We start from the raw sequence: 112103 nt of genomic DNA on the forward strand, positions 1-112103 counted from the left end.
AAGTGGGCACCCATGTGATGGACGAATATCCCACCTATGAGGAGTGGATTGCCCAGTTCGACATGGACACGGATACTCCGGACATGGCCAAGCTGGCCCCTGCCCACGAAGGCCGCCTGCCAGTTTGGGTGGAGGGCAACGCCTATTTAGGCGGCGCCAAAGCCTGCAAAAACGAGATTAGCGGCCTGGTCAACGGCGAACAGCCCGTGCAGGTGGAAGTGGAGCTGGAAAACGGCAGGCCCGTGCTCTCCACCAACGTGTACGAGCTTTTAGAGGGCTTTACTGGCCGCCGGATCGACACCCAGGTGCTGGGGAAAGCCTTTGAGCCTGAGGAGTACTTTGAGAACCCGGACGGCACCCCCATTACCTTTGACCAAGATTACTTTGGGGACCATCGGGGCGCCCATCCCCTGCCCGGGCCCTTTGCCGGGAAAGATGCCGTGGGGCAACCCCTTTGGTAAAAAGCGCAGCACCCAACAGACAGAGACAGCACGGCTCCTCTCCCTATAGGGGGAGGGCCGCTTGGAAACAGGAGGCATCCTATGGAGTATAGAAAATTTGGAGACGCCTTTGTAGTGCGCATCGACAAGGGCGAGGAGATCGTGGCGCAGGTGCTGGAGCTGGCGAAACGGGAACATATCGCCTTGGCCAGCGTACAGGCCCTGGGCGCAGTCAACCGTTTTACCGCCGGTGTATTTGACACGCAGAAAAAGCAGTTTGAGGGACACACCTTTGAGGGCTGCTTCGAGATTGTCTCCCTGACGGGAACCTTGACCACCAAGGAGGGCAAGCCCTACTGCCACCTGCACATGAGCGCGGGGGATGAGCAAGGCCATGTTTTTGGAGGCCACTTGAACGAGGCCTTCGTCAGCGCCACCTGCGAAATGGTGGTACTGCCCATGGCTGGCCAGGTGGAGCGGGCCTTTGATGAGGAGACCGGATTGAATCTCTTTCGGTTTTTATAAGAGCCGCTATCCGGCTTTTTAAGGAGGCAGAACAGGAAAAAGGCCCCGGGGAAAACCCCTGGGGCCTTTCCTGTTAGCGGCGGAGCATCAAGTCTTCCGCCATGCGGCGCATGTCCTCTTCGCTGTGGATCTCATCTTTGTGTTCCTCAATGGCAGCGCGCACTTCTTCTGGAAGCTCCTGCTCTCGATCCCGATGAGCCAAAAGGCTGTAGGTCAGGCCGGAGATGCCGTTGGCCTGGCCGTCTCCCCAAAAATACGGAAACAAAAAAATCACCCCCGAGAGGTAGCTTGCGCTGCTCTGGGGATGATTACACCTGGGTTTGTTTTCTATTCCTGGAAGCCCTTTCAGGCCGCTGCTTTAGGCATTTTCAAAGAATTTTTCGTGAATGGCTTCCACAGCGCGATCCCCGTCTGCCTTATTCAGCAGGACGGAAATTTTGATCTCGCTGGTGGAGATCATCTGGATATTCACGCTGCGGGAGAACAAAGCCTCAAACATTTCCGCAGCCACGCCGGGATGGGACTCCATGCCCGCGCCAACGATGGAAACCTTGGTCACATTGTCATCCGAGACAATGTTAGAGGCGCCCCAATTTTCCGCATGGGCCTGCAGCAGGGCAATGGCGTCATCCATTTTATTTTTATCCACTGTAAAGCTGATATCCTTTGTTCCGTTGCGGCCAATGGACTGGAGAATAATATCCACATTGATGCCCTTGGCGGCCAGACGGGAGAAGATGCGGAAGGCCAGGCCCGGCTTATCCGGCACCCCGATGATGGAGATGCGGGCAATGTTGTCGTCTTTCGCCACCCCGCTGATGAGCATTTTTTCCACGTTGCTTTCCTCCTTCACAATGGTCCCCTTCCGCCGGGTCAGGCTGGAAAGGACTTCCAATTCAATGTTATACTTCTTGGCCATTTCCACCGAGCGGTTGTGCAGCACCTGGGCGCCCAGGGTGGCCAGCTCCAGCATTTCATCATAGGAAATGCTGGACAGCTTGATGGCCCCGGGGATCTTCCGGGGATCGGCGGTGTACACCCCGTCCACATCCGTAAAGATCTGGCACAGGTCGGCGTGCATGGTGGCGGCAATCGCCACCGCGCTGGTATCCGAACCACCCCGGCCCAGGGTGGTCATGTCGCCATAGCGGTTTACGCCCTGGAAGCCCGTAACCACCACGATGCGGCGCTTATCCAGCTCCTGCTTGATGCGGGAGGGGTCCACCCGTTTGATGCGGGCGTTTCCGTAGTCGGAGGAGGTATCGAAGCCAGCCTGCCAGCCCAGCAGGGAAACCACCGGATATCCCATGCGCTCGATGGCCATAGCCAGCAACGCGGCGGAAATCTGTTCTCCAGAGGAGAGCAGCATATCCATCTCCCGTTTCGAGGGCCTGTCGTTGATTTCGGCGGCCTTGGCGATCAAGTCATCCGTGGTGTCTCCTTGGGCAGAGACCACCACTACCACATCATTGCCCTCCTTGTAGGTAGAGGTGACGATATCCGCCACATTGTTAAGGCGTTCGGCATCCTTTACGGAGCTGCCGCCGAACTTCTGTACAATCAATGCCATTACACATTCTTCCCTTCCTCCCGCCCCAAGCAAAGGGCGGGTCATCTCTCAAAAAAGCATTCCCACACAGGGATGTCCCAGGCTATTGTATGCGGCAAGGCCGCCAGGGGGAACCTACTCTATCACGATCTGGGCACCCTGGGGTGCGGCGGAGAGGATCTCCACCCGCCAGCCGGTGATGCCCTTGTCCTCCAAATGGGTGACACAGTTGCGGCCAAAGGCCTGGGCGTTGTCCGCGTCAATCATAGCGATGATGGTGGGCCCGGCGCCGCTGACATAGGTGCCCAAGGAGCCCAGCTCATAGCTCATGCGGAATACGTCGTCATAGTGGCCGATAAGGCCGGAGCGGTAGGGCTGGTGGATGCGGTCCTGCACCGCCACCCGCAGGTTCTCCAGCTTGCCAGAGAACAGCGAGGCGGTCATCAGGCCGGAGCGGGACAAGTTATACACCGCGTCCTCCCGGGAGTAGGTCTTGGGCAGAGCGGCCCGGGCCTCCTCGGTCTTCAGCTCGAAGGGGGGGATCATCACGGCAAAGCGGATCTTCTCCGAGACGGGCACGCTGACGCTGTACACCCGCTTACCCTCCATGGCGGAGGCCACCAGCCCCCCGGAAAGGGCCGGGCTGGTATTGTCCGGATGGCCTTCAATTTGGGCCGCCAGGTTGATCAAATCCGAGTGGGACAAGGGATTTCCCATAAAGCGGTTGGCCCCCAAAATGCCCGCCACAATACAGGCGGAGCTGCTGCCCAGGCCCCGGGCCATGGGGATGTTGTTCTCCTGGATGATCTTCAGGCCCGGCAGCTTTTTGCCGCAGATCTCATACAAATGGCTGGCTGCCCAGAAGATCAGGTTGCTCTCATCTGTAGGAACCTGCACCCCATCTGTACAGCGAATCTCCAAAGTGTCGGACTCCTCCATCCACACCCGGTTCTGCATGGTCAGCGCAATGCCCAGAGAGTCAAACCCAGAGCCCAAGTTGGCGCTGGTGGCCGGCACGTCAATGCGAATCATCTGCTATCCTCTCCCCTCTCAAAAATCCGCGATGGTGATGCGGTTCTCCAAACGCAGCCCCCGTTCCTCCAATGCGGGAAGCCGCTCCTCCAGCTGCCGCTGGGACAGCTGCTCCACTGTGAAACCCGCCTCCCCGGGAAGCTCGTCTTTGCGGATGAGGCGCACGGCGCTGGGGAACACCTGCTGGGCCTTGTCGAAGAGGGAGTCCGCATCCCCCTCCCCACCCACCCGGAGGAACAGGTCCTGGGGGGTGTCCTCCCAGGGCTGGACGTAATCGGGCTTGGCGTCCTCCCAGAAGAGGATTTTCCGGTCGGATTTTAAGTGGCGCACACAGTCGATGACATCGGCCACCACAGCGCTGGCGGTGGGCAGCTTGCCCGCCCCCTTGCCGTAGAACACCACATCGCCGGTGGCGTCGCCCCGGACCAGGATGCCGTTGAACACATCATCCACATTGGCCAGCTGGCTTTCCCGGGAAATAAACATGGGGGCCACCTGGATATGGATGCGGCCGTTTTCCAGCTTCTTCACCTCTCCAATGAGCTTGATGACTCCGCCCCAGGCATCCGCATAGCCCACATCCTCCTTCGTAATGGCCGTAATGCCCTCGGTATGGACCCCGTCGGGGTACACATGGGTGCCATAGGCCAGAGAGGCCAGGATGCAGATTTTCCGGCAGGCATCGACACCCTCCACATCGGCAGAGGGGTCCCGCTCGGCGTAGCCCAGCTGCTGGGCCAGCTTCAGCGCGTCTGCAAAGGCCATGTGCTCACGGATCATTTTAGTGAGGATAAAATTGGTGGTGCCGTTTAAAATGCCGGCAATCTCTGTCATCTCGTTGGCGGCCAGGCACTGGCTGATGGGGCGGATGATGGGGATGCCCCCTCCCACGCTGGCCTCAAAGAGGAAGTTCAAGTTGTTTTTCTGGGCCAGTGTCAAGAGCTCCGCGCCTTTCTGGGCCACCAGCTCTTTGTTGGAGGTGACCACGCTCTTGCCGTGCTCCAAGCAGGCTTTGGTGTAGGAGAAAGCGGGTTCGAGGCCACCCATGACCTCCACCACGATTTTGACCTCGGGGTCGTTTAAAATGACGCTGAAATCCTTGGTGAAACGGTCTGCATAAGGCAGTTCGGGAAATTCCCGCAGGTCTAGGATATGCTTGACGCGAACCTCCTCTTTGGCACGCTTTTTGATGCTCTCCCTGTGGGAGAGGAGCACCTCCATCACGCCGGAGCCCACCACGCCGTGGCCCATCACTGCGATGTCCGCCATATATGTACCATCCCTTTCCCTGCCGGCAGGATCCCTCGGCAGTTCGTTTTTCTATTTAGTCCACAATGCTGTCGATCTTGATGACGCCTTCCACCCGCTTCAGGCTTTCGATCAGCTCCCCCGGAGTGGGCTCCATCTTATCAATGCGGGCAGACACAGAGACAAACGCCCTCCCCTTTACGGGGATGTTTTGATTCACCGTGAGGATGTTGGCGCCCGCCTGGTAAAAGACCGTAAGAAGGCTGACCAACACCCCCGGCCGGTCCGTCAGGTTCACCTGAACGGTTAATATGCCGGAGGAGGCCTTCTGCGTGTAAGGGAACACAGCGTCCCGGTATTTATAATACACACTGCGGGAAATTCCCGCCATGCGCACCGCCTCTGAGGTGGTGGAGGCCTCGCCGCTCTCTAGGAGGGCGTTCGCCTTTACCACCTTTTGATACACCTCTGGCAAGGCGTTTTCGTCTACAACAAGGTAAGAATCGCTTTTCATTGTTCACCTACAAAATACGTTTGTATTGTCACAGCGAACAGTTTACCACATAGAAGCGGAAAAATCAACCCCTGCATACAACAAAAACTGCCGAAACGAGAAAAATTCTCACGGCAGTTTTTGCATATTTATCCAGTGCTGCTCCTCACCCGCTGGCAGTCCCACCGCCCGTTCCGGTGTTGGTGCCGTCTGTCACACCGCCATCTCCTTCAGAGGAAGAGGAAGGCGGCTCCGGTGTAGGCGTGCTTTCATCAGGTCCCGGAGGGGGCTCTGGCGTGGGTTCGGACGGCGCGGGTGTGGGCGTTTCCACCGCAGGAGGCGTGGGGCTTTCCACCCCAGAGGAGGGATCTTCTGTAGCGCCAGGAGTGGGCTCTGTGCTGGGCCCGGGCGAGACAGAAGGTTCCTGCGAGGGATTGGCGCTAGGCTCTGTGGAAGGCTCCGCAGAGGGTTCTACGCTGGGAGAGGGAGAGATGGAAGCCGCGGGGCCCGCGATATGGTCGCTGCCGCCGTTGCAGGTGCCGGGCAGGTTGTTCACATCGTACCAGCCCACAGCGGTGTCGTAGCAACTGGGCCCGGCGATCTTGCCGCTGCTGCGGCAGAAGGTGTACTGGGTCACGTTGTCGCTGAGGACCCAGCTCTTATCGGACCAGTCGTAGTTGTTGTTCAGGTATTGGATGACCGCTTTCCAAGTGACCTTACATGTGTTGGAGTCCCACAATTCCTGGCCAATCTCATAGCCGTTCCAGATGCCTGCCACACAGAAGTTGGTGCCGCCCATAAAGGTTAAGTCATAGGCGTTATCCGTGGTACCGGTCTTGGCGAACATGTCCACGCCAATGTCATACATGATATTGGCCGCCGTACCATTATACCCTTCTACAGGCCGGTGGAGCAGCTTGTTCATCACCGTGGCGTTCTCCGTGGACATAACCTGCTCGCCGGTGTTATCCCGGTTGTCCAGGATGACGTTGCCGTCGTGGTCCTTCACATAGGTGTAGGTGTAGGGCTCGTAATAATAGCCGCCATTGGCAAAGACGCAGAAAGCCGCCGTCATCTCACGAACCGTGACGCCGTAGGACATGCCGCCCAAAGCCATAGCGGACAAGCTGTGGGAGTCCTCCTCTGTAAGGGTGGTGAAATGGAGTTTCTGAGTCAGCCACTCATAGCAGGATTCCGGAGTGAGGGTCTGAGCCAGCCAGGCCGCCGGGGCGTTCTGAGAGACCTCGATGGCCTCGTCCACGTTCATGGCGCCGGTGTACTGGCGGGACACGTTCTGGGGGCCTTCCTGGGTGGAGCCCTCTCCAAAATAGCCCGGCACAGGGATATCGTTGAGCACGGAGCCATAGGTGATCTCCCCGGTCTCGATGCCCAAAGAATAGACGCTCAGAGCTTTGAAGGAAGAGCCGGGCTGCCGGGTGGCGTCGGTGGCATTGTTGTACAGGCGCACGCCCTCTCGTTCGTCACGGCTGCCCACCACCGCGATGACCCGGCCGGTGTAGGGGTCCATAACAAACAGGCCCGTCTGGATATCCGGGTCCGCGGGCATATTCTCCCCGCTGACGAACATGTTCTCCAGGTCCGTCTGGATCTGGGGGTCCATGGCGGAGTGGATCTCCAGGCCGGAGTTGTAGATCATATCCACGGCGATGTCGTAGGAATAGCCGTATGTGTCCATCAGGTCCGCGACGATATCCTCGAACATGGTGTCGATATACCAGTTCCAGTCGTTGACGTCCTGCTGTTCTTCCACGCTTTCCGTCTCCTGGGACTGGTTGCCATCAAAGGTCATGGCGGCCAGTTCTGCGGTGGCCTGGTTGTACTCCTCCTCTGTGATGGGAGCCAGCTGGCCCTCCATCTCAGAGCTGATCACCAGTTCCTGGTTGTCCCCGTTGTCAATGCCGTCGGAAAGCTCCCACATACGGTCCAGAACTGTCTGGGCGCGGGTCTTTGACTCTTCTGGGAATACCAGCGGATAGTACTGGGAAGGGTTCTGGGTAATGCCCGCAATCAGAGCGCACTCCGCCAAAGAGCACTCCCCTATGCTTTTCCCGAAATAGGTTTGAGCGGCGGCCTCAACGCCCTGGCATTGACCGCCATAGTTGACCACGTTGAGGTAGGCCTCCAAGATCTGCTGCTTAGAGTACTTCTTTTCCATGTTCAGGGCGGTAAAGATCTCCCGCACCTTTCGGAGGATGGAGTAATCATTCTCATCCGTGATGTTTTTAATCAACTGCTGCGTCAGGGTAGAGCCGCCGCCGCTGCCGCCGGAGAAGAGCTTGCGGACGGCGTTGAGGGTGGTGCGCCAGTCCACGCCGCTGTGTTCGCAAAAGCGGTGGTCCTCAATGGCCACCTGGGCGGTTTTCATATAGGCGGGTATGTCGTTCAGAGAAGCCCACACCCGGTTTTCGTCGGCGTGGATGGTCATATATTCCGTGGAGTTCCCCTCTTCGTCATCCACATAGACAAAGCTGGAATAGTTTAGGGAGATAGAGTTCAAATCCGGGGCTTCAATATCCCGGAAGCTGAGCAGAAACGCCGCCACAGAGAGGAACACCAGCACGCCTGTGATGAACAGGACGCACAGGATGGTCTTAACGGCCTTCCACACCATGCCACCCATGGTTTTGGCAGTGGCTCCGGCTGTCTGGGCAAGCTCTCCCTCGGTGCGCTGGGAGGGAATGCCTGAAGAAGTGGTATTGTACTTATTCAAATCCTTTTTATCTAACACGGTTTCCTCCTTGCGGCGCAAAAACGCCTACGGTTTGGCATAATCAGGGAAAAACATCCCATACTTCTGCCGAGGTGATATTCTTTGGATGACAAAAAGCAGAAAGACTACAAAAAGCCCACCCTGCTGCTACTGCTGGTCGCCGCGGGAGCCCTGGTGACGGCCTGCGCCGCCTTCTCCCTCCGGCAGGAGGCGGCCGTGCCCGCACAGGCAGGCACAACCCAAAACGATATGAGCTATTATACTCCAAAGCCTGCCGCAAGTCAAGAAAGCCCGGCGGCGGCCCAGCCAGAGCCGGATGGGCCCTACCGGGTGGCCCTGTATGAAGGAAAGATCGGGGTTTTCCAATTGGGAGACACCAAGCCATTTCTCACAGCGGACGTGGATGTGTACCTGCTGCCGGAAGAGGACATCGCCCTGCTGCGCAAGGGGCTGACGGCCCAAAGCCTAACAGAGGTAAAATCTATCCTTGAAGACTATGAATAAGTAAAGCCAGCGCCCTGCCGGGACCCCGGCAGGGCGCTGGCGGGCGGGAAGCTGATTTACTTCATGCCCTTCTCGTAGCTCTCGATCATCTTCTTGACCATCTGGCCGCCGATGGAGCCGGCCTGGCGGGAGGTCAGGTCGCCGTTATAACCCTGCTTCAGGCTGACGCCCACCTCAGAGGCGGACTGCTGCTTGAAACGCTCCATCGCTTCCTTCGCTTCGGGAACCATAGTAGAATTGCTTTTCATAACTCCGTTCTCCTTCAAAAGAATTTTTCTCGCGTTTGCATTAGCTAGTGTGACTCTCAAAGGAGGACTTATGAATGACAATTCTTTCTAAAAACGGGGAATTCCGCCTGCCTGGCCAGCAGTCCCCTTTTCAATCATCCGCGTTTTTCGTAATACCTGCTGGCGGCAAGGCTGAGGATCAACAGCACCACAGCCGCTCCGCACAGTGTGACAGCCACCGCAAGGGCTTCGGGGCGTTTACCCACCGCATACACAAACACCGAAAGGACGCACCCCGCGTACAGCAGCAGGTTGAACACCCGCAGCACAGCTTGGCAGCTTTTCATAGCCAGGTAAACGTCCCTTTCATCGGCGGAGGCGGCAGCTTCTTCCGCCCAGCTTTTGGTGTGGAACCCCTGGTACAGCAGCGCCAAAAACCACACTAACGCCAGGATGGCTGAAAACAGGAACCGTACTCTCCCCTGGGCGATGTAGACAAACAGGCTGAAGCCTGCCAAGACCAACGCCAAAAAGGCCAACGCGATGGCCCGTTTATTTTTCACTTTCATGCTGCATCTCCCCCTTCGGATCATCCCCGTTTTTCATAATAAAGATTGACGCACAACAACAGCAAGAAGAGGAACAGCACGGCTCCTGCCAGTGTGACCCCTACAGGCAACAGAAAGGCTACGTCAAATTTCACATAGAGCCAGAGGCTGAGAACCGACGTCAAAAACAAAACCTTATTGAAAATTCCCATAGCTGCCCTACTGGACTTCATAGCCAGGTACACGTCCCGCTCATCGCCTTGGCCAGCCACCCTCTCTTCAATGGGCTTACGGTGGAAGGCGTCGTAAAAATCAGTGACGGCCCACACTCCAGTGATAAAGCCCACCGCCAACAGTTCATAATCCACACGAGACAAAATGCAAGCAACCAGACAAATCAGGCAGACAATCCCCATCGTGCAGGCCAAAAGAAAACTTCCAACACTTTTTACACGTTTCACGGCAATCCCCTCTCAATTATTCGACTCGTGGTACAGGGCGGAGAAAAACTCCGCGAAAAAGGAAATGGTGAGGGAAAAGGCCAGCCCCACCGCGATGGCCAGAAGCAGCTTCTCCCCGGTGACGGCCCCAGCCACCAGCAGTAGCGCCATCAGACCAAAGGACACAAGGCGCCTCCAGCGGAAGGCGGAAGTACGGGTTTTCCAATTCACCAGGATATTGCGCTCATCCCGCTCCTCGATCTTGTCTTCCCGTGAGAATTTGGGAGACAGGCTGCGCAGCAGGGAGCTGACCCCCAGCAGAAGCAGCGCCCCCACCAGAATGCCGGTGGAAAGGCCGAAGTCCCGCCGCCACAAGGACAGGGCCAGGTTTAGAATACCCAGGGCGGCCATGCCCAGGCCCGCCCAGAAATTCTTCTATGATAGATTCTCACGGGTTTCATCCTCCCTTTTCAAATTCTCCTCCAGGCAGCACAGCTCCTCCACGGTGACGCCGAACACCTTGGCCATGCGGTAGCTGAGCATCAAGGAAGGGCTATACTGCCCCTTCTCAATAGAGATGATGGTGCGGGAGGAAACATGGACCAGGTCCGCCAACTGCTGCTGGGTCAGCCCGTGCTGGGCCCGCAGCTCTTTCACTTTTGTGAGCATCCCGCGCCTCCTCTCGGTTGTGAAGTTTACTTCACGTGAAGCTAACTTCATATTACACGATATTTCTCCCCTTGTCAAGGGGGGAACATAAAAAAGAGCCGCCCCTTTGCAGGGACAGCTCTCAGCCGTTTTTATGTTGTCATTGCCGCTCGTCCAGCAGCTTTTCCGTGGCGGCCAGGCGGACGCAGATGCACAGCAGGTGCATGGCCTGCCGCAGCTCCTCCTGGGGCGGGAAGGTGGGAGCCACCCGGATGTTGCTGTCGTTGGGGTCCGCCCCATAGGGGAAGGTGGCGCCCGCGTCGGTGAGCACCACGCCCGCCTCCTTGCACAGGGAGACCACCCGCTTGGCACAGCCGTTCATCACGTCCAGGTTGACAAAGTAGCCGCCGTTGGGCTTGCTCCACTTGGCGATGCCCAGGTCGCCCAGCTCCCGTTCCAGGGACTCCTCCACGATCTGGAACTTGGGCTCCAGAATCTTCCGGTGGCCTTGCATCAAGGCGTGAACGCCGTTGATGTCGTGGAGGAACAGGATGTGCCGCAGCTGGTTCAGCTTATCCGGGCCGATGGTCTGGGTGGTAATGCGGCGCTTCAGATCTTCGATATTCCGCTTACTGGCGGCCAAGGCCGCCACGCCCGCTCCGGGGAAGGAAATCTTGGAGGTGGAGGCGAAGAACAGCACGTTGTCCTCGGTGCCCTGCTTCAGGCACTCTGCATACAGGTCCAACAATGTGTCCGGCGTGTCGGTCAGGTCGTGGACGCAGTAGGCGTTGTCCCACATGATGCGGAAGTCCTTGGCGGCGGGCTTCAGGGCTGCGAACCGCCGAACAGTCTCGTCGGAATAGGTGATGCCCGTGGGGTTGGAGTACTTGGGCACGCACCAACAGCCCTTGATGGTGTCATCCTCTGCCACCAGCCGCTCGATCAGGTCCATATCCGGGCCGGTCTTCAGCATGGGGACAGGGATCATCTCAAAGCCGAAATACTCCGTCACCGCGAAATGGCGGTCATAACCGGGGGCGGGACACAGGAATTTGACCTTTTCCTGGCGGGCCCAAGGGGTACAGCCGCTGTAGCCGTGGGTAAAGCCCTGAGAGATGCAGTCGAACATCATCTGCAGGCTGGAGTTGTTTCCCAAGATGATCTGGTCCGCGGGGACGTCTATCATCTTGCTGAAGATGGCGCGCATCTCCGGCAAACCGTTCCACACACCGTAGTTCCGGCAGTCATCGCCGTTGGAGTTGGCAAACTCGCTGCGGGCGTGCAGGGCCTCTAAAACGCCCAGCGCCAGATCCAGCTGTTCGGCGCAAGGTTTTCCCCGGGCCATATTCAGCTGCAAATGCAAGCTCTTAAAGTCCTCGTACTGCTCCACGGCTTCCTGGTGGAGCTGCCGCAGCTCTTCTGTGGTTTTTGCCGCCAGCTTCATCACAACATCTCCCATTTTATGTAAAATTTGAATGGCAAAGCCCTTGGGCTGTTCATTTTCGCCCAGCAAACTTTTCATATTGTACCCTATCTCGCTAAAAAATGCAAGATGATTTTCGGTTTCCTTCATATTTTACGTTTTGTATGAGGCCGTTCCCATCCGGTGCGCTTTTCTGTGCAACCTTCTCAAGCTGTGGGACAGCCGGGAAAGAGGTTTGTAGTTTGCAGGGAAATGTGCTATAATACTTCCTGTTACGGCAAATTCGGCAACTATTTTTCAGAGTCTTATGGAGGAATCATATGGGCGGATTTTTTGGAGTAGCCTCGAAAGAGGACTGCATGTTCGACCTGTTCTTCGGGACAGACTATCACTCTCACCTGGGCACCCGCCGGGCGGGCATGGCTGTGTATGACCGGGAAAAGGGCTTTGACCGGGCCATCCACAATATTGAAAATTCCCCCTTCCGGACCAAGTTTGACAAGGACGTGGCCAGCATGAAGGGTGGGCTGGGAATTGGCTGCATCTCGGATTATGAGCCCCAGCCCCTGATTGTGCGCTCTCACCACGGCACCTATGCCATTGTCACGGTGGGCAAGATCAACAACACCAACGAGATTGTGGAACAGCTCTTTAAGAACGGCCACTCCCACTTTCTGGAGATGAGCGGGGGCGATGTGAACGCCACCGAACTGGTGGCCTCAGTCATCAACCAGAAGCCCAATCTCATCGAGGGCATCCAGTACGCCCAGGAAGTGATCGACGGCTCGATGACCATGCTCATCATGACCCCCAAGGGCATCTTGGCCGCACGGGACAAGCTGGGCCGCACCCCGGTGGCCATCGGCCGCAAAGAGGGCGCTTACTGCGTCTCCTTTGAGAGCTTTGCCTATTTGAACTTGGGCTACACCTCGGAGCGGGAGCTGGGCCCTGGGGAGATTGCCATTGTCACGCCGGAGGGCGTGCAGACCCTGGTGAAGCCTGGGGAGGAAATGCGCATCTGCACCTTCCTGTGGGTGTATTACGGCTACCCCTCCTCCTCCTATGAAGGCGTCAGCGTAGAGGAGATGCGCTACCGCTGCGGCGCCATGCTGGCCCGCCGGGACGACGCCCATCCCGACACGGTGGCCGGCGTGCCCGACTCTGGCACAGCCCACGCCATCGGCTACGCCAACGAGAGCGGCATTCCTTTCTCCCGGCCCTTTATCAAGTATACGCCCACCTGGCCCAGGTCGTTCATGCCCACGATGCAGAGCCAGCGGAACCTGATTGCAAAAATGAAGCTGATCCCCGTTCACGAGCTGATCCAGGACCGGAGCCTGCTTTTGATCGACGACTCCATTGTCCGGGGCACCCAGCTGCGGGAGACCACCGAGTTTTTGTACCAGAGCGGCGCCCGGGAGGTCCATGTGCGGCCTGCCTGCCCTCCCCTGCTTTACGGGTGTAAGTACCTGAACTTCTCCCGGTCCACCTCAGTAATGGACCTGATCACCCGGCGGGTCATCAAGGAAATGGAGGGCACCGAAGAGCCCGCCAACCTGGCGCGGTACGCCGACCCGGAGAGCGGCGAGTACAGCGCCATGCTGGAATACATCGGCAAAAAGCTGAACTTCACCTCCCTGCGCTACCACCGGCTGGACGACATGATTGAGTCTGTGGGCATTGACAAGTGCAAGCTGTGCACCTATTGCTGGGATGGCAGGGAGTGAGCCCAGTGTCCTGGGACGGCCCCAGGGGCTCATAATCCGGCAATACCGCAAGGCGGACCAAGAGGCCCTGGCAGCGCTATTTTACCAGATCCAGCGGGAGGAGTTCCCCTGGGTGGATGGGGATACCCTCTCCCTTCAAGACTTTGAGCGCGCTACAGAAGGCGAGCGGATTTTCGTTGCTGAACTTGATGGGGTTCTAGCGGGCTTTTGCTCCGTATGGGAGCCGGACAGCTTTGTCCACAATCTGTTTGTGGCAAAGGGCTGCCGCCGGGCCGGCGTGGGCAGCGCCCTGCTGGAAAGGGCCGCCCAAGAGTTCCCTCTTCCCCTTGCCTTAAAGTGCGTGGCGGAAAACCGCCCGGCACTGAAATATTACCTCTCCCATGGATGGAAAATCCAGCAAGAAGGCTACAGCCAGGATGGCCCCTACTATTTGATGGCTTTTGACGGAAAGGGATAAGAGTACAGCCTCTTCCACAGTTCACGATAAAAAGGGCGGCGGAAAAATTTTCCGCCGCCCTTTTTTCTCTATTTTCCCTTCCAATGCCCCAGCCCTGGAAGCCGGGCCCGCAAATAGGCCCGCACCTGTTCGGGAGGCCGCTCCGCAGTGGCCATGGTACCTGCCAAGAACTCTATGAGCTCCTCCAGGCTGGAGTAAACGAACTTTCCCCCGGTATAGCACCACTTGCAGTAGTCCTCATTAAAGGAGCCGTCTGGCTCCCGGCTGAGAACGCCGTCGTCCTCCAAGGGCATACCGCAGCATTGGCAGACAAGCCTTCTGGGCGAGCCCAAAAGCGTATTGATGGAAACGTCATACAGGGCGGAAAGGCGCTGGAGGATTTCCGGCCCGGGAAGGGTCTCCCCCATCTCCCATCGAGACACCGCCTGGCGGGTGACAAAGAGCCTTTCGGCCAGCTCCTCTTGGGAAAAGCCCCGCTTTGTCCGCAGGGCCAATAGAACCTCTTTGGCTTCCATTTACATTCACCTCACGGACAAGTATACAGGAAAGCCTCTGCCAGGGCAAGCAACAGGCTGTTGCTTGCCCACTTACTCCAGGAGGAAGATAGGCGCCCCAGCACCGCATGGCCCACATTCCGGAGGCCTGGGGCGGTTTCTCTCAAAAAACAAGGGGCCTGCGGCAACGCAGGCCCCTTGTGAATGTTTGGGATTTAGAACTCCGCCACACCGGTGGTGCGGGGGAAGGGCAGCACGTCCCGGATGTTGGCAATGCCGGTAAGGTACATCACCAGCCGCTCGAAGCCGATGCCGAAGCCCGCGTGCTTGTTGCCGCCAAAGCGCCGCAGGTCCAAGTACCACCAGTAGTCCTCTTCGTTGAGGCCCAGCTCCCGGATGCGCTGAAGCAGCACGTCATAACGCTCCTCACGCTGGCTGGCGCCCACCAGCTCGCCGATGCCGGGGACCAGCAGATCGGTGGCAGCCACAGTCTTGCCGTCGTCGTTGAGACGCATATAGAAAGCCTTGATCTCCTTGGGATAGTCGGTGACGAACACCGGCTTGCCAAAGTGCTTCTCCGTCAGGAACTTCTCGTGCTCGGTCTGCAGGTCGCAGCCCCAGCTCACTTTGAACTCAAACTCATCGTTGTGGGGCTCCAGGATCTTCACCGCGTCCGTGTAGCTGACCCGGACGAAATCGGAGCTGGCCACATGGCGCAGCCGGTCCAGAAGGCCCTTATCCACAAACTGGTTACAAAACTCCATGTCCTGGGGGCAGGTCTCCAGCACATAGTTGATGACATATTTGATGGCCGCCTCGATGACGTCCATGTCATCGGTCAGGTCGGCAAAGGCCATCTCAGGTTCGATCATCCAGAACTCCGCGGCATGGCGCTGGGTGTAGGAGCGCTCCGCCCGGAAGGTGGGACCGAAGGTGTACACCTTGCCGAAGGCCATGGCCATGCACTCCGCCTCCAGCTGGCCGGATACCGTGAGGGACGTGGGCTTCTGGAAGAAGTCCTCCTTGTAGTTGACGGTGCCGTCCTCGTTCTTGGGCAGGTTCTCCAGGTCCAGGGTAGTCACCTGGAACATCTCCCCCGCGCCCTCGCAGTCGCTGCCAGTGATGATGGGGGTGTGAGCGTAGACGAAGCCATTCTCCTGGAAGAATTTGTGAATGCCGAAGGCCGCCGCAGAACGCACCCGGTAGGCCGCGCTGTACAGGTTGGTGCGGGGCCGCAGGTGGGCAATGGTGCGCAGGAACTCCACCGTGTGGCGTTTTTTCTGCAGGGGGTATTCCGGAGAAGAGGCGCCCTCCACCACGATCTCAGAGGCGTGAATCTCAAAGGGCTGCTTGGCCTGGGGGGTCTCCAACAGGGTGCCCGTAACGCGCAGGGCAGCGCCCACATTCTGGGAAGCGATCTCCTTGAAATTCTCGATCTTCCCATCTTCAAACACCACCTGCACACCTTTGAAGGAGGTGCCGTCGTTCAGGTCGATAAAGCCCAGGGCTTTGGAGTCCCGGATAGACCGGGCCCAGCCGCAGACGGTGACGGTCTTCCCCGCATAGGAGGGAAGGTCCTTGTAAAACGCTGCTACTTCGTCTCTCTTCATACTCTGGCGCGGCACCAAAAGCCGCTCCCTTCCTTTCCCTTTCAAATTGAAACAATGAATACATGATACCCCACGAAAGCCCATCTGGCAAGGGGAAAATATGAAAAAACGCTGAATTCAAAGAATTCAGCGTTTTAATGGCGGAGAGGATGCGACTCGAACGCACAATGCCTTGCGGCACACCACATTTCCAATGTGGCTCCTTACCATTAGAATACCTCTCCGTATGGCGCTTGATTATTATAACGGATGTTTCCGAAAAAATCAAGAGGGAAATGAAAAATTTTTTTCTTTTCTTTTTTCGGCCCTTTTTCCCCTCTTTTTTCCAGGGCACGCCGGCGCCCCGTGCTGCTTCCCCTTTGGATTTGTGTTAAATCCATGTAAAATTCGCCGGAATTCCCGCAAAAAACAGCGATTGTGATTTGAACATCCCCCTGGATTTTGGTATAATAAAAAAAGTTCAAAATTCATTTTTTAGGAGGGGTTCCTCTTGAACAAGAAAAGCGCAGCCCGCGCGGCCGCTGTCATTGAGATCGGCACCAACAATGTACGGATGCGGGTCTCCCAGTGGAGCAAGGGCCGCCTTGCCACGCTGGACCGCCTGGAGTATCCCGTCAGCCTGGGGCACGATGTGTTTTCCAGCGGGTCCATCAGCTTTGACAGCCTGCGGGAAATCTCCAGCGTGCTCTCTAAATTTTCAGCCGCGCTGCTTTCCTACAATATCGAGAAGCCCAAGGTCATCTCCTGCACGGCCCTGCGGGAGGCTAAAAACCGGGCTTTGGTGGCGGATCAGCTGAAGGTGCGCAACGGCGTAGACGTGACCGTGCTGGAGGACAGCCAGGAAAAGGCCTACATCTATCAGGAAATCATCGAAAAGCTCAACGGCTGCCAGCTGGAAAACGGCAACACCATGATCGCCTATGTGGGCTCTGGCAGCATTGGCGTGGCCGTGTATGACGGGCAGCGGGTTGTTTATTCCCAGAACATCTCCATGGGCGCCTTAAAGCTGCACGACGTGCTGCGGAGCCTGCGCCAGGAAGCGGAGGACTTCCATTATATTATAGAGGAATACCTGGACACCATTTTCAACCGCATTGCCATCTCCGGCTTCCAGGTTAAAAACCTGATCCTCACGGGCTCGCAGCTGGAACTGGTGGCCAGCCTGTGCGAAGCCAAAAAATCCGGCGCCCCCTATGAGATCAGTGTGAAAAAGCTCACCAGCCTATACCAATCCCTGCGCACTGCCACGGCAGAGAGCATTGCCAACCGCTTTGGCATTTCCGAGGAGCGGGCGGCCCTGCTGTACACATCGCTTTCCATCTACACGGGTTTTCTGCGGTTTTGCCCTCAGGCGGAAACCGTTATCTCTCCCCCGGTGGACATTTCCGAAGCCATTCTTCGCCGTACGCTGATGCCCAAGGCGGCTTCCACCCTTGCCGCCGACTTGCGGGAAAGCGCCATTGCCTGTGCCCAGACCACAGCGCGGAGCTTTGGATGTGACCTGGAACACTCTGCCGCCATCGCCGGGACCTGCAGTAAGCTCTTTGACCGGCTGAAGAAGATCCATGGGCTGGATTCCTCTAAGCGGCTGCTGCTGGAGCTGGCGGCCATTCTTCACAGCTGCGGCAGCTTTGTGAACGTGCGGCAGCACAACCAGTGCACCTTCGACCTGATTAAGGGCATGGATATCTTCGGCCTGCGCCAAAGCGAGGTGCTGGAGACCGCTTTTGTGGCGGGCAGCATTTCGGACAACCTTTCTGTGGAGGAAAACCCGGATTTTGCCTGGCTGCCTATGGAGGAGCGCATTGTCATCTCCAAGATGTCCGCCATTTTCCGGCTGGCCAACGCCCTGGACAAGTCCCACCGGGGCAAGCTGCGGGACCTGAAGATCACCCTGGAGGACGACCAGGTGATCTTTAAAGCCAAAGCTTCAGAAAACACGCTGCTGGAGCGGTGGGCCTTTGCGGAATCGGCCCAGTACTTTAAGGAGGTGTTCGGCCTTTCCCCCGAGCTCTCCATCAAATTTGACATGATATGAGGTGTTATTTATGGCGGAAAAGAGGATGCCCTATTACAATCGGGAACTGAGCTGGATGGACTTTAACGCCCGGGTGCTGGAGGAGGCCACGAAAAAGGAAAACCCCTTGATGGAGCGGCTGCGTTTTCTGGCCATTACCGGGTCGAACCTGGATGAATTTTTCATGGTGCGTGTGGCTGGCGTCAAAGCCCAGGTTAACTCAAAATACAAGCAGAAGGGCAACGACTTTGACTTAACCCCCCAGGAGCTGCTTCCCCTTTTGGAAGAAAAGACCCACCGCTTTATGGAGCGGCAGTACTCCTGCCTGCACCGCTCCATTCTTCCTGCCCTGGAAAAGCAGGGCATCCGGTTCCTCTCTGTGGAAGAAATGGACGGCAGGCAGAAGGAGTACCTCTCTCAGTACTTTCAGCGGGTTCTGTTCCCCGTGCTGACCCCCTTGGCGGTGGACAGCAGCCGCCCCTTCCCCCTGCTGGCCAACAAGTCCCTGAATATTGCCGTATGCCTGAAAAGCAAAGAACACAATAAAGAGGAAAAGGTGTTTGCCATTGTGCAGGTGCCCTCCATCCTCCCGCGGTTTTTAGAGCTTCCCGCCAATGCGGGGGTCCGGCAGTTCACCCTGCTGGAGGAGGTCATTATCCACAAGCTGGACGAGCTGTTTGAGCTACACGATATTGTGGCCGCCTGCCCCTTCCGGGTGACCCGGGACTCTGACCAAGAGATTGATGACGAGGCCGAGGACTTTATGAGCGAGGTGAAGAAGTCCATCAAGCGGCGCAAGCGGGGCCGGCCTGTGCGGCTGGAGCTGCTGAACAAATGCAACGCCTCCATCAAAAGTTTTCTCATTGAAATGCTGGGCATCAAGAAGAACGAGATCTATGAGGTGCCCGGCCCCCTGGATTTGACCTTCCTCTCCAAATTTGCGGGGGTGAAGGGGTTCGAGTCCCTGTGCTTTGAGCCCATCCGCCCGGTGACCCCTCCGGCGGACTTCTGGGGCTACACGGACATTTTTGAGGCCATACGGGAGAAGGACCGAATGGTGCACCACCCCTATGAGAGCTTTGACTGCGTGGTGCAGTTCATCGAACAGGCGGCCGAGGATGAAAATGTTCTGGCCATCAAGCAGACGCTGTACCGGGTCTCCGGCAACTCGCCCATCATCGCGGCGCTGATCAAAGCCGTGGAGAACGGCAAACAGGTGACCGTGCTGGTGGAACTGAAGGCTCGCTTTGACGAGGAGAACAACATCAACTGGGCCAACAAGCTGGAAAAAGCGGGCTGCCACGTTATTTACGGCCTGCAGGGGCTGAAAACCCACTGCAAGATCGCCCTGGTGGTGCGCCAGGAGGAGGACGGCATCCGCCGCTACCTGCACCTGGGCACCGGCAACTACAACGACTCCACCGCCAAGATCTACACGGACGTGGGCCTGTTCACCTGCAACAGCCAATACGGGGCGGACGCCTCTTCCCTGTTCAACGTGATCACAGGCTATTCCCGGCCCCCGGAGTACCGCCACTTTGTGGTGGCGCCCCATGGGATGCGGGCCTTCTTCCGCCGGATGATCCAAAACGAGACGGAAAACGCCAAAAAGGGCCTGCCCAGCGGCATCACCGCCAAGGTCAACTCCCTGGTGGACCCGGAGATCATCTCCCTGCTGTACGAGGCTTCTCAGGCGGGAGTACCCGTAAAACTGGTGGTGCGGGGCATCTGCTGCCTCATTCCTGGGCTGGAGGGCGTCAGTGAAAACATCACGGTCATCAGCATTGTGGGACAGCTGTTGGAACACAGCCGGGTATTCAAGTTTGAAAACGCGGGCAACCCCAAGATCTACATGGGCAGCGCCGACTGGATGCCCCGCAACCTGGACCGCCGCATTGAGCTGGTGTTCCCCATTGAGGACGAAGACCTGAAACAGCGGGCCTTTGAGATTCTGGACATTCTGCTGAACGACAACACCAACGCCCGGATGATGCTGCCGGACACCAGCTATCAGCACGTATCCCGCCGCGGCCGCACTGCCTGCAGCAGCCAGCTGACCTTCTACCGCATTGCCAAGGAGCGCCTGAAGGCCAAGGAAGAGCTGCAGAAGGACAGCCCTCTCATCCCCATCCATTCCGCTGAAGAGAGCGCAGGCACTTGACAGCGGAAGGAAGTTTGGTACAATATTGGTATAAAATGCTGCCGGAAAGAGTCGGGTACTGGCGGCTGGGCAGATGATTTTCAGAGAGGATGATCAAATTGAAGCGTGTGGGTATTTTGACCAGCGGCGGTGACTGCCAAGGCTTAAATGCCGCCATCCGCGGCGTGGCCAAGGGACTCTATCAGGAATTTGGCAAGGATGTGGAAATTTACGGCATTAAGGATGGCTACAAGGGGCTGATCTTTGGAGAATATAAGAAGATGGCAGAGTCGGATTTTTCCGGCATTCTCACTTTGGGGGGCACGCTGCTGGGCACTTCCCGCCAGCCCTTCAAGACCATGCGGGTCATTGACGAAAACAGCGTGGACAAAGTGAAGTCCATGAAGGAAAACTACAAGAAAATGAAGCTGGACTGCCTGGTGATCCTGGGGGGCAACGGCACCCAGAAGACCGCCAACCTGCTGCGGGAAGAGGGGCTGAACGTCATTCACCTGCCCAAGACCATCGACAACGATATCTGGGGCACTGACGTGACCTTTGGTTTCCACAGCGCGGTGGAGATCGCCACCAATGTCATCGACTGCATCCATACCACAGCCACCTCTCACGGGCGGGTATTTATTGTGGAGGTGATGGGCCACAAGGTGGGATGGCTGACTCTGTCCGCGGGCATTGCGGGCGGCGCGGACGTCATTCTGCTGCCGGAGATCCCCTATGACATTGACAAGGTGGCCAAGTGCCTGAACGACCGCATCAAACGGGGCAAAAAATTCTCCATTCTGGCGGTAGCCGAGGGTGCCATCTCCAAGGAGGAGGCGGCCCTTTCCAAAAAAGAGCGGAAAAAGGCCCGGGAGAATTTCCCCCATCCCTCCATTGTGTACCGCATTGCCGAGGAGCTTTCTGAGAAGATCGACAACGAAATCCGGGTCTGTGTGCCAGGCCATTTCCAGCGCGGCGGCAGCCCCTGTGCCTATGACCGGGTTCTGTGCACCCGGCTGGGGGCCACTGCTGCCCGGTTCATCAAGGAAAAGACCTTTGGCGTGATGGTGGGCATGGTGAACGGTCAGTGCACACCTGTGCCGCTGGAGAATGTAGCCGGCAAGCTGAAGAGCGTGCCTGTGGACTGCGATGAGATCAAGGCTGCCCGGCAAATTGGAATCAGCTTTGGCGATTGATTTCCCCTTTTATAAGCAATAACGCGTGCCCGGCAAGGTGCTCTTTGCCGGGTTCCGCTATTTTATCAAACATACCATGAGGAGTTGTTTTTATGAAATTCTCTGTCAGTCTCTACAGTTTTTACAGCGCCATTCAAAGCGGGGAGATGACCTCTGAGGAGTGCATCCTCGCCGCCAAGGAGCTTGGCTTCGACGCGGTGGAAGCCGTGGACTTCGTGAACTTCAGCGGCACCCAGGAGGAAATGGAGGCCCAGGCCCGGCACCTGAAAGAGGTGGCGGACCGCTGCGGCTTGCCCTTCTCTTCCCTGGCTGTGGCCGCGGACTTTCTCAACGGCAGCGGCGGCAACCTGGAGCAGGAAGTCCAACGGGTGAAGAGCTGGGTGGACATCGCCGCGCTGCTGGGAGCGCCCCGGATGCGCCACGACATCACCCAGGGATACGCCCGGGATTCCGGCAAGTACCAGAGCTATGACAGCCTGCTCCCCACCCTGGCCCAGGCAACCCGGGAGGTGACAGAGTACGCTGCCGCTAAGGGCGTGGTTACCATGACAGAGAACCACGGCTTCTTCTCCCAGGACTCGGAGCGGGTGGAGAAGCTCTACACAGCGGTGGGGCACCCCAACTTCGGGCTGCTGTGCGACATAGGGAACTTCCTGTGCGCCGATGAGGACCCCGCCCAGGCGGTGGCCCGGCTGGCCCCCTACGCCAGGTACGTCCACGCCAAGGATTTCATTGTAAAGCCCTTCTACAGCGAAGACCCCGGCGAGGGCGCCTTCCGCACCCGGGGCGGCAATTTCCTGCGGGGGACTGTCATCGGCCACGGCAATGTGCCGGTGAAGCAGTGCCTGCATCTGCTGAAAGCCGCAGGATATGACGGCACTGTGGCCATTGAATTTGAAGGGATGGAGCGCCCGTTGGACGCGGTGCGCATTGGCCTTGCCAATTTGAAAAAGTATTGGAGTGAAGTGTAATGTCTGTAAAAGACGTGTTTCTTGATCTGGTCTCCTACAGCACTGGCTCGGACGAGACCACCGGCACCACCCCCAGCACCCCGGGCCAGAAGGTGCTGGGCGCCCACATCGTGGAGCACATGAAGTCCATCGGCATAGAGGACGCCCACATGGACGAGCTGGGGTATGTGTATGGCACCATCCCCGCTACGGACGCCCGCAAGAACACCGTGGGCTTTATCGCCCACATGGACACCTACGGCGGCGTCTGCGGAGAAAATATCAAGCCCCAGGTCATTGAAAATTACCAGGGGGACACCATCGCCTTGGGGACCAGCGGCCTGTCCCTCTCCCCTGCGGAGTACCCCGCCCTGAAAGAGCAGGTGGGCAAAACCCTTATCACCACCGACGGCACCACCCTGCTGGGGGGCGACGACAAGGCCGGCGTGGCGGAGATCCTCTGTGCGGCGGCGGAGATTCTGAAAGAGGGGAAGCCCCACGGCACCGTCAAGATCGGCTTTACCCCGGATGAGGAGATCGGAGAGGGCGCCGACCACTTTGATGTGGAGGGCTTTGGCTGCGACTATGCCTACACCGTGGACGGCGGCACCCTGGGGGAGCTGGAGTATGAGAACTTTAACGCTGCCTCTGCCACGGTGGAGGTGGAGGGCTTCTCCATTCACACCGGTGGCGCCAAGAACAAGATGGTCAACTCCATGAGCGTTGCCATGGAATACTGCGCCCTGCTCCCCAAAGAGCAGGTGCCGGAGCACACAGAGCTGTATGAGGGCTTCATCCACTTAGATTCCATCCAGGGCAACGTGGAGCACACCACCATGCAGTTTATCATCCGGGATCACGACAAGGAGCTCTTTCAACGGAAGAAGGAGCTGATGGGCCAGGCGGCTTCTTACATCAACGCGAAGTATCCCAGCCAGCCTTTGACCCTGACAGTGAAGGACACTTATTACAACATGAAGGAGAAGATCCTGCCCCGCATGGACATTATCGAAACCATGGAGCGGGCCATGCGGGAAAACGGCGTGGAGCCCATTACCCTGCCCATCCGCGGGGGCACTGACGGCGCCCGGCTCTCCTTTATGGGACTTCCCTGCCCCAACATCTGCACAGGCGGCGCCAACGCCCACGGCAAGCTGGAGTATGTGGTACTGGAGGACATGGAGAAAATTAAGGACATCATTAAGACCGCCGTTTACAACGTGGAGTGAGGGGGGCTTATGCTGCGATTTGGAACCATCGGCTCGGGATGGATTTGTGATGAGTACATCCACGGGGCCAAGGACAGCGGTTTGTGGGAACTGACGGCAGTGTATTCCCGCACCAAGGAACGGGCGGAGGAGTACGCCCGGCGTCACGGCGCCAAATACGCCTTTACCAACTTGGAAGAGATGGCCGCCTCTGACTACATCGACGCGGTGTATATCTCCAGCCCCAATGCCCTCCACTATGAACACAGCAAGGCTTTTTTGGAGCGGGGCAAGCACGTCATCTGTGAAAAACCCCTGTGCGCCCAGGCCAGCAAGGTGCGGGAACTGCAGCGCATTGCCCAGGAGCATGGCGCAGTGTTTCTGGAGGCCATCATGTACCTGCACCTCCCCCAGCGGAAACTGCTGGAGGACACCCTGCAGCAGCTGGGGCAAATCAGCCTGGTAAAGCTGGACTTCTGCCAGCGTTCCTCCAAGTTGGACCGGTATTTGCAGGGGGAACTGCCCAACATCTTCAACCCGGCCCTGGAGACCGGCGCTTTGATGGACCTGGGGGTCTACTGCGTGTACCCGGCCCTGGCCCTGTTCGGGAAGCCGGAGAGCTTCTCCCTCCGGCCCCACATGATGGAGAGCGGGGCCGATGGGGCGGGCATTGCCACGCTGCGATACCCCGACAAGCTGGTGACGTTGACCTACTCCAAGCTGGGGCAGGCCGGGGCCAACAGTGACTTCCAAGGCACGGAGGGCACCCTCTCTGTGGAATCCATCTCCCGGCTGGCCGGATTTTCTCTGTGGCGCAAGGATGGAACAAAAGAGGCCCTCTATGGGGATGACGAAAAGTACAAACTGATGGGCTGGGAAGCTAAGGACTTTTTCCGGTACATCACAGAGCCGGATGCCTCCGCCGCTGAATACGCCCGGTGCTCGGAGCTGGCCCTGCAGGTCTCTGAACTGATGGAGGCCATGCGGGACCAGGCAGGCATCCACTTTGCCAGCGATAGAAGGTAAAAGTAATTATGTAGAAAAAGGAACGGTAAGGCTTTTCGTGCCCTGCCGTTCCTTTTTTTGCGAAAGGGGGGTTATTCCGTTGTAATGTACGGCTCCAGCTTGGCAAAGGTCTTTTCCCCTATACCGGAGACATCCATCAGCTCTTGCACGTCATAAAAACCGTTGTTCTGTTCCCGGTAGTCGATGATGCGCTGGGCGATAACCGGCCCCACACCGGGCAGCTTATCCAGCTCCTCCAGGGTAGCGGTATTGATGTTGACGCTCTTTTCCACCAGCACTTCTTGGGGTCCCTCCGGGTCGGGCTCTACCAGCTCTTCCCCCGAAGAAGCGCTTGAAAAGGCCGAAGCTTCTAAGGCAAGGGAGCCTTCCTCTTGGATGGGCGCTGTCTCCTGAGAAGGGAGGCCCATCTCTGCCGGAGCAGCCGTTGGCTGGACCACCACTTGATACAGCTGGATAGGCTGGGAACTATACAGGCCCAACAAGGCCGCCGCTGTGATGACGGCCGCAGTCAAGATAATGGCTCCGCGGATTTTCGTCTCCCGATCCATGTGTCACACTTCCTTCAGCTTGCGGAGAAACGCAGTGAAATAGGGGGGCAAGGGCGCTTCAAACTCCAAGTACTCTCCGGTGCGGGGGTGGACAAACCCGATTTTTCCCGCATGGAGGCACTGGCCTTCCAGGGAGGTGATGACTTTTTTGGGGCCATATACAGGATCTCCCGCTACGGGATGGCCTAGAAACGCCATATGCACCCGGATTTGATGGGTGCGCCCTGTTTCCAGCCGGAGGCGCAGCTGAGTAAAGCCTTGAAACCGCTGAACCACCCAGAAATGCGTCACGGCCCGCCGCGCGCTGGGGGACTGAGGCAGCACAGCCATTTTCTTCCGGTCTGTGGGATGGCGCCCTAAGGGCTGGTCCACTGTGCCGGAGTCCTCCTTGAAAGTGCCGTAAACCACCGCGCTGTACTCCCGGGTAAAGGAGTGGGCCTGAATCTGCTGAGCCAAATGGTTGTGGGAAAAATCGTTTTTTGCCACAATCAGCAGGCCGCTGGTGTCTTTGTCAATGCGGTGGACAATCCCCGGGCGAGCCACCCCGTTGATACCAGAGAGGGAGCCGCCGCAATGATACAGCAGCGCATTGACCAGCGTTCCGCCCGGATGCCCCGGCGCGGGATGGACCACCATGCCCTTAGGCTTGTTCACCACCAACAGGTCGCTGTCCTCATAGACAATATCCAGGGGAATCGCCTCTGGGAGGACCTCCAGAGGGCGCACCTCAGGAAGCTCCACTATCAACAGGTCCCCGGGCTTCAACTTAGCGCTTTTGGAAACCGGTTTTCCTCCACAGGTGACGCACCCCTCTTGAATTAAATTCTGCACAGCGGAACGGGTCAAGTCCTCCAGGGCGGCGGAAAGCAGCTTGTCCACCCGCTGGCCCGGCTCTTCCACAGGGATTCTCCTCTGCAGGCTCATTTCCCGTCTTCCCCCTCCGGAGAGAGGCTTCTTTCCTTATAGGAAAAGAACAGCATATGGATGACAAACAGCACGGCACCCACCGTGATGCAGCAATCGGCGAAATTGAAAACATACCCAAAAAACAGCACATGGATGAAGTCCACCACAAAGCCGTGAACTATGCGGTCGATGAGATTTCCCAAGCCCCCCGCAATCAAAAGGGCCGAGGTGGTGTAGCTGAAAAAGCTGTGGTGCTTGTAGCGGAACAGGAGCACTAAAATTACAGCGGCGGCAATCACCGTTACTGCAATGACAAGCCAGATAGCGCTCTTGAACAGGCCAAAAGCCGCTCCTGTGTTTTCTACATAGGTCAGCTCCAGCAGCCCGGGGATTACCGTGACAGTTCCCACGGGCTTGAGCGCAGTGAGCACAAAGTATTTCGAGATCTGGTCAATGGCAAGCAGCACCACTGCCACCACCAGGACAGCCACGCCTGTGGCTACGCTTCGATTTCTGTTTTCCGGTTTCAAAATGATCTCCTTTTCCTTGGGACAGTGTACAAAAAGGGCGCAAAAACCGATTTGCGCCCAAAGGTTGTGCCCCATCATTTCCTGCGTTTTTTCTTTCCTAGGTCCACATTGTCCCCAAATTCCAGGTTGCTGAAGTTGGACTCTTTTTCCCTCTTCAAGGATTCTGGGATATCGCTGTAAGCCGTAAGGTCAATACCCACCTGAGAGAGGTCGTCATCCAAATAAGGGGCCGTTTGCTCCTCGCTTAGATCCACCTTATCATGGAGGGAGCGGGGCGCCGGAGAGGAGGGCTCGGCAGACCTGCGGGGAACCGGCTGCGGCTCCGGCTGGACAGCGGGGGCTTCCTCTACCAATTCAGGTTCGGGCTCCGGTTCCGGAAGGGGTTCCGGCTCCGGCTCGGGCTGGGGTGCCGGGGCCGGCTCAGGGGCGGGCCGGCTCTCCGGCTGCTGCGCAGCAGCCGGGGCGGGAGGGGTCTCTTTGATGCGGAAGCTGGGAATATGGTTGATGCTCTCCAAATGCTTTTTATACATCTCCAGCAGGGAAACGCGGAAAGCAGAGACCTGGCGTTTCATCTCCTCCAGCTCTGAGCGCTTGCGGTCCACCTGCTCGGCATACTCGCGGGCAGCGCGGGCTGCGTCATCCCGGGCGTTGGCCAGGATGCGCTTGGCGCTCTCTTCCGCGTCCGCCACCATGACGGCTGCCTTGCCCTGGGCCTCTTTGATAGACTCTTTTGCAATGCGTTGGGCGCTGAGGATCGCCTCCTTGATGCCATCCTCTTCCTCCCGGTAGGATTCAATCTTTTGCGCCAGGATGCCCAGCTTCTTTTGCAGCTCTGCGTTTTTCGCCTTCAGCTCGTTAATTTGGCCGTTCACCTCATTCAGCTGGTCGCTGAGCTGGGCGTTCTGCTGCAAGGCGTCGTCCCTCTCGGCTTGAAGCTGAGTGAAGGACTCGACCACCTCGTCGATAAAATTATCCACGTCCTCCGCCTTATACCCGGAAAAGCTCGCTTTTCCAAAGCTCACTTCGTTGATTTCCTTCACGGTCAACATGTTGGAAGTCCCCCTTATTGATATTTCCTGCATTTCACCACAAGCCGGCCTTTGCCGGTGGTCGGCCCCAGCTGGTCCAGCAAAAACTTTCCCTGCCGGCGCACCGAAACCTTATCTCCCTCTTGCAGCCTGGAAGAAGGCGAAAGCGCCTCCCGATGATTTACTGAAACCAGACCGGCGGCAATTAAGCCAGCTGCCTTTTCCCGGCTGGTGCGGCACAAAAATGCCACCAGGCAGTCCAGCCGCGGCGATGCCACAACGCCGCTCATGTCCAAAAAAGTCCGGGCAATGGGAAGGGGCTCCTCCCGGGAAAGAGAGGCCTTTACCCCCACCCGGCCGATCTTTTCAATGTTCTGTAAAAAATACTCCGCCATTTCCTCACGGAGGAAGGCAACGCACCGTCCCTCCCCCACCAAGATATCCCCCACCACATCCCGCTCCACACCCAGGGCCATGAAGGAACCTAAAAAATCCCGATGGGTAAGGGTAAATTCCTTCCGGTAGGAAAGTGAGAGCGGCACAATAGGAAAGTGCTGGGGGGCGGGCTCCAGGTATTCTGGAAAAAAGCCCAGCATCACACGCTCCGCCTCCTCATAACCGCCCCAAAACAGAGTGGACACCCTGCGGCGGGAGAGAAAATCCTCACAAAAGGCGGCCTGGGCTTCATCCAAAAAACCCAAGAAGCATGGGCGTTTTTGCCCCAGCCGGCTGTAATCCTCCAGCCGGGCGGCAAGCAGCTCTTGTTCCTTTGTCATCGGCCTTCCGCTTAAAAGTAAAGCCCGCTGTTTTCCAGCTCATCTAAGACGTCATCGCCGGTCAAATCCACATTGTAGGGCGTAATAATAAACGTGTTGGTGGCGATGCGCTTGATTTTCCCATTGTTGGCATAGGCCACACCGCTGAGAAAATCCACAATGCGGCGAGAGACCTCTTTCTCTGTCTTCTCCAGATTGAGCACCACGGTGTGGCGCTTTAAAAGCTCATCGGCCACAGCCCGGGTTTCCTCCCCAAAGGAGATGGGCTTGAACAGCACCACCTGAAGCTGGGCTTTGGCGTTGATGTTCACCACCCGGTTACCGCCGGAAGACTCGCTCCGGGAAGCAAAATCGGAAAAAGAATAGGAAGAGGAGCGGCGGGGCTCGCTGTAAGAGCTGCGGCTGGAGGAGCTCTCCTCCTCCGGCTGCTCGTCCTCATAATAATCTTCGTATTCATCCTCCGGCGGATTCCACATTTTGTGGAGCTTATCGACCAATCCTGCCATATGGTATCAACCTCCTGAAAACGATAGTGTGTTAGTGCTGGGGATACACCCTTTTTCCGAAAAGCGAGGAACCCACCCGCACCATGGTGGCCCCGCAGGCGATGGCTTCTGGGAAGTCAGAGGACATTCCCATGGATAAGCAGTTCATAGATACATTATCTAATTTTTTCGCCGCTATGTCAACATAAGATTGCCGCATGGCGGAAAAATAGCCGCGAAGTTTTTTCACGTCCTCACAGATGGGTGGAATGGCCATAAGCCCCTCCACCTGGATGCCGGGCAGCTGCCGGACTTCGTCCACCACCTCCAGAAGGGCCTCGGGCAGCACGCCGCCCTTGCTCTCCTCCCGTCCGATGTTCACCTCGATGAGCACTTTCATCGTGGTGTTCTCCCGCTGGCACAGGCGGGAGATCTCTCGGGCCAGCCTGACGCTGCCCACCGACTGGATGCAGCTGACCTTCCCCATCAGATACTTGACCTTGTTGGTCTGCAGCTGGCCGATGAACTGCACGTCGCAGTGGGCCCGGTCCAAGCCGTCGTATTTTTCCAAGAGCTCCTGCACCCGGTTCTCCCCTATGCAAGAGAGCCCCCTGCTGATGGCGTGGTTAACCACCTCCAAGGGCACGGTCTTGGTGGCCGCCAGCAGGGTGACCTCCTCTGGCCTGCGCCCTGCCTGGACCGCCGCCTGGGCAATCTGCTCCAGCACCCGGGGGTAGTTCTCGTCGAATGCCGCGCAGCGTTCATCGAACGATTTTTCCATCATATAGGTCCGTCCCTTCTACTACAACTTGGTCGTACAGCTGGATTGTGGAATCCGTCACCAGCATGGACTGTTCCTCTTCCGTAAGATTCGTCCTGCAGATTGCATATCCATTGACCGTTTGGTCCGTAAAGACTTGCACAAACTCCAGCTGCCCGCCATAGAGCACATACACGCCCTTGACATTTTCCTGCACCTGGGTAACCGTATTCCCTGCCTCATCGGTGGTGGCATACTCCACATCCGCAAAACGAATGGCCCTCTCGTTCACCAACACGCCCGAGTACGTGTTCACCGTCACCTGGATGGCCTCATTGCGCACCGCGGCAATATCCGCGTCCATGGTGGAGCACTGGAACACCACCGCCGTCTTGCCGCTTTCCCCGTCGGAATTCCGCGCCAGCACCTTTGCGGGAATCTGTTCCGTGCTGGCAAAGGGGATATCCAAATACACGTCCTCCACGCCTTCAAAATGGACCATGTCATCCTCATCGAAGACGCAGACCGCGTACCAGTTAAAATCCTGGCAGATTTTCCCAACCGCATCTGTGGAAGAGGGCTGCTGCTCTAAAAGCTCCTCCGCCTGGGCCACCGTAATGCTCTCCACCTGGGAAATATCCATCACATTTTCCAGGCCGTCCACAGTGCTGATAAAGTAGCCCGCTTCCGGGGCCAGGATGCTCCCCGTTGCAGAGCCAGTCTGGCTAGCCAGGGTATCCCGCTGGCTCTGCAGCTGGCTGATGCGCTGGCTGTAATCTTCCGCGCTCTCCTCGCCGGTAATCAGCTGGCGCCGGATGAGGGCATTCTGCAGCTCTCCCTTTTGGGTGTTCAGCCCGGAAAAATCATTTTCATTGACCAGCTGGCTGATCCCCTCCAAAGCGGAATAGATCTGGTCCCCCAGCATGGAAGGGTTGGCCACATAGAAATTGGCCGTCTGCGAAAGAGACTGCAAATTTTCGATCTCCTGGTCCAACTGGTCCAGTTCCCGCTGAGAGGCTGCGTCGCTCTCATTGGAAAAGATGTCTGCGATCACCCCGCCCCGGGAAACCCGAGAGCCATCCGCCACCCGATAGCTGAGCACGCCGGAGTAGCTCTCATCAATGACCGTTTCGTTGCGAAGGATGAAGCCCTGGGCCTGCAGCACATCAGAGACCTCTCCATACATGGCGGTTTCGGTCCGGATGCTCTGGTGGGTGGCCTGATAGGCCTGATAGCCCACATACAGCAGCACAAGGAAGGCCAGGACCACTGCGCCAAGGGTTCGTATCTTCTTACTGTTCAAAGGCCGTGCCTCCTTTCACAACGCCCCACTTCGCCAGCTGGGCCAGGCTTTCATCCAGCAGCGCCTGGTGGTTGGAAAAACTGTCCACATAGAGGAACTCCACCCGTTCCTCCCGCTTAAACCAGGTGATCTGCCGCTTGGCGTACCGGCGGCTCTCCCGCTTGATGCTCTCCACCGCTTCCGCAAGGGAGGCCTCCCCCCGGAAGTAGGGGAACAGTTCCTTGTAGCCGATGGCCTGGGCGGCGGTGGGGATTCTCTCGGAGCCCTGGCAGCGATTGAAAAACAACCTTGCCTCCTCTAAAAGGCCCTGTTCCAGCATTCTGTCCACCCGCTGGTCAATCCGGCGATACAGAGCCTCGCGGTCCCGATAGGTGAGGCAGAGCATGACGTATTGATACGGAGACTGCGCTGTGCGGGAACGCTCTGCCTGCTGGGAAAAGGGCTCGCCGCAAAGCTGGATATACTCCAAAGCCCGAACCACCCGCTTCACATTGTGGGGATGGATTTCCTCCGCCGCCTTGGGGTCAAGCTCCTGCAGGCGCCGGTAAAGGGCATCCGCCCCCTGCTCTTCCGCCTGCCGGAACAGCTTCTGGCGCAGTGCCTCATCCCGTCCATTTTCCTCAAAGGAGAAACCCCGCAGCAAAGAACGGGCATACAGCCCTGTCCCCCCCACCAAAACGGGAAATTTGCCTCTGGCGCGGATGCCCTGAATCGCCTTCCCGGCAGCCTCTACATAGTCGGAGACGCTGAAAGGCTGGTCCACCTCCAGGCATCCCACCAAGTGGTGGGGTACCGCAGCCAGCTCTTCTGAGGTTGGCTGGGCCGTGCCAATGGGAAGGCCCCGGTAGACCTGCATGGAATCGCAGGAGACCACCTCGCCGCCCAGGCGCTGGCACAGCCCGATGCCCAATTCTGTCTTTCCTGTGGCGGTAGGGCCCACCACGGCCGCCACAGGGATTCGATTCTCTGCCATATCACACACGTCCAAACTGCCGCTCGATATCCCGGCGGCGCAACAGGATGTACACTGGACGGCCATGGGGGCAATACCGCACATCGGGATTGCGCTCCAGCTCCTGGGCCAGGGAGACCATCTCCTCCCGGGTGATGGAGTCCCCCGCCTTCATGGCGGCGCGGCAGGCCACGTTGTGATACACCCAGTCCTGATGCTCCGTGGTCATCCGGTCCTTTAAAGAGGCCAAATAACCCGCAATCTCCATCACAGCCCCAGCTGCGTCCCCCCCATCCAACAGCAGGGGGGCCGAGCGCACCAGCACTGTACCGGTTCCGAAGTCCTCCACCTCGAACCCCGCTTGAGAGAAAGCCTCCAGATGGTTCAAAACCGCCGTGTACTCCTCCTTGTCCAGGGTGACAGTGACAGGCTCCAGCAGGGCTTGGGCCTCTCCCCCGGCGTTTTCCCGCTTGAGGCGTTCATAGAGCAGGCGCTCGTGAGCGGCATGCTTGTCAATAAACATGAGCTCCTCTTTGCTGTACTCCACAATGAGGTAGGTGCCGAAGGCCTCCCCGATTATGCGGGAGTGGAATTCCCGCACAGGGGGAGCTAGAATTTCCCGCGGGGCGGGTTCCTCCGCGGGAAGGGGAAGGTCCGCCGGGGATGGCGCTGCGGCAGCCTCTTCCGCCTGCCGCAGGGAAGGCCTCTCCGCCAGAGGGGCTTGTGGGCTGGGGGGCGGCACAGGGCGGGGCTCACGGTCCAGCACCTTTTCCAAAAAGCCGGAGAAGGCCGGCGTCCGCTCCGGCGGCCCGCCACTGTCCCGCAGAAGGACGCCCCTCTCCGGAAGGGGCTGGCTCTTCTGGGGGGCAGGGACTGGGACGGAACGCTGGACAGGCCGCTGGGCTGGGGGCTGGGGCTCCAAGTGGAGCTGTTCCTTTTTCTCCAGAACGGGGGCGTAAGGGTTCACCGGGGGCCGCTTCAGTTCCATGACTTTGGGCTTGTCCCCGGCGTGAAGGGCGGATTTGACCCCGTGGTACACCGCGTCGAAAATGGGGCGCTCATTGACAAAGCGCACCTCCAGCTTGGCGGGATGGACGTTCACGTCCACCGCCCCGAAGGAGAGGTGCAGATGCAGCACACAGGCAGGAAATTTTCCCACCATGATGGAGCCCTTATAGGCCTCTTCCAAGGCGGCCATGGCGGTGCGGCTGCGGATGTACCGGCCGTTGATGAAGAAGTTCTGCATGGAGCGGTTTGGCCGGCTGGAGGTGGGGGCGCTGATGCAGCCCTCCACTCTCACGTGGCCCAGCTCGTACTTTACGGGGATGAGAGTGGAGGAGAACTCCCGGCCGTAGACGGCGTAAATAGTGGAAGAGAGCTTTCCATCCCCCGGGGTGTGGAGCTGCTCCTTGCCGTCCCGGATGAACCGGAAGGAAATCTCCGGGTGGGACAGGGCCAGCTTATCTAAAATGCCCGCCACAGAATTGCCCTCGGTGGAGTCCTTCTTCAAGAACTTCATCCGGGCGGGGGTGTTGTAGAACAGATCCCGCACCAGGATGGTGGTGCCCTCGGGGCAGCCCGCTTCCTCCAAGGTGTAGTCCTCGGAGCCGCCGCCCACATAGCGCACGCCAGCCACGGCGCCGGGCACCCGGGTGAGCATCTCCACATGGGCCACCGCGGAGATGGAAGCCAACGCCTCTCCCCGGAAACCCAGGGTGGCGATGGAATTCAGGTCGTCCTGCTGGGCCACCTTGCTGGTGGCGTGGCGCAGAAAGGCGGTGGGCACTTCCTCGGGTGCGATGCCGCAACCGTTGTCCGTCACCCGCATAAAGGTGACGCCGCCCCGCCGGATCTCCACCGTGATGATGGTGGCCCCCGCATCCACGGCGTTTTCCACCAGCTCTTTGATGACGGAAGAGGGGCGGTCTACCACCTCGCCCGCAGCGATGAGTTCTGCCACCTGCTTATCCAGCACTTGTATTCTGGGCATAGTACCGCCTCCTTTCAAAACGCTCTAACGTGTGAATTCCATCGGGGTGAAACGGATGCCGTTCTGCTGCTGTTCTTCCGCCGTATCCAGAAAGCCCAGCCGGTGGTAAAAGCCCACGGCATACGGCGAGGAGTGAACGGTAATCCGTTTGGCACAGGTCTCCGCCAAAAAGCGTTCCCACAGCGACCTGCCGATTCCCTGCCGGTGAAAGTCCTCCCGGACGAAACACAGGCAGATATGGGAGCCTTCCCTCCGGGAGGCAAGCACCCCCGCCAGTTCCTCCCCTTCCCAGGCGGCCCAAGCCTCCAGGGACAGCAGGCCCTGCCTGTCCTCTAAAAAGGAGCGGAAGGCCTCCACCCCCTGAGGCGGGTACTCCGGCGCTTCAAAGCGCTGGAACACCTGCCACACAAGGGCGGCGGCAGCGCCCCACTCTTCCGGGCACAGTTTGCGAATCTCCATAGCAGGAACCTCACTTCAACATGCTGCACAGCTCAAACAGCGTGTTCATGCACTGGATGGGCGTCAGGCTGTTCACATCCAGATTGCGCAGCTTTTGCAGCACTTCGCCGTCTACGGTGTCCATGGTCAGCTGCACGGGCTCCTCAGAGAACCGGCGGTGGGTGGGGCGAAGGCCCTCTCCCCCGGTCTCCTCCAGCTCTGCCAACACCTGCTTGGCCCGGCGGATGACCTTGTCCGGCACGCCGGCCAGCTTGGCCACCTCGATGCCGAAGCTGTCATCAGCCCCGCCCCGGACAATGCGCCGCAGGAAGGTGATGTCATCCCCCCGCTTCTTCACGGCGATATTGAAGTTCTTCACCCCGGGGAGCTGATCCTCCAGAGCGGTGAGCTCGTGATAATGGGTGGCAAACATGGTCTTGGCCCCCACCAGCTTTTTGTCATGGACATACTCCAGCACGGCCCGGGCGATGCTCATGCCGTCGAAGGTGGAAGTGCCGCGGCCGATCTCGTCAAAGATAATAAGGCTGTTCTTGGTGGCGTTCTTCAGGATATCCGCCACCTCTGCCATCTCAATCATAAACGTGGACTGGCCCGCTGAAAGGTCATCGGAAGCGCCCACCCGGGTGAAGATAGCGTCTACAATGCCAATTTCCGCCACGGCAGCCGGGACAAAACACCCGGCCTGGGCCATGATGGTGATGATGGCTGTCTGGCGCATAAAGGTGGACTTGCCGGCCATGTTGGGGCCTGTAATGATGGCCACCCGGTCATCGTTCATATCCATGTCCACATCGTTGGGAACAAAGGGCGCATCGTGAAGGAGGGCCTCCACCACGGGGTGGCGGCTGTCCTTTAAGTACAGCTTGCCGCTCATGTTGATGACCGGCCGGGTGTAGTCGTTCTTCACGGAGACAACCGCAAAAGAGCACAGCACATCCAGCACGGCCACCGCCTTGGCAGAGGCCTGCACCCGGGAAAGCTGCTGGGCCACATGCTGGCGGATTTCCTCAAAGAGCTTGGATTCCATGGCGATGGAGCGGTCGTGGGCGCCCAGAATCCGGTTCTCCAGGTCTTTCAGCTCTTGGGTGATGTAACGCTCGCCGCCGGTGAGGGTCTGCTTGCGGATGTAGTCTTCGGGCACCTGGCTCTTATAGCTGTTGGACACCTCGATGTAGTAGCCGAACACCCGGTTATAGCCGGTTTTCAACTTGGGGATACCGGTGCGTTCCCGCTCCCGGGCCTCCACTGCGGCAATCAGCTCCCGGCCGCCATTCATGTCCCGCTTGACCTCGTCCAGCTCCTGGTTATAGCCCTCCCGAATGATACCGCCTTCCCGGATGGTAAAAGGCGGGTCGTCCACAATGGCGGCGTCAATGAGCTGGGCCACATCCTCCAAGCCGTCCATCTCCTGGCGCAGCTGCTGGAGCAGTGTGGCCTGGCAGGGGGCCAGCATGGCTTTCAAGCCGGGCAGGCGTCCCAAAGCCGCCGCCAAAGACCGGAGCTCCCGGCCGTTGGCGGAGCCGTAGACAATGCGGGTCATAATGCGCTCCAAATCGTAGATGCCGGTGAGCTGCTCCGTGAGCTCGTCCAAGAGCTGAGGGTTATCAAACAGCTCCTCCACGGCATTCAGCCGCCGGGTGATACGGGCGGGGCTGAGAAGGGGCTGCTCCAGCCAGGTCTTGATGAGCCGCTTGCCCATGGCTGTTTTAGTGCGGTCCAGCACCCAAAGGAGGGAGCCCTTTTTCTCCTTGTTGCGAAGAGTTTCTGTCAGTTCCAGGTTCCGGCGGGCGTTGATATCCAGGCCCATCACCCCGGCGTCCGCGCCGATCTCCACCTCGTTCATGCGTTCCAAGCCCGTGATCTGGGTGCGGCCCAAATAATCAAACAGGGCGGACAACGCCTTCACCGCCAGGGGCTTGTCGGAGAGCTCCAGCTGGGCCAGGCTCTGCCCGCCAAACTGGCGGGAGACCGCCTGCTGGGCCTGTTCCAAATCCCCGTACAGCTCCCCATCCTGGCACTCCACCGCGGCGTGGAGCTTGTCCCGGATAAAGTCCGCCAGGCCGGTCAAATCCAGGGCCTGAGGATTGAGGACAATCTCGCTGGGGCTGTAGCGGGCCAGGCGGTCCTCCAAAATATGCAGCAGGGTCTCCCGGTCCGGGGCAAGCACCTGGTCGGCGGTCAGGTCGCCGGTAGAGATATCGCCAAAGCACAAGCCAAGCCCTCCCTCCTCATAACAGAGAGAGCAGAGGAAATTGTTGCGGCTCTCGTCCAACATGGAGTTCTCCACCACGGTGCCAGGAGTGATGACCCGGATCACGTCCCGTTTTACCAAGCCCTTGGCCAGCTTGGGGTCCTCCAGCTGCTCACAGATGGCCACTTTATAGCCTCTCGCCACCAACTTGGCGATGTAACCTTCAGCGCTGTGGAAGGGCACCCCGCACATGGGGGCCCGCTCCTGCTGGCCGCACTCCCGGCCGGTGAGGGTGAGCTCCAGCTCTCGGGAGACGGTCTTGGCGTCGTTGAAGAACATCTCGTAAAAATCGCCAAGGCGAAAGAAAAGTATCGTGTTAGGATACTTTTCTTTCATCTCAAAGTATTGCTTCATCATCGGGGAAAAATCCGCCATTGTGCTTTAACCAACCCTTTCCATTTCCAGGGGGCGCGGGCCGTCCCCGTGTTTCTCTCAGTGGCAGCCGGCGCAGCTGGAGCAGTTGCCGCCGCAGGAGGACGCATCGCAGGTGGCGGGGTCCTCGCCCTCGGCGCACAAGCTGAGGATGCCAGTCATCTGCTGCAGCAGGGCATCAAACTCGTTTTTGGCGTCGTTATAGCGGAGCATGTGCTCGTTCTCCATGATCTTCTGATACACAGCCCGGAACTCGTCGTTCAGGCGGCGGAGGGTCTCCTCGTTGCGCTCCTCCTTCTGGGCCTCGTTGGAAATGGCCATGCGCTTTAAGTTGAACTCGCCAATAGCCTCCTGCAAAGCCTCGTCCTCGTCGCTGGCTTGGCGGGCCGCCATCATGGCGATGTAGCGCTCGTCGTTCTGCAGGGCCCGGCCCAGTTCTCTTGTCATTTCGATGATATCCATTGTAATTTCTCCTTATGAATTGAATTTGAACTTTCTTAAAATATTGCAAAAAGCCTTGCGGCCCCTTTTCCAAAAACCGTTGCGCCGGTGCGGGGTGAGGCGTCACTCCGCCAGCTCCCCCGAAAGCATCCAGCTGCGGGCGGCGGTGACTTTCACCTGGGCGTACTGGCCAATAAGCTCCTCCCCGCCGGGGAAGTCAATGACCACGCTGGAGGCCGTGCGGCCCGAAAGCAGGCCGGACTTTTCGTTTCGCTCCTCCACCAGCACCCGGTAGGTCTGGCCCACCATGGCGGCGCTGCGCTGGGCGGCGACCTCCTCCTGAACTTTTAACAGCTCCGCGAACCACTGGGTCTTCTCCTGGTGGGAGACGGGGTCCGGCATTTTGGCCGCTTTCGTCCCCTCCCGGGGGGAGTAGATGAAGGTGAACAAGGAAGTGAACTCCACCTCCCGGATCAGGGAGAGAGTGTCCTGAAACTCCTCGTAGGTCTCCCCAGGGAAACCCACGATCACGTCGGAGGTAAAGCTCACATCCGGCATGACGCTGCGGGCGTAGCGGATCAGCTCCAGATACTGTTCCCGGGTGTAGCGGCGGTTCATCTCCCGCAAGACCCGGTCGTTGCCGGACTGGAAGGGCAGGTGGATGTAATGGGGAATGTGCTGGCTGTGGGCCATGACGTCGAAAAGTTCTTTACTGGCGTCCTTGGGGTGGGAGGTCATAAACCGGATGCGGTAATCCCCAGGGATGGCGTCGATGCGGCGGAGAAGCTCCGCGAAGTTCACCGGCTCCTCCAATCCCTTGCCGTAGGAGTTGACGTTCTGGCCCAAAAGGGTGATCTCCTTGTAGCCGGCCTGGATGAGCTCCCGGCACTCGCTGACGATCTCCTCCGGGCGGCGGCTCTTCTCCCGGCCCCGCACATAGGGCACGATACAGTAAGAGCAGAAGTTGTCGCAGCCCAGCATCACCGTCACCCAAGCCCGGGAGGTGCCGTCCCGGCGGGTGGGGATGCCCTCCAGGACCTCTTCCCCCTCGTGGCCCCGCAGGAACACCCGCTTGGAATCGGTGAGGGTGGTGTAGAGCATCTCCGGCAGCCGGTGGATGACGTGGGTGCCGAAGACGATATTCACAAAGGGATAGCTCTTCTTAAAGCGCTCGGCCACGTGCTCCTGCTCCGTCATGCAGCCGCACACGGCGATGATGGTGGCGGGATGGCGGCGCTTGATGTTCTTCAGGGCCCCCACGTTGCCAAAGACCCGGTCTTGGGCGTGTTCCCGCACAGCGCAGGTGTTGAAGAGGATAAAATCCGCCTCCTCAGGGGAACCGGCGAATTCAAAGCCCATCTCGCTGAGTTGGCCCTTGATTTTCTCCCCGTCGGCCACATTCTGCTGGCAGCCGTAGGTGCGCACATAGGCCAGGGGCACCGGCCCCCGGGCCCGGACTTTCATCATCTCAGCCACATCGGCCATATAGAGTTTCTGCCGGGAAAGTTCTTCCTGGGCAAGCTGGTTTTCCAAGGGCCACACTCCTCATCCATAAATACAGGCTGTGTTCCCCTTGTCTTCCGGGCACAACCTGTAGGTAGTATAGCACAATTCGGGAAAAACCGCAAGGGAAAAGCCCTTCCTATCTTTGGCCGTGGGAAAAGAACAAGCCGCCGCCAGGGCCGGATTTACCGGCGGGCAGCGGCATTGCCGCTTGCCCTGGCAATCTGCACGTCCCGCAAAGGGATTTTCAGGCGCCAAAAAAGCCCCCGGCAAACCGGAGGCTCTTTCGTCTCAAAGCAGTTTTATCAAAACTCCACCTTAGTGCCGCCCGCCTGGCGGATGGACAAGGTGTAGCAGACGCCCTCGCCAAAGACTTTCTCCATGGCGGCACGGTACTCCTCCAGGCGCGCCAGGGGCACATAAGCCTGGATGGTCCCCGCGAAGCCGCCGCCGTGAACGCGCCAAGCGCCCTCTCCCTCCAGAAGCTTTTCCGTGAGGGCCAGGGCCAGGGTCAAACCCTGCTCCTGGGGGTCCACCACAGCGAAGACGTTTTGCAGCCGCTGGAAGGAGGAACGGCCGGAGGAGAGCACCATCCCCTTGAAAGCCTCAAAATCCCCGGCGCGGAGAGCTTGGGCCTCTTCCCAGGCCAGGCGGTCATCGTCGAAGAAGTGCATGGCCCGCAGCACGGCCCGGTCGCCGGTCTGCTTGCGGATGTCGCCGATATGTTCGTAGAACTCCTTCTCGTCCACTTCCCGCAGGAACTTCTTGCCGAAATAAGCGGCCACTTGCTTCATCTCCGCGGGAATGGCGGCGTACTCGCCGGTGAGGTTGGCGTGGTTGCCGCCGGTGTCCACCACGCAGAGAGCGTAGCCCTGGTCACTGATGTCGAAGTCCACCTTCTCGATGACGGGAGCCTCCGGGTCCTTGAAGTCGATGGAGGTGAAGCCGCCCACAGAGCTGGCCATCTGGTCCAGCAGGCCGGAGGGCTTGCCAAAGTACACGTTTTCCGCATACTGGGCGATCTTGGCCGCGGTGACCGGGTCGATCTGCCCATCGTTGTACAGGTGGCTGAGGATGGTGACGATCAGGACCTCAAAAGCGGCGGAGCTGGAGAGGCCGGAGCCTTTGAGAACCCGGGTCATGGTGAATGCCTCGAAGCCGCCAATCTTGTAACCCAGCTCCTTGCAGCGGGCGCACACGCCACGCAGCAGAGCGGCGGAGGTGCCCTCCTCCTCAGGATGGACGGACAGGTCGTTCAGGTCCACCATATCCAGCTTGGGGTATTCCGCAGACTTCAGCACAGCGATGCCGTTCTCTGTCTTGCGGGCATAGGCCGCGGCGTCCAGGTTCACCGCGGCGGCCAGCACCCGGCCGTGGTTGTGGTCGGTGTGGTTGCCGCCCACCTCGGTGCGGCCGGGGGCGCTGAAGTATTCGCCGCCTGCGTCGCTGCCGAACTGCTTGGCAAAGCCCTCCCGCAGGGCCTGGTAGCGGGGCCGCTGGGAGGCAGCCTCCTGCTGATACAATTCCTCGAATTTGCAGATCATATTCTTTCCGCCTTTCTCTACTCGCTTTTTATCATCTGGAGGAGCTCCTCCTCCGTGAGCACAGGGATTTCAAGCTGAAGGGCCTTCTCCAGCTTGCTGCCGGCCTCTTCCCCGGCCAGCACATAGCTTGTCTTTTTGGAAACGGAAGAGGTGACCTTACCCCCGTTTTCCTCGATGAGCCGGCTTGCCTCCTTCCGGCTCATGGTGGGCAGGGTGCCGGTGAGCACGAAGGTCTTGCCCGCCAACAAGGTGCCCTTGGCCTCCTGCTGCTGGGCGGCCATATTCACCCCCAGCTCCTTAAGGCGGGAGACCAGGGCCCGGGCGGACTCCTTCTGGAAGAAGGCTGCCACCTCTTGAGACATGATGCCCCCAAAGCCCTCGATCTGGGAGAGCTCTTCCTCCGGGGCGTTCTGGATGGCCTCCATGGTGGGGAAGGCCCCGCAGAGCACCTGGGCCGCCTTGGCCCCAATGTGGGGGATGCCCAGGGCATACACCAGCCGGTACAGGTCGTTCTGCTTGGAGCGCTCCACCGCGGCCACCAGGTTCTCGGCGCTCTTTTTGCCGAAGCGGTCCAGCTTTTCCAGCTGGGCCACCTGCAGGGTGTACAGGTCCGCCGGAGAGGCCACCATCCCCGCCTGGAGCAGCTGCTCTAAAATGGCGGGGCCCAGGCCGTCGATATCCATGGCGTCCCGGCTGGCAAAGTGGATGAGGTTGCGCAGCAGCTGGGCCGGGCACTGGGGGTTGGTGCAGCGGGTGGCCGCCTCCCCCTCCACCCGGGTGACCCGCTCCCCACAGGAGGGGCAGGTCTCCGGCAAGTGATAGGGCTGGGAGCCCTCAGGGTGGGAGAGCACCGCCACCACCTCAGGGATAATCTCCCCGGCCTTGCGCAGCACCACCCGGGAGCCCACACGGATGTCCTTCTCCGCGATGAAATCCTGGTTGTGGAGGGTGGCCCGGCTGACAGTGGTGCCCGCCAGGGTCACGGGCTCAAAACGGCCGGTGGGGGTAAGCACGCCGGTGCGGCCCACGTTCACCTCGATGTCCAGCAGGGTGGTCTCCTTCTCCTCTGGGGGATACTTAAAGGCCTCGGCCCACCGGGGGAACTTGGCGGTGCTGCCCAGCTCTTCCCGCTGGGCGAAGTCATTGACCTTGACAACAGCCCCGTCGATGGGGAAGTTGAACTCACCCCGCTTGTCCCCGATCTCCTGGATGAAGGAGAGGATCTCCTCCATATCCCCGGAGGTGCGGTACAGGGGCGGCACGGGAAAGCCCAGCTTCCCAAGCCACTTCAGGGACTCGTCGTGGCGGGAGAGGGCATGGCCCTCCACCTGCTGGACGTTGAAGACAAAGATGCTCAATTCCCGCTGGGCGGTGATCTTCGGGTCCTTCTGGCGCAGGGAGCCCGCCGCGGCGTTGCGGGGGTTTTTAAAGGGCTTCTCTTCCAGAAGCTCCTGCCGGGCGCAGAGGCGCTGGAAGCTCTGGTCGGACATGTACACCTCGCCCCGGACCTCCAAAAATGGGACGGGCTCCCGCAGAATCTTGGGCACGGAGCGGATGGTGCGGATGTTCTCCGTCACATCCTCGCCGGTGACGCCGTCCCCTCGGGTGGAACCCCGGACAAACAGGCCGTCCCGGTACTCCAGGGCCACGGAGAGCCCGTCGAACTTGGGCTCCGCCACATACTCCACGTCCCCCACGGCCTCCCGCACCCGGCGGTCGAAGTCCCGCAGTTCCTCCTGGGAGAAGGAATCGTGGAGGCTCTCCAGGGGCACCTGGTGGACCACCTCGGCAAAGGTGTTGTACACCGCCCCGCCAATTTTCTGCGTGGGGGAATCCTCCGTGACCAGTTCGGGATACTCCCCCTCCAAGGTCTCCAGCTGGCGGTAGAGCTGGTCATACTCAAAGTCGCTGATCTCCGGGTCGTCCTCCGTATAATATTTCCGGCTGTGGTAGCGGACCTGCTCCCGCAGCTCCGCCAGCCGGCGCTGTGCTTCTTGTTTTTCCATAGCTTCGTTCCTTCTATTGATTTTCCAAAAGGGCCATTTCCGGCACCTGTCCCACCAGCACCGTCTCTGCCAGCACGGTGGAGGTCTCCACCTGGGCCTGGGTTTGAAAGCGCTGGGACTGGGAATAGGCCTGCACTGTCACCGTCATAGTGACCCGGTGGCAGCTCTGGTTGATGCCAGCGGAGACAAACTCCGTGTGAAAGGACAGGTCCGCCGCGGCCTCCAGGTTCATGGACAGGGGCACGGGAAAGCCCCGGCCGTTGAGCAGGGCAATGCCCGTCAGGCTGCCCGCGGGAACCTCCACTGTCACGCTGCCGTTGAGGGTCTCCTCCAAGCGCTCCAGCACCTGCACCCGCAGGGCGTTCAATGCCGCGGCGTCGGTGTGGACGGCCAGGGGCGCCCCGGCTTCGTCACGCTCTACGATGACGAAAGCCTGCTCTTCTTCCAGCGCCTGGGCCACCGCCTGGTTTACGCAGGAGAGCACGTAGCCCCGGGCGGCCTCCTGGGTCAGCTCCTCCGAGATGGAGCCCAGGCCCCATTCGGAAAAGGACAGCCCCCCTGCCAGCAGGGCAGCCGCAAAGGCCAGCAGCGCTTTTCCCTTCCCCTTCCGTCTTCCTCCCCGGCGGCTCAGCCGCAGCCTATGTATCGTCCCGCTCATGGACTCACCTCCACCTTCCATCCTACGCGGGGAGGCATGTTCAGGTGCGGGCGGGGATATCAGCCCCCTAAGAGCTTATGTAGGCGGCGGATGGTCTCCGCCACGGGCAGGCCCACGATGTTGGGGTAATCCCCCTGGATGGACTGGACCAGCACCACGCCGATGCCTTCGATGCCGTAGGCTCCGGCCCGGCCCCGGGACTCCCCCAGGGCCACATACTCGGCGATCTCCTCCTCTGTCAGAGGGTAAAAGGTCACCCGGGTGACCTGGTGGAACAGGTCCATCCGGCCGTGAATCAGCAGGCACACCCCGGTGATGAGCTCGTGGGTGCGGCCGGAGAGGCGGCGCAAAGTGGCCTTGGCGGCCTCGTCATCCTTGGGCTTGCCCAAGATCAGGCCGTCGATGCTCACCACAGAGTCCGCGGCGATGATGGGCGCCTCCGGGCGGAGGGCCTGTACGGCCTGCCCCTTGCGCTGGGCCAGAGCCTCCACGGTCTGGGCGGGGGTGTAGTCCGGGGGAACGGTCTCGTCCACGCCGGAAACCACCACCTCGAAATCCAGGCCCGCCTGCTCCAACAGCATCTTCCGGCTGGGAGAGGCGGAGGCCAATATCAGTTTTCGTTCAATCTTCAAAGCCATTGGGATTCATCCTTTGCCAGCGCAGAGAGTCCGCGCACATGTCGTCTAAGGTCTTTTCCGCCTTCCAGCCCAGCTCCTCATAGGCCCTGGTGCAGTCGGCGTAGCAGGCCGGGATATCCCCGGGCCGGCGGGGGTCGATGACGTAGGGAATATCTTTGCCCGCCGCCTTGGAAAAGGCCTGGATCATCTCCAGCACGGAGTAGCCCTTTCCGGTGCCCAAATTGTAGATTTTGGTCCCGGCGAAGCCCTTTTCAAACAGGGGCAGCACAGCGGCGTGGCCCTGGGCCAGGTCCACCACATGGATATAATCCCGCACGCCAGTGCCGTCAGAGGTGGGATAGTCGCCGCCAAAGACGTGGACTTTCTCCCGCTTGCCCACCACGGTTTGGGTGATATAGGGCACCAAATTGTTGGGGATGCCGTTGGGGTCCTCCCCGATCTTGCCGCTCTCGTGGGCGCCCACCGGGTTGAAGTACCGCAGGAGCACCGGGTGGAACTCTGGGTCCGCGTGGGCGCAGTCGGTGAGGATGCGCTCGATCATCAGCTTAGTGGCGCCATAAGGGTTGGTGGTGGAGAGGGGAAAATCCTCCCGGATGGGCACAGAGGCGGGATTGCCGTACACGGTGGCGGAAGAGCTGAACACAAAGTTGCCCACGCCGAACTCCTTCATCACCTTAAGAAGCACCAGGGTGGACATCAGGTTGTTGTCGTAATATTTGAGAGGGATGGAGACAGACTCCCCCACGGCTTTCAGGCCGGCGAAATGGATGACCGCGTCGATCTTCTCTTTCTGAAAGACTTGGCGCAGATGTTCTTCATCCCGAAGGTCATATTGATAAAAGGCGGCTTTCCTGCCGGAAAGCTCCTGGATGCGCTGCACAGCCACGGGCTTGCTGTTGCAGAGGTTATCCACAATGACCACCTCATGGCCTTGCTGAAGCAGGACAATACAGGTGTGGCTGCCGATATATCCGGCGCCGCCGGTGACAAGGATCCTCATAAGCGAACACTCCTTCCCGATTTTCAGCTGGCGCCCTTTAAAGGGCGTGCCTGCCATTGTGACTATTATAAGGGAAAAGGGCCGGAAAATACAAGGCGTTTCCGAGATTTCCCACGGAAAGTGGAAATAAACCGCCCCAAGCGAGGCAATACTAGCAAACGCGCAATACTTTTCCAAGGGGGCATAGTTTATGTATACGGAAGCGCTTTTATTCCTGACGGGCAGCTGCCTGTATCCTGCACTGGAAATGGCCTGGCGGGGCAGGACGCACTCTTCCATGGCGCTGGCAGGAGGGCTGTGCCTGTGCCTGATCGACCGGGTTTGCTGCAGCCGTTTGAAGGACAGGGACATGCTCAGCCGGTGCACCGCGGGGGCGGGGGTGATTACAGGGGTTGAATTTGCTTTGGGAATTCTGCTTAACCGGGTGCTGGGCCTGCGCATCTGGGACTACTCGGAGGTGCCCCTGAACCTGCTGGGCCAGGTGTGCCTTCCCTACTCCCTTCTTTGGCTGGGCCTTTCCCTGCCGGCCATTGCGCTGTGCGAGCTGCTGCACGGCACAGAAACCCCTGAATTGGGAGACCGGATACTTCTGGAAAAAAACCGTTGACTTTTCCATGGGAATATGATATCATAAATCTCGCCTCAGAGATGGAGAGGTGTCCGAGTGGTTTAAGGAGCTAGTCTTGAAAACTAGTGATCCCGCAAGGGACCAAGAGTTCGAATCTCTTCCTCTCCGCCACCTGCCAGTTCTGCTACAAGCGGTTGATAGCGTTTTTCATATTTCACCATGGAGAAGTACCCAAGTGGTGAAGGGGCTCCCCTGCTAAGGGAGTAGGTCGGGAAACCGGCGCGAGGGTTCAAATCCCTCCTTCTCCGCCAGACTGAGCCTGGACGCAATTCGCGTTCCAGGCTCGGGTTTTCTTTTGCCTTTTCGCCCGCGTTTGTAGCGAGTATTTTTCTGAACAGTCAGACAAGTTAAAAGCTGCATTTTGAGAAATCAAAATGCAGCTTTTTCGTTGTTCACGGGGGTTCAAGGGAGATCTGTTTCCTGGCGGCTAAACAGGCCGGGCCCGGGCGCGTAAAACGCCCCGGGCCCGGTTTTTCTTCTCGCTTGATTCCCTGCGCTTCTAAGCGGCGCCGCCTCCCCCTGCAGCAGGAATTTCCAAGGCGTTATGCCATCACCGTCACAGGCAAAAGGGTGTCACTTATTCCGCAGGGACAGGGCCAAGAACACGGCCCCCACTGCCATACAGCCCACGCCCAGTCCCAGCGCCGTGCCGGAGGCAAAGTCCCGAAGGGGGTCTCCCCCGCCTCTCACCAAGGCAGCCAACAGGCAGCCCAAGAAAAACAGACCCAGCCCTGCCGCCCGCTGGGGATATTCTCTCAACCAGGCCAAAGCCTCCACTGCCAGCTGCCGGAAACCCTTCTCATCCATATCATGGCACCTCGCTCTCCGGGGCGCGAACCTGCGCCCCATCCTATGCGGCGCTGCACAAGACAAGCAGGGTTCCCCTTGCAGCGCCTTTCTTTTTTCAGCATAGCAAGGGTACAGGACACCCGCAAGCACAAGCGGGTAAAATCTCTGTAAAGAAAACGCAATGCGGTCCTTCGGCCTCTCTGCCTTCGGCACAGAGGAAGTCACTCAATTCCCAGCCGCTCCTTCAGGGACAGCCGTCCCGTGGCGCCCAGGGCGCTGAGTGCCGCCCCGAAGGCCGCCTCCTCCTGGGCCTCCACCAGGGAGAGGGGCATGGAAAAGGTCTCGGCCAAGGCGCGCTGAAGGCAGGGGTTCCGGCGCACCCCGTTGCCGGAGGCCACCAGATTCTGGGGCGGAAGCCCCGCCCCCGGTTTCATCACTTGATACAAGCCGTAAAGCTCCTGGGCCATGCCGTAGAGCACACCTGCGATAAAGCCGGCGGGATGGAGGTCTTCCCGGCGGAGGCCTTGGACAGAACCACTGGCGCTGGGATCCTCCCGGGTGCCGGAAAAGGCGGTACACACCTGCCAGGGACGGCTGGGCGCCTCCTTCAGCAGGCGGGCCATCACGTCATACTGGGGCTGGTCCGGGGCTCCGGCCGCCACGGCGTACTCTCGGAAAAAGCCCTCTAAGGCGGCGTAAGCGGCGCCCCCGCACAGGGTAGAGCCCACCAGCAGGCAAGAGCTGCCCAAGAAGGGGCGGGACTCGGCGCCCGGCGCTTGGAAAGGCCGCTCTGCGTACAGGGAGATCTGGGCCCCTGTACCCACATTGACCAACAGGGTCTGGCGGGCCCGGCGGACCGAGCCCAAAAAGCTGGCCTGGTTATCCCCCAGGGAGACGCTGACGGGCACGCCCCGGTACTCTCCCAGCAGGGAGAGCTCCCCCGTGACCGAGGGGAAAAGGGCGGGGTTCATCCCCACAGACCGGGCGATCTCCTCCTGAAAAGAGCGGGAGGCGCTGTCATAGAGGCCCAGGGCCGCCGCCTGGCTCTGGTGGAGCAAGGGGCGTTCCCGGCCGGTGAGGGCCATGCCCAGCCAGTCCGCCAGGGTGCAGAAGCTCTGGGCCCCCGGGGGCACCAGGCCCATTTTCAAGTTGTACAGATGGGTGCCCATCCCATAGCCCGGGGCGCAGCGGGCGCCCTTTTCCCCCAACAGCTGGCAGGCGCTTTTACCCTGGGACAGGGGAAGCCCTCCCCGGCCGTCCTGCCAGGTGTACAGCGGGCTGAGGGCATTACCCTCCCCGTCCACATAGAGGATGCCGTGCATTTGGCCTGTCAGGCCGATGGCGGCCACGTCCGGGCACTGGTCCAGAAGGCTGTCCAGGACCTGGCGCACCCGGAAGAGAACACTCTTCGGGTCCTGGGCCCGCTCCCAGGAATGGGGGCTTTCCAGAAATCCCCCCGTTTCCAAGGTCTCCTTTCCCCATACGGTCAGGCCGGGAAAAGAAACCACATTGACGCTGATGCTGGTGGTTCCCAAGTCGATGCCAATGCTCTTCACCGTTCACGCCCCCTTCTTTGGCTTTCATTATACCGGCCGGGGCAAGGGGCTGTCAAGGCGCGCAAAAAGGCCCCCAGCCTGCGCTGGAGACCTTTTCTTCACTCGATGTGTTTTCAGCCTTTGGGGCGCATCAATACATGCCGCCCATCTCGCCGCCAGCCGCAGGGGCAGCGGGAGCGGGCTCTTTGATATCGGCCACCAGGCTCTCGGTGGTCAAGATCGTAGCAGCCACAGAGGAGGCGTTCTGCAGGGCAGAGCGGGTCACCTTGGTGGGGTCCACAATGCCGGCCTCAATCATATCCTGGAACTCGCCGGTAAGGGCGTTGTAGCCGTAGCCAACCTTGCCGTCCTTCTTCAGCTGCTCCACAATGACGGAGCCCTCGATGCCAGCGTTGGCAGCGATCTGACGCACGGGCTCTTCCAGGGCCTTCAGCACGATGGAAGCGCCGGTCTTCTCGTCGCCCTCGGTGGAATCCACATAGGCCTTCACAGCGGGGATGGCGTCGATGAGAGCGGTGCCGCCGCCGGCCACAATGCCCTCTTCCACAGCGGCCTTGGTGGCAGCCAGAGCGTCCTCGATGCGGAGCTTCTTCTCCTTCATCTCAATCTCAGTGGCAGCACCAACCTTGATGACAGCCACACCGCCAGCCAGCTTGGCCAGGCGCTCCTGGAGCTTCTCCTTGTCAAACTCAGAGGTAGTGGTCTCGATCTGGGCGCGGATCTGGCTGACGCGGCTCTTGATGTCCTCAGAGTTGCCAGCGCCATCCACGATGATGGTGTTCTCCTTGTCCACCTTCACCTGGCGGGCACGGCCCAGCTGGGAGATCTGGGTGTCCTTCAGCTCCAGGCCCAGCTCCTCGCTGATGACCTGGCCGCCCGTCAGGGTGGCGATATCCACCAGCATCTCCTTGCGGCGGTCGCCAAAGCCGGGGGCCTTGACAGCCACACAGGTGAAGGTGCCGCGCAGCTTGTTCAGGATCAGGGTGGTCAGGGCCTCGCCCTCCACATCCTCGGCAATGATGAGCAGCTTCTTGCCGGACTGGACCACCTGCTCCAGCAGGGGGAGGATTTCCTGGATATTGGAGATCTTCTTATCAGTGATGAGGATATAGGGCTCATCCAGCTCGGCCACCATCTTGTCGGTATCCGTGGCCATATAGGGGGTGATGTAGCCCCGGTCGAACATCATGCCTTCCACGACCTCGCTGTAGGTCTCAGCGGTCTTGGACTCTTCCACGGTGATAACGCCGTCAGAGGTGACCTTTTCCATGGCGTCGGCAATCAGCTGGCCGATCTCGTCGCTGGAAGAGGAAACAGCCGCCACACGGGCGATATCCTTGGTGCCGGAAACCTGATGGGCGTTCTTCTCAATGGCGTCCACAGCGACCTTGGTGGCCTTCTGCACGCCGCCGCGGAGCACCATGGGATTGGCGCCGGCAGTGACGTTCTTCATGCCCTCGCGGACCAGGGCCTGGGCCAGCAGGGTGGCGGTGGTGGTGCCGTCGCCAGCCACATCGTTGGTCTTGGTGGCGACTTCCTTCACCAGCTGGGCGCCCATGTTCTCAAAGGGGTCCTCCAGCTCCACTTCCTTGGCGATGGTGACGCCGTCGTTGGTGATGAGGGGGGCGCCGAACTTCTTATCCAGCACCACATTGCGGCCCTTGGGCCCCAGAGTGATCTTTACGGTATCCGCCAGCTGGTTGACGCCGGAAAGCAGAGCCTTGCGGGCGTCCTCGCCATAGATGATTTTCTTAGCCATAGTATGTCAAATCCTTTCTTCTCTCAAATAAAAATCAGAAATCAAAAGAATGGGATAAACGCAATTTTTATTCCACAACGGCCAGCACGTCGCTCTGCCGGACGATGGTGTACTCCTCGCCATCCACCTTCACTTCTGTGCCGCTGTACTTGGCGCAGATGACCCGGTCGCCTTCCTTCAGGTACATCTTCACCTCTTTGCCATCTACCTCACCGCCAGGGCCCACAGCGATCACGCGGGCGATCTGGGGCTTCTCCTGGCTTTTGGCAGCCAGCACGATGCCGCTCTTCGTGGTTTCCTCTGCCTCTTCCGTCTGGATGAGCACTCTGTCAAAAAGGGGTTTGATCGTCATAACACAACACCTGGGCCTGATAGTATTCTGAGATTTGCGGCCCATTCCTTTCTCCCCGCCTCTATCTGATGTTTTCGCACTCTGCGGGGGAGAATGCTAAAACCGCTGGAATATTCAGCGAAAAAGGAAATGCTCTCGTGGTCCGCCAGGGGCCCTTCCCCCGATAGGAAGGATCTGGCGTCTCGGGAATTTAGCACTCTTTATTCCCGAGTGCTAAGACTATTGTAGCCACATGGTCAGTAAAAGTCAAGGGGCTTTTTTGAAAAAATTGACTTTTAACATTCTCTTCATAAATTTCAGCCTGCTCCCCGCAAAAAAAGGGCGGCAGAGGCCGTCCATTTTACAGGGGTTTCTTGAAGTTCCGCTGGAGCTTATTGCCCGTGTATCCCAGGTTTTGGTAAAAGGCATGGGCGCCTTTCCTGGCCTCTCCGGAGACAAGGCGCACTGCCACTGCCCCTTTGGAACGGGCCCAGGCTTCTCCGGCGGACAGGAGGGCCCTGCCCACCCCCTGGCGGCGCCAGGCACTGGAGACGGCGATCCCCAACACATTCACCATGTGGCCGGCATAGAGCACATCGTACTCTTCCAGGTGAAGGTAGCCCACCACCTCTCCCCCCCATTCCGCCACAAAAATTCTATGGGCAGGGTTTGCCAGGCATGCCTGCAGCTTAACAAAGGTCTTTTCCTGGGGATAATCGTAGCCCATTTCCTCCCGGTTTAGGCGGGTAATGGCGGAACAATCCGCCAAAGCCGCCTCTCGAATGATCCGTTCCATAAAGCGCTCCTTTCCGCCTTGCCTGCTGGAACAAAAAAGGCCGCCGCAAAGCGGCAGCCCCTTGCCGGACTTACTTGTCCAGAACCCTTTTTACAGTGGCTTCGATATTTTCCGCGGACAGGCCGAACTCCTTCAGCAGGTCCACAGCAGGGCCGGAATGGCCGAATGTGTCGTTGACGCCAATCTTGGTGACGGGAGTGGGATACACCTCGCTGAGGTAAGAGGCCACAGCCTCCCCCAGGCCGCCGATGACGTTGTGCTCCTCTGCCACCACAATGTGGCCAGTCTCCTTGGCGGCCTTCAGGACCAGCTCCTGGTCCAAGGGCTTGATGGTGTGGATGTCGATGACGCGGGCGTCAATACCGGCTTCCTCCAGGGACTTGGCGGCCTTGACAGCCTCCTGCACCAGCAGGCCGGTGGCGATGATGGTGATGTCCTTGCCGTCCCGCAGGGTAATGCCTTTTCCCAGCTCGAACCGGTAATCGTCGTTGTTGTGAACGCTCTCTACAGCCAGACGGCCCAAGCGGATGTACACCGGGCCCACATACGCAGCCGCAGCCTTAACGGCGGCCTGCATCTCATAGTGGTCGGCAGGGTTGAGCACCACCATGCCGGGAATGGAGCGCATAAGGGCAATATCCTCGCAGCACTGATGAGTGGCGCCGTCCTCCCCCACAGAGATGCCTGCATGGGAACCCACCACTTTTACGTTTAGATGGGGGTAGCCCACGGAGTTGCGCACCTGCTCGAAGGCGCGGCCCGCAGAAAACATGGCAAAAGAGGCCGCAAAGGGCACCTTGCCGCAGGTAGCCAAGCCGGCAGCAATGCCGATCATGTTGCACTCTGCGATGCCGCAGTCAATAAAGCGTTCGGGGTACTTCTTTTTGAAGATGCCGGTTTTGGTGGCCTCCGCCAGGTCGGCGTCCAGCACCACAATGTCGGGGTTCGTCTCAGCCAAGGCGGTGAGGGCTTCCCCAAAGCTCTCACGGGTGGCTTTTTTCACCATTTCAGCCATTCTGCAGCACCTCCAGATTCTCCTTGAGTTCCTTCATGGCCACTTCATATTCCTCTGCGTTGGGGGCCTTGCCATGCCAGCCCACCTGATTTTCCATGTAGGAAACACCCTTGCCCTTGGTAGTCTTGGCGATGATGGCAAAGGGCTTGCCCTTGCAGGCCCGGGCTGCGTCAAAAGCTTTCTCCAGCTCGTCAAAATCATTGCCATTCACGGTGATGGTCTCAAAGCCGAAAGCTTCAAATTTGGGTTCGAAGGGAGCGGGCCCCCCCACCTCTGCCACGGGGCCGTCGATCTGCAGGCCGTTGTAGTCCAAAATGACGCACAGGTTGTCCAGCTGATGGTGGCCCGCAAACATAGCAGCCTCCCACACCTGGCCCTCTTCGCTTTCGCCGTCGCCCAGCAGGGTGTAAACCCGGTAGTCTTTCTTGTCCAGCTTGCCGGCAAAGGCCATGCCCACCGCGGCGGAGATGCCCTGGCCCAGAGAGCCGGAGCTCATGTCCACACCGGGGGTGCCCTTCATATCCGGGTGGCCCTGAAGCATGGCGCCAATATGGCGGAGCTTTTGCAGCTCGCTGACATCAAAATAGCCCCGCTGCGCCAAAGTGGCATAAAGGCCCGGAGCGCAGTGGCCCTTGGAAAGCACAAAACGGTCCCGGTCCGGATTTTTGGGATTCTGGGGATCAATGTTCATTTCCTTAAAATAGAGATAGGTGAAGAGATCGGCCGCGGAGAGAGAGCCTCCCGGGTGGCCGGATTTGGCGTGGAACACGCCTTCGATGATGCCGAGGCGAACCTTCGCCGCGGTGACCTGAAGGTCTTTCCGTTCTTGAGCGTTCATGGCTTGTCACCATTCCTTTCCGCCGTATTCCTTGCAGTGCTCATACAGATACGATTGTATCCCATTTTGCAGAAAAAAGCAATCCTTAGTTTTCCCGGTTGCGGGGGAAGTTTTTCCGTGCTAGAATGGAGAAAACTTTGAGGAGGCGCCCACTGTGAATTATCCCTGGATCTTTGAAGAACTGGCCCAAAAGCCCGGCGCTGTCCGGGACTTTAAGGAGGAGTGGCAGTGGACCCGCTTCCAGGTGGGCGGCAAGCTGTTCGGCGCCATCTGCAAGGACGGGGCCGGGAACGACGCCCTGCTCACCCTGAAACTGCCGCCGGAGGAGAACTGCTTCCTGCGGGAACAGTACGAGGATATTCTCCCCGGCTACTATTGCAACAAGGAACACTGGAGCTCTATCAGGTTGGAAGGCAGCGTGCCGGACCACCTGGTGCGGGAGCTGATGGAAACCTCTTACCGGCTGGTGCTGGCAGGACTCTCCAAGAAAAAGCAGCGGGAAATCTTGGGGGAATAGAATTTTCCCGTATAACGGGGGCCTTGGGGTACAAAACTAGCTGTGAACCCCATTTGAAACGCCGCGCTACGCGCTAGGAAAGGAAGGTCCTCACCATGAAGGAACAGGCTGGACGCATTGGAAATCTGCCCGCCAACATCAACATTATGAACCCTGTCCCCAACAAGGACGCCAAAACCATCACAGGCCTCATCCGGAAAAACGGCAAGGTCTCTGGATATGAGCTCTCCGATGGCCGGGTGCTCTCCAAGCGGGAGGGCGTGGCCCTGGCCAAGCAGGGCGGCATCCGTGGCGTGGCCATCGCCAGCCGCAACGGCAGCGAGTACCTGCGCTCTCTGCCCGATGGCAGCGAAAGCAATAACCTGGGCGATCTGCCCACCGCTCCCGACGGGCTTCGCTGACACGCAGCCCGCCCCCACAGGCGCACAAAAAGCCCCTGGCCGGTTTCCCCGGTCAGGGGCTTTTGTATCGCGCTATTTAGAGACAGTCATCCAAAGAAGGACGATTACTCGGCCATCTTCTTCAGGCGCTCGTACTTCTCCACAGCGTACTTCTCGGCGTTGGCGAACAGCTTCTCGGCGCGGTCCGGGAAGGAACGGGTCAAGCTGTTGTAGCGCACTTCGCCCATGATGAAGTCGCGGTAGGAAGCGCTGGGAGCCTTGCTGTCCAGCTGGAAGGGGTTCTGGCCCTCGTCAGCGCGGCGGGGGTCAAACCGGAAGTTGTGCCAGTAGCCAGCGGCCACAGCCTTCTTCTCCTCCACCTGGGAGACGCCCATGCCGCCCTTGATGCCGTGGTTGATGCAGGGAGCGTAAGCCAGGATGATGGAGGGGCCATGGTAGCTCTCAGCCTCGGAGAAGGCCTTGATGCACTGGTTCATGTCGGCACCCATGGCCACCTGAGCCACGTAGACGTAGCCGTAGGTCATGGCGATGCCGGCCAGGTCCTTCTTCTTGGTGGCCTTACCGGTGGCAGCGAACTGCGCCACGGAGCCGCAAGGAGTGGACTTGGAAGCCTGGCCGCCGGTGTTGGAGTACACCTCGGTGTCGAAGACCAGGACGTTGATGTCCTCGCCGGAAGCGAGAGCATGGTCCAGGCCGCCGAAGCCGATATCGTAGGCCCAGCCGTCGCCGCCCAGAATCCACATGGACTTCTTGGCCAGGTAATCCTTATCCTTCAGAATCTGGGAAGCCAGAGTGCAGGCCTCGCAGGTGCAGCCTTCGATGACGCCAGCTTCCAGGGCAGCGATGTAATCCTTAGCGGGCTGGTCGTTGGCGGCGCGGTCGTTCATGGTATCCAGCCACTTCTGACCGGCTTCCTTGATTTCGGCAGTGGCGTAATCCACAGCAATCAGCTTCTCGGTCAACTCAGCCAGACGGCCGCGAACAGCGTTCTGAGCCAGGGCCATGCCCAGGCCGAACTCGGCGTTGTCCTCGAACAGGGAGTTCTCCCAAGCGGGACCATGGCCGGCCTTGTTCACGGTGTAAGGAGTGGCGGGAGCGGAACCGCCCCAGATGGAGGAGCAGCCGGTGGCGTTGGCAATGAACATCTTATCGCCGAACAGCTGGGTAGCCAGCTTGGCGTAAGGAGTCTCGCCGCAGCCGCCGCAAGCGCCGGAGAACTCGAGCAAGGGCTGCTTGAACTGGCTGCCCTTGACGGTGGTCTCCTTGAACTTAGCAGCCACTTCTTCCTTGGCAGGCAGGTTGATGCCATACTCAAACACGGCCTCCTGGTCACGCTGAGAGTCGATGGGGGCCATCTTCAGGGCCTTGTTCTTGGCGGGGCAGGTGGTCACGCAGGAGCCGCAGCCGGTGCAGTCCAGCGGAGAGATGACCATGGCGAAGTTCATGCCGGGGACACCGGTCATGGGCTTGGCCTTGGTGCCAGCGGGAGCGGCAGCCAGCTCCTCATCGGTCATAGCGATGGGACGGATGACCGCATGGGGACACACATAGGAACACTGGTTGCACTGGATGCAGTTGTCCACAATCCACTCGGGGACATCCACAGCCACGCCGCGCTTCTCGTAAGCAGCGGTGCCCTGGGGAGAGGTGCCGTCGGCGTAGTTCTCGAAAGTGGAGACAGGCAGGTCCTTGCCGTGGAAGGAGTTCACGGGGAACACCACGTTGTTGACGTAGTCCACCAGCTCGGGACGGTTGCCGGTAGCAACCTTCTTCTGAGAATCGTCCACAGCGTCCTTCCAGGAGGCGGGCACGTCCACCTTGACGTAGCCGGTAGCGCCGCGGTCGATGGCGTCGTGGTTCATCTTGACAATGGCGTCGCCCTTACGGCTGTAAGACTTGGTGGCGGCGTCCTTCATATACTTGATAGCATCCTCTTCGGGGATGATCTTGGCAATGGAGAAAAAGGCGGACTGGAGCACGGTGTTGGTGCGGGTGCCCAGGCCCAGCTCCTTGCCGATCTTAAAGGCGTCGATGGTGTAGAAGTTGATGTCATTGTCAGCAATGAACTTCTTCACCTTGCCGGGCAGGCGCTCGTCCAGCTCCTGGGCGTCCCAAGAGCAGTTCAGCAGGAAGCTGCCGCCCTTCTTCAGATCCTGGACCATGTCGTAGGTCTCCAGGTAAGCGGGGTTGGAGCAGGCCACGAAGTCCGCCTTGGAGATGTAATAGGTGGACTTGATGGGGGTGTGGCCAAAGCGCAGGTGGGAGATGGTCAGGCCGCCGGACTTCTTGGAGTCATAGTCAAAATAGCCCTGGGCGTACATGTCGGTGTGGTCGCCGATAATCTTGATGGAGTTCTTGTTGGCGCCCACGGTACCGTCGGAGCCCAGGCCCCAGAACTTACAAGAGGTGGTGCCGGCAGGAGCGGTATCGGGATCTTCGGTGGCATCCAAAGACAGATGGGTCACGTCGTCCACAATGCCGATGGTGAAGCGCTTCTTGGGCTCGTCCTTCTCCATGTTGCGGTACACGGCGATGATATCGCTGGGCTTGGTATCCTTGGAGCCCAGGCCGTAGCGGCCGGTGTACACGGGGCAGGTGGCAAACTGGGTGCCGTTGATGGCGGCCAGCACGTCCAGATACAGGGGCTCGCCGATGGAGCCGGGCTCCTTGGTGCGGTCCAGGACAGAGATCTTCTTCACGGTCTCGGGCAGCACGTCCAGCAGGTACTTGGCCACGAAGGGACGGTACAGATGGACCTTCACCAGGCCAACCTTTTCGCCGGCGGCGTTGAGGTAGTCGATGACTTCCTCGATGGTCTCGCAGGCGGAACCCATGGCGATGATGACCTTATCGGCATCGGGAGCGCCATAGTAGTTGAAGGGCTTATAGTCGGTGCCGATCTTCTCGTTGACCTTGTTCATGTAGTCAACAACAACCTCGGGCACGGCGTCGTAATACTTGTTGCAAGCCTCGCGGGCCTGGAAGAAGATATCGCCGTTCTGGGCCTGGCCGCGGAGCACAGGGTGCTCGGGGTTCAGGGCGCGGCGGCGGAACTCATTCACAGCGTCCCAATCCAGCAGGTCGCCCAGATCCTCGTAATCCCAAACCTGGATCTTCTGGATCTCGTGAGAGGTGCGGAAACCGTCGAAGAAATGGAGGAAGGGTACACGGCCCTTGATCGCGGAGAGATGGGCTACAGCGCCCAGATCCATGACCTCTTGAGGGGAATTGGCGCACAGCATCGCGTAGCCGGTCTGACGGCAGGCATACACGTCGGAGTGGTCGCCAAAGATGTTCAGGGCATGGGTGGCCACCGTACGGGCGGAGACGTGGATAACGCTGGGCAGCAGCTCGCCGGCCATCTTGTACATGTTGGGGATCATCAGCAGCAGGCCCTGAGAGGCGGTGTAGGTGGTGGTAAGGGCACCGGCCGCCAGAGAGCCGTGCACAGCGCCGGCGGCGCCAGCCTCAGACTGCATCTCGGTGACGCGGACCTCTCTGCCGAACAGGTTCTTGCGGCCTGCGGCGGCATATTTGTCGGTCTCGTCCGCCATCACGGAAGAGGGCGTGATGGGGTAGATGGCGGCAACGTCGGTAAACGCATAGGAAACATGCGCGGCTGCGCTGTTGCCATCCATGGTTTTCATTTTTCTTGCCATGAAATATTTTCCTCCTTTTAGGATGATCGGAAACGGATATGACGGGCTTCTCCACATGTGCTGCCGATAGTCCCGTGCTGTTTTATTCTACCATTTTTTTCACGCCCTGTAAAGGCATAAAAGGCGGGATTCGAGAACTTTTTGACAAACTCCTCCCTTCTGATTTGACAGACAAGGCCCTTTCCGGTACAATAGAAAATAAAAAACGCCGGGCCCCGCCCGGCGGCACTTGCGAAAGGGGTTTAATTTCTCATGTCACCCGATCCGGACGGTTTATTCATTCTCACCGCCGCCCTCACCCTGCTGTGCCTTGCGGCCGCCTCCATTTACGCCGCAGGTGAAGCGGCCGTGGACTTTCTCTCTCAGGCGCAAATTAAAAAGGAGGCTGAGGAGGGGGACGCCCACGCCAAAAAGCTTTTAAAACTGACTGACTGGCAGAAAGCTGCTGTCTCTCCCCTGCAGACTGGTATGCTGCTCTTTGGCCTGCTGGGGCTGGGGCTTTTCCTTTACACCTTTGGAGGGCTGGCAGAGGGGCTGCTCTCCCCTATCGCCCACGAAGGGGGCCGGGGACTGCTGGCGTATTTTCTCCTCTCCATCCTCTACTTTCTGGTCTTTTTCCTTTTCGGAGACCTGCTCCCCAAAAAGAGCGCCCGGCACAACGCCCGCGCCTTTGCCCAGCGCTTTGTAGGGCTGCTGTGCTTTTTGCAGGCGGTGGCTTTTCCTTTCTTAAAGCTCTGCGCGCTGATTGTCAACGGCATTCTGCGGCTGTGCCGCATTGATCCCCACATTCTGGATGACCCCGTCACGGAGGAGGAGATCCTGCAGATGGTGGGAGAAGGCGAGGAAAAGGGCGTAATTGAGGAAACCGAGCGGGATATGATCACCAACATCCTGGACTTTAAGGATACCACCGCGGAGGAAACCATGACCCACCGCACGGACATTGTGGCTGTGGAGGACGATGCCTCCATTTCCCAAGTGGTGGAGGCCGCCGTGGAGAACGGCTGCTCCCGCATTCCGGTGTACCACGAAGACCTGGATACGGTGGTGGGCATCTGCTACATCAAGGACCTGCTGCCCTATGTGGGCCGGGAAATGCCAGAGTTCATCAAGATTACGGACCTGATGCGGCCCGCCTATTTTGTGCCGGAGACGAAACGGTGCAGCCAGCTCTTCACGGAGATGACAGAGCGCAAGGTGCAGATTGCCATTGTGCTGGACGAATATGGCGGCACCGCGGGGCTGATCACCCTGGAGGACCTGGTGGAGGACATTGTGGGCAACATTCAGGATGAATATGACCACGAGGAGGAGGAAATCCACCGGATGAGCGAGACGGAGTTCACCGTGGACGGGACCGCCTCCATTGATGAGGTATCGGACATGACGGGCGCCGACCTGCCCGAAGGGGATTATGACACCATTGCGGGCCTGGTGACCGAGCGGCTGGGCCGCCTGCCCAAGGCGGGGGAACATCCCCAGGTGAAAGAGGCGGGGCTGACCATCACCGTGCTAGAGGTGGAAGAGCAGCGCATTGCCCGGCTGCTGTTGGTGAAGGACCCCGAACAGGAAAAGGGAAAAGAGGAATCGGAGAACAAATGAGCCAGCCACAGACAACTGAGGACACAAGCCGGGAGAACCTTCTGGGCACCGCCCCGATTGGGAGGCTGCTGTTTTCCTTGGCGGTGCCCGCTATCACCGCCCAGGTGGTGAATATGCTGTATAATATTGTGGACCGCATTTACATCGGCCACATTCCAGAGATTGGCACAGCAGCCCTTACCGGCGTGGGCATCACCTTCCCCATCATCACCCTGATCAGCGCGTTCAGCTCGTTGATCGCCATGGGCGGAGCGCCCCGGGCCTCCATTGCTATGGGCGCCCACCACAAAGACCGCGCCGAGCGCATAATGGGGAACTGCTTGACCGCTCTCCTGGCAATTTCCGTGGTTTTGACGGCGGTGTTCCTCCTTTTTCAAGAGCCTGTCCTCTGGGCCTTCGGCGCCAGTGAGAACACCATTGGGTACGCCATGGACTACATGGGCATCTATGTGTGCGGCACGGTGTTTGTGCAGGTCTCTCTGGGGATGAATATGTTTATTACCTCCCAGGGTTTTGCCAAAACCAGCATGCTGACCGTTATTATCGGAGCGGTGCTGAACATTGCTTTGGACCCCCTATTTATCTTTGCCTTTGGCATGGGGGTGCGGGGCGCGGCCATTGCCACGGTGCTCTCTCAAGCTGTTTCGGCGGTATGGGTGATGCTCTTTTTAACCGGAAAGCGCACCACCCTGAAGCTTCGCCCTCAATGCATGGCAATCCATTGGCGCATTCTGCTGCCCGTGCTGGCGCTGGGGGTCTCCCCTTTCATTATGCAGAGCACAGAGAGCCTTCTCAGCGTGGTGCTGAACACCTCTCTGCTGAAGTATGGCGGGGATGTGGCCGTGGGCGCCTATACGGTGATTGCCAGCATCATGCAGGTGATCAACCTGCCCTTGCAGGGGTTAACCCAGGGCGCCCAACCCATCACCAGCTTTAACTACGGGGCCCGGAACATGGAGCGGGTGCGCAAGTCCATCCGCTTGCTGCTGACCTGCACCCTGACCTATAGCTGCCTGTTCTGGCTGGCCATCATGCTTATCCCCCAAGTATTCGTGGGCATCTTCACCAGCGACCCGGAGCTGACGGAAACCGCCGTGTGGGCGGCGCGCATCTTCCTGTTTGGGGTGTTTTCCTTTGGGGCCCAGGTGGGGTTCCAGCAGAGCTTTTTGGCCTTGGGGCAGGCCAAAGCCTCCCTGCTGCTGGCGCTGCTGCGAAAAATCGTGCTGCTCATCCCCCTGATCTACATATTCCCCCTTTTCTTTGGCGACAAGCTGCTCGGCGTCTTTGCGGCGGAACCGGTGGCGGACTTACTGGCAGCGGCCACCACCACAGTGACGTTCCTGCTGTGGGCCAGAAAGAGCCTGGGGGACAAAAAAGCCGCCCCAAAGGCTTTGTAATCCTTCTGAAAAGCCAAAGGCCGCGGCATTGCCGCGGCCTTTCCTGTCTCAGGGCTGCCTGTCAGGAGCGTGCTCTCCCAGCAGGTTGGTGCAATAGCGCATCAAGTCCTCCTTTGTATTCAGATCGGCAGCGCTCTGCATCAGCTGCTCTTGCAAAGCGGGAGGCAGGGAATTAAAATATTGTTTGGCTTCCATGTCCATTTTGCTGGGCTCCGGCATGCGGGGTCCCTCCTTTTCTGGGTTCTGCGCTTTAGGATGTCCCCGGACGGGGAAAATATTCCCACATTTTGTGAAAGGAGACGTTTCCATGGAAAAGCTGTCCAATTTGCCCCTCTTTGCAGGGATGGAAGAAGCAGGGTGCCAGCAGATGCTGGAGTGCTTTCACACCGGCCCGCGGTCCTTCCGGGCTGGAGAGACCGCTTACACCTATGGGGGCAGCAGCGGCCGGATGCTGGGCATCCTCCAATCGGGCTGCGCGGCCCTTGTGAAAATCGACGCGGACGGCGGCAGGACCGTGCTGGAAAGGCTGGGGCCCGGCGGCGTGTTCGGGGAGCTTATCGCCTTTGCCAGCCTGCCCTGCGACAGCGTGACCGTAGTGTGCGAAGCGGACTGCGTAATTGTTTTCCTGCCCCAAGCGCAGCTTGCCTCCTGTGGAAAGTCCTGTGCCTGCCACAGGCAGCTGCTGGAAAACCTGCTCTCCCTGATTTCGCAAAAGGCCTTTGCCCTGAGCGAGCGGGTGGAGGTGCTCTCCTGCCGGAGCACCCGGGAGAAGCTGCTGTGCTACTTCCGCATCCGCGCTGGGGAGGAAAAAAGCCTGTCCTTTTCCCTGCCCTTTACTCTGAGCGCCCTGGCAGAGTATCTGTGCGTGGACCGCAGCGCCATGATGCGGGAACTGAAAAAGCTGCGGGAGGAAGGGTTTCTGGAAGTCAGCGGGAAGCAGGTGCGGTTTCTTTCGGACCAGCCTTTCGGAAAGGCGGACCTGTGCGCGGCCAGCTGGAAATAAGGCAAAAAGGGGGATGGGCACGGCCACCCTCTTTTTCTTTCCAACCGTATTTCCTGCAAGACTATTAGCCTTTCCTTGCACCCTAAAAAGCGCGGGAGCAACGGGTTTACAGGCTCTGTTAAGATTTTCTGTCGAAAATCTTAAGAAACCCGCTAGCGGGTTGCCAGGGACTTGGAAATCAAGTACAATATTCCCGCCCTCACCCATGGCAGGGACGCAGACGCAACCCTATCCTGCAGCAGCTGGCATGGGGCAGGCAAAAAAACAAACAGCCCCGCTGCTTTCACGGGGGCTCGAATTGACAGCCCAGACACTGGGCAGGAGGGAATGAACATGTTATCCATCAGCGGCGTGACGAAACGCTATGGCAAGACCTTGGCCAACGACAACATCAGCTTTGCCGTAGGCGACGGGCAGATCGGCATTTTGCTGGGGCCCAACGGGGCAGGCAAATCCACCATCATCAAGTGCATCACCGGGCTGCTGCGTTTTACCGGGCGCATTGAGATCAACGGCTATGAAAACACCTCTTTGGAAGCCAAGGCGCAATTAGGGTATATTCCTGAAATGCCCGCAGTATATGACTTGCTCACCGTGGAGGAGCACTTGGAATTCATCCGCCGGGCCTACAAGGTGGAGGACGAGGCCTACACCAACCAGCTGCTGGAGCGCCTGGAACTGGACGACAAGCGGAACAAGCTGGGCAAGGAGCTCTCCAAGGGCATGCAGCAGAAGCTCTCCATTTGCTGCGCCCTGTGCCACAAACCCCGGGTGGTGATCTTTGACGAGCCCTTGGTGGGCCTGGACCCCCACGCCATCAAGGAGCTGAAGGAGATTTTCCGGGAGCTGAAGGCCAGCGGTGCCTCTGTGCTGATTTCCACCCACATGATCGACAGCGTGGAGGATTACTGGGATGTGGCCAACATCATGATGAACGGCCGCTTCGCCGCCACCAAGCTCAACGACGGCAGCGAGGGTCAGACTCTGGAGGAACTGTTCTTTGCGATTACAGAGGGGGCGCCCGCCCCTGTGGAGGGCTGACGCCATGAAAAGCCCTCTTGTATACTTGACCGCCACAAAGTTGAAAAACCAGCTGATTGCCGTGGTGAAAAGCCCTGCAAAGCTGATCTACGCTGTAATTTTAGTGGCGCTGTTTGCCCTTACCGCCTTTTCCGGCAGCGCCTATGACCTGGAAGAACTGCGCAATCCCCAGGAGCTGACCGCCATTATGGTGCTGTTTTACACCATGATGTTCCTGATGGTGTTCGCTTCGGGGAGCAGTTCTTCCAACTCCCCTATGTTCACCTTATCCGATGTGACGCTGCTGTTCCCCGCGCCCATGAGCTCCAATAAGATCTTGGTCTACGGGCTGGTTCGCCAGCTGGGGCTTTCCCTGGTGCTGGGCTTCTTCATCCTGTTCCAGTACTCCTGGATGCACGGGGCCTACGGCATAGGCCCCGCCGGGCTGGTGTTGATCATCGTAGGCTATGCCATCACGCTGTTTTTCGCCCAGCTGGCCTCTATGGCCTCCTATGTGCGCACCAGCGGCATGGAACGGGCCGGAAAAATTGTGAGGTACTGCGTGTTTGGCGCGGCGGCCTTGTACGGCGTGTGGGCGGTGCTCTTCTGCCGGGAGGACCTGCTGGCCCTGTCAAACGGCGGCAGCTACGGGCCGCTGCTGGAAAAGGGCGCGGCGTTCTTTGCCACTATCCCCGGCATTCTGTTCCCGGTCTCTGGCTGGGCCGCCGGGCTGGTCAGCGGCATTTTCGCCGGAAACTGGCTGCTGGTTGGCCTTTCCGTGGGGCTGCTGGCGGCCCTGTTTGCCCTGCTGCTGGGGCTTATCCTCACCTGCAAAAACAACTACTACGAGGATGTGCTCTCTACTGCGGAAACCGCCCAGTCCGCCATCACTGCCCAGAAGGAGGGCCAGCTCAACGAGGTGGTGCCCAAGAACGTGAAGGTGGGCAAAACCGGCCTGGGCAAGGGCTGGGGCGCCTCTGCCATCTACTACAAGCACCGGGTGGAAAACCGCCGCAGCGGGGTGTTCCTCTTCTCCAACATGTCCCTTATTTTCATGGCGGTGATTATCGGCTGCTCCTTCTTCATGCGGGACGCGGGGCTGGTGGGCATCTTTGCCTTTGCCACCTACATGCAGCTGTTCAGCGTGGCCCTGGGCCGGTTTAACCGGGAGCTGATTAAGCCCTACATCTACCTCATCCCCGAGCCGCCCCTGAAAAAGCTGTTGTACGCCATCAAGGAGAGCCTGCTCTCCGACACATGGGAAGCTATCCTGATCTTCTTGGTGGTGGGCGTGATTGTGGGCGCCTCTCCCCTGGAGATTGTCTGCTGCATGGTGGCCCGGGTCAGCTTTGCCCTGCTGTTCACCGCCGGCAACGTGTGTGTGGAGCGGGTGTTCGGCATGGTGCGTTCCAAGACGCTGATTTTCCTGTTCTACTTCCTGGTGCTGCTGCTCATGGCCATTCCGGGCATTGCGGCCTGCGTGGTGTGCTCCATCCTGTTCCCCGTCTGTGGGGCGGCCGCCGGGCTGCTGGGTATGGCAGTAATCAACGCGGCCATTGCCGTGCTGGTGCTGTGGCTGTGCAGGAATTTGCTGCAGTACGCGGAATTGAACAGCCGGTAAAACCGGTTACATACGAAACACCCTCCCGCCAGACACGGGAGGGTGTTTTTACGCTTTACGGATGGGATGGCGCAGGACCGTCTTCCACTTCTCTGGCGGGGCTTTCCGGGGGTCAGAGAGGTAGATCTCGTGATGGCGGCGGGTTTCGGAAATGTCGGGCTCGTACCCGTTTTCCCGGGCAAAAGCGTCCATGGCTTCCAGGGAGGCGGGCTCGCTGTCATAGGGGCCCAAATGCATCATCTGGACGCACAGACCCTCCTCCAGATGGTAAAAGAAGGCGCCAGAACAATCCAGCTTTTTCTTGCGGGAAGCCTCTTCCACCGCCCAGCGGAAGTCCTCCTCCCCCACAAAATCCGGCAGGCGGATGGCGGAAATCCACTGGAAAGCCCCTTTGTCCCGGTAGTCCACAACGCCGCTTTCGCTCCACCAGAACCCCTCCAGGGGCGGCACCACATACTCAAAAAAGCCGTCAATGCCATGGCCGGTTTTATAGCTCATTTTCAACGTGTAGGCCAGGGCATAGAGGACGCCCACCGCCGCCTTATATTCCCCACCCTCCTGGTTGGGGGCGCCCTTGCCGCGAACAGCGATGTAGGCCATGGGCGGGACTGTGACAATGGCGGGCTTATTTTTGGGCAGATAAAATTCTTTGTATTCCTTTTTGAAGTCGAAAGCCATGGGTTTTCCCTCCTTTCCCCCATTGTACAGGAAGCGGCGCTTTCTTGCAACCCCAGCTTGACAGGGCCGCGGGCCCATGCTACAATCGCCATAGAGGGAGTATTCCGCTGTCTTCTGGGGCAGCGGGCAGATATCATGGGAGGGAACTTATATGAAAATGAAAAAATTGCTTGCCGCAGCCGGAGCGCTGTGCCTGGCCGTCACCCTGGGAGCCTGCCAGCTGTTTACCCCCACCGAAGGCCGCCTGAATGACACCATGCACACCATGTTTTTCGACTTTACCGTGACCGGCGCCTATCTGGCAGAGGAGTACGAGGGCTATCAGCCGGCAGAGGGGAACCAGCTGCTGGTGGCGGACATCACCGTGAAGAACACCTTCCGGGAAAGCATCGAGATGTACGACACGGACTTTCAGGCCCAGTGGGGCGAAGACGAGGACCCGGAGGCCTACTCCATCCCCATCACCACGGACCCGGAGACCTTTACCGAACTGGAACCGGTGGGAGGAGATCAACTGCCGGGCACCTATCCCTTGGCAGTGGATGAGGAGCGCTCTGGCCAGCTGGTCTATGAGGTTCCCCAGGGCTATGTGGACTTTTCCCTCTCCTATCTGGAACTCTACGACGACGGGAGCGAGGAGGAGAACACCGGCGACACCTACTTCGTCTTCTTTACAGCGCAGGACGCCCCGTAAAGCCCTGCCAAACACAGAACTTTGCATCCCCTCCAGAGGCTGCCCCTTCCAGGCGGCCTCTTTTTTGCGCCGCCTGTCTGGCCACCTCTTTCTTGACAAGGGGACCGGGGTGTGATACAATCCCAGGGAAAGGAAAATATTGTGCCCGCCGCCGGGTGGGAATAGCATTGGAGCCGTATCCGCAGGCCATTTGGAGATACGGGGCGCCAGTGCTTTTTTGTTGCCTGGCAGAGCTTTTAGGAGGAATGACCATGTTTCGGGACATGAGAAGGAAGAACCAGCTGCTTCCCCCAGAGGAGGCGGAATCCATTTTGCGCCAGGGCACCAGCGGGGTGCTGTCCCTGCTGGGGGACGGCGGCTACCCCTACGGCGTCCCCCTGAGCTATGTGTACCACAACGGAAGGCTGTATTTCCACTGCGCCAAGGCAGGCCACAAGCTGGACGCCATCCGACGGGAGGGGAAGTGCTCTTTCTGCGTCATCGCCCAGGACCTGGTGGCGCCGGAGAAGTACACCACGCTGTTCCGCAGTGTCATCGCCTTTGGACAGGTGCGGGTCCTGGAGGACGCCGGGGAAAAGCGCGCCGCCCTGGAGGCCTTGGGGGAGCGGTTCAACCCGGGGGAGCCGGAAAGCCTGGAGAAGGAAATCTCCAGCACATGGAACAGCGTATGCGTGCTGGAGATGGAGATTGAGCACCTGACCGGCAAGGAGGCCAAGGAGCTGCTGAAAAGGAGGACTGGCCAATGAAAGACACCTCCCCTTTAAAAGAGTTCGCACGGTACACCTCGCTGAACGTACTGGGGATGATCGGCCTTTCCTGCTACATCTTGGCGGACACGTTTTTTGTCTCTTTGGGGCTGGGGGCAGACGGCCTGGCGGCCCTAAACCTGGCCATCCCCATTTACAGCTTTATCAACGGCAGCGGGCTGATGATCGGCATGGGAGGCGGGACCCGGTACTCCATTTTGAAAAGCCAGGGGAACCACCGGGAAGCCAACCGCGTCTTCACCAACGTGCTGTACCTGGCAGCAGTGCTGGCCTCCCTTTTTGTGGCGGCGGGGCTGCTCTTTGCCGGGGACATTGTGCGCTTATTCGGCGGCACGGGGAACGTGTTCACTATGAGCCGCACCTACCTGCGGGTAATCCTTCTATTTGCCCCTGCGTTCTTGATGAACAACGTGCTGCTGTGTTTTGTGCGCAACGATGGAGCGCCTCAGCTCTCCATGGCGGCCATGCTGGGGGGCAGCTTTTCCAACGTGGTGCTGGACTGGGTGTTCATCTTCCCCTGCGGCATGGGAATCTTCGGGGCGGTATTCGCCACAGGACTGGCGCCTCTGATCAGCATTTGCATTCTCTCCCCCCATTTTATCCAAAAGAAAAACCAGTTTAGGCCTGTGGCCTGCCGCCCCCAAGGGCAGCGGACCGCCCGCATTCTTTCCAGCGGGGTGCCCTCCCTGGTAACGGAGGTTTCCTCTGGCATTGTGATCATCGTCTTTAACTCGCTGATTCTGGGGATGGAGGGCAACACGGGCGTGGCGGCCTACGGGGTTATCGCCAACCTCTCCTTAGTGGTTATCTCTATTTATACGGGAATTGCCCAAGGCATTCAGCCCATTCTCAGCCGCAGCTATGGCGTTGGGGACCGGGACCGGCTCTCCGCCACCCTTCGGTACGCGGTGATTGCCATGCTGGGGGTCTCCGTGGCAATCTACGGGGCTGTGCTTGCCTTTGCCCCTCAGATTGCGGCTGTGTTCAACAGCGAGGGCAGCCCCACCCTGCAGGCCATTGCTGTCCAAGGGCTGCGGCTGTACTTCATCGCATGCCCCTTTGCCGGGTGCAACGTAGTGCTCTCGATGTACTTCACCTCTACGGACCGGCCCCTTCCCGCCCACATCATTTCCCTGCTGCGTGGTTTTTTCCTCATCATCCCCGTGGCCCTTCTGCTGGCTGCTGTGGGGCAGATGGTGGGCATTTGGCTGGCCTTCCCTGTCACGGAATGTTTGGTGGCGCTGCTGGCAGTGGGGTTGTTTATCCGCAGCCGGAGGAAACCCGCGCACGCCTGAAAGAAGCTCCCTTTTCGGGAGCTCCTTTCATTCCTGCAGCTGGGCGGTAAAGCCGCTCTCCTCATCCCCGGTGAAGAGGATAGTGTAGGTCTCGCCGTACTTCGCGGGGATATCCACCTGCTCCGTGGTGGCAAGCTCCACAGCGTCCCCTTCGCCGTAGGGGGAGAAATCCATGGACAAGGTGGAGAGGTCCTTGCCATCGAAGTAGTCTTTGTCAAAAGAGGCTGTCAGGGACGTCTCGGGGGTGAGGGCTTTGCCGTCCATATCCGCCCATCCACCCTGGCCGTACTCCTCCCCCTCCAGGTAGGTGGAGTAAAAGATTTGGTAGACGTCCTCGCTTTGGCACACCAGCTGGATGGTGACGGCGTCTTGGGCATTCAGCTCTTGAACGGCCTGCTTGGCGGCGGTCTGGCAGCCGGCAAGGCTCAACAGGGCGGCGGAAAGCGCCACGGCAGCGGCGGCGCGGAACAAGTTCTTTTTCACAGCTCATTCTCCCTTTCTAAAAAAATCAGGCCCTCTTCGGGACACCATCAGTGTACCAAAGGGGCCTTTCTATTTTTTTAGGGGAACCTTACCCATTGCTTTCCCTTTCTTTCCCGTTTCTTACGAGAGGCTTGTGGAGGGCGTAGCTGATGCGCACCATGTGGAGGATATGGCCCTCCTTTTTTCTCAGGGATTTTTGTACCGCTCCGGGCAGGAAAAATAATCCTCCCGCAGGATGGAATAGCACACATCGTCAAAGACCTTGCCGTCAAAGCGCTGAAAAGCCTGGGACAGGGTTCCCTCGTAGTGGAAGCCACACTTCTCAATCACGCGGCGGGAACGGCTGTTTTCTTTAAAATGCCCGATGGCCAGCACATCCAGCCCCTTGCGCTCAAACCCGTACTGCACCATGGCCCGCAGGGCCTCTGTCATATATCCCTGGCCCCAATAGGGTTTGGCCAGCTCGTAGCCGATGGAAAGGCTCTTCACCCCGCTGCGGCGGATATCCCTTTGAAACTTGATTTTCCCAATGGGATGCCCAGTCTCTTTGAGGACAATGGCATAGCAACCGCTGTCCCACAAGGCACGGCGGAAGAAGCGTTCCCCTTCCTCCCGCGTGCGGGCAGGCCGGGCGCCAGAGGCCAGCATCACCTGCGGGTCTGAAGCAAAGGCGAGGAAATCCTGGTAATCCTCCTCCCGCCAATGGCGCAGCAGCAGACGGGGCGTCTCCATCTCACCGCGGAGCCGTTGGAGCAGCGTCACGGCCTTTCTCCTCCCCCCTGAAATACTGGTAATACTGGCATTGGATCATGCCGTTATACAGCTTGCGCCGCTTGTCCGCCTTCCGGCCGAACAGCGCCTCAAACTCCGGGTCCGGGGTGATAATGCCAAAGCTCCATCCCCGCTGGGGCCGGAACAGGCTTCCCATGGACTGATACAGCTGCTGGGCCTGCCGGACATCCAGCAGCCTTTCGCCGTAGGGCGGGTTGCAGATGACGCAGCCATACCTCCCCTCCTGGGAGAAGGCGCGGATATCCCGGACACTGGCAGAGATATACTCCTCCACTCCGGCCTTTCGGGCATTTTCCAGGGTCAGTTCCACAGCGGCGGGGTCAATATCGAAGCCCTGGGCGGAAAAGCCGGTCTCCCGGCGCTCCTGAGCGCGGGCACGGTCTCGCTCTTGGCGCCACAGGGATTGGGGGACATTCTCCCAGGCCTGCGCGGTGAAAGAGCGCTGCAGCCCTGGGGCGATGCGCAGGGCCAGCAGGGCGCCCTCCACCAGCAAGGTGCCCGAGCCGCAGAAGGGATCGATCAAATGGCCGTCGGAGCGCAGGCGGCTCAGCTGGCACAGGCTGGCGGCAAGTGTCTCTTTGATGGGGGCCTCGTTGGACTGGGCCCGGTAGCCCCGCTTGTGCAGGCCCTCGCCGCTGGTATCCACCATGACGCTGACCTGGTCCTTCAGGATGCGGAAGCGCACCCGGTGCAGAGATCCTGTCTCGGGAAACCAGGAGAGGCGGTACTTGGCCTTCAGCCGCTCTACAATGGCTTTTTTCACGATAGCCTGGCAGTCCGGTACGCTGTGGAGCTGGCTGGACAGGCTGCTGCCTGTCACAGGGAACTGATCCTCCCTTCCCAAAAGTTCTTCCCAGGGCAGGGCTTTCACCCCCTGGAACAGCTCCTCGAAGGAGCGGGCGGGGAACTCTCCCAGCAGCAGGAGCACCCGCTCCCCAAAGCGGCTGTTCAGGTTGGCCCGGACCATGGCCTCCCATCCGCCGGAAAACAGCACCCGTCCGTTCTCCGCCTGGACCTCTTCCAGTTCCATCTCCCGCAGCTCTTGAGCCACCAGGCCCTCCACCCCAAACAGGCAGGGCACGCAAAACCTCATCCGATCTCTCATACTCTCTCCTTTGTATGCAGGCCGCAAAAAGAGGGGGCCCAAGCGGGTCCCCTCCGCGCGTATCTGTGCTTATTTACTTTCCGGCACCAACAGGCCGTAATCCCCGTTTTTACGGCGGTAGACCACATTGATTTCCCCCGTGGCATCATCCCGGAACAGGAAGAACTGATGGCCCAGCATGTTCATCTGGAGGATGGCCTCCTCGGGGGTCATCACCTTCACGTTGAAGTGCTTTACCCGGGCCACCTGGATTTCCTCATCGGGCTCATCATACAGGGCATCGGGGAAGTCGATATCCGGGCTCACCTTCTTGGCCCTTTCCAGCCTGGTCTTATTCCGGCGAATCTGCCGGCCCAGGGCGGAGATCACATGGTCGAGGGCCTCGTTCATCTCCATAGAGGTTTCCTCAGCCCGGTAGATCATCCCCCGCTGCTTAATGGTGATTTCCACAGTCTGGCGGTTGCGCTCCACCGTCACGGTGACGGTGGCTTCGGCATCCTCGTCAAAAATACGGTTAAATTTTGAGAGCTTCCGTTCCGCAAGCTCCTTAAAGTTATTGCGCAGGTTCACTTTTCTTCCGACAATGGTGATCTTCATACCACGCACCCGTCCGCTCCAGCCCATTCTCCCCATCGGGCGGCGGACTTTCCTTTCGTCAGATTTGGAAAGGCGGGAAGCCTTCGTCCACTCTGAGAAAGCCTCCTGCTTTCCTGACTTCATTGTAGCACATTGTCCAGAATATTGCAATATGAAGAGGAATATATTGTGGCGAGATCAGAATTACAGCACCACTGTCTTGTGGCGGGTGACATGGCACCCCACATTGACAGCCACGGGCAGCCCGGCAATGTGGGTGGGATAAGCCTCGATATTGACCGCCAGGGCCGTGGTCTCTCCCCCAAAGCCCTGGGGCCCCACGCCGGTCTCGTTGACGGCTTGAAGCATTTTTTCCTCCAGCTGGGCATAGAAGGGGTCGGGGTTCCGCTGGGACACACTGCGGCACAGGGCCTTTTTTGCCAGCATCGCCACCAGCTCAAAGTCTCCGCCAATGCCCACGCCCAACACCACCGGCGGACAGGGGTTGGAGCCCGCCAACTGGGCGGTCTCCTTCACAAAGGCCACAATGTCCTCTGGCTTAGCGGCAGGGGTAAACATTTTTAGGCGGCTCATGTTCTCGCTGCCAAATCCCTTTGGGGCCACAGTGAGGGTGAGCTTGTCCCCAGGTACCAGGCGGGTGTGAAGGATGGCCGGGGTGTTGTCCTCTGTATTCCTATCCCGGCGGAGGGGGTCCGCCACCACAGAGCACCGCAGCAGTCCCTCCACATAGCCCTGCCGGACACCCTCGTTGACGGCGGCCTCAAAGTCCCCGTTGATGTGCAGGTTCTGGCCCACTTCGGCAAAGACCACCGCCATGCCCGTATCCTGGCAGATGGGAATTTCCATCTGACGGGCGGCGTCCAGGTTGCGGCACAGGTCGCAGAGGATGGAGCGGGCCGTCTCATCCTTCTCCCGCTGGGAACAGTCTTGGATGACGGCCTCCAGGTCGGCGGGAAGCACCCGGTTGGCGTCGATGCAAAGCTGCCGCACCGCCTGGGTGACGGCTTGCGCGTCCAATTCTCTCATAAGAGCAGTCTCCCTTCCTTATCAAGTCAAGCGCTAAAAAAAGAGCCCGGAAAGGGGCTCTTTTCCCTATTGATGATTATTTCTGCTGGCCCCGGCGGGAGTAGCCCCGGCGGGACTCATTGCCCCGCTTCAAATCGGACATCTTCTCATCGCTGGTCTGCTTGAAGCGGCTCATCATTTCCTCGAAGGTGCCGCTGTCGTTGCGGCGGGACTGCCACTCAAAATCTCCCGGGCGCGCAGGCCCCTGTTGGGGAGCGGGACGGGGCTGGCGGGGGGGACGGGCTCCCTCCCGGCGGACGCCTTCTTTGCGGCCGCCCTCCCGGCGGGGAGCATCAGTCCGGCGAGCCGGCCTACGCTGCTGATCCTCGGGCAGCGCCTTCTTCATGGAAAGGCTGATCTTGCCCTCCTCATTGATGGAAAGCACCTTCACTTTGACGGTCTGCCCCTCGGAAACAAAGTCCCGAATCTCAGTGACGAAGGTGGGGGCCACCTCGGAGATGTGCACCATTCCAGTTTGGCCGCCCTCAAAACTGACGAACGCGCCAAATTTGGTGATCCCTGTCACCTTTCCCTCGTAAATACCTCCAACCTCAAGCTGCATAAACAGAAAATTCCTCCTCGGCTGCGCCGGATAGTAAAATAATCAGCAGGGGCTCAGCTGCCGCCGCCCACATCAATGAACACCCGTTCTCCAGGCTTGGCATAGTCCAGTTCACTGCGGGCCTTGCGCTCGGCATATTCCTCTAAGCCGCCGCTGTTCTCCAGGGAATTCTCTATCTCCTCATTGCGGATGGTCTGTGTGTTCAGCTGATCCTGCAGGTTTTGGAGCTCCTCCCGCTTTTCGCTGATCTGCAGCTGCTGGCTCACCAAAGAGACCAGGATGAACCCAGCGAAGCAGAGCACCGCGAACTTCAGCAGGATGCTGCCCTTATACCGCTCCTTTAATTTCTGCAAGAGACACGCCTCCCATTGATTTCAGCCCTGATAAAGGACTCCCATATTGTTCCTATTATATACTGGTATACATAAATTTTTCAAGTCTTTTTTTCGTGTTTTTTCCCCTTTTTTCCGGAAAATTTCCCCCGATACCCCTTTGGGCCCTTTCCTGCCCGAAAAAGGCCCCGCAGGAACCCCGCCGCCGCGCCCAAAAGGCGCCAAAGGCGGCAAAAAATTTTTTGAAGAGCCTCTGCCCCCCTGCGGGTCCAGGGCCCAAGAGCTGTTACGGCGGCCCAGGCGCCCAGCGCCTGCGGCAGAACCTGGTACAAACGCAAGCGGCCGCTGTCCACCGCCAGGGCACAGAGAAAGACAAAGCCGCCAGCCAGGCCGCCAAAGAGCACATCCAGCAAAGCCGTGCCCAGTTTTTTCAGGCCCAGCAGCCGGGAAAAGCCCCGGAACAGCAAAAAGAGGCAGCCCAAGGCCGCCCCGGAGGCCAGGGAAAAGGACAGAACGGGCCATCCCAACCCGCTCATTTGAACAGCCTGGCAAAAAAGGACAGGGCCGGGCCGCTCTCTGTGTAAGAGAGGGCAATGACCTTGCCGCGGGCCAACAGCTCCCCGGACTGGGAGTCCAGGCTTTCAATGTGCAGGCCCTCCCCCTTGATGTGCAGTTCTCCCAAGGCAGTTTGCGCGGTGATGAGTTCATCGCTGAAAAAGTCCACCCGAGAGACGCCGGTGGCGCGCAAAGTGCCCCGGTCCTCAATGTGCAGGCTGTGATGCCCCTGCGGCTTCTGTGCTTCTGCCATATACGCATACCCCTTTTGTTTCTTGGGATATGTCTATGGGGACGGCAGGGAAATTATTCCTCCAGCAGGCGGTACAGGTCGGAGGCCTGCTCCTTCTTGGCGTACTCCGCCACAGAAAGGACCTCTGCTTTCAAAACCCTTTCCCCCAGGTGGATTTCCAGCACATCGCCGGCCTTGACCTCGTAAGAGGCACGGGCAGGCTTGCCATTTGCCAGTACCCGGCCCGCGTCGCAGGCCTCATTGGCAACCGTGCGCCGCTTGATCAAGCGGGAAATTTTCAAGTACTTGTCCAGACGCATTTTTTCATCTCCTCTCCATTCGCCAAAGGCTGCAAAAAACGGGCCCGGAATACCCCGGGCCCGCCACACGCCGCATGCTTTTACTTGTTGTTGACAGTATCCTTCAGTGCCTTGCCAGCCTTGAAGGCAGGGGCCTTGGAAGCGGGAATCTGGATCTCCTGGTTGGTGCGGGGATCCCGGCCAGTGCGGGCGCCGCGCTCGCGGACCTCAAAGGTGCCAAAGCCCACCAGCTGGACCTTGTCGCCCTTCTTCAGGGACTCCGTAATGGCGTCAATGACAGCGGTAACAGCCGCCTCAGCGTCCTTTTTAGTAATCTCGGCCTTCGTTGCAACTTCGGCGATCAATTCAGACTTATTCATTATAGAGCTACCTCCAAAAAATTTTCTGCGGCACAGGTGGCTTTGCAAAGCCGCTGAAGCCTGGTGCTTCCGCAATTCCCTGCCGGAAGACTATAACAGAAGCAATGATATCATATCCATCCCTGTTTTTCAAGCATTTTTGCAATTTTTTGTCCCTTTGGCAAAGATTGGAGGTCGCTTTTGCGAATGCCCCGCAAAAGCAGAAGCCCGGCCAGGTAGGCGGCACAGCCAAGGGCCGCCCCAGCCCCCAGCGCCAACGCCTCTCCCAAGGCGCCATGGGGCCACAGGGGGCGGCATCCCTCATACCCCAAGCGGGCGCTGGCGGCGCATAGCAGCGCGCAGCAGAAGGGCCTCAGAAACACCCCCACTGTGGAGAGCCCCACCCCAGAGGCCCGGCGCAGCTTCCAAAACTGGGTGAGAGTGAGGACCAGGTAACACAGGCAGGTCCCCACCCCGGCGCCAAGGATATTCACTTCTGGAATGCCGCAGAGCACCCAGTTAGCACCCAGCTTGACAGCCATGGCCAGCAAAAGCAGCTTGACGGGCAGATCTGCCCTTCCCACCGCCTGCAGCATGCTGGAAAGGGGGCCGCTCATAGCGGCGGGAAGGGATGCCAGACCCAGCAGTGCCAGAGACTGGGCAATGGCCGCTGTGGAGGGGCCCTCCCCATAAAGCAGCCCTGCCACAGGCTCCGCCAAGGCGGTCAGGCTCAGCCCTGCCGGAAAGCAAAACAGAGAGGTGACCCGCACCACGGCTTCCATCCTTCCACGCAGCTCCCGTTTGCTGCCCCGGGCCCAGGCACTGGTGACCCCGGGCAAGGCGCTGGTCCCAAACGCTTGGGTAATGCCGGGCACCAACAGGTAGACTGTCATGGCAAGGGAATAGCAGCCGTACAGATAGGTGGGGATGGCCTGGGGTGTTTCCCAGTATGCTGTGGGCACTTTTCCCTGGCAGGCGGCCAGGAACCTCTGGGGAAACTGCTCCAAAGCGGCAGCAATGCGGTTCTGCAAAAAGGTGGCGTCAATGAGCCCCGCCACGCTGGAGGCAGCCGAGCCCAGGGCGACCGGCAAAGTGATCTTCAGCAGAAGCCGCCGGGTTTCCCCTTTGCTCTTCGGGGCGGGAGAGCTTTTGTAGAGCCGGGGCACGGTGCCGTCTCCGTGCAGGCGGAACCGCAGGACTAAATACAGCAGGGACACCAGGGTGCCAACTGTGACACCAAACACCGCCCCTGCCGCTCCCAAGGCCAGGATGAAAAACTGGGCTTCCTCCTGGGTGGGAGGCGTAAGCCCTAGAACCGTGCGTTGAGCGGCGTACTCCTCCCGGCACAGGGAAATCACCCAGCCGGCGGTAAAAAGCCCCATGCCCAGCTTTAAGAGGGCCTCTAACACCTGAGAAAGGGCAGTGGGGACCATATTCCCCAGCCCCTCGTAATAGCCGCGGTAGACTGAGGCAGCGCTGGAAAACACCACCGCCGGGGCCAGGGCCAGCATGGGCGCCAGGGCATAGGCCGCTCCTGCCACCCCCTGACAGTAAAGGGGGGCAAAGCAGGTCATCACCAGGGCGCCCCCCGTCCCAAAAGCCAGGAACAGAGGCAGGGCCACCCGTTTCACCTGACGGGCATCGTTCCAACGGCCCAGGGAGGCTTCCTGGGAAACCAGGCGCGCCACGGCAATGGGAAATCCTGCGGTAGCCAGGCTGAATACCGGCCCATAAAAATGGTAGGCCATGTTGAACATGCCAATGCCGTACTCCCCCACCACATAGGTCAGGGGCACCTTGAACAGGGCTCCCAGCACCTTCACCACCGCCATGCCTGCCGTGAGCACCAGCGCCCCCCGCAGGAAGCCGTGCCCCCTGGAACCCTTGCCTTGCTTTCCTCCCATTTTCCCTCTCCCCCTCCTGCAGAAAACCTTCTCCCCCATTTCTATGAAAGGAATAGCCGGGATATTTTTCAAAGGAGGGAAAACCCTCTTGAAAATAAGTCAAAATTTTATTTGCATCTTGACTTGTATTTTATTAAAGAGTATATTTAATATAGTAAAAGATACGGGAGAGAAGGTGGTTTTATGGGCATACAAGTGGTACCGGAGTGGATGGCCGGGCTGGAGGAAGAGGATGTGGCGTTTCTAAAAAATTTCCTGCTGTGTTCTGGGTCCCTGAAAGAGATCGCCGGGCTATATGGGGTGACCTATCCCACGGTCCGCCTTCGGCTGGACCGGATTATCCAAAAGGTGCGGCTGGAGGAGGAGTACGCCGGGGACCCCTATGTAGCTCTCATCAAACGCTTAGCCCTGAGTGAAAAGCTGGATTTTGACACAGCTAAACTATTAATTTCAGAGTACAAAAAGCAGAAAGGAGGAGCATGAAGTGAGCATCGTAGCCAACATTATGCTGTGGATCTTCCCCACGCTGCTGGCACTGGCGCTGGTGGTGGGGATCGTTGTATTTATCGTAGTGCGCCGCCGGGAAATGCGCCGCCGGGCGGAGTTCCACCGCGCCCAGGCCCAGGCTGCGCGCGAGCGCTCTCAGGAGAAAGAGCTGAAAAAGATGAAGATTGACGACCTCTAAACGCGCAAAAGGGCGGCCCGCTTGGGCCGCCCTTCGCTTTTCAGCAGATTGGATTATTCCTCACCGGTCAGCTTCGTGCCGCAGTTGCTGCAGTACAGAGCGGTAGAAGGGCTCTGTTTGCCACAGGTGGGGCACACAACCTTGTTCTGCTTATCCACCAATTCCTTGGTGACAGCATTGCGCTGGTTCACCAGCTCGTCCAGCTCGGCCATTTTGCCCACAGCCTCGGCATCCTCTGCCAGCTGCTCCCGGCAGGTCTCGTACACATACTCGCCCAGGGCCTCGTAGCGCTTGCTGATCTCAGCGTTCAGCTCTGCCACGTTGATGCGCAGCTTGGAAACATCCACAATCTGCCCGGCCTTCTTGCCCACAGCCTCTGCCGCGAATTTGGCGTTTATGACCACATCATCTAAAATTCCCATGACCGTTTGTCCTCCTTTTCAAAAGTGCAGGGTGTTGGAAGGGGATGTGCTCCTCTTCTCTTGCTTTCATTATACCGGATTTTCAGAAAAAGTCAAAGCATTTTGCCTTTCAAATCCATTAAGAATCCCTTACATTTTGTCGCTTTGGCTGATTTTCACTGGACAAAACAGCTTTTCCCAGGAAAGTTCTCCCCTGCCGCCTTTCCTTTACGGCTTTAACGGCCCCAGAAACTCCCGCAGCATGGAGTTTTCCGGCACCAGGCTCTCGTCGATGGGCTCGAAGCGCATCAGGCGGGATTCCAGGTCCCGGGCTTTTTTGTAATAGGGGCTGTCCTCTGCAATGGCCCGCAGCAGCGGGATGGCCACCCGCCGCATCACGCAGGGCTCATAAATATGGATGGAGTTGACCGTGTAATCGGCGGTGAGGCGGTAGGGGCGGATATAGCGGTCTTCCCCTTTTACAACCTGGGGCCACATGGCCAGGGTGCGCTCCGGGGAGGTGTCCCGGAACTGGATATCCCGCACGATGCGGCGCACCAGGCGCAGGTCCATGGGGGAGATCACCTCGCCGTTGGCGGACTTGATCTGCTGCTTGACGCTGACGTACAGCTTGACACAGGCCCCCTCTGGAAGCTCTCGGGTAAACTGGGGGTTCAAACCGTGGATCCCCTCTACAATGACCATATCCTGGGGGCCCAGCTTATAGCGCCGCAGCTCCCCCTCCGGGCGGCCCAGGGTGAAATTATAGGTGGGCACAGAGAACTCCCCCGTGGAGATGATGTCCAGAAGGCAGCCCTTGATCGCCTCTTCATCCAGGGCCTTGACGGATTCATAGTCAAACTGCCCTCCCGGCAATTGGGGCGCCTTGCCCACCCCCCGGTAGAAATCGTCCAAAGAGACGATGGTGGTGTTGGCCCCAAAGGCGGTGAGGTAATCCCGCAGCAAATGGGCGGTGGTGGTTTTGCCGCTGCTGCTGGGCCCTGAAAGCATGATGACCCGCACCTGCCGGTGGTGGCTGGTGATGTTGCGGGCGATGTTCTCTAGGTGGTCGTGGTAGGCGTCCTCCACCTCGGCGATCATCCGCTGAGGACAACTGACCGCCGCGTCGTTGATCTGCTCCAGGTGGTTGATGTACTTAACGTAGCCGCTGGCGAAATTGCTCATAAAGCGCGGTGACACCGTCCTTTCTCTGAAGGATCTCGGGATTGCGGGTGATGTACTCGTGGGGATTTTTAAAGTTGAAAATCCGTTCCAGCCTGTCGCTGTACGGGTCTTTCAGCTTAGAGACAGCTCCCGCACCGCAGGCGATGACTGTGTTGGACTCATCCATGGTATAGATGTTGTAACGGCAAATGGTGCCTGGCTTGGCCCAGCCGGTGTTTTCCAGGTTGCCGGCCATGCGGGTCTGCCGGTAAAGGTAATAGGGCTCGAAGCCATCCTGGGTCAGCCTTTCGATGGAATAATCCATCATGGCGGCAGTCTCCCCACTCTTCGCGTGGAGGGACAGGTCCCCTCCGGGGGCATTGATGCGTGCGGAACGCTTTAGGGCCAGAGAGTGCACCGTCACATTGGAGGCTCCCAGAGCGAGCACCCCTTCCAGGCTCTTCTGGAAGCCCGGCAGGTCGTCCCCGGGCAGTCCCACGATCAGGTCGGCGTTGATGTTGTCAAAGCCCAGCCGCTGGGCCAGCTGGAAGGCTTCCGCAATGTCCTGGGCGGTGTGGCGGCGGCCGATATTGCGCAGCACCTGGTCCGACAGGGACTGAGGATTGATACTGATGCGGCTGATGCCCGCCTCCCGCAGGGCCAGGAGCTTCTCCCCGGTGATGGTGTCCGGGCGGCCGGCCTCCACGGTGAACTCCGTGCAGCGGGAGAGATCAAACACCTGGCGGATCTTCCCGCACAGGGCGGAAAGCTGCCGGGCGGACAAGGTGGTGGGGGTGCCCCCGCCGATGTACACGGAGATCAGGGAGAGGCCCAGGTCCCGGGTCACCTGAGCGGTCTTTTCCAGCTCCACCAAAAGCAGGTCAAAGTAAGGGTCCATCAGCTTTTTCGCGTGCTCCATATCCTGGGAGACAAAGGAGCAGTACGCGCACCGGGTGGGACAGAAAGGGATGGACACATACAGGCTGAAATCGTTTTCCGTCAGGGCTTCCACCGCCGGGGCCTGGGCCCGCAGCACCCGCCGGGCCAGCTCCGCCTTGGGGGCGGTGACGTGGCAGTGGCTTTGGAAGTAGGCGGCGCCCGCCTCTTCCCCTTGCTCCTCCACATACTGGCGCAGCAGTTTGACAGGGTGGATGCCCGTGAGCATGCCCCAGGCGGGGCGGGTGCCGGTCAGCTCCACAAAGGCGTTGTAGAGCAGGTTGGTCATAGAGTACTCCTGGAGGGCAGGGGCGTCCGCCTGCCGGGTGAGGGAGCGCTCCCCGTCGGAAACCGTAACTGTATAGTGGTATGCGCCCTCCACCCCCTCTATGCGGGCAAAGGCCCAAGGCCCTTCCAGGAGCCCCGCCTCCGGAAGGGCGGCGTCCCCCTCCACCTTGACGGGGCTGTAAGGAAAGAACAGGCGGCACAAGTTTTCACATTCGTAGCGGTATGCGTGGCCGCTGAGAAATAACTGCATGGGATTACCTCTTTGAAATCAACTGCGGTCAATGGAGATGACGCCAGGGATCTTGCCCAGCCGCTCGATGATATTCTGCAGCTGGGGCAGGCCGTTGATGGAGATGGTGGCGGAAATAAAGGCATTGCCGCTCCCGCGCTCCTGCCGGGAGTTGAGGGCGTGAATAAAGATCTTCATATTGGAGAGCTGCTGGGTCACGTCGGCCAGCAAACCCGCCCGGTCCACTGCCAGGATGTGCAGGGTGGACTTAAAATCATCCTTCACATCGCCGGCCCAGTGAGCGTTGACCCACCGCTCTGGCTCGGGACACTGGGTCAGGTCCCGGGGTACGTTGGAGCAGCTGCGCTTGTGGATGGAGACCCCAAAGCCCCGGGTGATGAAGCCGATGATCTCGTCCCCGGGCAGGGGGTTGCAGCAGCGGGAAAACTTGATGAGGCAGTTGTCCATGCCCTCCACCAGCACGCCGCTGGCCACCCGGCGTTTGGGCTCTGGCGTGGTGGGCGGGGGCAGCTCCTGTGGCTGGTCCGGAGCAGCGCTCTTCTGCAGGCGCAGGGCCTCTTCTTTGATACGGGGCAGCACTTTCCACAGCTGGATGCCCCCATAGCCAATGGCAGCGTAGAAGTCATCCTCTGTGGAGCAGTTGTGGCGCTTGCCCACGCTTTCGATCATATAGTCCATCAGCTCGGAGGTCAGGGGGATATTGCTGCGGCGGAACTCCCGCTCCAGCTCGGCCCGGCCCTCCACGATGTTCTCATCCCGCTTTTCCTTCTTAAACCAGGCACGGATCTTGTTGCGGGCCTCGCTGGTGCGCACCAGGGTGAGCCAGTCCCGGTTCGGGCCGCGGCCCGCCTCCTTGGTGGTGAGGATCTCAATGATCTCACCGGTTTTGACCTTGTAATCCAGGGGGACAATGCGCTTATCCACCTTGGCGCCGATCATCCGGTTGCCCACCTCGCTGTGGATGGCATAGGCAAAATCGATGACAGTGGAACCCAAGGGCAGGTTGATCACGTCCCCTTTGGGGGTGAAGACGAAGACCTCCTCGGGGATCAAGTCGCTCTTAATGGAGTGGACCAGGTCTGTGACGTCCTCGCTCTCCGCCTGGTTCTCCAGCATCTGGCGAATCCAGGCCAGACGGTCATCCAGGGCGGCGTTGTCCGCATCCCTGGCAGACATGCCCAGCTTATATTTCCAATGCGCCGCGATGCCATACTCAGCCGTGTGGTGCATCTCCCAGGTGCGGATCTGCACCTCGAAGGGCACACCGGCCTTTGTGATGACGGTGGTGTGCAGGGACTGGTACATGTTGGGCTTGGGCATGGAGATATAGTCCTTAAACCGGCCCGGCAGGGGCTGGAACATATCGTGGATAATTCCCAGCACATTGTAGCAGTCCTCAATGGTATCCACGATGACCCGCACGGCAAATACATCGTAGATCTCCTCAAAGGTCTTTCCCTGGATAAACATTTTGCGGTAGATGCCGTAAATGCTCTTGACCCGGCCCTCGATGTACACATCGGGAATGGAGATCTCCACCCGGCCGCGGATCAGAGCCTTTGTATCCTCGATAAACTGCTTCCGGCTTTTGCTGCGGGAGGACAGGTCTTCCTCGATCTCCCGGTAGGCCTGGGGGTCCAGGTACTTTAAGGAGATGTCCTCCATATACTCCTTCACAGTGCGGATACCCAAACGGTCCGCAATGGGGGCATAGACCTCCAGGCACTCCACCGCCTTGTCCCGCTGCTTCTGGGGGGACATGTACTCCAGGGTGGAGAGGTTGTGCATCCGGTCGGCGAACTTGATGATGATGACCCGGATATCCTCTGCCATGGCCATCAGCATTTTCCGCAGGTTCTCCGCCTGCTGCTCCTCCCGGGAGGAATAGGGGATCTTGGTCAGCTTGGTCACCCCGTCGATAAGCAAGGCCACTTCTTTGCCAAAGGTCTTTTGGATCTCCTCGATCGTGCAATCGGTGTCCTCCACCACATCGTGGAGAAGCCCCGCCATAACGGACTCGGAATCCATGCCCAGCCCCACCAGGATAGCCGCCACCGACAGGGGGTGGATGATATAGGGCTCGCCGGAGCTGCGCTTCTGGTCCTGGTGCTTCTCCTCCGCCAGGCGGTAGGCTTGCTCAATCTTGGCCCGGTCGTACTCTTTGCCGCTTTCCTCTATGATCTTTCGCAGCTCCTCATAGCTGCTGATCTGAACCACAACTGCCATTGCTATTCCCTCCTTTATCCCTCTGTCAGTTTTCTGCCAGCTGTTTGGCCCGCCCGTAAACCGGGGAGGCGAAGATATCCACTTTACCTTGGGTGGGCAGCAGCTCCGCGGTCTTGCGCTGCTCCCCGCCCAGCAAAGCAATGAGACGCCGCTCCTGCAGCATTTCCAGGCACAGCAGCAGCTTTCCCAGGTTGAAACCCGGAAGCGCCCCCAGCAGGGACTGGAGCCCGAAGGCCGCCCCCTTGAGAGAGGCCAGCTTTCGGTACAGCGCCGCCAGGTCCTGCCGGGTGGGCAGCAGCTCCTCCCCCTCTTCCCGGGAAAGGGCCTCTCCCCGCTGGAGCTTCTCATAGACACGGTAGGTGTGGATGCACTGGTCCATATCCAGGCCGGAGAGCTTTGCCTCCCGCACGCTGACGGTGAGCTGTGCCTCTCCCCGGAACTCCCGGGCCTCCAAGGTAACCGCCAAGTCCAGCGTCTCCCCCGGCACAAAGGGGAACTCCTCCGGCTTGACGCCAAAACACATGCAGGTGAGCATGGCCCCTTTCTTGGCACAGACCAGCCGCAGGTGGTTGCCGCCCCCCACCGGAACAATCTCCCGAAGCTCCATGCTGTACAGGCCAAACAGCGGCTGGGGATTCCCGCTTCCAAAGGGTTCCAGGGGCTCCAAGCTCTGGGGCATCTCCGGGGACAGGGCGCCGGGGTTCAAGCGGCAGTCCAGCCGGAGGACCTGTGCAGGCATCTCCGGGCAGGCTTCGGCCGCGTACTGATTGATGCGCTGGCGGAACAAGTCCACGTTTTCCGGCTTTAAGGTGACCCCGGCCGCCATGGGGTGGCCTCCAAACCGCTCCAGCAGGTCCGAGCAAGCGGAGACTGCCTGGAACAGGGAGAAGCCCTCCACGCTGCGGCCGCTGCCGCGGGCCTCTTCCCCATCCACAGAGATGACGATGCTGGGCTTGCCGAAACGCTCTGTAACCCGGGAGGCCACGATGCCGATGACCCCGTGGTGCCAGCCTTTGCCCTCCACCACAATGACCCGGCTGTATAAAAGCTGGGGGTCCCGCTGGATGGCCTCAATGGCCTGCTGGGCGATCTCCCCCTCCACCTGGCGGCGGCGGTCGTTGTCCTCGCAGATCTCCTGGGAAAGGGGCTGGGCCTCTTCTGGGTCATCACAGGTCAGAAGGCGGACAGCCCGGTCCGGGGAGCCCATGCGGCCGGTGGCGTTGATGCGGGGGATGACAGTGAAGGCCAAGCTGGTGGCGGTGGCCTTCTTGCCCCCCATGCCGCTTTCCTCCATGAGGGCGTCCACCCCGGCCCGGCCGCCCCGGGCCAAAAGGGAAAGCCCCGCCTTGACGATCTGCCGGTTTTCCCCCAGCACAGGCACCACATCGGCCACTGTGCCCAGGGCGGCCAGATCGGCGTACTCCTCCAAAATGCCCTGGGGATCTCCGCCCTCCAGGGCCATGACCAGCTTCAAAGCCACGCCGGCCCCACAAAGCTCTTTAAAAGGGCTGCTGTCCCCAGGCTGGTGGGCATCTACCACAGCCGCGGCCTGGGGAAGCCGCTCTTGGGGGCGGTGGTGGTCGGTGACCACCACGTCCATCCCCAGTTCTCGGGCGCGCTCCACCTCTTTTACAGAGGCAATGCCGTTGTCCACGGTGACAATCAGGCCCACTCCCAAGCCGTGAAGTTTCTCCACCGCCTGGAGGTTCATACCGTAGCCCTCGCCCTCCCGCTGGGGTATGTAGTAGATCACGTCCGCGCCCACAGCCTCCAGATAGGTAAAGAGGATGGCGGTGGCGGTGACGCCGTCGGCGTCGTAATCGCCGTAGACGGCAATCTTCTCGAAATTTTCCATGGCCCGGCGAATGCGGGCCGCGGCCTTATCCATGTCCTTCATCAGGAAGGGGTCGGAGAGCTGGCCCCCGGAAAGCAGTCCACGGATCTGCTCCTCAGAGGAAAAGCCCCGAATCTCCAGCATCATTGAGAGGAAAAACGGGAGGGAATACCGCTCCGCGATTTGGGCGGCCCGTTCCCGGTTCAGGGGGGCCACCTCCCATTTTTTCAAGTTCAAAAGCCATCTCTCCTTACTTGCCCGCTTGACATCATATTGTAGCATTTTCTTGTTAAATATGCAAGATAGGGAAAATTTACCGCCTTCTTCCTCTTGCCCCCGGCGCATAAATGTGCCATACTGGGGAAAACTGGAAACGCTAAGGAGGTCATGCGATGAAGACCCTGTTTTATGGCGGGAGTGTCCTGCCCATGGAGGGCCCGGAACGGGCGCAGGCCCTCTTGATTGAAGACGGCCGCGTTCGGGCGGCGGGGGCATTGGAGGATGTGGAGCCCCTGGCCTCTGGAGCCCGCCGGGTAAACCTGGAGGGAAAAGCCCTGCTACCCGCTTTTGTGGACGGCCACAGCCACGTCACAGCCCTGGCCCAGACACTGGGGCTGTGCCAGCTCTCCGGGTGCAGAAACCTTGGGGAGATCGCCCAGCGGATGAGGAATTTCCGGCAGCAGTGGCACATCCCCGCCGGGGAGTGGGTCATCGGCTTTGGCTATGACCAAAACGACCTGGAAGAGGGCCGGCACCCCACCGCCGCGGACCTGGACGCCGCCCTGCCGGACTGCCCCGCCATGGTGACCCACGCCTCCGGCCACATGGGGGCGGTGAACTCCCTGGGGCTGCAGCGGCTGGGGGTGGAAAAGGCCGCCCCGGACCCGGAGGGGGGCCGCATTGGCCGGTGGGAGGACGGCTCTCCCAACGGCTACTTGGAGGAAGCGGCCTTTACCAACATGGGCTCCCGCATCCCCCGGGACCCGGAGGCCAGCTTAAAAAATCTGGAACGGGCTCAGCGGGTGTACTTCTCCCAGGGAGTCACCACCATCCACGAGGGGCTGGCCCGCCAGCCGGAGTGGGACCTGCTGGAGGCCGCGGCCGCCAGGGGGCTGCTGCGGGGGGATGTAGCGGCTTATGTGGACATCAAAGACGGCGCCGCCCTTTTAGAGGCCCACCGGGACCGGCTGGGGCGCTATAACAACCGGCTGAAGATTGCCGGGTACAAACTGTTTTTGGACGGTTCCCCTCAGGGGCGCACCGCCTGGATGACCCAGCCCTATGAGGGGGAGGAAACGTACCGGGGCTACCCCGTCTATCAGGACAGCCAGGTAACGGCCTTTTTGGAGAAGGCCCTGCGGGAGAGGGTGCAGATTGCCGTGCACTGCAACGGGGACGCGGCGGCGGAGCAGCTGCTCTCCTGCTATGAAAAAGCCCACACGGCCTGCCCCCGGGACATCCGGCCCCTTATGATCCACGCCCAGCTGCTGCGGCCGGACCAAGTGCCCCGGCTGCGCCCTCTGGGAATGGTTGCCTCTTTCTTTGTGGCCCATGTGTACCACTGGGGGGACGTGCACCTTCAAAACTTCGGCTGGGAGCGGGCCCAGAACATCAGCCCCGCAAAAACTGCCCAGGAGGCCGGGGTGGTGTTCGACTTTCATCAGGATACGCCGGTGATCTTGCCCAATATGCTGGAAACCCTGTGGTGCGCCGTGTGCCGCCGCACTAAGGCGGGGACTCTTTTGGGGGAAGGACAGCGGCTGTCCCCCTGGGAGGCACTGCGGGCCATAACCGTCAACGCCGCCTGGGCCCTGTTTGAAGAGGGGGAAAAAGGTACACTCTCCCCGGGCAAGCGGGCGGACCTGGTCATTCTGGACCGGGACCCCCTCTCCTGCCCGCCGGAAGAGCTGAAAGACCTGCGGGTGATGGAGACCATCAAGGACGGGGAGACCGTGTTCCGCGCTTCGGAATGAGCCCACCCGAAAGCCAAATAGAAGACGAGCCCCTGGCCGGCGCCGGCGCCAGGGGCTCTCTCTTTATTTATCCAGCGGAAAATTCCAGGGTCACCGCCTGGGCCACATCCATGCCCTCCAGCTCCTGTGGGGTGAAATAGGACTGAGGGGTCAGGGACTTCATAGAGGTGCCGCCATCCTCCAGAAACAGGGCTACGGGCACTTCCTCCCCCAGGGGAGCGGGCTGGCTCTCTGGGATGGCTCCCCGGGCGGCGGAGAGCAGTTCTCCCTCAAAGGGCACCGGATCGCTGGAAAAGGACACCCGGCCCTGGGCGTTCAGGTGCAGGTCCATGCTGCGGTCCTGGTGATAGACCAGGGCGAACTCCCCGGCAAGGGGCTGGCTTTCCCCCCCTTCCCGCAATAGGGAAACACCCCCATTTTCCACCCAGACGCCATCTTCCAGCACATAGGTGTGGGCAGTTACCTTTGCCGCTTCCTCCGGGGCTTGAAAGGAAAATACCAGGGCCGCGTCCTCCAACCCCAGCAAGGACAGCAACTCCTGTTGGTCCTGGCTCATGTCGTATGGGGCCACAAAGGCCTTTTCCGCCTCCTGCTCTTGGCACCCCCCTAAGGCGGGGACGAGAAGGAGCAGAAGCACTGCCACCAAAAGGATTTTACGCATTCTCTCCCTCATTCTCCTTTCCTTCCTTTCTGCATTCCTCTTCTCCCAGCAGAAGGCGGACGGCCTCCTGCAGGCTCCAAACAGCGAAATCCGGGGTTTCCTCTGGGGCTTGGGGCGCGGCATGGCGCCAAAAGCCCTGGCGGACCCACAAGGTCTTCATGCCCAGGGCCTTGGCGGGGACAATGTCGTTATCCAGCCGGTCCCCCACCATGAGGGCCCGCTCCGGCGGGCAGCCCGCCCGTTCCAGGGCGGTGCGGAACAGGGCTGGGTCCGGCTTGGAGACACCCTCCTCTGCGGAGGAAGCCACCACACTGAGATAGGGCAGCAGGCCGTAGCGCTCCAGCCGGGCCGCCGTGCCCAGGGGCTGGTTGGCGATGACCCCCAGCTTGTACCGGGCACTCAGCCGCCGCAGGCAGTCCCGGGCCTCCGGATAGGGGAACTCCCCCTCTCCGGTCCAGGGGGGCCGGGGGATGCCCAGCTCCGCGAAGGCCAGCTTGTCCCCGTTGCGGCCCTGGCGGTAGTGCTCCTCCATCCGCTGGACGAAGTCCTGATAGGCCACGCCGGTGCCCTCTAGGGCTTTTTCGATGCGCAGCCGGAAGCCCTCCCGCTCGTCCACCAGGGTGGAGCCGATGTCAAAAAACACCCAGCCGGTCTCCCGCAAGGAAGGCTTCTCCACCTGTACCAGCAGGCAGGGGTACTCATGGCTGAAGTGGTAGCCCAGCCGCTCCGCCAGGGCCACGCTGATGGGGGTGGCGGCGTCCCAGCTGGGGTACAGGCCCCGGTCCAGGCAGTGGAGGATCAGGGCGGAGGCGCAGCACAGGGCCAGGCCCCGGCGGCGGTGCTCCCGCTTGGTGTCGACTTCGATTTCGATGCCGCCCTGGTACCAGCTGTAGGAGGAGGCCCCCGCCGCCAGCTCCTCCCCATAGAGGGCCACATAGCCCGCGCCGTGGGCGGCGTACTCCTCCCAGCTGCCGAACTGGGCGCAGAAGTCCCGGGCCCAGGGCGTTTGAAGAACGCGCCCATACAGCTCCCGGTCAATGAGGCGCAGGGAATACCCCTTGGGCAGGCTGTCCCGGAAAGCCCGGAGCCGGGCCCGGTCAAAAGCCTGGGGCTCTTTGCGGATGGCGTAGCGGGTGATGGGTTCTCCCCTTTTTCCGTGGACCTGCTCCAGCAGGGCCAGCCACTCCCGGTTTTGCGGCACCAGCAGGGCGCCGGAGCCCGCAAACTCCGGCGGGATGAAAACGGCCAGCTCCCCGGCCCCTGGGGCATGGGCATCCCCGCCCAGGAAGCCAAAGTCCCCAATCCAAAGCAGGGCCGCCCGGGGGCGCTCGCCTTCATCGGCCCAAGCCCGCCCCATGCAGCCCTGGAGCACCGACCAGATTAATGTTTCCTCCCAGCCCTGGAACAAGGGCGCCAAGCGGCCCCGCTGGGACGGGGTGATCTCTACCATGTGTTCTTCCTCCCTATGGATGGCGCTTTAGGACCATTGTAGCAGAGAGGCTGCCCGTTTGCAAGAAAAAGCCGCACCCAAAGGCGCGGCTTGGAACGAGCTTATTCCTCCTGGGAGGGGGCCAGCTCCTCCTTGGGAGGGGGGGGTTCCGCCTCCTCTGCGGCGGGGGCGGAAGCAGCCTCCCGCGGGGCCTCTGCTGCGGCGAGGGGAGCGGGGGCCGGGGCCGGAGGCATCGTTGGCGCGGTGCGCACCAATGGGAACTGTACTGTAACGATGAACAGGTCCCCATCGGTATGCAGATGGAACTTGCCGCCGCAGGCCTCGGTAAAGCTCTTGGCAATGGAGAGCCCCAAGCCGCTGCCCTCTGTGGTGCGGTTCTGATCTCCCCGAACAAACCGGGCGGTGAGATGCTCGGCGTCCATGGTGATCTCACTGCGGGAGATATTGCGGATGCTGACCGTGGCAACCCCGTTTTGGGCGGCGACGGACACGTAGGCCCGAGACCCCTCCAGGGCATATTGGTCACAGTTGCGGATGAGGTTTTGGAACACCCGGTACAGCCGCTGGCCGTCTGCGTGGACCAGCATGGGCGCATCCGGAATATCCACCCGCCAGGTCAGGGTGGAATGGCGCAGGGTCTCCTCCATTTCCCCGAAGGTCTGCTGCAGCAGCTTGCCAATGTCCAAATCCTCCAGGTTCAGGCTGATATTGCCCGTGGCGGCCTTGGAGACCTCGAACACGTCCTGGACGATGTGGTTCAGCCGGTCCGCCTTGCGGGAAATGGTGTTGATGTAGTCCACCACATGGGGCGGCAGGTCCGGCTCTTTTTTCAGCAGCTCCACATAGCTGATAATGGAGGTCAGGGGCGTCTTGATATCGTGGGAAACATTGGTAATCAGCTCCACCTTGGTGCGGTCGGCCTTTACGCCCTCCTCCACGGCTTTCTGAATGCCGGTGCGGATCATGTTCAACTGCATGGCGCAGTCGTACAGATTGGAATTGGGGGCAATGTGGTTGACGGCGTTCAGGTTGCCGCTGTACATCTCCCGGATCTGACCCATAAGCACGTTCCAGTCCCGCAGGTCCCGCTTCAGGGCCAGGGTGTACCAGAATATGCTGCCAATGACCCCCGCAAGGGCAAAGCTTACCACCGCCAAGAGAAAGAGGTCCCGGATGGGGGCGGCGCGGGCGTCCGTCTCCGCCCGCCACAGGGCGATGAACAAGACCGCCGAGATCCCCAGCACCCCTACAATGACCGCCAGGGTGGAAAACAGCCGGCGGATGCTGCGCTGCTCAAAGCTGGTCAAGTCCCGGTAGTCGTTGAGGGCCCGCAGCAGGGAGCGGACGCTGTTGTGCCGGAAGAACCGGCGGTTCTTCCCAATATCCAGGCAGAGAAAATAGAGAAACACCACCGCCGCAATTACAGTGAACCAGCCGTAGGTAAAGTTGGTGTACATGTCGATGGTCATGGTAAAGAGCAGCACCAAGAGGATGAACAGCAGCTTGAACTCCACCCAGATCTTGGCCAACCAGGCGGCCAGCATGTCCTCAAAGGCGCGGCGGTCCCGGCGGAAAGCGAACACCAGCACCAGGATGCTGGCGGCCAACAGCACCAGGGAGCAGGCCATCACCGGCAGCCACTGGGGGTACTCCCCATAGGTCAGGTTGACGATGGCCTCCCCCAAGCCGGCCGCCACTGTGGGGTCTAAGGCGACAAAGAGCAGAGAGAGCAGCCCCGCAGTGAGAGTGCACAGCAAAATCATAAAGCTGAGCCAGGACACCGCCCCCTTAAACATGTCCCTGCCGCGGGACTCGGCGCCCTTGGGCTCAGTGCTTTTCAAATTTGTATCCAATGCCCCACACCACCTTCAAGTATTCCGGTTCGCCGGGATTGATCTCGATTTTCTCCCGGATGCGGCGGATGTGGACCATCACCGTGTTCTCCGTGGAGTAGGCGGACTCGTTCCAGATCTTGCTGTAAATCTCCTCCGCCGGGAAGATACGGCCCGGGTTGCGCATCAGCAGCTCGACGATTTTCGTCTCTGTGGCGGTGAGCTTGACGGGCTCCCCGTCGGCGTAGAGCACATGTTCGTCCAGGTTGAAAGTGAGCCGCCCGTTGACGATGGTGTTCTCCCCGCTGGAGTGGATATCCCCCAGGCTGGTGTACCGCCGCAGCTGGGACTTGACCCGGGCCACCAGCTCCATGGGGTTGAAGGGCTTGGTGATGTAGTCGTCCGCGCCCATGGAAAGGCCGATGACCTTGTCGCTGTTCTCGCTTTTGGCGGAGAGCACGATGATGGGCAGGTTCTTCTTCTCCCGGATCTTCATAATGGCGGAAAGGCCGTCGAGACGGGGCATCATCACGTCGATGATGATGAGGTGTATGTCCTTGGTCATGGCCAGGTCCAGGGCCTCCATGCCGTCGTAGGCCTTGAAAACGGTGTACCCCTCGCTCTCCAGATTCAGGGCGATGGCCCGCACGATTTCCCTGTCATCATCCACTACCAGGATATTTTTCTTTTCTGCGCTGTCCATAAGCTTGGTCCCTCCTGCCCCCGCGCTGCGGCGGGGCTCATTCTAAAATAAAGTATAAGGCTGGTTCCTTACATTCCGGAAAACGAAATTCTTACGAAAATCATACAGCATTTTGTCCCAGCGCGCAAGTGCCCCTGTCATCTTCCCCGCCGGGACGCATATAGATTCCCGAGAGGAGGAAGGGATATGAAGCGCTTTTGGCAAACGGCAAAAAAGAAGGGCCTGGTGCTGGCCGCTTTGGCGGCGGCGCTGGTCCTGTGCGGGACTGTGACTCTGCGCGCCCAGTGGGGCGGCGCGGTGATGGCCTCAGCGGAGGTCACCAACTGGGGGCTGCGCTTTGGGGAGGAGGGCCAGCCCCCCGCCGGCAATGCGGATGAGGCCTATTTGGCCCAGTACAACGCCCTGTTCCGGGCAGACACGGAGGAAAAGGTGCTGTACCTCACCTTTGACGCGGGCTTTGAGAACGGCTGCACTGCCCCCATCCTGGACGCGCTGAAAAAGCACAATGTGCCCGCCACCTTCTTCCTGGTGGGCAATTACCTGGAGACACAGCCGGATTTGGTGCGCCGCATGGTGGAAGAGGGCCACACCGTGGGCAACCACACCTACTCCCACCCGGACATGTCCGCCATTGCCGATGAGGGAAGCTTCCGCCAGGAACTGGAAAAGAATGAGGCCCTGTACCGGGAGCTGACCGGCCAGGAGATGCCCAAATTGTACCGGCCGCCCCAGGGGAAGTTCTGCCAGTCCAACCTGGAGATGGCCCAAACACTGGGTTACCGCACTGTGTTCTGGAGCCTGGCCTATGTGGACTGGTACCAGGACGACCAGCCCACCCGGGCGGAGGCCTTCGACAAACTCGTCCCCCGGGTGCACCCCGGGGCGGTAGTGCTGCTGCACAGCACATCCCAGACCAACGCGGAAATCTTGGATGAGCTGCTGACCACTTGGGAGGGCATGGGCTACACCTTTGGAAGGCTGGAAGAAATCAAACTATAATTCTAATTTAGAAATAAAAACAGCTGCTTCCCCTGTACAATGAGGGAAAAGCGCCGGTGAGCGCGCACTTTTTCGCAAGGAGGCGGCTGTATGGAACGGTGGGATGTGGTGGTCGTGGGGGCGGGGGCCTCCGGGCTGATGGCCGCCCAAGCGGCGGCACGGACCCTGAAAGCCCAGGGACAGCCGGGGGCGGTGCTCCTGGTGGAGGGCAATCCCAAACCGGGAAAAAAGCTGCTGGCCACGGGAAACGGCCGGTGCAACCTGACCAACCTGGAGGCCTCCCTCCCCCACTACCACGGGGACGGGGCCCTGGCCGCCCCCCTGCTGGAGGAGTACACCCCCCAGCGCATTCTGGAGGAATTTGAGGCCTTGGGACTGCTGTGCCGGGCCGACAGCGAGGGCCGGGTCTACCCCCGGAGCCTGCAGGCAGCGGCGGTGCTCCAAGCCCTGCGGGGCGCCTGCCAGGAGGCCGGGGCCATTTTGCGGTGCGGCTGGGGCGTCACGGGCATCCGCCGAGAGGAGGGCGGCTTCCGCCTGGAAAACTCCCAAGGAGAGGCCCTGTGGGCCGCCCGCTGCGTGTTGGCCTGTGGAGGGAAGGCCTCTCCCAAGCACTCCTTCTCCGAGGGGGGCTACCGGCTGGCTCAGGACTTGGGCCACCGGGTCACCTCCCTGCGGCCCAGCCTCACCGGCCTGCAAAGCCCCAAGAAGTGCCTGCGCTCCCTAAAGGGGATGCGGGTGCGGGCAGCCGTCTCCCTGCTGCGCCGGGGGGAGGTCCTGCGGGAGGAGAAGGGCGAGGTGCTCTTTGGAGAGCGGGGGCTCTCGGGCATCTGCGTGTTCGATTTATCCGCCTATCTGCCGGAGGGCTGCCGGGATGGGGAGGCCGCCCTGGACCTGCTGGAGGAGCTCTCCTACCGGGAGGCCCTGGCCTTTTTGGAGCGCCAGGCAAAAGCCCACCCCCGCCGCCCGGCCTGGGAGCTCTTTTCCGGGGTGGTGAACCTGCGGGTGGGCGAAGAGCTGATGAAGGAGCTGGGGCTTCCCCGGGAGGCCCTGTGTGGGGAGCTGACACGCCAACAGCTGCGGAAGGCGGCCGCCTTGGCCAAGGATTGGCGGTTTCCTGTCTCCGGCACTGGGGACTGGGACAGCGCCCAGGTCACCGCCGGCGGGGTGCCGCTGAACGAGGTGGACAGCCTGACGATGGAATCCAGGCGCTGCCCCGGGCTGTACCTGACGGGGGAGCTGCTGAATATCGACGGGGACTGCGGCGGGTTTAACCTGCACTGGGCCTGGGCCACGGGCCTGGCTGCCGGGCAGGCCGCCGGGAAACGGAGGAAGGGATACCATGGGAAATAACAGCGGGGCGGGGCCCTTTTTGAAGCTCTCGGGCCTGAAGCTGCCCCTGGATTTTCAAGAGGCGGATGTAAAGCGGGCCGCCGCCAAAAAGCTGCGCCTGCCGGAGCGGGCTGTGACCCAGGTGCGGCTGGCAAAGAAATCGGTGGACGCCCGGAAAAAAGAGGACGTCCACTTTGTGTGCCAGGTGGAAGCCGCCATCGACGGGGATGTGGAACGGCTGCTCTCCCGGCGGCGGGACCCCTCCATCCAAAAGACTGTGCCCTACCGCTATGAACTGCCCCGCTGCGGCAAACTGCCCCAGCGGCCGGTGGTGGTGGGCTTTGGCCCGGCGGGGATGTTCGCCGCCCTGCTGCTGGCCCAGTGCGGCCAGGCCCCCATCGTGCTGGAGCGGGGCAAGCCGGTGGAGGAGCGGGAGCGTTCCGTTCAGCGGTTTTGGAAGGAACGGGTGCTTGACCCCCAGTCCAACGTCCAGTTCGGCGAGGGCGGGGCGGGCACCTTCTCCGATGGCAAGCTGACCACCGGCACCGGGGACAGCCGCATCCGCAAGGTTCTGGAAGAACTTGTAAAAGCCGGCGCCCCAGAGGAAATCCTCTATGAGGCCAAGCCCCACATCGGCACGGACAAGCTGCCGGGGGTGGTGCGGGCCATTCGGGAGCAGGTCATCGCCCTGGGGGGCCAGGTGCAGTTCTCCACCCAGGCGGCGGGGTTTGTCTTGAAGGATGGCAGGCTCGCCGGGCTGCGGCTGCGCACGCCCCAGGGGGAGGAAATCTTGGAGTGCTCCCAGGTGATCTTGGCCATAGGCCACAGTGCCCGGGACACCTTTGAGGAGCTGCACCGGCTGGGACTGCCCATGGAGGCCAAGGCCTTCTCCGTGGGGGCCCGCATCGAGCACCCGGCGGCCCTCATCGACCGGGCCCAGTATGGCAGCTTCGCCGGGCACCCGGCCCTGGGGGCGGCGGACTACAAGCTCTCCTGCCACCTGGAAAACGGCCGGGGGGTTTATACCTTCTGCATGTGCCCCGGCGGGTACGTCACCGGGGCGGCCTCTGAGGAGGGGGGCGTGGTCACCAACGGCATGAGCCCCTGGGCCCGGGATGGGCAAAACAGCAACGCCGCCCTGCTGGTGGGGGTCACCCCGGCGGACTACGGCGCAGAGGGCCCTCTGGCGGGGGTGGCCTTCCAGCGGAAGATCGAGCGGGCGGCCTTCCAGCTGGGGGGCGGGGATTACTCCGCTCCGGCCCAGCGGGTGGCGGACCTGTTGGAGGGTCGGGCCTCCACTGCGTTCGGGGGCGTCTCTCCCACCTACGAGCCGGGAGTGATCCCGGCGGACTTGGGGGGCTGCCTGCCCGGGTTCGTCATCGACTCCATGAAGGCAGCCCTGCCTATCCTGGGGCGCCGGCTCCGGGGCTTTGACGAGGGCGACGCCCTGCTCACCGGCCCGGAGACCCGCAGCTCTTCCCCGGTGCGGGTGCTGCGGGACGAGAGCTGCCAGTCCCCCCTGGCCCGGGGGCTCTACCCCTGCGGGGAGGGCGCGGGTTACGCGGGGGGCATTGTTTCCGCCGCGGTGGACGGCCTGCGCTGCGCTGAAGCCCTGCTGCGGGAAGCCCCATGACAACACACACGCAAAAAGCTCCTCTGGCTGAAGCCAGGGGAGCTTTCTTTTTCGTTCGTGCAAAGGGTCAGTGGGTGGCCTTTTCCAGGGCCTGGCCGATGTCCGCCAGGATGTCCTCCGGGTTCTCAATGCCCACAGAGAGACGGATCAAGTCTGGGGCCACGCCGGCCTCCTTCAACTGCTCGTCGCTCATTTGCCGGTGAGTGGTGCTGGCCGGATGGAGGCAGCAGGTGCGCAGGTCCGCCACATGGGTGACCACAGAGGCCATCTCCAGGCTGTCCATAAACTTGGTGGCGGCTTCCCGGCCGCCCTTCACGCCGAAGGACACCACGCCGCAGGTGCCGTGAGGCATGTACTTCTTGGCCAGGGCGTGGTTGGGGTTCCCCTCCAAATCGGGGTAATCCACCCAAGCCACCCGGGGGTCGGCCTCCAGGAACTGGGCCACCTTCAGGGCGTTGGAGCAGTGGCGCTCCATGCGCAGGGCCAAGGTCTCCAGACCCAGGTTCAAGAGGAAGGCGTTCATGGGAGCGGCCTGGGCGCCGATATCCCGCATCAGGTGGGTGCGGCACTTGGCGATGTAAGCCGCCGGGCCGAAATGCTGGGTGTACACAATGCCGTGGTAGGACTCATCCGGCTGGGTGAGCATGGGGAACTTGCCGTTGTCCCAGTTAAACTTGCCGGAGTCCACGATGACGCCGCCCACCTGAACAGCGTGTCCGTCCATGTACTTGGTGGTGGAGTGGGTGACGATGTCCGCTCCAAATTCCATGGGGCGGCAATTGATGGGCGTGGGGAAAGTGTTGTCCACAATCAGGGGCACACCCTGCTCATGGGCGGCCTGGGCGAACACCTCCAGGTCGGCCACCGCCAGAGAGGGGTTTGCCAGGGTCTCAGCAAAGACGGCCCGGGTGTTGGGGCGCATGGCGGCCCGCAGCTCTTCCGCGGTGGCGGAGGGAGAGACAAAGGTGGTCTCAATGCCCATCTCCTTCATGGTCTTGTAGAACAGGTTAAAGGTGCCGCCGTAAATGGCGCTGGAACTGACCACATGGGACCCGGCGGGGCAGATGTTCAGCACGGCCATCAAATTGGCAGCCTGGCCGGAGGAGGTGAGCAGGGCGCCCACGCCCCCTTCCAGGGCGGCAATTTTTTTCTCTACAACATCGTTGGTGGGGTTGGCCAGGCGGGTGTAGAAGAAGCCGTCCTCCTGCAGGTCGAAGAGGGCGCCCATCTCCTTGGAGCTCTCGTAGACGTATGTGGTGCTCTGCACAATGGGGGCCACACGGGGCTCCCCGTTTTTCGGCTGATAGCCCGCATGGATGCAAAGGGTATCCAGCTGATAGTCTTTCATAAGCGCATTTTCCTTTCCACAAGTTTTAAATTTGTACGAAACCGGCTTCTCTGCTGGAAAGGCAGACTTCCGGATGCACGCCTTTTTCAGAACAGGCTCTTCAGCCAATTGGCCGCCGCGTCCGCGCCAAACACCACCAGCATGACCACCAGCAGGAACGCCAGCACGGAGACGGTCTGTACCAGGATTCTCTTCTTCCGGGGCATATCCTGAAAGGTCTCCCCTTCTCCCCCGGCCTGGGCCCGCTCCTCCTCCACCTGGCGGCTTACCTGGGTGGAAAGCTCTTTTGCGGCGGAATAGTCCTTCCAAGCCACCAAAACAGTTTTGTCCGTGGGCATCACGTCCCCCTCGTAGAGATAGGAGATCCGCCCGCCCTGGAAGGGCTCCATCCGGTAAGAAAGGCCCTGCTCCTGAAAGCGCTTTTCCAGCAGCCCGGCGGTATATTGATCCGCGCGGTGAAGGAGGACCAAGTCCTCCTCCGCTACAGGGCGGAGCTTGCTGCTTTTGCAGTTGGGGCATTTGGAAGTGGCGTCCGGGCACACGCCGCGGCATTTGGCACAATAGAGCATAAATCCTGTCCTTTTCCTTCAAAAATACTCCACAGCCGGAAGGGCCCGGCTATGATATCCCTTATCATACCCCAAAACGGGAAGCTTGTAAAGAAAGAAGTTTTCCAGGCAGGCTCTACGCCCGCCAAGAGGGGGCACCAGCCGGGCGCGGGGGCTGCAAAATCACCGCGTCCCGTGGAAAGCGCCCCTTTTCCCTTCTTGGCTTATCCCCCGGTTTGAGGGGGCAGGAACACGGGCTGGAGCTGTCTGCCTTCCAGGGCCAGGGCGATGGTTCGGGGCAAGAGGGAGAAATCCGCCACCAGGGAGACAGGCTTTTTCACTGGGTCATCCTGACGAAGGGGCACCAGGTACACGTTTTTTGTATTCAGTAGACGCAGCAAATTGGGGCCGGAGGCCGCCATGGCGTCGTTGGTGGCGCAGCACAGCACCACTGGGATGCCGATGCGCAGGGAGGATTTCACAGCCATGGTCACCGGGGTATCCGTGATGCCTGCGGCAATTTTCGAGAGGGTGTTGCCCGTGCAGGGACACACCACCATGGCGTCCACAAGGCCCTTGGGCCCAATGGGCTCTGCCTGAACAAGGGTGTGGAGCACCTCCCGCCCCGCTGCCTGTTCCAAGCGGGCCACCCAGTCTGCCGCTTTCCCAAAACGGGTGTCTGTTTCATAGGCGGTTTGGGACATGAGGGGCAGGATGTTGTATGTCTGCGCCAGGAACTCCAGCTGCGCCAAACTTTTTTCAAAGGTGCAGAAGGAGCCGCACATGGCGAAACCAATGGTCTTCATCCGAGATCACGCCTTTCTTGCAGCATGTGGTACACAGCCTCTTTGATCAGTTCTCCCGAGGCCTTGGGGGAAAAGCGCCCCGGCAGAGAGGGGGCGTCCAGCAGGAAGAGGCCGCGCTTCTCCGCCGCGGCCCGGTCGATGCCGCCGGGGGCGCTGGCCAGTTCCAACAGCAAGGTGTCCGGCCCTTGGCGGGAGAGGAGCTCCTCCCCAATGACCGGGGCAGGCACCGTGTTGAAGATCACATCGTAGGGGGCTGCGAGGCCGCCATAGGTACGGGGGGTGCAGCCCAGGGCCCGGATAGCCGCCAGGTCCCAAGGCTTGCGTGCGGCGCAGTCCACCTGGGCGCCCAGGCCACGCAGCGCCAGGCACAAGGCCTTGCCGATGCGGCCAAATCCCGCCACCAAACAGCGGGAGCCCCCCAGCGCGCCGGGGCTGTGCTCCACAGCCAGGGCCACGGCTCCTTCTGCCGTGAGAAAAGCGTTGCCCAGGGTCAGCTCCTCCCGGGCATAATAATCCAACACAGGGAGCGCTGCCCACAGGGGGGAACTTTTCCGCAGCCCGCCTGCCATGCCTGCCAATACGGTGCAGCCCTTCAGGTTCTGGGCCAGGCCGCTGTCCAACAGGATGGGGGCCCGGGCCAGCGGCGCGTTGAGGGTGATGCCGTCCCGGGTAGCGGGCAGGGGCAGCAAAACCACTTGGCAGAGCTGCCCCAGCTCTTCTGGAGAGAGCTGGGGAAACCCCTCGGCGCCCTCCCCCCTTTCCAAACCGCACAGAGAGACAGGATGGCCGTCCTCCCGCAGGGACCGAGCCAGGTACAGCTGCCGCCGGTCGCCCCCCAAAATGCCAAAGCATGTCATAACGCTCTCCCCTTTCCCCTAGGCTTCCGGTCATTTTTATAGTATGGCGGCGGGGAGAATTTGGTTCCCCCCGGAAGATCCTGGCTTTCTTTTGGGAAATGTGTGATTAGGGCTTTATTTTAAGAGCGTTTTGCCATATAATAAAAGTAATTATAGGAAAACACTATCCCGTGTAAGGAGAGCTTTTATAATGGATACAAATATTCTGGACCATGTGAGGAAACTGCACTTTGTAGGCATTGGCGGTTCTGGCATGTGCCCAATGGCGGAAATTCTGCACCACAAGGGCTATGAGCTGACCGGCTCTGACATCAACGAATCCGATACCCTGGAGCGAATTAGAAGCTATGGAATCCCGGTGGCCATGGGCCATCGGGCGGAAAATATTGGCGATGCGGAGTGCGTGGTTTACACGGCGGCTTGCAAGCAGGACAACCCCGAGCTGGTGGCTGCCCGGGAAAAGGGGATCCCCACCCTGGAGCGCTCTGTGATGCTTGGGCTGCTGGCCCGGAAATTCAAGCGCCCCGTGGCGGTCTCTGGCACCCATGGCAAAACCACCACCACCGCCATGCTCACGGAAATCCTCATCCAGGGCGGCATGGACCCCAGCGCCATTATTGGGGGAAAGCTGCCCATGCTGGGGGCCAACTCCCGCATTGGGCACAGCGAAACCATGGTGGTAGAGGCCTGTGAGTATGTGGACACCTTCCTGCAGCTCCATCCGGCGGTATCGGTGATCCTGAACATTGACGCGGACCATCTGGATTATTTTAAGACCGTGGACAACATTGTGAAATCCTTCCACCAGTTTGCCAGCCAGACTTCTCAGCTCATCGTGGTCAATGGGGACAACGAGAGGGCTTTAGAAAGCGTGAAGGGCATTGAAAACGCCAAAATTGTCACCTTCGGCATGAGGGAGACCAACGATTATTACCCCACCGAGATGAACGAGGAGGACACCGCCTGCGAGGACTTCACCCTGACCTATCACGGGGAGAAGCTGGGCCGGGTGAATTTGATTGTGCCTGGAGAGCACAACATGCTCAACGCCATTGCCGCCGCTGCCGCCGCCCACTGCCTGGGCGTGACGCCGGAGGCCATTTGCTCTACCTTGGGAAAGTTTACCGGAGTGCACCGCCGCTTTGAAGTTCTTGGGAAATTTGAGGGCGTCACCGTGGCGGATGACTTTGCCCACCATCCCACCGAGCTCACCGCCGTGCTCACTTCCGCTATGCGGATGGGGTACCACGCTGTATGGGCTGTGTTCCAGCCCCACACCTACTCCCGCACCTACAACCTGCTGGAGGATTTTGCCCAGGCGCTGTCCATCCCCAACCACCTGGTGATGACGGAGATCCTGGCTGTGCGGGAGGAGAACAAGTGGGGCATCCACACCAGCGACCTGGCGGCGAAAGTTCCCGGCAGCGTGTGGTTTGACAGCTTTGAGAAAATCGCGGACTATGTGATGGAGCAGGCCCAGCCCGGGGATTTGATCCTCACTTTGGGCGGCGGCGACATCTATAAGTGCGCTAACCTGATTGTAGAAAAGTACAAGGCGCGGCAGCCGTAAGGAGGGGCCATGCTCACCGAGGACTATATTGTGCGGATGATCCGGGACATGGGCCAGATGCTGGCCCGGGTGCTGGGCAGCCAGGCCTGGGAGCCGGACCGCTGCGCGGAAGTGTGGGAAGCCGCCGCGGGGGACTGCCCTCCCCTGCTGGAGGAGCTGAAAGCCCTGTGCGGCCGGGGGGAAATCAACGCGGCGGAGAACCTGCTCTTTGAGGAGCTGGACTTCTCCGACCCCGGCACCTTGCCCATTGCCCTGGCCTTTTACGAGCACCTGAACCGCTTTACCGACCAGGAACTGGAGGCTCGGGACTACTCCCGGGAGGAGATTTTCGAGGGCGTGAAAGACTGCGCGGAACAATACGGCGTGGACCCCCAGCTGCTGGAGGCGTTCCGCCCGTAAACGGAAAGGACAGAGTGGATGATTCGAGCCATTTTCTTTGACATTGACGGCACCTTGCTGGACCACTCCCCGAAAGGGGGCGGCAGGATACCCCCCTCTACCCTGCGGTGCCTGGAGGCCCTGCGGAAAAAGGGCATCAAGCTGTTTGTGGCCACAGGGCGCATCCCCGCCATGGTCACCTTTTTGGAGGACCTCTTCCCCTTTGACGGTTTCGTCACCTTGAACGGCCAGCTGGCCCTGGACCGGGAGGGCCGGGTGCTCCACCGGATGGCCCACCATCCCCAGGACATCCGCAAACTGGCGGAACTGGTGGAGGCGGACCCCTTCCCCTGCCTGGTGATCGAGGAAAAAGACAGCTTCTTTATGGTAGAGACCCCCATCATCCGGGAGCACTTTCAAAAGGAGGGGCTCTCCGCCCCGGGCAGCTACCACATCGCCCGGCTGGAGGAGCACCCCATCCTGCAATTCCTGGCCTACATACCCAAAGAGGAGGCACAGCGGCGGCTGGCCTCTCTGGAGCACATCGAGATCACCTCTGCCGGCGGGACCATCCTGGACATCATTCCCAAGGAGGGCGGCAAAGAGGTGGGCATCCAGGCGGTGGCGGACCGGTACGGCTGGCAGCGGGAGGAGCTGCTGGTCTTTGGAGACGGGGACAACGACGCCCGGATGCTGTCCTGGGCGGCCCACAGCGTGGCCCTTGGCAACGGCACCCCCGCCGCCAAGGCAGCCGCAGGCTATGTGACCACCCCCGTGGGAGAGGACGGTGTGCAGAACGCCCTTCTCCATTTAGGGGTGTTGACGGAGGAGGAACTTTTCCCAGAAGGGTGATACACTGTGATCAAGGCTCTCTTTTTCGACATTGATGGCACGTTGATCCATCATGCGGCGGGAGGTATTGGAGAGGTCCCCCCTTCTACGTTGCAATGCTTACAGGCTCTTCGCAAAAAGGGGGTCCGCCTATTTGTAGCAACGGGAAGGCCCTTAGAAATGGTGGGATTTCTCGATTCGATTTTTCCGTTTGACGGGTTCATCACATTTAATGGTCAGTTGGCTACCGACCAAAAAGGGGAAGTATTGCATCGCGTTTCTCATCATCCGAGAGACATTCGCCAGTTGGTGGAATTGGTCCATGCCGATCCTTTTCCATGCTTGTTACTTGAACAGGACCAGAAATTCTATGTGACGTATTTTGACGTGATGCAAAAGCATTACGAAATGGCTGGATTGCCTGCGCCACAGGGGCCATATGACCTTGCAAGATTGGAAGACCACCCTATTCTACAATTTTTAGCGTACATTCCTCCGGAAGAGAAATACCGCCTTGCTCCTCTGGAACACATTGAGATCACCAGTGCAGGGCCCCTTTGTTTCGACGTCATTCCCAAAGGCGGCGGCAAAGAGGTGGGCATCCAGGCGGTGGCGGACCGGTACGGCTGGCAGCGGGAGGAGCTGCTGGTCTTTGGAGACGGGGACAACGACGCCCGGATGCTCTCTTGGGCGGCCCACAGCGTGGCTCTGGGCAACGGCACCCCCGCCGCCAAGGCCGCCGCAGGCTATGTGACCACCCCCGTGGGAGAGGACGGCGTGCAGAACGCCCTCTTCCATTTAGGGGTGCTGACGGAGGAGGAGCTCCGTGCGGAACAGGCATGACAAAAGCGGGCTGGAACACACCAGCCCGCTTTTTAGGTACCATTTTTAAGTTTTATGAGTAGGCCACCAGGGGATTCAGCTTGCCGTGGCCGCGGTCCATCTTGTCAATATACTTGATGGCCCGGCCCGCGCCCAGCACCACGCAGTTCTCAGGCTCGTCAAAGGTGACCACCGGGATCTTGGTCTTTTTGGCAAGCAGAGTGGAAAAGCCGTACAGGTTGGCAGAGCCGCCGGTAAGGTAGATGCCGTCGGTGAAGATATCCGCCAAAAGCTCCGGAGGGGTGGCCTCCAGGGTCTCCTGGACTGTGCGGATGATGGAGATGGCGGGCTCGATCAGGGCCTCGATCATCTCGTCAGAGTTCATCACGGTGGTCTCCGGCAGGCCCGTCATGGCGTTGCGGCCTTTCAGAGTGAATTCCATCAGCTTTTTGCGGGGATAGGCGCAGCCAATGGCGATCTTGGCCTCTTCCGCGGTGCGGTCCCCGATGAGCAGGTTAAACTTCTTGCGCACATATTTGATGATGGCGTCGTTGAAATCCGCCCCGGCGATGTTGCAGGAGTTGGACACTGCGATGCCGTTCAGGGAGATCACCGCCATATCTGTGGCGCCCTCGCCGATATCCACAATCATGGTGCCGTGGGGCACGGCAATATCCACCCCCGCGCCGATGGCCGCGGCCACAGGCTCCTCGATGAGGCAGACTTTCCGCACGCCGGCAGCGGTGATGGCCTCTACCACGGCCCGCTTTTCCACCTCGGTGACATTGCAGGGCACGCTGACCACCACCCGGGGCATGAACACCCGGCTGGGGCTGATCTGCCTTAAGTAATAGCTGATGAGCTGCTCTGCCATGGAGAAGTCCGAGATGACGCCGTTTTTCAGGGGCCGGGACACGGTGATGCGCTCGGAGGTGCGGCCCAGCATATTATAGGCGTCGCCCCCCACGGCGATAACCTCTTCCGTCAGGTTGTCCACAGCAATAATGGAGGGCTCGCTGATCACGATGCCCTTTCCATCCAGATACACTTTGAACCGGGAAGTCCCCAGGTCGATAGCGATATCGGTTCCTATCATCCTTACAATCATCCTTACTCAGCACAAATTCCCAAGGTCGTTATTCTGTGTTATTATACTACATCCTTGCCCTTTTTTCAACAGGGGAAATCTTTTCCTTGCGCTTCTTCCCCACTTGTACTATACTTTCTCCTAAAATAGAGAAGGAGGGGTTCCAAATGGCGCGGTATCAAGAGCTTTTTCAGGGAAAGAAGCAGGTGTTCCTCATCCGCAATGGAGAGGCCGCCGACGCCCCGGCGGTGATGCGGTATATGTCCCAGGTGAACCGGGAAACCACCTTTTTAAGCATGGAGGCCGGCGAGTTCGAGAAGGTCTTTTCCCTGGAGAAAGAAACGCAGCTGCTGGCCGAATGGGCCCCTTCCCAGTACCATTTAAGCCTTCTGGCCCAGACTGAGGCGAGGGAAATCGCCGCAAGCTGCAACTGTTCCTACTCCACCGAGAAGCGGCGGTACCGCCACCGGGCCAGCCTGGGCCTCTCCGTGCGCCAGGATTACTGGCGGCAGGGCCTGGGGAGGCGGCTGCTGGAGATTCAGGAGGGGTGGTGCCGCAGCCAGGGCATCACCAAGCTGTGCCTGGAGGTGGACACCAGCAACACCCCAGCCCTGGGGCTATACTTGCGAATGGGATTTGAGGTGGAGGGAACCCTCCGCCGGGAGGTCCACATGGCGGACGGCTCTTATCGGGACCTATATATCATGGCTAAGTTTCTGGATGAATAAGGCAAAAAGGCTGCGGCCCTGGAAAACGGGAACCGCAGCCTTTTCCTCTTTGGGAAATGTATCTATGTTTCCTTCCATGCCTCTAGGACGCCGGGCAGCCCCTCCAAGGAGGATACGATGGCATCTGGGAACACATCCCCCACGAGAAGCGATTTTCGATTGACCCAAACAGTTCGAATCCCCACTTTCTTCGGACCGATCACATCATCTTTTAACGAGTCCCCCACAAATACGGTTTCCTTCGGAGAAAGGGCCAGCGCCCGCAAAATGGGCTGGTAAAAGGCCGGGGACGGTTTATAGGCCCCCAAAGCCTCTGAGGTGAACACATGCTGGAAACGCAAACCCGCCCGCGCTAAATCCCGCAGGAGCGGGGCTGTATCCGTTGTGGAAGCCACACAGAGCAGGTACTGGGTGGCAAGGGACTCCACCACCGCCTTCACCTCTGGATAAGCGGTGCGGGTGCCCTGATAACGGAGCATCACCTTCACATCCTCCGCCGGATTCCGGGAAAAACCGTATTGCCGGTAGAGCATGGCCAGGCCCTGGGCATACAGCCGGGCCTCTGTGCGAAAGGAGGGGAGCTCCTCCATCAGCCGGTGGTGAAGGGCTTTCCACTGGCCGTAGAATTCCGCTGGGGAAAGGTCTTCCCGCCCATTGCGGGCCAGGATCTCCTGGGCTGCCTGCACAGAACCCGTTCCCGTGTCAAAGAGCGTGCCATAGGCATCCAGAAGCACTGCTTTTATCATGTGTGACAGCCTTCCCTCCCAGAAATCATTCCTCCCGCTGCAGGAACCACTTGAGCCCTGTATAGCGGCGTGTTTTGCGGTCATTTTCGATCATGGCGCTGATAACGCTCCGCTGGCCCACCAGGATGAGCAGCTGCTTGGCCCGGGTGACGCCTGTATAGAGCAGGTTTCGATAGCACAGCTGGAACGGCGGACGCAGCACAGGGATCACCACCGCGGGGAACTCATTGCCCTGGCTTTTGTGGATGGTGACTGCATAAGCGGGCTCCAATTCCGTGGAGGCGTGTTCAAAATCGTAAAGCACATCCTTGTCGTCGATATGGACGTGGATGGCCCCGCCGGGCCTGTCAATTTCCGTAATGACCCCCATATCGCCGTTGAAGATTCCCTGCCCGCTGGTGCCGTCCTCCCTGGTCCAGGGGAGGTCATAGTTATTGCGGACCTGCATCACCTTGTCCCCCTCCCGGAACAGGCTGCCGTTCAGCTTGACCTCCCGTTTCCCCTTGGCGGGGGGGTTGATAGCCTCCCGCAGGAGCTTATTCAGCTCTACCGTGCCCAGTTCTCCCTTTCGCCCAGGACAGAGCACCTGGATATCGGAAAGGCTGGAAAACCCATAGCTTCGTGGCAGGCGCACCCCGCACAGGGATACCATCAGCTGGGCCGCCTTGGCCGGCTCCTCTTGGGGGAGGAAAAAGAAGTCGCTGTCATGGCGGCGCAGCTCTGGCAGCTTTCCCTCCACAATGCGGTGAGCGCTGAGGACAATCAAGCTCTCCATAGACTGGCGGAAAATCTCTTTGAGCTGCACCGTTGGGAACAGCCCAGAGGCCATCAGGTCTCCCAGCACGTTGCCCGCCCCCACGCTGGGCAGCTGGTCCGCATCTCCCACCAGGATCAGCCGGCAGGAGAAGGGCAGGGCCCGCAGCACGCTCTCAAACAGGTAGGAATCCACCATGGAGAGCTCGTCGATGACCAGGCAGTCGCATTCCAGCGGGTTGCGCTCGTTGCGGGTGAACACCGGCTCGTCGTGCTCGTCCCAGTCCACTTGCAGCATCCGGTGGAGGGTCTTGGCCTCCTCCCCGGTCAGTTCGCTCATGCGCTTGGCGGCCCGGCCCGTGGGGGCGGCCAGGAACACCCTCTCCCCCGCCTCTTTCAGCAGGCGGATGATGGCGTTTAATGTGGTGGTTTTGCCGGTGCCTGGCCCGCCGGTGAGGATGAGGATGCCCTGCTCCAAGGCGGCCCGAATGGCCTCTTTCTGCTTGTCCGCATAGCGGATGCCGTCCGCGCTCTCAATCGCGGCGATCTTTTCCTCTGCCCCGCTGATGGCATGGGGGGACATGGAGAGCATGGCCCTCATCCGCGCGGCGATGTAGGACTCTCCCGCATGCTGCTTTTGCAGGAACACATACGCCCTCTCCCCGAACTCCTCCCACACGGTATGGAAGCCTTGGCACAAGGTGTACAAGGCGTCTTGAACGGCCTCTAAATCCACGGAAAGGAGCTGGGCGGCAGCCTTTTCCAGCTTGTCCGCAGGCAGGCAGGTGTGGCCGTTGTTCAGGTTGTGCCGCAGCACATACAGCACACCGGCCTGCACCCGTCCCTCATCGTCCCGGGGCTTTTCCATGCTTTCAGCAATGGCGTCGGCAATGTCAAAACTGATGTCCAACCCCTCCCCGCACAGGCAGTAGGGATCTTCCTGAATACAGGCGATAGAGGCCTCCCCAAACTGTTTCCACACCAGCACGGTCTCTTCCGGCCGGACACCATAGGCCCCCAGGAACATCATCAATTCCCGGATGCCGTAAACACGCTTGAGCTCCTCCCCCAGGGCCTTGGCTTTTTCCGGGGTGATGCCCTTGATCTGGGCCAAGCGTTCCGGGTCCTTCTCCATGACTTCCAGGGCCTTGTCGCCGAAGGTGTCGATGATGCGCCGTGCCAGGGCAGGGCCCACGCCCTTCACTGTGCCAGAGGCCAGGTACTTCAGCATGGCGGCTGTGGTGGCTGGCCGGGCCCGCTCAAAGGTCTCTGCCTTGAACTGATCCCCGAAGGAGGGGTGGCTCTGCCAGGTGCCATAGATGCGCAGCTCCTCCCCCTCGCTGACAAAGGGGAAGGCCCCCACCACGGTGACCAGGCCCTCTCCCGCCGCCAGCTCCAGAACGGTGTATTGGTTTTTGTCGTTGTGATAGATAACGTGCTCTACGGAGCCGGAAAGCTCCAGCAGGGCCTTTCCCTGTTCTTCCAAATCGGTTCCCCCATAGCGGCTAATCCGCTTGATCGCTCTGCAATATATGATACACCAAATCCTGGGTTTTGCAAAGGGTCAGCTGCGGATAGCGCCGCTCCAGCACTTTGCAGATCCCCTCCACCTGGGGGTCCTGCCTCTTATTGACGCACACCAAGCGGCAGGGGCCCCAATCCATCCATTGGAGCCTGGCCACCCCTGCCCGGATGAGCTGCTCGCACTCCTCCCCATCCTCGATGGAAAGCACCAGGGTGATGGCACCGGGGCGCAGGGGCCGGGTGATCCAAAAAACCAGCATCCGCACCAGCTCAATAAGCCCCAGGGCCGCCAGGGCCGCCGTCACGCCCCAAAACACGATTTCCAATCAGACCACCTCCCACACACATCCTATGCAGGGAAAAGGCGGCGTGTCACACAGAAAAAGGACGGGCACCAGGCCCGCCCCTGTTTTACTGTTCCGCCACGGCCCGAAGAAGGGCTTCGGTGCGGTTTTTCTTTTCCCACGGCACGTCCAGGTCTTCCCGGCCCATGTGGCCATAAGCGGCCAGCTGCCGGTAGATGGGACGGCGCAGGTCCAGCTCCTTAATAATGGCAGTGGGGCGCAGGTCAAAGACCTTTTCCACAGCCTGTGCCAGCAGCTCGTCGCTAACCCTGCCCGTGCCAAAGGTATCCACCATGATGGAGACGGGATGGGCCACACCAATGGCGTAGGCAAGCTCGATCTCGCAGCGCTTTGCCAGGCCGGCGGCCACGATGTTCTTAGCCACCCAGCGGGCGGCGTAGGCAGCAGACCGGTCCACCTTGGTGGGGTCTTTGCCGGAGAAACAGCCGCCCCCATGGCGGCCGTAGCCGCCATAGGTGTCCACAATGATCTTCCGGCCTGTAAGGCCGCTGTCTCCTACGGGGCCGCCGATCACAAACCGGCCGGTGGGGTTGATGAAGATGCGGGTGTTTTGGTCCACCAGCTGGGCGGGCACCACGGGCTTGATCACATACTTGATCAGGTCCTTCTTCAGCTTGTCCATCTTCACGTCCTCGTCGTGCTGGGTGGAGATGACAATGGCATCTACCCGCTTGACAGTGTCCCCGCCGTACTCCACGGTGACCTGGGTCTTGCCGTCGGGACGCAGATATTTCAAGGTGCCATCCTTGCGCACAGCGGCCAGCTGTTTGGCCAGCTTGTGGGACAGGGAGATGGCCAGCGGCATCAGCTCGGGGGTTTCGTCGCAGGCATAGCCGAACATCATGCCCTGGTCCCCGGCGCCGGTGAGAGAGTTCTCATCGGTTTCGCCGTTTTTGGCCTCCAGGGACTGGTTGACGCCCATGGCGATATCGGGGGACTGGGTGTCGATGGAGGTGAGCACGCCGCAGGTGTTGCCGTCAAAGCCGCACTTGGGGTCGTCGTAGCCAATGTCCTTCACCACCTGGCGGACGATGGCGGGGATGTCCACATAGCAGGAGGTGGTGATCTCCCCCATCACATGGATCACACCGGTGGTGGCGGTGGTCTCGCAGGCCACATGGGCCTCGGGGTCCTGTTCTAAAATGGCGTCCAGCACTGCGTCGGAGACTTGGTCGCAGACCTTATCGGGATGCCCTTCTGTTACAGATTCGGAAGTAAAGAGCTTTTTTGTCATCACAATTCCCCTTTCTAAAAATTTCCACTCCTATCAAGCTTCTTTTTTGAGAAAAAGAAAAGGACCGCTCGAAAAACGAGGGTCCTTTTTCACCTCATCTTTCGGTATACACCGCAGGAATTGGCACCTTTTGGTCAGCCAAACCACATGGTTTCTTGGCTTTCCCTAGGTTGCCGGGCATCACAGGGCCTGTCCCTCCGCCTCTCTTGATAAGGAAGTATGCAATTGTGTGACAAATAGTATAGCATGCTGTGAAAGCGTTGTCAACAGGAAGTTTCTATCTCCGATATACCCTCTACCGGATACGGCTTGCCAGCGCCCCCCTGGCCAAGCCCAGGCCCACCAAGGGCGGCACCATCCCAACCAGGAAGGACGCGAGCATCAAAACAGCCGCCACTTGGGGAGAAAGCTCCCAGGGAAGGAAAGATAACCCCAATCCCACGCCGAGGAAGGATGCGGCCCCGAACAACGGCAGGTATTTTACCTGGCGGGTCCAGTCTGGGGATTTGCCCAGGAAGAAGCCCATCACCGCGGCAGCCAGCTGTGCCACCCCGCAGGGGCCGGCCAAAAACAGCGCCGGGATGATGCTCTCTACAGAAAGGAACACGCCCTCAGGGATGGGTACAAACAGCGCCACAAAGGTGCAGGCCCAACTTAGAAAGGCGACCAGATATGGGACTAGGACACACTCGCCCCACACCAGGCCGTATACCAGCCACGCCCGGCGCAGTCCCTCAGGGCGGGCGGCTAACTCCCTTCCCCACCGGATGACAGAGCCCAGGGCCATACCGGGCAGAGCCAGGGCCATGCCTGTGGAGAACAGCCCCCACTCCGGCAGATTAAAGCTCCCCTTGGAGAGCATATTGGCCAGGGAGAAGGTGCCGTACTGCATGAGAAAAAAGCCGAAGCCAAAGTACAGCAGCAGCCACCACTGGCGGCCCTTCCAGCTTTTGTCCAAACCCATCAAAAGGGCGATGATGAAATTTGCCAAGGGCAGGGTGAAAAGCTGCACAAGGAACGAGTAGCCCATGGCTCCCATACCGCCGGCAAAGAGCCAAAATGCCGCATAGCACACCGCCAGCACAATGGAATAGGCCAGCACTTGTTTCCCTCTGGAAGAAAGTTTTTTCCGTTTCGTATCCGTTGCCAGTTCGCTCATAGGAGTTCCTCCTTCCTCAACAATCACCTCTGCTTACAGTTTCATTATATCAGAAGTTCCAGCAAAAGAAATGGTTTTAAGAAATGAGCAAGAAAGAATTTATAAAAAGCGCCGGATTTCACAACACAAAAAGACCGCCCCTTGCGGGACGGTCTTCTGTGTTCAGAAAAGATTCCGAAAGAACTTAGGCGTTGATAGCGGTGACCACGCCGGAGCCAACGGTACGGCCGCCCTCGCGGATAGCGAAACGCAGGCCCTCTTCGATAGCGATGGGGGTGATCAGCTCAACGTCCATCACCACGTTATCGCCAGGCATGCACATCTCGGTGCCTTCGGGCAGGGAGATGACGCCGGTCACGTCGGTGGTACGGAAGTAGAACTGAGGACGGTAGTTGTTGAAGAAGGGAGTATGACGGCCGCCTTCATCCTTGGTCAGGACGTAAACCTGGCCCTTGAACTTGGTGTGGGGATGAATGGTGCCGGGCTTGGCCAGAACCTGGCCGCGCTCGATGTCGGTACGCTGAATGCCGCGCAGCAGAACGCCGATGTTGTCGCCAGCCTCGGCGAAGTCCAGCAGCTTGCGGAACATCTCGATGCCGGTAACGACGGACTTGCGGGTCTCGTCAGCCAGACCAACGATCTCAACTTCCTCGCTCATCTTCAGAACGCCACGCTCCACACGGCCAGTGGCAACGGTGCCGCGGCCAGTGATGGTGAAGACGTCCTCAACGGGCATCAGGAAGGGCTGGTCAGACTTGCGCTCGGGAGTGGGGATATACTCGTCCACAGCGTCCATGAGCTCCAGGATGGGAGCATACTCAGGAGCGTTGATATCGGTAGAGGTGCTCTCCAGGGCAGCCAGAGCGGAACCCTTGATGATGGGGGTATCGTCGCCCGGGAACTCGTACTCGTTGAGCAGGTCGCGGATCTCCATTTCGACCAGCTCCAGCAGCTCAGGATCGTCCACCTGATCGCACTTGTTCATGAACACCACGATATAGGGCACGCCCACCTGACGGGAGAGCAGGATGTGCTCACGGGTCTGGGGCATGGGGCCGTCGGCAGCGGACACAACCAGGATAGCGCCGTCCATCTGAGCAGCACCAGTGATCATGTTCTTCACGTAGTCAGCGTGGCCGGGGCAGTCCACATGGGCGTAGTGGCGCTTGTCGGTCTGATACTCAACGTGAGCGGTGTTGATGGTGATGCCGCGCTCGCGCTCTTCGGGAGCCTTATCAATGTTGGCGTAGTCCATGAACTGGGCGTCGCCCTTCATGGCCAGAACCTTGGTGATAGCGGCGGTCAGAGTGGTCTTACCGTGGTCAACGTGGCCAATGGTGCCAATGTTAACGTGCGGTTTCGTTCTTTCGAATTTTTCCTTTGCCATTGGGATTTCCTCCTTTTATTTGCAAGAAAAGATATTCCGGCTTTATACGCTTCATTGTACCAACAAAGCATGGAAAAAGCAAGTGGAATTTGAGACTTATTCAGACTTTTTGCCCCGCTCGGAGATGATCTTCTCAGAAATGTTCTTGGGAACCTCCGCGTAATGAGCGGGCTCCATGGTGTACTGGCCACGGCCCTGGGTCTTAGAGCGCATGTCCGTAGCATAGCCAAACATTTCAGACAGGGGCACCTCGGCGTTGACCTGCTGGGCGCCGGGGATGGCGTCCATGCCCAGGATCATGCCGCGGCGGGAGTTCAGGTCGCCGATCACGTCGCCCATATACTCCTCGGGAGTGATGACGGTAACCTTCATAATGGGCTCCATCAGCACGGGATCCGCCTTGCGCATAGCCTCTTTAAAGGCCATAGAACCGGCGATCTTAAACGCCATTTCAGAGGAGTCCACTTCGTGGTAAGAGCCATCGTACAGGGTGACCTTCACATCCACCACGTTGTAGCCAGCCAGCACGCCGGAGAGCATGGCTCCCTGGATACCCTGGTCAACAGCGGGGATATACTCCTTGGGAATGGCGCCGCCAACAACAGCGTTGACGAACTCGTATCCCTTGCCGGGGTTGGGCTCAATGCGGATCTTAACGTGACCGTACTGGCCCTTACCGCCGGACTGACGGGCATACTTGGTGTCCACATCAGCGTTCTTGCGGATGGTCTCCTTATAGGCAACCTGGGGCTTGCCCACGTTGGCCTCCACCTTAAACTCGCGCATCAGGCGGTCCACGATGATTTCCAGGTGCAGCTCGCCCATGCCGGCGATGATGGTCTGGCCGGTCTCCTCATCGGTATATGCCTTAAAGGTGGGGTCTTCCTCAGCCAGCTTGGCAAGGGCAATGCCCATCTTCTCCTGGCCGGCCTTGGTCTTGGGCTCAATAGCCACGCGGATAACGGGATCCGGGAACTCCATGGACTCCAGGATGATGGGATGCTTCTCATCGCACAGGGTATCGCCGGTAGTGGTGTTCTTCAGGCCCACAGCGGCAGCGATATCACCGGCGTAAACCCGGTCGATATCCTTCCGGTCGTTGGCGTGCATCTGCACGATACGGCCCATACGCTCGTTATTGTCCTTTACGGAGTTGTAAACCGTGGAACCGGCTTCGATGGTGCCGGAGTACACACGGAAGAAGCACAGCTTGCCCACGAAGGGGTCGGTGGCAATCTTGAAGGCCAGAGCGGAGAAGGGCTCCTCATCGGAAGAATGCCGCACCTCTTCCTCCTCCGTCTCAGGGTTGATGCCCTTGATGGGGGGGATGTCGGTGGGGGCGGGCATATAGTCCACGATGGCGTCCAGCAGCTTCTGCACACCCTTGTTCTTATAGGAAGTGCCACAGGTGACAGGCACCATGTGGTTGGCGATGGTGGACTTGCGGATGCAGTCCTTGATCTCATTGATGGTGAGCTCCTCACCGGAGAGATACTTGTCCATCAGATTGTCGTCCAGCTCGGCCACATGCTCCACCAGCTCGGTGTGATACTTCTCGGCCAGCTCCTTCATGTCCTCGGGGATCTCCTCGCAGCGGATGTCCTTGCCCAGGTCGTCGTAGTAGACATAGGCCTTCATCTCCACCAGGTCCACAAGGCCCTTAAAGGTGTCCTCGCTGCCGATGGGCAGCTGGATCGGGACGGCGTTGCACTTCAGGCGGTCTTTCATCATCTGGACGACGCGGTAGAAATCGGCGCCCATGATGTCCATTTTGTTCACATAGGCCATGCGGGGAACTTTGTATTCCTCCGCCTGGCGCCACACAGTCTCAGACTGGGGCTCCACGCCGCCCTTGGCGCAGAACACAGTGACAGAGCCGTCCAGCACGCGCAGAGAGCGCTCCACCTCTACGGTGAAGTCCACGTGGCCGGGGGTGTCGATGATGTTGATACGGTTCTGCTTGCCGTTGCGGTCGGGCCAAAAACATGTGGTTGCGGCGGAGGTGATGGTGATGCCGCGCTCCTGCTCCTGGGCCATCCAGTCCATGGTAGCGGCACCCTCATGGGTCTCGCCGATCTTGTAGTTCACGCCGGTGTAAAAAAGGATACGTTCGGTCGTGGTGGTTTTACCAGCATCAATGTGGGCCATGATGCCGATGTTTC

Annotated in this window: 109 protein-coding genes, 3 tRNA genes and 1 riboswitch (2 of these 113 running past the window's edge); of the genes, 35 read left to right on the top strand and 77 right to left on the bottom strand. The window is 59.8% G+C overall.

The genetic code is table 11. From position 1 onward, the window contains the following. Positions 1 to 461, top strand: partial view of a right-handed parallel beta-helix repeat-containing protein gene (locus ODJ80_RS05850; RefSeq protein WP_263041318.1) — the end only. Its footprint begins 1525 nt before the window's first position; only the last 461 of its 1986 coding nucleotides appear in the window; its start codon lies beyond the left edge, outside the window; it ends in the stop codon at positions 459 to 461. Positions 462 to 542: 81 nt separating this feature from the next. Further along, a complete protein-coding gene (locus tag ODJ80_RS05855) occupies positions 543 to 965 on the top strand; it encodes a PPC domain-containing DNA-binding protein (protein WP_263041319.1) in 423 nt (140 codons plus the stop codon). A 73-nt stretch (positions 966 to 1038) separates the two neighbouring features. On the opposite strand, the gene ODJ80_RS05860 is transcribed toward ODJ80_RS05855, so the two are convergent. The 6 genes from ODJ80_RS05860 to ODJ80_RS05885 all read right to left on the bottom strand — a co-directional run bounded on the left by ODJ80_RS05860 (position 1039) and on the right by ODJ80_RS05885 (position 8036). Further along, positions 1039 to 1230 carry a hypothetical protein gene (locus ODJ80_RS05860; RefSeq protein ID WP_263041320.1) on the bottom strand — a complete coding sequence of 64 codons (192 nt, stop codon included), beginning with the start codon at positions 1228 to 1230 and terminating at the stop codon, positions 1039 to 1041. Positions 1231 to 1323: 93 nt separating this feature from the next. After that, positions 1324 to 2535: an aspartate kinase gene (locus ODJ80_RS05865; RefSeq protein WP_263041321.1), complete on the bottom strand. Its 1212-nt coding sequence runs from the start codon at positions 2533 to 2535 to the stop codon at positions 1324 to 1326. Positions 2536 to 2649: 114 nt separating this feature from the next. Beyond that, positions 2650 to 3546, bottom strand: coding sequence for a homoserine kinase (gene thrB / locus ODJ80_RS05870; RefSeq protein ID WP_263041322.1), 897 nt, complete (start codon positions 3544 to 3546; stop codon positions 2650 to 2652). 18 nt (positions 3547 to 3564) lie between these two features. Further along, entirely contained in the window at positions 3565 to 4815 is a 1251-nt protein-coding gene (locus ODJ80_RS05875; RefSeq protein WP_263041323.1) for a homoserine dehydrogenase, read from the bottom strand. Positions 4816 to 4870: 55 nt separating this feature from the next. Beyond that, positions 4871 to 5308: an ACT domain-containing protein gene (locus ODJ80_RS05880; RefSeq protein ID WP_178862682.1), complete on the bottom strand. Its 438-nt coding sequence runs from the start codon at positions 5306 to 5308 to the stop codon at positions 4871 to 4873. Between the two features lie 145 nt (positions 5309 to 5453). After that, positions 5454 to 8036, bottom strand: a complete 2583-nt coding sequence (locus ODJ80_RS05885; RefSeq protein WP_263041324.1) for a transglycosylase domain-containing protein — start codon at positions 8034 to 8036, stop codon at positions 5454 to 5456. A gap of 84 nt (positions 8037 to 8120) precedes the next feature. Between ODJ80_RS05885 and ODJ80_RS05890 the strand changes: the two genes are divergently transcribed. Beyond that, positions 8121 to 8522: a hypothetical protein gene (locus ODJ80_RS05890; RefSeq protein ID WP_263041325.1), complete on the top strand. Its 402-nt coding sequence runs from the start codon at positions 8121 to 8123 to the stop codon at positions 8520 to 8522. A 56-nt stretch (positions 8523 to 8578) separates the two neighbouring features. Here the strand turns inward: ODJ80_RS05890 and ODJ80_RS05895 are convergent, their stop codons facing one another. From ODJ80_RS05895 to ODJ80_RS05920, 6 genes are all read right to left on the bottom strand, one after another. Next, positions 8579 to 8770, bottom strand: a complete 192-nt coding sequence (locus tag ODJ80_RS05895; protein WP_178862679.1) for an alpha/beta-type small acid-soluble spore protein — start codon at positions 8768 to 8770, stop codon at positions 8579 to 8581. Between the two features lie 134 nt (positions 8771 to 8904). Beyond that, a complete protein-coding gene (locus tag ODJ80_RS05900) occupies positions 8905 to 9318 on the bottom strand; it encodes a hypothetical protein (protein ID WP_263041326.1) in 414 nt (137 codons plus the stop codon). A 20-nt stretch (positions 9319 to 9338) separates the two neighbouring features. After that, the gene (locus ODJ80_RS05905) at positions 9339 to 9758 is read right to left on the bottom strand and encodes a hypothetical protein (protein ID WP_263041327.1); all 420 of its coding nucleotides are present in this window, start codon (positions 9756 to 9758) and stop codon (positions 9339 to 9341) included. Positions 9759 to 9770: 12 nt separating this feature from the next. Beyond that, positions 9771 to 10148: a hypothetical protein gene (locus ODJ80_RS05910; protein ID WP_263041328.1), complete on the bottom strand. Its 378-nt coding sequence runs from the start codon at positions 10146 to 10148 to the stop codon at positions 9771 to 9773. 24 nt (positions 10149 to 10172) lie between these two features. Further along, positions 10173 to 10406: a helix-turn-helix transcriptional regulator gene (locus ODJ80_RS05915; protein ID WP_178862674.1), complete on the bottom strand. Its 234-nt coding sequence runs from the start codon at positions 10404 to 10406 to the stop codon at positions 10173 to 10175. 139 nt (positions 10407 to 10545) lie between these two features. Further along, a complete protein-coding gene (locus ODJ80_RS05920) occupies positions 10546 to 11907 on the bottom strand; it encodes an aminotransferase class I/II-fold pyridoxal phosphate-dependent enzyme (RefSeq protein WP_442863899.1) in 1362 nt (453 codons plus the stop codon). Between the two features lie 221 nt (positions 11908 to 12128). On the opposite strand from ODJ80_RS05920, the gene ODJ80_RS05925 reads away from it, so the two are divergent. Then, positions 12129 to 13535, top strand: coding sequence for an amidophosphoribosyltransferase (locus ODJ80_RS05925; protein WP_178862672.1), 1407 nt, complete (start codon positions 12129 to 12131; stop codon positions 13533 to 13535). After that, a complete protein-coding gene (locus ODJ80_RS05930; protein ID WP_263041329.1) occupies positions 13522 to 13992 on the top strand; it encodes a GNAT family N-acetyltransferase in 471 nt (156 codons plus the stop codon). The genes ODJ80_RS05925 and ODJ80_RS05930 overlap by 14 nt, the downstream gene beginning before the upstream one ends. A 68-nt stretch (positions 13993 to 14060) precedes the next feature. Here ODJ80_RS05930 and ODJ80_RS05935 read toward each other — a convergent pair whose 3' ends face one another. The 3 genes from ODJ80_RS05935 to ODJ80_RS05945 all read right to left on the bottom strand — a co-directional run bounded on the left by ODJ80_RS05935 (position 14061) and on the right by ODJ80_RS05945 (position 16320). Next, positions 14061 to 14507 carry a zinc ribbon domain-containing protein gene (locus ODJ80_RS05935; protein ID WP_263041330.1) on the bottom strand — a complete coding sequence of 149 codons (447 nt, stop codon included), beginning with the start codon at positions 14505 to 14507 and terminating at the stop codon, positions 14061 to 14063. Positions 14508 to 14701: 194 nt separating this feature from the next. Next, entirely contained in the window at positions 14702 to 16096 is a 1395-nt protein-coding gene (asnS, locus tag ODJ80_RS05940; RefSeq protein ID WP_178862708.1) for an asparagine--tRNA ligase, read from the bottom strand. 138 nt (positions 16097 to 16234) lie between these two features. Beyond that, positions 16235 to 16320, bottom strand: a tRNA-Ser gene (locus ODJ80_RS05945). Between the two features lie 266 nt (positions 16321 to 16586). On the opposite strand from ODJ80_RS05945, the gene ODJ80_RS05950 reads away from it, so the two are divergent. The 6 genes from ODJ80_RS05950 (at position 16587) to ODJ80_RS05975 (ending at position 24633) form a co-directional block, all read left to right on the top strand. Beyond that, positions 16587 to 18134 (top strand): Ppx/GppA phosphatase family protein, encoded by a 1548-nt coding sequence (locus ODJ80_RS05950; RefSeq protein ID WP_263041331.1) that lies wholly within the window; start codon positions 16587 to 16589, stop codon positions 18132 to 18134. A gap of 10 nt (positions 18135 to 18144) precedes the next feature. After that, positions 18145 to 20274, top strand: a complete 2130-nt coding sequence (locus tag ODJ80_RS05955; RefSeq protein ID WP_263041332.1) for an RNA degradosome polyphosphate kinase — start codon at positions 18145 to 18147, stop codon at positions 20272 to 20274. A 98-nt stretch (positions 20275 to 20372) separates the two neighbouring features. Continuing rightward, the gene (locus tag ODJ80_RS05960) at positions 20373 to 21449 is read left to right on the top strand and encodes a 6-phosphofructokinase (RefSeq protein WP_178862706.1); all 1077 of its coding nucleotides are present in this window, start codon (positions 20373 to 20375) and stop codon (positions 21447 to 21449) included. A gap of 92 nt (positions 21450 to 21541) precedes the next feature. Beyond that, a complete protein-coding gene (locus tag ODJ80_RS05965; protein ID WP_263041333.1) occupies positions 21542 to 22420 on the top strand; it encodes a sugar phosphate isomerase/epimerase family protein in 879 nt (292 codons plus the stop codon). Continuing rightward, a complete protein-coding gene (pepT, locus tag ODJ80_RS05970; RefSeq protein WP_263041334.1) occupies positions 22420 to 23628 on the top strand; it encodes a peptidase T in 1209 nt (402 codons plus the stop codon). Before ODJ80_RS05965 ends, pepT begins: the two co-directional genes overlap by 1 nt. A gap of 9 nt (positions 23629 to 23637) precedes the next feature. After that, on the top strand, positions 23638 to 24633 hold the full coding sequence (locus ODJ80_RS05975) for a Gfo/Idh/MocA family protein (protein ID WP_263041335.1): 996 nt from the start codon (positions 23638 to 23640) through the stop codon (positions 24631 to 24633). Between the two features lie 71 nt (positions 24634 to 24704). Here the strand turns inward: ODJ80_RS05975 and ODJ80_RS05980 are convergent, their stop codons facing one another. From ODJ80_RS05980 to galE, 19 genes are all read right to left on the bottom strand, one after another. Then, the gene (locus ODJ80_RS05980; RefSeq protein WP_263041336.1) at positions 24705 to 25181 is read right to left on the bottom strand and encodes a ComEA family DNA-binding protein; all 477 of its coding nucleotides are present in this window, start codon (positions 25179 to 25181) and stop codon (positions 24705 to 24707) included. 3 nt (positions 25182 to 25184) lie between these two features. After that, the gene (locus ODJ80_RS05985; RefSeq protein WP_263041337.1) at positions 25185 to 26105 is read right to left on the bottom strand and encodes an RluA family pseudouridine synthase; all 921 of its coding nucleotides are present in this window, start codon (positions 26103 to 26105) and stop codon (positions 25185 to 25187) included. Continuing rightward, positions 26102 to 26617, bottom strand: coding sequence for a signal peptidase II (gene lspA, locus ODJ80_RS05990; protein ID WP_263041338.1), 516 nt, complete (start codon positions 26615 to 26617; stop codon positions 26102 to 26104). The genes ODJ80_RS05985 and lspA overlap by 4 nt, the downstream gene beginning before the upstream one ends. 74 nt (positions 26618 to 26691) lie before the next feature. Further along, the gene (locus ODJ80_RS05995) at positions 26692 to 27666 is read right to left on the bottom strand and encodes a DivIVA domain-containing protein (protein WP_263041339.1); all 975 of its coding nucleotides are present in this window, start codon (positions 27664 to 27666) and stop codon (positions 26692 to 26694) included. Positions 27667 to 27680: 14 nt separating this feature from the next. After that, a complete protein-coding gene (locus ODJ80_RS06000; RefSeq protein ID WP_263041340.1) occupies positions 27681 to 28421 on the bottom strand; it encodes a YlmH family RNA-binding protein in 741 nt (246 codons plus the stop codon). 11 nt (positions 28422 to 28432) lie between these two features. Further along, positions 28433 to 28927: a cell division protein SepF gene (locus tag ODJ80_RS06005; RefSeq protein WP_263041341.1), complete on the bottom strand. Its 495-nt coding sequence runs from the start codon at positions 28925 to 28927 to the stop codon at positions 28433 to 28435. A 31-nt stretch (positions 28928 to 28958) separates the two neighbouring features. Then, complete coding sequence (locus ODJ80_RS06010; RefSeq protein WP_178862646.1) at positions 28959 to 29690, bottom strand: YggS family pyridoxal phosphate-dependent enzyme; 732 nt, start codon at positions 29688 to 29690, stop codon at positions 28959 to 28961. Next, positions 29668 to 30969 (bottom strand): HlyD family efflux transporter periplasmic adaptor subunit, encoded by a 1302-nt coding sequence (locus ODJ80_RS06015; RefSeq protein ID WP_263041342.1) that lies wholly within the window; start codon positions 30967 to 30969, stop codon positions 29668 to 29670. The genes ODJ80_RS06010 and ODJ80_RS06015 overlap by 23 nt, the downstream gene beginning before the upstream one ends. Beyond that, positions 30959 to 31942, bottom strand: a complete 984-nt coding sequence (gene miaA, locus ODJ80_RS06020; RefSeq protein ID WP_263041343.1) for a tRNA (adenosine(37)-N6)-dimethylallyltransferase MiaA — start codon at positions 31940 to 31942, stop codon at positions 30959 to 30961. The genes ODJ80_RS06015 and miaA overlap by 11 nt, the downstream gene beginning before the upstream one ends. A 1-nt stretch (position 31943) precedes the next feature. Next, positions 31944 to 33911: a DNA mismatch repair endonuclease MutL gene (gene mutL / locus ODJ80_RS06025; protein ID WP_263041344.1), complete on the bottom strand. Its 1968-nt coding sequence runs from the start codon at positions 33909 to 33911 to the stop codon at positions 31944 to 31946. 24 nt (positions 33912 to 33935) lie between these two features. Then, the gene (locus ODJ80_RS06030; RefSeq protein WP_178862638.1) at positions 33936 to 34370 is read right to left on the bottom strand and encodes a GNAT family N-acetyltransferase; all 435 of its coding nucleotides are present in this window, start codon (positions 34368 to 34370) and stop codon (positions 33936 to 33938) included. Positions 34371 to 34380: 10 nt separating this feature from the next. Next, a complete protein-coding gene (gene mutS, locus ODJ80_RS06035; RefSeq protein WP_263041345.1) occupies positions 34381 to 36996 on the bottom strand; it encodes a DNA mismatch repair protein MutS in 2616 nt (871 codons plus the stop codon). A 57-nt stretch (positions 36997 to 37053) separates the two neighbouring features. After that, positions 37054 to 37455 carry a YlbF family regulator gene (locus ODJ80_RS06040; protein ID WP_178862634.1) on the bottom strand — a complete coding sequence of 134 codons (402 nt, stop codon included), beginning with the start codon at positions 37453 to 37455 and terminating at the stop codon, positions 37054 to 37056. Positions 37456 to 37557: 102 nt separating this feature from the next. Next, positions 37558 to 38967 carry a tRNA (N6-isopentenyl adenosine(37)-C2)-methylthiotransferase MiaB gene (miaB, locus tag ODJ80_RS06045; protein WP_263041346.1) on the bottom strand — a complete coding sequence of 470 codons (1410 nt, stop codon included), beginning with the start codon at positions 38965 to 38967 and terminating at the stop codon, positions 37558 to 37560. A gap of 275 nt (positions 38968 to 39242) precedes the next feature. Continuing rightward, on the bottom strand, positions 39243 to 40481 hold the full coding sequence (locus ODJ80_RS06050; RefSeq protein WP_263041347.1) for a galactokinase: 1239 nt from the start codon (positions 40479 to 40481) through the stop codon (positions 39243 to 39245). A 17-nt stretch (positions 40482 to 40498) separates the two neighbouring features. Then, positions 40499 to 42487 carry an NAD-dependent DNA ligase LigA gene (ligA, locus tag ODJ80_RS06055; protein WP_263041348.1) on the bottom strand — a complete coding sequence of 663 codons (1989 nt, stop codon included), beginning with the start codon at positions 42485 to 42487 and terminating at the stop codon, positions 40499 to 40501. A gap of 13 nt (positions 42488 to 42500) precedes the next feature. Next, complete coding sequence (locus ODJ80_RS06060) at positions 42501 to 43145, bottom strand: sporulation protein YunB (RefSeq protein ID WP_263041349.1); 645 nt, start codon at positions 43143 to 43145, stop codon at positions 42501 to 42503. Between the two features lie 59 nt (positions 43146 to 43204). Further along, positions 43205 to 43783: a Maf family protein gene (locus ODJ80_RS06065; protein WP_263041350.1), complete on the bottom strand. Its 579-nt coding sequence runs from the start codon at positions 43781 to 43783 to the stop codon at positions 43205 to 43207. Continuing rightward, positions 43767 to 44783, bottom strand: coding sequence for a UDP-glucose 4-epimerase GalE (galE, locus tag ODJ80_RS06070; RefSeq protein WP_263041351.1), 1017 nt, complete (start codon positions 44781 to 44783; stop codon positions 43767 to 43769). The genes ODJ80_RS06065 and galE overlap by 17 nt, the downstream gene beginning before the upstream one ends. 190 nt (positions 44784 to 44973) lie before the next feature. Between galE and ODJ80_RS06075 the strand changes: the two genes are divergently transcribed. The 3 genes from ODJ80_RS06075 (at position 44974) to ODJ80_RS06085 (ending at position 45662) form a co-directional block, all read left to right on the top strand. Further along, positions 44974 to 45390 (top strand): putative ABC transporter permease, encoded by a 417-nt coding sequence (locus ODJ80_RS06075; RefSeq protein WP_178862621.1) that lies wholly within the window; start codon positions 44974 to 44976, stop codon positions 45388 to 45390. A gap of 43 nt (positions 45391 to 45433) precedes the next feature. Further along, positions 45434 to 45522: transfer RNA gene (locus tag ODJ80_RS06080), tRNA-Ser, on the top strand. A 50-nt stretch (positions 45523 to 45572) separates the two neighbouring features. Beyond that, positions 45573 to 45662, top strand: a tRNA-Ser gene (locus ODJ80_RS06085). A 322-nt stretch (positions 45663 to 45984) separates the two neighbouring features. Here ODJ80_RS06085 and ODJ80_RS06090 read toward each other — a convergent pair. The 7 genes from ODJ80_RS06090 to ODJ80_RS06120 all read right to left on the bottom strand — a co-directional run bounded on the left by ODJ80_RS06090 (position 45985) and on the right by ODJ80_RS06120 (position 52495). Next, positions 45985 to 46218, bottom strand: coding sequence for a hypothetical protein (locus ODJ80_RS06090; protein ID WP_263041352.1), 234 nt, complete (start codon positions 46216 to 46218; stop codon positions 45985 to 45987). Positions 46219 to 46421: 203 nt separating this feature from the next. Continuing rightward, positions 46422 to 47756: a sedoheptulokinase gene (locus ODJ80_RS06095; protein WP_263041353.1), complete on the bottom strand. Its 1335-nt coding sequence runs from the start codon at positions 47754 to 47756 to the stop codon at positions 46422 to 46424. Between the two features lie 130 nt (positions 47757 to 47886). Continuing rightward, positions 47887 to 49515, bottom strand: a complete 1629-nt coding sequence (gene groL / locus ODJ80_RS06100; protein ID WP_178862615.1) for a chaperonin GroEL — start codon at positions 49513 to 49515, stop codon at positions 47887 to 47889. 67 nt (positions 49516 to 49582) lie between these two features. Continuing rightward, positions 49583 to 49867: a co-chaperone GroES gene (locus tag ODJ80_RS06105; protein WP_178862613.1), complete on the bottom strand. Its 285-nt coding sequence runs from the start codon at positions 49865 to 49867 to the stop codon at positions 49583 to 49585. Between the two features lie 340 nt (positions 49868 to 50207). Further along, on the bottom strand, positions 50208 to 50642 hold the full coding sequence (locus tag ODJ80_RS06110) for a GNAT family N-acetyltransferase (RefSeq protein WP_263041354.1): 435 nt from the start codon (positions 50640 to 50642) through the stop codon (positions 50208 to 50210). Positions 50643 to 50712: 70 nt separating this feature from the next. Continuing rightward, on the bottom strand, positions 50713 to 51657 hold the full coding sequence (locus tag ODJ80_RS06115) for a transketolase family protein (protein WP_263041355.1): 945 nt from the start codon (positions 51655 to 51657) through the stop codon (positions 50713 to 50715). Beyond that, positions 51650 to 52495 (bottom strand): transketolase, encoded by an 846-nt coding sequence (locus tag ODJ80_RS06120; protein WP_263041356.1) that lies wholly within the window; start codon positions 52493 to 52495, stop codon positions 51650 to 51652. The genes ODJ80_RS06115 and ODJ80_RS06120 overlap by 8 nt, the downstream gene beginning before the upstream one ends. A gap of 154 nt (positions 52496 to 52649) precedes the next feature. On the opposite strand from ODJ80_RS06120, the gene ODJ80_RS06125 reads away from it, so the two are divergent. Together ODJ80_RS06125 and ODJ80_RS06130 are read left to right on the top strand one after the other, a co-directional pair. Beyond that, a complete protein-coding gene (locus ODJ80_RS06125) occupies positions 52650 to 53012 on the top strand; it encodes an MmcQ/YjbR family DNA-binding protein (protein ID WP_263041357.1) in 363 nt (120 codons plus the stop codon). A 95-nt stretch (positions 53013 to 53107) separates the two neighbouring features. Further along, positions 53108 to 53413 carry a DUF3892 domain-containing protein gene (locus tag ODJ80_RS06130; RefSeq protein WP_178862603.1) on the top strand — a complete coding sequence of 102 codons (306 nt, stop codon included), beginning with the start codon at positions 53108 to 53110 and terminating at the stop codon, positions 53411 to 53413. Positions 53414 to 53517: 104 nt separating this feature from the next. On the opposite strand, the gene nifJ is transcribed toward ODJ80_RS06130, so the two are convergent. Then, positions 53518 to 57072, bottom strand: a complete 3555-nt coding sequence (nifJ, locus tag ODJ80_RS06135; RefSeq protein WP_263041358.1) for a pyruvate:ferredoxin (flavodoxin) oxidoreductase — start codon at positions 57070 to 57072, stop codon at positions 53518 to 53520. Between the two features lie 252 nt (positions 57073 to 57324). On the opposite strand from nifJ, the gene ODJ80_RS06140 reads away from it, so the two are divergent. After that, complete coding sequence (locus ODJ80_RS06140; RefSeq protein WP_263041359.1) at positions 57325 to 58674, top strand: hemolysin family protein; 1350 nt, start codon at positions 57325 to 57327, stop codon at positions 58672 to 58674. Then, positions 58671 to 60071, top strand: coding sequence for an MATE family efflux transporter (locus ODJ80_RS06145; protein WP_263041360.1), 1401 nt, complete (start codon positions 58671 to 58673; stop codon positions 60069 to 60071). The genes ODJ80_RS06140 and ODJ80_RS06145 overlap by 4 nt, the downstream gene beginning before the upstream one ends. Before the next feature lie 48 nt (positions 60072 to 60119). Here ODJ80_RS06145 and ODJ80_RS06150 read toward each other — a convergent pair whose 3' ends face one another. Next, positions 60120 to 60290, bottom strand: coding sequence for a hypothetical protein (locus ODJ80_RS06150; protein ID WP_263041361.1), 171 nt, complete (start codon positions 60288 to 60290; stop codon positions 60120 to 60122). Positions 60291 to 60378: 88 nt separating this feature from the next. On the opposite strand from ODJ80_RS06150, the gene ODJ80_RS06155 reads away from it, so the two are divergent. The 3 genes from ODJ80_RS06155 to ODJ80_RS06165 all read left to right on the top strand — a co-directional run bounded on the left by ODJ80_RS06155 (position 60379) and on the right by ODJ80_RS06165 (position 63715). Next, positions 60379 to 61074: a Crp/Fnr family transcriptional regulator gene (locus tag ODJ80_RS06155; protein WP_263041362.1), complete on the top strand. Its 696-nt coding sequence runs from the start codon at positions 60379 to 60381 to the stop codon at positions 61072 to 61074. A 333-nt stretch (positions 61075 to 61407) separates the two neighbouring features. After that, complete coding sequence (locus ODJ80_RS06160; RefSeq protein ID WP_263041529.1) at positions 61408 to 62115, top strand: ABC transporter ATP-binding protein; 708 nt, start codon at positions 61408 to 61410, stop codon at positions 62113 to 62115. A 4-nt stretch (positions 62116 to 62119) separates the two neighbouring features. Then, positions 62120 to 63715, top strand: a complete 1596-nt coding sequence (locus ODJ80_RS06165) for a putative ABC exporter domain-containing protein (RefSeq protein WP_263041363.1) — start codon at positions 62120 to 62122, stop codon at positions 63713 to 63715. Positions 63716 to 63763: 48 nt separating this feature from the next. Here ODJ80_RS06165 and ODJ80_RS06170 read toward each other — a convergent pair whose 3' ends face one another. Next, a complete protein-coding gene (locus ODJ80_RS06170; RefSeq protein WP_263041364.1) occupies positions 63764 to 64393 on the bottom strand; it encodes a GyrI-like domain-containing protein in 630 nt (209 codons plus the stop codon). Between the two features lie 151 nt (positions 64394 to 64544). Between ODJ80_RS06170 and ODJ80_RS06175 the strand changes: the two genes are divergently transcribed. The 3 genes from ODJ80_RS06175 to ODJ80_RS06185 all read left to right on the top strand — a co-directional run bounded on the left by ODJ80_RS06175 (position 64545) and on the right by ODJ80_RS06185 (position 67149). After that, entirely contained in the window at positions 64545 to 65087 is a 543-nt protein-coding gene (locus ODJ80_RS06175; RefSeq protein ID WP_263041365.1) for a DUF4352 domain-containing protein, read from the top strand. A 251-nt stretch (positions 65088 to 65338) separates the two neighbouring features. Next, on the top strand, positions 65339 to 65833 hold the full coding sequence (locus tag ODJ80_RS06180) for a pyridoxamine 5'-phosphate oxidase family protein (protein WP_263041366.1): 495 nt from the start codon (positions 65339 to 65341) through the stop codon (positions 65831 to 65833). After that, on the top strand, positions 65830 to 67149 hold the full coding sequence (locus ODJ80_RS06185) for an MATE family efflux transporter (RefSeq protein WP_263041367.1): 1320 nt from the start codon (positions 65830 to 65832) through the stop codon (positions 67147 to 67149). Before ODJ80_RS06180 ends, ODJ80_RS06185 begins: the two co-directional genes overlap by 4 nt. A gap of 27 nt (positions 67150 to 67176) precedes the next feature. Here ODJ80_RS06185 and ODJ80_RS06190 read toward each other — a convergent pair whose 3' ends face one another. From ODJ80_RS06190 to ODJ80_RS06240, 12 genes are all read right to left on the bottom strand, one after another. Beyond that, positions 67177 to 67632: a hypothetical protein gene (locus tag ODJ80_RS06190; protein WP_263041368.1), complete on the bottom strand. Its 456-nt coding sequence runs from the start codon at positions 67630 to 67632 to the stop codon at positions 67177 to 67179. Between the two features lie 186 nt (positions 67633 to 67818). Continuing rightward, entirely contained in the window at positions 67819 to 68394 is a 576-nt protein-coding gene (locus ODJ80_RS06195) for a GNAT family N-acetyltransferase (protein ID WP_263041369.1), read from the bottom strand. Continuing rightward, positions 68366 to 69529 carry a THUMP domain-containing class I SAM-dependent RNA methyltransferase gene (locus tag ODJ80_RS06200; RefSeq protein WP_263041370.1) on the bottom strand — a complete coding sequence of 388 codons (1164 nt, stop codon included), beginning with the start codon at positions 69527 to 69529 and terminating at the stop codon, positions 68366 to 68368. Before ODJ80_RS06200 ends, ODJ80_RS06195 begins: the two co-directional genes overlap by 29 nt. A gap of 69 nt (positions 69530 to 69598) precedes the next feature. After that, positions 69599 to 70126 carry a ribosome hibernation-promoting factor, HPF/YfiA family gene (gene hpf / locus ODJ80_RS06205; RefSeq protein WP_263041371.1) on the bottom strand — a complete coding sequence of 176 codons (528 nt, stop codon included), beginning with the start codon at positions 70124 to 70126 and terminating at the stop codon, positions 69599 to 69601. Positions 70127 to 70309: 183 nt separating this feature from the next. Then, positions 70310 to 71152, bottom strand: coding sequence for a fumarate hydratase (locus ODJ80_RS06210; protein ID WP_263041372.1), 843 nt, complete (start codon positions 71150 to 71152; stop codon positions 70310 to 70312). A 76-nt stretch (positions 71153 to 71228) separates the two neighbouring features. Continuing rightward, on the bottom strand, positions 71229 to 71753 hold the full coding sequence (locus tag ODJ80_RS06215) for a S1 RNA-binding domain-containing protein (RefSeq protein ID WP_178862577.1): 525 nt from the start codon (positions 71751 to 71753) through the stop codon (positions 71229 to 71231). A gap of 53 nt (positions 71754 to 71806) precedes the next feature. Further along, complete coding sequence (locus ODJ80_RS06220) at positions 71807 to 72106, bottom strand: FtsB family cell division protein (protein WP_263041373.1); 300 nt, start codon at positions 72104 to 72106, stop codon at positions 71807 to 71809. An 80-nt stretch (positions 72107 to 72186) separates the two neighbouring features. Continuing rightward, complete coding sequence (gene yabQ, locus ODJ80_RS14195) at positions 72187 to 72621, bottom strand: spore cortex biosynthesis protein YabQ (RefSeq protein ID WP_442863900.1); 435 nt, start codon at positions 72619 to 72621, stop codon at positions 72187 to 72189. Then, entirely contained in the window at positions 72618 to 72893 is a 276-nt protein-coding gene (locus ODJ80_RS06225) for a YabP/YqfC family sporulation protein (protein WP_178862574.1), read from the bottom strand. The genes yabQ and ODJ80_RS06225 overlap by 4 nt, the downstream gene beginning before the upstream one ends. Positions 72894 to 72946: 53 nt before the next feature. Further along, positions 72947 to 73192 (bottom strand): RNA-binding S4 domain-containing protein, encoded by a 246-nt coding sequence (locus tag ODJ80_RS06230; RefSeq protein WP_178862573.1) that lies wholly within the window; start codon positions 73190 to 73192, stop codon positions 72947 to 72949. 80 nt (positions 73193 to 73272) lie between these two features. After that, entirely contained in the window at positions 73273 to 73551 is a 279-nt protein-coding gene (locus tag ODJ80_RS06235) for an HU family DNA-binding protein (RefSeq protein WP_263041374.1), read from the bottom strand. 110 nt (positions 73552 to 73661) lie between these two features. Further along, positions 73662 to 75434, bottom strand: a complete 1773-nt coding sequence (locus tag ODJ80_RS06240) for a putative polysaccharide biosynthesis protein (RefSeq protein WP_263041375.1) — start codon at positions 75432 to 75434, stop codon at positions 73662 to 73664. Positions 75435 to 75617: 183 nt separating this feature from the next. Between ODJ80_RS06240 and ODJ80_RS06245 the strand changes: the two genes are divergently transcribed. Both ODJ80_RS06245 and ODJ80_RS06250 read left to right on the top strand, forming a co-directional pair. Further along, complete coding sequence (locus ODJ80_RS06245) at positions 75618 to 75917, top strand: DUF2089 family protein (RefSeq protein WP_178862569.1); 300 nt, start codon at positions 75618 to 75620, stop codon at positions 75915 to 75917. 1 nt (position 75918) lies between these two features. Continuing rightward, complete coding sequence (locus tag ODJ80_RS06250) at positions 75919 to 76119, top strand: hypothetical protein (protein WP_263041376.1); 201 nt, start codon at positions 75919 to 75921, stop codon at positions 76117 to 76119. A 53-nt stretch (positions 76120 to 76172) separates the two neighbouring features. Here ODJ80_RS06250 and ODJ80_RS06255 read toward each other — a convergent pair whose 3' ends face one another. From ODJ80_RS06255 to recJ, 5 genes are all read right to left on the bottom strand, one after another. Further along, entirely contained in the window at positions 76173 to 76541 is a 369-nt protein-coding gene (locus ODJ80_RS06255) for a zinc ribbon domain-containing protein (RefSeq protein ID WP_263041377.1), read from the bottom strand. Between the two features lie 207 nt (positions 76542 to 76748). Beyond that, entirely contained in the window at positions 76749 to 77705 is a 957-nt protein-coding gene (locus ODJ80_RS06260) for a uridine kinase family protein (protein ID WP_263041378.1), read from the bottom strand. Beyond that, positions 77677 to 79158: a coproporphyrinogen dehydrogenase HemZ gene (gene hemZ, locus ODJ80_RS06265; protein ID WP_263041379.1), complete on the bottom strand. Its 1482-nt coding sequence runs from the start codon at positions 79156 to 79158 to the stop codon at positions 77677 to 77679. The genes ODJ80_RS06260 and hemZ overlap by 29 nt, the downstream gene beginning before the upstream one ends. An 18-nt stretch (positions 79159 to 79176) precedes the next feature. After that, the gene (locus ODJ80_RS06270; RefSeq protein ID WP_263041380.1) at positions 79177 to 81384 is read right to left on the bottom strand and encodes a RelA/SpoT family protein; all 2208 of its coding nucleotides are present in this window, start codon (positions 81382 to 81384) and stop codon (positions 79177 to 79179) included. Positions 81385 to 81409: 25 nt separating this feature from the next. Continuing rightward, positions 81410 to 83455 (bottom strand): single-stranded-DNA-specific exonuclease RecJ, encoded by a 2046-nt coding sequence (gene recJ / locus ODJ80_RS06275; RefSeq protein ID WP_263041381.1) that lies wholly within the window; start codon positions 83453 to 83455, stop codon positions 81410 to 81412. Between the two features lie 155 nt (positions 83456 to 83610). On the opposite strand from recJ, the gene ODJ80_RS06280 reads away from it, so the two are divergent. Further along, on the top strand, positions 83611 to 85191 hold the full coding sequence (locus ODJ80_RS06280) for an amidohydrolase (protein WP_263041382.1): 1581 nt from the start codon (positions 83611 to 83613) through the stop codon (positions 85189 to 85191). Positions 85192 to 85258: 67 nt separating this feature from the next. Here ODJ80_RS06280 and ODJ80_RS06285 read toward each other — a convergent pair whose 3' ends face one another. The 4 genes from ODJ80_RS06285 to ODJ80_RS06300 form a co-directional block, all read right to left on the bottom strand. Then, complete coding sequence (locus tag ODJ80_RS06285) at positions 85259 to 85864, bottom strand: hypothetical protein (RefSeq protein WP_263041383.1); 606 nt, start codon at positions 85862 to 85864, stop codon at positions 85259 to 85261. Beyond that, positions 85845 to 87302, bottom strand: coding sequence for an HAD-IA family hydrolase (locus tag ODJ80_RS06290; RefSeq protein ID WP_263041384.1), 1458 nt, complete (start codon positions 87300 to 87302; stop codon positions 85845 to 85847). The genes ODJ80_RS06285 and ODJ80_RS06290 overlap by 20 nt, the downstream gene beginning before the upstream one ends. A gap of 101 nt (positions 87303 to 87403) precedes the next feature. Beyond that, positions 87404 to 89155: a sensor histidine kinase gene (locus ODJ80_RS06295; protein ID WP_263041385.1), complete on the bottom strand. Its 1752-nt coding sequence runs from the start codon at positions 89153 to 89155 to the stop codon at positions 87404 to 87406. Further along, positions 89130 to 89837, bottom strand: a complete 708-nt coding sequence (locus tag ODJ80_RS06300) for a response regulator transcription factor (protein WP_178862553.1) — start codon at positions 89835 to 89837, stop codon at positions 89130 to 89132. The genes ODJ80_RS06295 and ODJ80_RS06300 overlap by 26 nt, the downstream gene beginning before the upstream one ends. 186 nt (positions 89838 to 90023) lie before the next feature. Between ODJ80_RS06300 and ODJ80_RS06305 the strand changes: the two genes are divergently transcribed. From ODJ80_RS06305 to ODJ80_RS06315, 3 genes are all read left to right on the top strand, one after another. Continuing rightward, positions 90024 to 90836: a polysaccharide deacetylase family protein gene (locus ODJ80_RS06305; protein ID WP_263041386.1), complete on the top strand. Its 813-nt coding sequence runs from the start codon at positions 90024 to 90026 to the stop codon at positions 90834 to 90836. 90 nt (positions 90837 to 90926) lie between these two features. After that, positions 90927 to 92186, top strand: coding sequence for an NAD(P)/FAD-dependent oxidoreductase (locus tag ODJ80_RS06310; protein ID WP_263041387.1), 1260 nt, complete (start codon positions 90927 to 90929; stop codon positions 92184 to 92186). Next, positions 92176 to 93798: an NAD(P)/FAD-dependent oxidoreductase gene (locus ODJ80_RS06315; RefSeq protein WP_263041388.1), complete on the top strand. Its 1623-nt coding sequence runs from the start codon at positions 92176 to 92178 to the stop codon at positions 93796 to 93798. The genes ODJ80_RS06310 and ODJ80_RS06315 overlap by 11 nt, the downstream gene beginning before the upstream one ends. A gap of 67 nt (positions 93799 to 93865) precedes the next feature. Here the strand turns inward: ODJ80_RS06315 and ODJ80_RS06320 are convergent, their stop codons facing one another. The 4 genes from ODJ80_RS06320 to ODJ80_RS06335 all read right to left on the bottom strand — a co-directional run bounded on the left by ODJ80_RS06320 (position 93866) and on the right by ODJ80_RS06335 (position 97357). Beyond that, the gene (locus ODJ80_RS06320) at positions 93866 to 95146 is read right to left on the bottom strand and encodes an O-acetylhomoserine aminocarboxypropyltransferase/cysteine synthase family protein (RefSeq protein ID WP_263041389.1); all 1281 of its coding nucleotides are present in this window, start codon (positions 95144 to 95146) and stop codon (positions 93866 to 93868) included. A gap of 86 nt (positions 95147 to 95232) precedes the next feature. Next, complete coding sequence (locus ODJ80_RS06325; protein WP_263041390.1) at positions 95233 to 95715, bottom strand: hypothetical protein; 483 nt, start codon at positions 95713 to 95715, stop codon at positions 95233 to 95235. A gap of 203 nt (positions 95716 to 95918) precedes the next feature. Then, on the bottom strand, positions 95919 to 96500 hold the full coding sequence (locus ODJ80_RS06330; protein ID WP_263041391.1) for a dipicolinate synthase subunit B: 582 nt from the start codon (positions 96498 to 96500) through the stop codon (positions 95919 to 95921). Beyond that, positions 96497 to 97357, bottom strand: coding sequence for a dipicolinate synthase subunit DpsA (locus ODJ80_RS06335; protein WP_263041392.1), 861 nt, complete (start codon positions 97355 to 97357; stop codon positions 96497 to 96499). The genes ODJ80_RS06330 and ODJ80_RS06335 overlap by 4 nt, the downstream gene beginning before the upstream one ends. 190 nt (positions 97358 to 97547) lie before the next feature. Between ODJ80_RS06335 and murC the strand changes: the two genes are divergently transcribed. Genes murC through ODJ80_RS06355 form a run of 4 tightly spaced genes read left to right on the top strand, consistent with a single transcriptional unit; the run spans position 97548 to position 100979 of the window. After that, entirely contained in the window at positions 97548 to 98927 is a 1380-nt protein-coding gene (murC, locus tag ODJ80_RS06340; protein WP_263041393.1) for a UDP-N-acetylmuramate--L-alanine ligase, read from the top strand. A 9-nt stretch (positions 98928 to 98936) separates the two neighbouring features. Continuing rightward, positions 98937 to 99326: a DUF6483 family protein gene (locus ODJ80_RS06345; protein WP_022336601.1), complete on the top strand. Its 390-nt coding sequence runs from the start codon at positions 98937 to 98939 to the stop codon at positions 99324 to 99326. Between the two features lie 18 nt (positions 99327 to 99344). Then, the gene (locus ODJ80_RS06350; protein WP_263041394.1) at positions 99345 to 100157 is read left to right on the top strand and encodes a Cof-type HAD-IIB family hydrolase; all 813 of its coding nucleotides are present in this window, start codon (positions 99345 to 99347) and stop codon (positions 100155 to 100157) included. A gap of 6 nt (positions 100158 to 100163) precedes the next feature. Further along, positions 100164 to 100979, top strand: a complete 816-nt coding sequence (locus ODJ80_RS06355; protein WP_263041395.1) for a Cof-type HAD-IIB family hydrolase — start codon at positions 100164 to 100166, stop codon at positions 100977 to 100979. A 52-nt stretch (positions 100980 to 101031) separates the two neighbouring features. On the opposite strand, the gene ODJ80_RS06360 is transcribed toward ODJ80_RS06355, so the two are convergent. Then, on the bottom strand, positions 101032 to 102054 hold the full coding sequence (locus tag ODJ80_RS06360) for a rod shape-determining protein (RefSeq protein WP_178862533.1): 1023 nt from the start codon (positions 102052 to 102054) through the stop codon (positions 101032 to 101034). A gap of 158 nt (positions 102055 to 102212) precedes the next feature. On the opposite strand from ODJ80_RS06360, the gene ODJ80_RS06365 reads away from it, so the two are divergent. Then, entirely contained in the window at positions 102213 to 102773 is a 561-nt protein-coding gene (locus ODJ80_RS06365; protein WP_263041396.1) for a GNAT family N-acetyltransferase, read from the top strand. Positions 102774 to 102835: 62 nt separating this feature from the next. On the opposite strand, the gene ODJ80_RS06370 is transcribed toward ODJ80_RS06365, so the two are convergent. From ODJ80_RS06370 to fusA, 7 genes are all read right to left on the bottom strand, one after another. After that, entirely contained in the window at positions 102836 to 103519 is a 684-nt protein-coding gene (locus ODJ80_RS06370; RefSeq protein ID WP_263041397.1) for an HAD family hydrolase, read from the bottom strand. A gap of 25 nt (positions 103520 to 103544) precedes the next feature. Continuing rightward, positions 103545 to 105758, bottom strand: coding sequence for an SF1B family DNA helicase RecD2 (recD2, locus tag ODJ80_RS06375; RefSeq protein ID WP_263041398.1), 2214 nt, complete (start codon positions 105756 to 105758; stop codon positions 103545 to 103547). 19 nt (positions 105759 to 105777) lie between these two features. Next, on the bottom strand, positions 105778 to 106122 hold the full coding sequence (locus ODJ80_RS06380) for a hypothetical protein (protein WP_263041399.1): 345 nt from the start codon (positions 106120 to 106122) through the stop codon (positions 105778 to 105780). A gap of 85 nt (positions 106123 to 106207) precedes the next feature. Continuing rightward, the gene (gene metK / locus ODJ80_RS06385) at positions 106208 to 107395 is read right to left on the bottom strand and encodes a methionine adenosyltransferase (protein WP_263041400.1); all 1188 of its coding nucleotides are present in this window, start codon (positions 107393 to 107395) and stop codon (positions 106208 to 106210) included. 91 nt (positions 107396 to 107486) lie between these two features. After that, positions 107487 to 107611: riboswitch (SAM riboswitch) on the bottom strand. A gap of 79 nt (positions 107612 to 107690) precedes the next feature. Beyond that, positions 107691 to 108554 (bottom strand): hypothetical protein, encoded by an 864-nt coding sequence (locus ODJ80_RS06390; RefSeq protein WP_263041401.1) that lies wholly within the window; start codon positions 108552 to 108554, stop codon positions 107691 to 107693. A gap of 184 nt (positions 108555 to 108738) precedes the next feature. Further along, a complete protein-coding gene (gene tuf / locus ODJ80_RS06395; RefSeq protein WP_263041402.1) occupies positions 108739 to 109941 on the bottom strand; it encodes an elongation factor Tu in 1203 nt (400 codons plus the stop codon). Between the two features lie 96 nt (positions 109942 to 110037). After that, positions 110038 to 112103, bottom strand: partial view of an elongation factor G gene (gene fusA / locus ODJ80_RS06400; RefSeq protein ID WP_263041403.1) — the 3' portion only. 31 nt of this gene lie beyond the right edge of the window; the window shows 2066 of its 2097 coding nt (coding positions 32-2097); its start codon lies off the right edge, out of view; it ends in the stop codon at positions 110038 to 110040.

This window comes from Acutalibacter sp. LFL-21 (assembly GCF_025630755.1).
GTDB lineage: Bacteria > Bacillota > Clostridia > Oscillospirales > Acutalibacteraceae > Acutalibacter > Acutalibacter stercoravium.

Bases quoted from the DNA above. Each gene is read 5' to 3' on its own strand.
- ODJ80_RS05855 (WP_263041319.1), top strand. From the start codon at position 543: ATGGAGTATAGAAAATTTGGAGACGCCTTTGTAGTGCGCATCGACAAG.
- ODJ80_RS05865 (WP_263041321.1), bottom strand. From the start codon at position 2,535: ATGGCATTGATTGTACAGAAGTTCGGCGGCAGCTCCGTAAAGGATGCC.
- thrB (WP_263041322.1), bottom strand. From the start codon at position 3,546: ATGATTCGCATTGACGTGCCGGCCACCAGCGCCAACTTGGGCTCTGGG.
- ODJ80_RS05875 (WP_263041323.1), bottom strand. From the start codon at position 4,815: ATGGCGGACATCGCAGTGATGGGCCACGGCGTGGTGGGCTCCGGCGTG.
- ODJ80_RS05880 (WP_178862682.1), bottom strand. From the start codon at position 5,308: ATGAAAAGCGATTCTTACCTTGTTGTAGACGAAAACGCCTTGCCAGAG.
- ODJ80_RS05895 (WP_178862679.1), bottom strand. From the start codon at position 8,770: ATGAAAAGCAATTCTACTATGGTTCCCGAAGCGAAGGAAGCGATGGAG.
- ODJ80_RS05900 (WP_263041326.1), bottom strand. From the start codon at position 9,318: ATGAAAGTGAAAAATAAACGGGCCATCGCGTTGGCCTTTTTGGCGTTG.
- ODJ80_RS05910 (WP_263041328.1), bottom strand. From the start codon at position 10,148: ATGGCCGCCCTGGGTATTCTAAACCTGGCCCTGTCCTTGTGGCGGCGG.
- ODJ80_RS05915 (WP_178862674.1), bottom strand. From the start codon at position 10,406: ATGCTCACAAAAGTGAAAGAGCTGCGGGCCCAGCACGGGCTGACCCAG.
- ODJ80_RS05920 (WP_442863899.1), bottom strand. From the start codon at position 11,907: ATGAAAAGTTTGCTGGGCGAAAATGAACAGCCCAAGGGCTTTGCCATT.
- ODJ80_RS05925 (WP_178862672.1), top strand. From the start codon at position 12,129: ATGGGCGGATTTTTTGGAGTAGCCTCGAAAGAGGACTGCATGTTCGAC.
- ODJ80_RS05930 (WP_263041329.1), top strand. From the start codon at position 13,522: ATGGCAGGGAGTGAGCCCAGTGTCCTGGGACGGCCCCAGGGGCTCATA.
- ODJ80_RS05935 (WP_263041330.1), bottom strand. From the start codon at position 14,507: ATGGAAGCCAAAGAGGTTCTATTGGCCCTGCGGACAAAGCGGGGCTTT.
- asnS (WP_178862708.1), bottom strand. From the start codon at position 16,096: ATGAAGAGAGACGAAGTAGCAGCGTTTTACAAGGACCTTCCCTCCTAT.
- ODJ80_RS05955 (WP_263041332.1), top strand. From the start codon at position 18,145: ATGGCGGAAAAGAGGATGCCCTATTACAATCGGGAACTGAGCTGGATG.
- ODJ80_RS05965 (WP_263041333.1), top strand. From the start codon at position 21,542: ATGAAATTCTCTGTCAGTCTCTACAGTTTTTACAGCGCCATTCAAAGC.
- pepT (WP_263041334.1), top strand. From the start codon at position 22,420: ATGTCTGTAAAAGACGTGTTTCTTGATCTGGTCTCCTACAGCACTGGC.
- ODJ80_RS05975 (WP_263041335.1), top strand. From the start codon at position 23,638: ATGCTGCGATTTGGAACCATCGGCTCGGGATGGATTTGTGATGAGTAC.
- ODJ80_RS05980 (WP_263041336.1), bottom strand. From the start codon at position 25,181: ATGGATCGGGAGACGAAAATCCGCGGAGCCATTATCTTGACTGCGGCC.
- ODJ80_RS05985 (WP_263041337.1), bottom strand. From the start codon at position 26,105: ATGAGCCTGCAGAGGAGAATCCCTGTGGAAGAGCCGGGCCAGCGGGTG.
- ODJ80_RS05995 (WP_263041339.1), bottom strand. From the start codon at position 27,666: ATGTTGACCGTGAAGGAAATCAACGAAGTGAGCTTTGGAAAAGCGAGC.
- ODJ80_RS06000 (WP_263041340.1), bottom strand. From the start codon at position 28,421: ATGACAAAGGAACAAGAGCTGCTTGCCGCCCGGCTGGAGGATTACAGC.
- ODJ80_RS06005 (WP_263041341.1), bottom strand. From the start codon at position 28,927: ATGGCAGGATTGGTCGATAAGCTCCACAAAATGTGGAATCCGCCGGAG.
- ODJ80_RS06010 (WP_178862646.1), bottom strand. From the start codon at position 29,690: ATGATGGAAAAATCGTTCGATGAACGCTGCGCGGCATTCGACGAGAAC.
- miaA (WP_263041343.1), bottom strand. From the start codon at position 31,942: ATGGCAGAGAATCGAATCCCTGTGGCGGCCGTGGTGGGCCCTACCGCC.
- mutL (WP_263041344.1), bottom strand. From the start codon at position 33,911: ATGCCCAGAATACAAGTGCTGGATAAGCAGGTGGCAGAACTCATCGCT.
- ODJ80_RS06030 (WP_178862638.1), bottom strand. From the start codon at position 34,370: ATGGAGATTCGCAAACTGTGCCCGGAAGAGTGGGGCGCTGCCGCCGCC.
- mutS (WP_263041345.1), bottom strand. From the start codon at position 36,996: ATGGCGGATTTTTCCCCGATGATGAAGCAATACTTTGAGATGAAAGAA.
- ODJ80_RS06040 (WP_178862634.1), bottom strand. From the start codon at position 37,455: ATGGATATCATCGAAATGACAAGAGAACTGGGCCGGGCCCTGCAGAAC.
- ODJ80_RS06050 (WP_263041347.1), bottom strand. From the start codon at position 40,481: ATGATCTGCAAATTCGAGGAATTGTATCAGCAGGAGGCTGCCTCCCAG.
- ligA (WP_263041348.1), bottom strand. From the start codon at position 42,487: ATGGAAAAACAAGAAGCACAGCGCCGGCTGGCGGAGCTGCGGGAGCAG.
- ODJ80_RS06060 (WP_263041349.1), bottom strand. From the start codon at position 43,145: ATGAGCGGGACGATACATAGGCTGCGGCTGAGCCGCCGGGGAGGAAGA.
- ODJ80_RS06065 (WP_263041350.1), bottom strand. From the start codon at position 43,783: ATGGCTTTGAAGATTGAACGAAAACTGATATTGGCCTCCGCCTCTCCC.
- galE (WP_263041351.1), bottom strand. From the start codon at position 44,783: ATGAGGATCCTTGTCACCGGCGGCGCCGGATATATCGGCAGCCACACC.
- ODJ80_RS06075 (WP_178862621.1), top strand. From the start codon at position 44,974: ATGTATACGGAAGCGCTTTTATTCCTGACGGGCAGCTGCCTGTATCCT.
- ODJ80_RS06090 (WP_263041352.1), bottom strand. From the start codon at position 46,218: ATGGATGAGAAGGGTTTCCGGCAGCTGGCAGTGGAGGCTTTGGCCTGG.
- groL (WP_178862615.1), bottom strand. From the start codon at position 49,515: ATGGCTAAGAAAATCATCTATGGCGAGGACGCCCGCAAGGCTCTGCTT.
- ODJ80_RS06105 (WP_178862613.1), bottom strand. From the start codon at position 49,867: ATGACGATCAAACCCCTTTTTGACAGAGTGCTCATCCAGACGGAAGAG.
- ODJ80_RS06110 (WP_263041354.1), bottom strand. From the start codon at position 50,642: ATGGAACGGATCATTCGAGAGGCGGCTTTGGCGGATTGTTCCGCCATT.
- ODJ80_RS06115 (WP_263041355.1), bottom strand. From the start codon at position 51,657: ATGGCTGAAATGGTGAAAAAAGCCACCCGTGAGAGCTTTGGGGAAGCC.
- ODJ80_RS06120 (WP_263041356.1), bottom strand. From the start codon at position 52,495: ATGAACGCTCAAGAACGGAAAGACCTTCAGGTCACCGCGGCGAAGGTT.
- ODJ80_RS06130 (WP_178862603.1), top strand. From the start codon at position 53,108: ATGAAGGAACAGGCTGGACGCATTGGAAATCTGCCCGCCAACATCAAC.
- nifJ (WP_263041358.1), bottom strand. From the start codon at position 57,072: ATGGCAAGAAAAATGAAAACCATGGATGGCAACAGCGCAGCCGCGCAT.
- ODJ80_RS06140 (WP_263041359.1), top strand. From the start codon at position 57,325: ATGTCACCCGATCCGGACGGTTTATTCATTCTCACCGCCGCCCTCACC.
- ODJ80_RS06145 (WP_263041360.1), top strand. From the start codon at position 58,671: ATGAGCCAGCCACAGACAACTGAGGACACAAGCCGGGAGAACCTTCTG.
- ODJ80_RS06150 (WP_263041361.1), bottom strand. From the start codon at position 60,290: ATGCCGGAGCCCAGCAAAATGGACATGGAAGCCAAACAATATTTTAAT.
- ODJ80_RS06155 (WP_263041362.1), top strand. From the start codon at position 60,379: ATGGAAAAGCTGTCCAATTTGCCCCTCTTTGCAGGGATGGAAGAAGCA.
- ODJ80_RS06160 (WP_263041529.1), top strand. From the start codon at position 61,408: ATGTTATCCATCAGCGGCGTGACGAAACGCTATGGCAAGACCTTGGCC.
- ODJ80_RS06165 (WP_263041363.1), top strand. From the start codon at position 62,120: ATGAAAAGCCCTCTTGTATACTTGACCGCCACAAAGTTGAAAAACCAG.
- ODJ80_RS06170 (WP_263041364.1), bottom strand. From the start codon at position 64,393: ATGGCTTTCGACTTCAAAAAGGAATACAAAGAATTTTATCTGCCCAAA.
- ODJ80_RS06175 (WP_263041365.1), top strand. From the start codon at position 64,545: ATGAAAATGAAAAAATTGCTTGCCGCAGCCGGAGCGCTGTGCCTGGCC.
- ODJ80_RS06180 (WP_263041366.1), top strand. From the start codon at position 65,339: ATGTTTCGGGACATGAGAAGGAAGAACCAGCTGCTTCCCCCAGAGGAG.
- ODJ80_RS06185 (WP_263041367.1), top strand. From the start codon at position 65,830: ATGAAAGACACCTCCCCTTTAAAAGAGTTCGCACGGTACACCTCGCTG.
- ODJ80_RS06200 (WP_263041370.1), bottom strand. From the start codon at position 69,529: ATGAGAGATCGGATGAGGTTTTGCGTGCCCTGCCTGTTTGGGGTGGAG.
- hpf (WP_263041371.1), bottom strand. From the start codon at position 70,126: ATGAAGATCACCATTGTCGGAAGAAAAGTGAACCTGCGCAATAACTTT.
- ODJ80_RS06210 (WP_263041372.1), bottom strand. From the start codon at position 71,152: ATGAGAGAATTGGACGCGCAAGCCGTCACCCAGGCGGTGCGGCAGCTT.
- ODJ80_RS06215 (WP_178862577.1), bottom strand. From the start codon at position 71,753: ATGCAGCTTGAGGTTGGAGGTATTTACGAGGGAAAGGTGACAGGGATC.
- yabQ (WP_442863900.1), bottom strand. From the start codon at position 72,621: ATGAGCGGGTTGGGATGGCCCGTTCTGTCCTTTTCCCTGGCCTCCGGG.
- ODJ80_RS06225 (WP_178862574.1), bottom strand. From the start codon at position 72,893: ATGGCAGAAGCACAGAAGCCGCAGGGGCATCACAGCCTGCACATTGAG.
- ODJ80_RS06230 (WP_178862573.1), bottom strand. From the start codon at position 73,192: ATGCGTCTGGACAAGTACTTGAAAATTTCCCGCTTGATCAAGCGGCGC.
- ODJ80_RS06235 (WP_263041374.1), bottom strand. From the start codon at position 73,551: ATGAATAAGTCTGAATTGATCGCCGAAGTTGCAACGAAGGCCGAGATT.
- ODJ80_RS06240 (WP_263041375.1), bottom strand. From the start codon at position 75,434: ATGGGAGGAAAGCAAGGCAAGGGTTCCAGGGGGCACGGCTTCCTGCGG.
- ODJ80_RS06245 (WP_178862569.1), top strand. From the start codon at position 75,618: ATGGGCATACAAGTGGTACCGGAGTGGATGGCCGGGCTGGAGGAAGAG.
- ODJ80_RS06255 (WP_263041377.1), bottom strand. From the start codon at position 76,541: ATGGGAATTTTAGATGATGTGGTCATAAACGCCAAATTCGCGGCAGAG.
- ODJ80_RS06260 (WP_263041378.1), bottom strand. From the start codon at position 77,705: ATGAGCAATTTCGCCAGCGGCTACGTTAAGTACATCAACCACCTGGAG.
- hemZ (WP_263041379.1), bottom strand. From the start codon at position 79,158: ATGCAGTTATTTCTCAGCGGCCACGCATACCGCTACGAATGTGAAAAC.
- ODJ80_RS06270 (WP_263041380.1), bottom strand. From the start codon at position 81,384: ATGGCAGTTGTGGTTCAGATCAGCAGCTATGAGGAGCTGCGAAAGATC.
- ODJ80_RS06280 (WP_263041382.1), top strand. From the start codon at position 83,611: ATGAAGACCCTGTTTTATGGCGGGAGTGTCCTGCCCATGGAGGGCCCG.
- ODJ80_RS06285 (WP_263041383.1), bottom strand. From the start codon at position 85,864: ATGAGGGAGAGAATGCGTAAAATCCTTTTGGTGGCAGTGCTTCTGCTC.
- ODJ80_RS06290 (WP_263041384.1), bottom strand. From the start codon at position 87,302: ATGGTAGAGATCACCCCGTCCCAGCGGGGCCGCTTGGCGCCCTTGTTC.
- ODJ80_RS06300 (WP_178862553.1), bottom strand. From the start codon at position 89,837: ATGGACAGCGCAGAAAAGAAAAATATCCTGGTAGTGGATGATGACAGG.
- ODJ80_RS06305 (WP_263041386.1), top strand. From the start codon at position 90,024: ATGAAGCGCTTTTGGCAAACGGCAAAAAAGAAGGGCCTGGTGCTGGCC.
- ODJ80_RS06310 (WP_263041387.1), top strand. From the start codon at position 90,927: ATGGAACGGTGGGATGTGGTGGTCGTGGGGGCGGGGGCCTCCGGGCTG.
- ODJ80_RS06315 (WP_263041388.1), top strand. From the start codon at position 92,176: ATGGGAAATAACAGCGGGGCGGGGCCCTTTTTGAAGCTCTCGGGCCTG.
- ODJ80_RS06320 (WP_263041389.1), bottom strand. From the start codon at position 95,146: ATGAAAGACTATCAGCTGGATACCCTTTGCATCCATGCGGGCTATCAG.
- ODJ80_RS06325 (WP_263041390.1), bottom strand. From the start codon at position 95,715: ATGCTCTATTGTGCCAAATGCCGCGGCGTGTGCCCGGACGCCACTTCC.
- ODJ80_RS06330 (WP_263041391.1), bottom strand. From the start codon at position 96,500: ATGAAGACCATTGGTTTCGCCATGTGCGGCTCCTTCTGCACCTTTGAA.
- ODJ80_RS06335 (WP_263041392.1), bottom strand. From the start codon at position 97,357: ATGACATGCTTTGGCATTTTGGGGGGCGACCGGCGGCAGCTGTACCTG.
- murC (WP_263041393.1), top strand. From the start codon at position 97,548: ATGGATACAAATATTCTGGACCATGTGAGGAAACTGCACTTTGTAGGC.
- ODJ80_RS06345 (WP_022336601.1), top strand. From the start codon at position 98,937: ATGCTCACCGAGGACTATATTGTGCGGATGATCCGGGACATGGGCCAG.
- ODJ80_RS06350 (WP_263041394.1), top strand. From the start codon at position 99,345: ATGATTCGAGCCATTTTCTTTGACATTGACGGCACCTTGCTGGACCAC.
- ODJ80_RS06360 (WP_178862533.1), bottom strand. From the start codon at position 102,054: ATGATAGGAACCGATATCGCTATCGACCTGGGGACTTCCCGGTTCAAA.
- ODJ80_RS06365 (WP_263041396.1), top strand. From the start codon at position 102,213: ATGGCGCGGTATCAAGAGCTTTTTCAGGGAAAGAAGCAGGTGTTCCTC.
- ODJ80_RS06370 (WP_263041397.1), bottom strand. From the start codon at position 103,519: ATGATAAAAGCAGTGCTTCTGGATGCCTATGGCACGCTCTTTGACACG.
- metK (WP_263041400.1), bottom strand. From the start codon at position 107,395: ATGACAAAAAAGCTCTTTACTTCCGAATCTGTAACAGAAGGGCATCCC.
- ODJ80_RS06390 (WP_263041401.1), bottom strand. From the start codon at position 108,554: ATGAGCGAACTGGCAACGGATACGAAACGGAAAAAACTTTCTTCCAGA.
- tuf (WP_263041402.1), bottom strand. From the start codon at position 109,941: ATGGCAAAGGAAAAATTCGAAAGAACGAAACCGCACGTTAACATTGGC.